90 protein-coding genes (1 of these 90 running past the window's edge) are annotated in these 115343 nt (G+C 31.8%); 57 read left to right on the top strand and 33 right to left on the bottom strand.

The genetic code is table 11. The features are described 5' to 3' along the window. The first annotated feature begins 26 nt into the window (after positions 1 to 26). From ABD715_RS00960 to ABD715_RS01075, 24 genes are all read left to right on the top strand, one after another. On the top strand, positions 27 to 2321 hold the full coding sequence (locus ABD715_RS00960; protein ID WP_344786035.1) for an FdhF/YdeP family oxidoreductase: 2295 nt from the start codon (positions 27 to 29) through the stop codon (positions 2319 to 2321). A 157-nt stretch (positions 2322 to 2478) separates the two neighbouring features. After that, positions 2479 to 4995, top strand: coding sequence for a nitrite reductase large subunit NirB (gene nirB / locus ABD715_RS00965; protein ID WP_344786037.1), 2517 nt, complete (start codon positions 2479 to 2481; stop codon positions 4993 to 4995). Between the two features lie 26 nt (positions 4996 to 5021). Continuing rightward, positions 5022 to 5399 (top strand): nitrite reductase small subunit NirD, encoded by a 378-nt coding sequence (gene nirD, locus ABD715_RS00970; protein WP_344786039.1) that lies wholly within the window; start codon positions 5022 to 5024, stop codon positions 5397 to 5399. Positions 5400 to 6099: 700 nt separating this feature from the next. Beyond that, the gene (locus ABD715_RS00975) at positions 6100 to 6624 is read left to right on the top strand and encodes a YfiR/HmsC family protein (protein ID WP_344786041.1); all 525 of its coding nucleotides are present in this window, start codon (positions 6100 to 6102) and stop codon (positions 6622 to 6624) included. Positions 6625 to 6682: 58 nt separating this feature from the next. After that, on the top strand, positions 6683 to 8959 hold the full coding sequence (locus ABD715_RS00980) for a TonB-dependent receptor plug domain-containing protein (RefSeq protein WP_344786043.1): 2277 nt from the start codon (positions 6683 to 6685) through the stop codon (positions 8957 to 8959). Positions 8960 to 8987: 28 nt separating this feature from the next. Beyond that, entirely contained in the window at positions 8988 to 9458 is a 471-nt protein-coding gene (locus ABD715_RS00985; protein WP_344786045.1) for a hypothetical protein, read from the top strand. A 46-nt stretch (positions 9459 to 9504) separates the two neighbouring features. Next, positions 9505 to 11256, top strand: coding sequence for an ATP-binding protein (locus tag ABD715_RS00990; RefSeq protein WP_344786047.1), 1752 nt, complete (start codon positions 9505 to 9507; stop codon positions 11254 to 11256). A gap of 7 nt (positions 11257 to 11263) precedes the next feature. Beyond that, a complete protein-coding gene (locus ABD715_RS00995; protein ID WP_344786049.1) occupies positions 11264 to 11659 on the top strand; it encodes a response regulator in 396 nt (131 codons plus the stop codon). Positions 11660 to 11669: 10 nt separating this feature from the next. Then, a complete protein-coding gene (locus ABD715_RS01000; RefSeq protein WP_344786051.1) occupies positions 11670 to 13055 on the top strand; it encodes an ATP-binding protein in 1386 nt (461 codons plus the stop codon). Between the two features lie 407 nt (positions 13056 to 13462). Next, the gene (locus tag ABD715_RS01005) at positions 13463 to 14047 is read left to right on the top strand and encodes a DUF4202 domain-containing protein (RefSeq protein ID WP_344786053.1); all 585 of its coding nucleotides are present in this window, start codon (positions 13463 to 13465) and stop codon (positions 14045 to 14047) included. Between the two features lie 13 nt (positions 14048 to 14060). After that, a complete protein-coding gene (locus ABD715_RS01010; protein ID WP_344786055.1) occupies positions 14061 to 15875 on the top strand; it encodes a sensor histidine kinase in 1815 nt (604 codons plus the stop codon). A gap of 111 nt (positions 15876 to 15986) precedes the next feature. Beyond that, entirely contained in the window at positions 15987 to 16646 is a 660-nt protein-coding gene (locus tag ABD715_RS01015; protein ID WP_344786057.1) for a response regulator transcription factor, read from the top strand. 410 nt (positions 16647 to 17056) lie between these two features. Then, entirely contained in the window at positions 17057 to 18484 is a 1428-nt protein-coding gene (locus ABD715_RS01020; protein ID WP_344786058.1) for an MFS transporter, read from the top strand. A gap of 127 nt (positions 18485 to 18611) precedes the next feature. After that, on the top strand, positions 18612 to 22133 hold the full coding sequence (locus ABD715_RS01025) for a molybdopterin-dependent oxidoreductase (protein ID WP_344786060.1): 3522 nt from the start codon (positions 18612 to 18614) through the stop codon (positions 22131 to 22133). Continuing rightward, entirely contained in the window at positions 22133 to 23563 is a 1431-nt protein-coding gene (locus tag ABD715_RS01030) for a rubredoxin (RefSeq protein WP_344786062.1), read from the top strand. Before ABD715_RS01025 ends, ABD715_RS01030 begins: the two co-directional genes overlap by 1 nt. Positions 23564 to 23695: 132 nt before the next feature. Then, the gene (locus ABD715_RS01035; protein ID WP_344786064.1) at positions 23696 to 24109 is read left to right on the top strand and encodes a response regulator; all 414 of its coding nucleotides are present in this window, start codon (positions 23696 to 23698) and stop codon (positions 24107 to 24109) included. Beyond that, the gene (locus ABD715_RS01040; protein WP_344786066.1) at positions 24110 to 24649 is read left to right on the top strand and encodes a heme NO-binding domain-containing protein; all 540 of its coding nucleotides are present in this window, start codon (positions 24110 to 24112) and stop codon (positions 24647 to 24649) included. Further along, positions 24650 to 26638, top strand: a complete 1989-nt coding sequence (locus ABD715_RS01045; RefSeq protein WP_344786068.1) for a PAS domain-containing sensor histidine kinase — start codon at positions 24650 to 24652, stop codon at positions 26636 to 26638. It abuts the gene before it with no gap. Between the two features lie 47 nt (positions 26639 to 26685). After that, positions 26686 to 27588, top strand: coding sequence for a sensor histidine kinase (locus ABD715_RS01050; RefSeq protein WP_344786070.1), 903 nt, complete (start codon positions 26686 to 26688; stop codon positions 27586 to 27588). Further along, positions 27589 to 28722 (top strand): FIST signal transduction protein, encoded by a 1134-nt coding sequence (locus ABD715_RS01055; RefSeq protein ID WP_344786072.1) that lies wholly within the window; start codon positions 27589 to 27591, stop codon positions 28720 to 28722. Beyond that, positions 28722 to 29789 carry a sensor histidine kinase gene (locus ABD715_RS01060; protein ID WP_344786074.1) on the top strand — a complete coding sequence of 356 codons (1068 nt, stop codon included), beginning with the start codon at positions 28722 to 28724 and terminating at the stop codon, positions 29787 to 29789. The genes ABD715_RS01055 and ABD715_RS01060 overlap by 1 nt, the downstream gene beginning before the upstream one ends. After that, positions 29776 to 30093, top strand: coding sequence for an Hpt domain-containing protein (locus ABD715_RS01065; protein ID WP_344786076.1), 318 nt, complete (start codon positions 29776 to 29778; stop codon positions 30091 to 30093). Before ABD715_RS01060 ends, ABD715_RS01065 begins: the two co-directional genes overlap by 14 nt. Before the next feature lie 68 nt (positions 30094 to 30161). After that, positions 30162 to 30872, top strand: coding sequence for a LytR/AlgR family response regulator transcription factor (locus tag ABD715_RS01070; RefSeq protein WP_344786078.1), 711 nt, complete (start codon positions 30162 to 30164; stop codon positions 30870 to 30872). 246 nt (positions 30873 to 31118) lie between these two features. Continuing rightward, complete coding sequence (locus ABD715_RS01075; RefSeq protein WP_344786080.1) at positions 31119 to 33740, top strand: DUF6923 family protein; 2622 nt, start codon at positions 31119 to 31121, stop codon at positions 33738 to 33740. A 709-nt stretch (positions 33741 to 34449) separates the two neighbouring features. Here ABD715_RS01075 and ABD715_RS01080 read toward each other — a convergent pair. After that, positions 34450 to 36507: a tetratricopeptide repeat protein gene (locus tag ABD715_RS01080; RefSeq protein WP_344786742.1), complete on the bottom strand. Its 2058-nt coding sequence runs from the start codon at positions 36505 to 36507 to the stop codon at positions 34450 to 34452. Positions 36508 to 36650: 143 nt separating this feature from the next. On the opposite strand from ABD715_RS01080, the gene ABD715_RS01085 reads away from it, so the two are divergent. The 3 genes from ABD715_RS01085 to ABD715_RS01095 all read left to right on the top strand — a co-directional run bounded on the left by ABD715_RS01085 (position 36651) and on the right by ABD715_RS01095 (position 39545). Next, positions 36651 to 36929: an STAS domain-containing protein gene (locus tag ABD715_RS01085; RefSeq protein WP_344786082.1), complete on the top strand. Its 279-nt coding sequence runs from the start codon at positions 36651 to 36653 to the stop codon at positions 36927 to 36929. A 36-nt stretch (positions 36930 to 36965) separates the two neighbouring features. Next, positions 36966 to 38228, top strand: a complete 1263-nt coding sequence (locus ABD715_RS01090) for an oligosaccharide flippase family protein (RefSeq protein ID WP_344786743.1) — start codon at positions 36966 to 36968, stop codon at positions 38226 to 38228. Positions 38229 to 38327: 99 nt separating this feature from the next. After that, positions 38328 to 39545: a glycosyltransferase gene (locus tag ABD715_RS01095; protein WP_344786084.1), complete on the top strand. Its 1218-nt coding sequence runs from the start codon at positions 38328 to 38330 to the stop codon at positions 39543 to 39545. Here the strand turns inward: ABD715_RS01095 and ABD715_RS01100 are convergent. Genes ABD715_RS01100 through ABD715_RS01110 form a run of 3 tightly spaced genes read right to left on the bottom strand, consistent with a single transcriptional unit; the run spans position 39535 to position 45401 of the window. After that, the gene (locus ABD715_RS01100) at positions 39535 to 41070 is read right to left on the bottom strand and encodes a glycoside hydrolase family 2 TIM barrel-domain containing protein (RefSeq protein WP_344786086.1); all 1536 of its coding nucleotides are present in this window, start codon (positions 41068 to 41070) and stop codon (positions 39535 to 39537) included. The genes ABD715_RS01095 and ABD715_RS01100 overlap by 11 nt on opposite strands. After that, complete coding sequence (locus tag ABD715_RS01105; RefSeq protein ID WP_344786088.1) at positions 41060 to 42298, bottom strand: hypothetical protein; 1239 nt, start codon at positions 42296 to 42298, stop codon at positions 41060 to 41062. Before ABD715_RS01105 ends, ABD715_RS01100 begins: the two co-directional genes overlap by 11 nt. A gap of 1 nt (position 42299) precedes the next feature. Next, positions 42300 to 45401, bottom strand: coding sequence for a hypothetical protein (locus tag ABD715_RS01110; protein WP_344786090.1), 3102 nt, complete (start codon positions 45399 to 45401; stop codon positions 42300 to 42302). A gap of 342 nt (positions 45402 to 45743) precedes the next feature. Between ABD715_RS01110 and ABD715_RS01115 the strand changes: the two genes are divergently transcribed. Beyond that, positions 45744 to 46931, top strand: a complete 1188-nt coding sequence (locus ABD715_RS01115) for a response regulator (protein WP_344786092.1) — start codon at positions 45744 to 45746, stop codon at positions 46929 to 46931. 26 nt (positions 46932 to 46957) lie between these two features. Further along, on the top strand, positions 46958 to 47446 hold the full coding sequence (locus tag ABD715_RS01120; protein WP_344786094.1) for a glycosyltransferase: 489 nt from the start codon (positions 46958 to 46960) through the stop codon (positions 47444 to 47446). 36 nt (positions 47447 to 47482) lie between these two features. Here ABD715_RS01120 and ABD715_RS01125 read toward each other — a convergent pair whose 3' ends face one another. From ABD715_RS01125 to ABD715_RS01175, 11 genes are all read right to left on the bottom strand, one after another. After that, the gene (locus ABD715_RS01125) at positions 47483 to 48022 is read right to left on the bottom strand and encodes a hypothetical protein (protein ID WP_344786096.1); all 540 of its coding nucleotides are present in this window, start codon (positions 48020 to 48022) and stop codon (positions 47483 to 47485) included. A gap of 153 nt (positions 48023 to 48175) precedes the next feature. Then, positions 48176 to 49183: a GTP 3',8-cyclase MoaA gene (moaA, locus tag ABD715_RS01130; RefSeq protein ID WP_344786098.1), complete on the bottom strand. Its 1008-nt coding sequence runs from the start codon at positions 49181 to 49183 to the stop codon at positions 48176 to 48178. Positions 49184 to 49221: 38 nt separating this feature from the next. Next, on the bottom strand, positions 49222 to 50133 hold the full coding sequence (gene moaCB, locus ABD715_RS01135; protein WP_344786100.1) for a bifunctional molybdenum cofactor biosynthesis protein MoaC/MoaB: 912 nt from the start codon (positions 50131 to 50133) through the stop codon (positions 49222 to 49224). A gap of 253 nt (positions 50134 to 50386) precedes the next feature. Then, a complete protein-coding gene (locus ABD715_RS01140) occupies positions 50387 to 50830 on the bottom strand; it encodes a molybdenum cofactor biosynthesis protein MoaE (RefSeq protein WP_344786102.1) in 444 nt (147 codons plus the stop codon). Positions 50831 to 50923: 93 nt separating this feature from the next. Continuing rightward, positions 50924 to 52015: a molybdopterin-synthase adenylyltransferase MoeB gene (moeB, locus tag ABD715_RS01145; protein ID WP_344786104.1), complete on the bottom strand. Its 1092-nt coding sequence runs from the start codon at positions 52013 to 52015 to the stop codon at positions 50924 to 50926. Between the two features lie 21 nt (positions 52016 to 52036). Further along, entirely contained in the window at positions 52037 to 52270 is a 234-nt protein-coding gene (locus ABD715_RS01150; RefSeq protein WP_344786106.1) for a MoaD/ThiS family protein, read from the bottom strand. Next, positions 52254 to 52838 carry a molybdenum cofactor guanylyltransferase gene (gene mobA / locus ABD715_RS01155; protein WP_344786108.1) on the bottom strand — a complete coding sequence of 195 codons (585 nt, stop codon included), beginning with the start codon at positions 52836 to 52838 and terminating at the stop codon, positions 52254 to 52256. Before mobA ends, ABD715_RS01150 begins: the two co-directional genes overlap by 17 nt. A 1-nt stretch (position 52839) precedes the next feature. Beyond that, a complete protein-coding gene (locus ABD715_RS01160) occupies positions 52840 to 53580 on the bottom strand; it encodes a sulfite exporter TauE/SafE family protein (RefSeq protein WP_344786110.1) in 741 nt (246 codons plus the stop codon). A 74-nt stretch (positions 53581 to 53654) separates the two neighbouring features. Continuing rightward, positions 53655 to 53801, bottom strand: a complete 147-nt coding sequence (locus ABD715_RS01165) for a hypothetical protein (protein ID WP_344786112.1) — start codon at positions 53799 to 53801, stop codon at positions 53655 to 53657. Positions 53802 to 53855: 54 nt separating this feature from the next. Then, positions 53856 to 54194, bottom strand: coding sequence for a winged helix-turn-helix domain-containing protein (locus ABD715_RS01170; RefSeq protein WP_344786113.1), 339 nt, complete (start codon positions 54192 to 54194; stop codon positions 53856 to 53858). Position 54195: 1 nt separating this feature from the next. Beyond that, on the bottom strand, positions 54196 to 55374 hold the full coding sequence (locus tag ABD715_RS01175; RefSeq protein ID WP_344786115.1) for a molybdopterin molybdotransferase MoeA: 1179 nt from the start codon (positions 55372 to 55374) through the stop codon (positions 54196 to 54198). 199 nt (positions 55375 to 55573) lie between these two features. Here ABD715_RS01175 and nrfH point away from each other — a divergent pair, with 199 nt between their 5' ends. The 10 genes from nrfH (at position 55574) to ABD715_RS01225 (ending at position 69833) form a co-directional block, all read left to right on the top strand. After that, positions 55574 to 56173, top strand: a complete 600-nt coding sequence (gene nrfH / locus ABD715_RS01180; RefSeq protein ID WP_344786117.1) for a cytochrome c nitrite reductase small subunit — start codon at positions 55574 to 55576, stop codon at positions 56171 to 56173. Between the two features lie 26 nt (positions 56174 to 56199). Further along, positions 56200 to 57696, top strand: coding sequence for an ammonia-forming cytochrome c nitrite reductase (gene nrfA, locus ABD715_RS01185; protein ID WP_344786119.1), 1497 nt, complete (start codon positions 56200 to 56202; stop codon positions 57694 to 57696). Between the two features lie 96 nt (positions 57697 to 57792). Then, a complete protein-coding gene (locus ABD715_RS01190) occupies positions 57793 to 60927 on the top strand; it encodes a cytochrome c biogenesis protein (protein ID WP_344786121.1) in 3135 nt (1044 codons plus the stop codon). Positions 60928 to 61088: 161 nt separating this feature from the next. Beyond that, on the top strand, positions 61089 to 61847 hold the full coding sequence (locus tag ABD715_RS01195) for a Crp/Fnr family transcriptional regulator (protein ID WP_344786123.1): 759 nt from the start codon (positions 61089 to 61091) through the stop codon (positions 61845 to 61847). A gap of 316 nt (positions 61848 to 62163) precedes the next feature. Beyond that, positions 62164 to 63552 (top strand): CmpA/NrtA family ABC transporter substrate-binding protein, encoded by a 1389-nt coding sequence (locus tag ABD715_RS01200; protein WP_344786125.1) that lies wholly within the window; start codon positions 62164 to 62166, stop codon positions 63550 to 63552. A 166-nt stretch (positions 63553 to 63718) separates the two neighbouring features. Continuing rightward, positions 63719 to 64825 (top strand): ABC transporter permease, encoded by a 1107-nt coding sequence (locus ABD715_RS01205; protein ID WP_344786127.1) that lies wholly within the window; start codon positions 63719 to 63721, stop codon positions 64823 to 64825. Between the two features lie 266 nt (positions 64826 to 65091). Then, positions 65092 to 65937, top strand: coding sequence for an ABC transporter ATP-binding protein (locus ABD715_RS01210; protein WP_344786129.1), 846 nt, complete (start codon positions 65092 to 65094; stop codon positions 65935 to 65937). Positions 65938 to 65951: 14 nt separating this feature from the next. Next, positions 65952 to 66785: an ABC transporter ATP-binding protein gene (locus ABD715_RS01215; protein WP_425567943.1), complete on the top strand. Its 834-nt coding sequence runs from the start codon at positions 65952 to 65954 to the stop codon at positions 66783 to 66785. A gap of 116 nt (positions 66786 to 66901) precedes the next feature. Then, complete coding sequence (locus ABD715_RS01220; RefSeq protein WP_344786130.1) at positions 66902 to 68161, top strand: alginate export family protein; 1260 nt, start codon at positions 66902 to 66904, stop codon at positions 68159 to 68161. 136 nt (positions 68162 to 68297) lie between these two features. After that, entirely contained in the window at positions 68298 to 69833 is a 1536-nt protein-coding gene (locus ABD715_RS01225) for a YifB family Mg chelatase-like AAA ATPase (RefSeq protein WP_344786132.1), read from the top strand. Positions 69834 to 70404: 571 nt separating this feature from the next. Here ABD715_RS01225 and ABD715_RS01230 read toward each other — a convergent pair. Then, positions 70405 to 70935 carry a DUF5004 domain-containing protein gene (locus ABD715_RS01230; protein ID WP_344786133.1) on the bottom strand — a complete coding sequence of 177 codons (531 nt, stop codon included), beginning with the start codon at positions 70933 to 70935 and terminating at the stop codon, positions 70405 to 70407. Positions 70936 to 71088: 153 nt separating this feature from the next. Beyond that, the gene (locus ABD715_RS01235; RefSeq protein WP_344786135.1) at positions 71089 to 71583 is read right to left on the bottom strand and encodes a CAP domain-containing protein; all 495 of its coding nucleotides are present in this window, start codon (positions 71581 to 71583) and stop codon (positions 71089 to 71091) included. Positions 71584 to 71853: 270 nt separating this feature from the next. Between ABD715_RS01235 and ABD715_RS01240 the strand changes: the two genes are divergently transcribed. Then, positions 71854 to 72963 carry a DUF2891 domain-containing protein gene (locus ABD715_RS01240; protein ID WP_344786137.1) on the top strand — a complete coding sequence of 370 codons (1110 nt, stop codon included), beginning with the start codon at positions 71854 to 71856 and terminating at the stop codon, positions 72961 to 72963. Between the two features lie 175 nt (positions 72964 to 73138). Here the strand turns inward: ABD715_RS01240 and ABD715_RS01245 are convergent, their stop codons facing one another. From ABD715_RS01245 to tsaD, 9 genes are all read right to left on the bottom strand, one after another. Beyond that, positions 73139 to 73495: a hypothetical protein gene (locus ABD715_RS01245; RefSeq protein ID WP_344786139.1), complete on the bottom strand. Its 357-nt coding sequence runs from the start codon at positions 73493 to 73495 to the stop codon at positions 73139 to 73141. A 9-nt stretch (positions 73496 to 73504) separates the two neighbouring features. Then, positions 73505 to 74683, bottom strand: a complete 1179-nt coding sequence (locus ABD715_RS01250) for a THUMP-like domain-containing protein (RefSeq protein WP_344786141.1) — start codon at positions 74681 to 74683, stop codon at positions 73505 to 73507. Between the two features lie 6 nt (positions 74684 to 74689). Continuing rightward, complete coding sequence (locus tag ABD715_RS01255) at positions 74690 to 75778, bottom strand: AI-2E family transporter (RefSeq protein ID WP_344786143.1); 1089 nt, start codon at positions 75776 to 75778, stop codon at positions 74690 to 74692. 21 nt (positions 75779 to 75799) lie between these two features. Beyond that, positions 75800 to 76324 carry a TrmH family RNA methyltransferase gene (locus ABD715_RS01260; protein WP_344786145.1) on the bottom strand — a complete coding sequence of 175 codons (525 nt, stop codon included), beginning with the start codon at positions 76322 to 76324 and terminating at the stop codon, positions 75800 to 75802. After that, a complete protein-coding gene (locus ABD715_RS01265; RefSeq protein ID WP_344786147.1) occupies positions 76314 to 76652 on the bottom strand; it encodes a hypothetical protein in 339 nt (112 codons plus the stop codon). Before ABD715_RS01265 ends, ABD715_RS01260 begins: the two co-directional genes overlap by 11 nt. Before the next feature lie 6 nt (positions 76653 to 76658). Then, entirely contained in the window at positions 76659 to 77303 is a 645-nt protein-coding gene (locus tag ABD715_RS01270; protein WP_344786149.1) for a DUF4159 domain-containing protein, read from the bottom strand. A 3-nt stretch (positions 77304 to 77306) separates the two neighbouring features. Beyond that, positions 77307 to 78014, bottom strand: coding sequence for a 16S rRNA (uracil(1498)-N(3))-methyltransferase (locus ABD715_RS01275; RefSeq protein ID WP_344786151.1), 708 nt, complete (start codon positions 78012 to 78014; stop codon positions 77307 to 77309). Beyond that, positions 78014 to 78655: a peptidylprolyl isomerase gene (locus tag ABD715_RS01280; RefSeq protein WP_344786153.1), complete on the bottom strand. Its 642-nt coding sequence runs from the start codon at positions 78653 to 78655 to the stop codon at positions 78014 to 78016. Before ABD715_RS01280 ends, ABD715_RS01275 begins: the two co-directional genes overlap by 1 nt. A 543-nt stretch (positions 78656 to 79198) precedes the next feature. Then, a complete protein-coding gene (gene tsaD, locus ABD715_RS01285; RefSeq protein WP_344786155.1) occupies positions 79199 to 80221 on the bottom strand; it encodes a tRNA (adenosine(37)-N6)-threonylcarbamoyltransferase complex transferase subunit TsaD in 1023 nt (340 codons plus the stop codon). A 273-nt stretch (positions 80222 to 80494) separates the two neighbouring features. Here tsaD and ABD715_RS01290 point away from each other — a divergent pair, with 273 nt between their 5' ends. From ABD715_RS01290 to ABD715_RS01310, 5 genes are all read left to right on the top strand, one after another. Next, positions 80495 to 84820: a translocation/assembly module TamB domain-containing protein gene (locus tag ABD715_RS01290; protein WP_344786157.1), complete on the top strand. Its 4326-nt coding sequence runs from the start codon at positions 80495 to 80497 to the stop codon at positions 84818 to 84820. 154 nt (positions 84821 to 84974) lie between these two features. Then, positions 84975 to 85961 carry a 6-phosphofructokinase gene (gene pfkA, locus ABD715_RS01295; protein ID WP_344786159.1) on the top strand — a complete coding sequence of 329 codons (987 nt, stop codon included), beginning with the start codon at positions 84975 to 84977 and terminating at the stop codon, positions 85959 to 85961. Positions 85962 to 85978: 17 nt separating this feature from the next. Next, on the top strand, positions 85979 to 86983 hold the full coding sequence (gene gap / locus ABD715_RS01300; RefSeq protein ID WP_344786161.1) for a type I glyceraldehyde-3-phosphate dehydrogenase: 1005 nt from the start codon (positions 85979 to 85981) through the stop codon (positions 86981 to 86983). A gap of 72 nt (positions 86984 to 87055) precedes the next feature. After that, the gene (locus tag ABD715_RS01305) at positions 87056 to 87916 is read left to right on the top strand and encodes an N-acetylglucosamine kinase (RefSeq protein WP_344786163.1); all 861 of its coding nucleotides are present in this window, start codon (positions 87056 to 87058) and stop codon (positions 87914 to 87916) included. Between the two features lie 9 nt (positions 87917 to 87925). Then, complete coding sequence (locus ABD715_RS01310; protein WP_344786165.1) at positions 87926 to 89155, top strand: ATP-binding cassette domain-containing protein; 1230 nt, start codon at positions 87926 to 87928, stop codon at positions 89153 to 89155. Between the two features lie 8 nt (positions 89156 to 89163). Here the strand turns inward: ABD715_RS01310 and ABD715_RS01315 are convergent, their stop codons facing one another. Together ABD715_RS01315 and ABD715_RS01320 are read right to left on the bottom strand one after the other, a co-directional pair. Beyond that, complete coding sequence (locus ABD715_RS01315; RefSeq protein WP_344786167.1) at positions 89164 to 90168, bottom strand: sugar kinase; 1005 nt, start codon at positions 90166 to 90168, stop codon at positions 89164 to 89166. 91 nt (positions 90169 to 90259) lie between these two features. Then, the gene (locus tag ABD715_RS01320) at positions 90260 to 91300 is read right to left on the bottom strand and encodes a GMP reductase (protein ID WP_344786169.1); all 1041 of its coding nucleotides are present in this window, start codon (positions 91298 to 91300) and stop codon (positions 90260 to 90262) included. 142 nt (positions 91301 to 91442) lie between these two features. On the opposite strand from ABD715_RS01320, the gene ABD715_RS01325 reads away from it, so the two are divergent. Continuing rightward, positions 91443 to 92867, top strand: coding sequence for a response regulator (locus ABD715_RS01325; protein WP_344786171.1), 1425 nt, complete (start codon positions 91443 to 91445; stop codon positions 92865 to 92867). 2 nt (positions 92868 to 92869) lie between these two features. On the opposite strand, the gene ABD715_RS01330 is transcribed toward ABD715_RS01325, so the two are convergent. Both ABD715_RS01330 and ABD715_RS01335 read right to left on the bottom strand, forming a co-directional pair. Further along, complete coding sequence (locus tag ABD715_RS01330) at positions 92870 to 93250, bottom strand: RidA family protein (RefSeq protein WP_344786173.1); 381 nt, start codon at positions 93248 to 93250, stop codon at positions 92870 to 92872. A 70-nt stretch (positions 93251 to 93320) separates the two neighbouring features. Further along, entirely contained in the window at positions 93321 to 96083 is a 2763-nt protein-coding gene (locus ABD715_RS01335; protein ID WP_344786175.1) for a putative LPS assembly protein LptD, read from the bottom strand. Between the two features lie 86 nt (positions 96084 to 96169). Between ABD715_RS01335 and ABD715_RS01340 the strand changes: the two genes are divergently transcribed. The 11 genes from ABD715_RS01340 to bshA all read left to right on the top strand — a co-directional run bounded on the left by ABD715_RS01340 (position 96170) and on the right by bshA (position 110761). After that, positions 96170 to 97282 (top strand): N-acetylmuramoyl-L-alanine amidase family protein, encoded by a 1113-nt coding sequence (locus ABD715_RS01340; RefSeq protein WP_344786177.1) that lies wholly within the window; start codon positions 96170 to 96172, stop codon positions 97280 to 97282. Between the two features lie 147 nt (positions 97283 to 97429). After that, the gene (locus tag ABD715_RS01345; protein WP_344786179.1) at positions 97430 to 98371 is read left to right on the top strand and encodes an MlaD family protein; all 942 of its coding nucleotides are present in this window, start codon (positions 97430 to 97432) and stop codon (positions 98369 to 98371) included. 30 nt (positions 98372 to 98401) lie between these two features. Next, the gene (locus ABD715_RS01350) at positions 98402 to 99715 is read left to right on the top strand and encodes a 4Fe-4S dicluster domain-containing protein (RefSeq protein ID WP_344786181.1); all 1314 of its coding nucleotides are present in this window, start codon (positions 98402 to 98404) and stop codon (positions 99713 to 99715) included. A 200-nt stretch (positions 99716 to 99915) separates the two neighbouring features. Then, positions 99916 to 100707: a (Fe-S)-binding protein gene (locus tag ABD715_RS01355; RefSeq protein WP_344786183.1), complete on the top strand. Its 792-nt coding sequence runs from the start codon at positions 99916 to 99918 to the stop codon at positions 100705 to 100707. Between the two features lie 60 nt (positions 100708 to 100767). Further along, entirely contained in the window at positions 100768 to 101253 is a 486-nt protein-coding gene (locus ABD715_RS01360) for an ABC transporter ATPase (RefSeq protein WP_344786185.1), read from the top strand. Positions 101254 to 101386: 133 nt separating this feature from the next. Next, positions 101387 to 102610: a phosphoserine phosphatase SerB gene (gene serB / locus ABD715_RS01365; protein WP_344786187.1), complete on the top strand. Its 1224-nt coding sequence runs from the start codon at positions 101387 to 101389 to the stop codon at positions 102608 to 102610. A 168-nt stretch (positions 102611 to 102778) separates the two neighbouring features. Next, positions 102779 to 103996: an imelysin family protein gene (locus tag ABD715_RS01370; RefSeq protein WP_344786189.1), complete on the top strand. Its 1218-nt coding sequence runs from the start codon at positions 102779 to 102781 to the stop codon at positions 103994 to 103996. Between the two features lie 77 nt (positions 103997 to 104073). Next, positions 104074 to 105480 carry a di-heme oxidoreductase family protein gene (locus tag ABD715_RS01375; RefSeq protein WP_344786191.1) on the top strand — a complete coding sequence of 469 codons (1407 nt, stop codon included), beginning with the start codon at positions 104074 to 104076 and terminating at the stop codon, positions 105478 to 105480. 1 nt (position 105481) lies between these two features. Beyond that, positions 105482 to 106543, top strand: coding sequence for an imelysin family protein (locus tag ABD715_RS01380; RefSeq protein ID WP_344786193.1), 1062 nt, complete (start codon positions 105482 to 105484; stop codon positions 106541 to 106543). Positions 106544 to 106664: 121 nt separating this feature from the next. Then, a complete protein-coding gene (locus ABD715_RS01385; RefSeq protein ID WP_344786195.1) occupies positions 106665 to 109580 on the top strand; it encodes a serine hydrolase domain-containing protein in 2916 nt (971 codons plus the stop codon). 44 nt (positions 109581 to 109624) lie between these two features. Beyond that, on the top strand, positions 109625 to 110761 hold the full coding sequence (gene bshA, locus ABD715_RS01390) for an N-acetyl-alpha-D-glucosaminyl L-malate synthase BshA (protein WP_344786197.1): 1137 nt from the start codon (positions 109625 to 109627) through the stop codon (positions 110759 to 110761). Here the strand turns inward: bshA and def are convergent. The 3 genes from def to ABD715_RS01405 form a co-directional block, all read right to left on the bottom strand. Continuing rightward, a complete protein-coding gene (gene def, locus ABD715_RS01395) occupies positions 110756 to 111286 on the bottom strand; it encodes a peptide deformylase (RefSeq protein WP_344786199.1) in 531 nt (176 codons plus the stop codon). The two genes, bshA and def, sit on opposite strands and share 6 nt — an antisense overlap. A gap of 96 nt (positions 111287 to 111382) precedes the next feature. Next, positions 111383 to 112813 (bottom strand): TolC family protein, encoded by a 1431-nt coding sequence (locus tag ABD715_RS01400; RefSeq protein WP_425567948.1) that lies wholly within the window; start codon positions 112811 to 112813, stop codon positions 111383 to 111385. Between the two features lie 10 nt (positions 112814 to 112823). Continuing rightward, positions 112824 to 115343, bottom strand: partial view of an efflux RND transporter permease subunit gene (locus tag ABD715_RS01405; RefSeq protein ID WP_344786203.1) — the 3' portion only. It continues 729 nt past the right edge of the window; only the last 2520 of its 3249 coding nucleotides appear in the window; its start codon lies off the right edge, out of view; its stop codon occupies positions 112824 to 112826.

The following is a 115343-nucleotide window of genomic DNA, read 5'->3' on the forward strand; positions in this document are numbered from 1 at the left end:
TAGTACAACATATATTTATTGTAAGCATGAGTAAGTCTCCTATAGAAAAAGCAAGTACACCAGAAGAATTTTCTAATTTAAAAATCGAAAAACCACCTAAAAATAGTGTTGGTTTTGGAGCGCTAAAGGCTGCAGTAAGTCATGCTAATAAATATATGAATACTAGCGACGCCCTTAAATTATCGCTAAAAGTAAATCAAAAAGGAGGATTTGATTGTCCGGGTTGTGCTTGGCCAGATCCAGACGACGAGCGTTCTGCATTAGGCGAATATTGCGAAAATGGCTTAAAGGCCATGGCAGAAGAAGCGCAGAATAAAATAATTGGCCGAGAGTTTTTTGCTGCTAATTCTGTAGATGATTTGTCTAATTTATCAGATTTTGAAATCGGTAAATCTGGACGATTAGCAGAGCCTATGTATTTAGCAGAAGGCGCATCGCATTATAGACCTATTTCGTGGGATAAAGCATTTAATAAGGTAGGCAAGCATTTAAATGCTTTAAATAGCCCAGACGAAGCAGCATTTTATACTTCGGGAAGAACAACAAATGAAGCAGCTTTTTTATATCAATTATTTGTTAGAGAGTATGGAACAGCAAACTTACCAGATTGCTCTAATATGTGTCACGAGGCTAGTGGTAGTGCTTTATCTGAAACATTGGGAATAGGTAAAGGATCTGTAACGTTAGATGATTTGTATAAAGCAGAATTGGTGATGGTTATTGGTCAAAATCCAGCAACTAACCATCCAAGAATGTTAACTGCACTAGAAAAAACAAAGAAAAATGGCGGAAAAATAATAGCTATTAATCCGTTGCCAGAAGCGGGACTTATTAAATTTACCAATCCACAAAACCCATTAAAACTATTAACTGGAGGCACAAAACTAGCCGATGTATTTGTACCCATTACTATAAATGGAGATGTTGCTTTTGTAAAAGCGCTTTTGCTAAAATTATTGGAGGAAGAAGAGGCTAAAGGACATGTTTTCGATAAAGATTTTATTGAAGCATATACACATGGATATGATGCTTTTGTGTCAAATTTAAAAACTTTCAATTTTGATGAATGTTTAAAGCTCTCTGGTGTTTCTAAAGCTATTTTCGATCAGGTTTTCGATTTAGTTTTAAACAAAAAGAGAATAATAGTGTGTTGGGCTATGGGGTTAACGCAACACGAAAATGCAGTAGATAATATTCGCGAATTGGTAAACTTATTGCTTTTAAAAGGTAGTATAGGTAAAGAGGGTGCAGGTACTTGCCCTGTGCGAGGTCACTCTAACGTACAAGGTGATAGAACAGTTGGTATTTGGGAAGCAGCACCTCAAAAATTTCTAGATAAAATAGAGTCTAAATATGGTTTTAAACCAACAACAAAGCATGGCTATTCGGTTATAGAGGCTATAAAAGCTATGAACGAAGATAAAGTAAAAGTGTTTTTTGGTTTAGGAGGTAATTTTATATCGGCAGTTCCAGATACTAATTATTCAGCACAAGGATTAGCTAAATGTAATTTAACAGTGCATGTAAGTACAAAGTTAAATCGTTCGCATTTGGTAACAGGTAAAGAAGCTTTAATTTTTCCATGTTTGGGACGATCAGAAAAAGATTATCAAAAAACAGGCGAACAAACTCAAAGTGTAGAGAATTCTATGGGTGTTGTTTCGTCTACTAAAGGAATTTTAGAACCATGTTCAGATAGTTTGTTAAGCGAAGTAGCTGTAGTTTGCGGTATTGCTTATGCTACGCTAAAAGACCGTACTAAAATAGATTGGTTGGCTTATCAAGACGATTATAATTTGGTTAGAGACGATATAGAAGAGGTTGTTGATGGTTTTCAAGATTATAATAAAAAACTAAAGCAACCTTCTGGTTTTTATTTGCCAAATGGAGCCCGTATTAGAAAATTTAAAACAAAAACTGGGAAAGCTAATTTTTCTGTAAACAAACTTCCAGAATGGAAATTAAAAAACGATGAGTTGGTTATGATGACTATACGTAGTCACGACCAATTTAATACTACAATTTATGGTTTAAATGATAGATATCGAGGTGTTTTTAACGAGCGTCGTGTTATTTTCATGAATCGTGAAGATATGCAAAAAAGAGGACTAGAGGAGCATGAGGTTGTTAACTTAAAATCGGAATTTAATGGAGTGGTAAGAGAAGCAAAGAAGTTTAAAGTTGTGGGGTATAATATTCCTAAAAACTGTTGCGCCACATATTTTCCCGAAACAAATGTATTGGTGCCTTTGGATAGTTTTGCGCATACAGCAAAAACACCAGCGTCTAAAAGTGTTATAATAACGGTAGAGGCTATTTAAGATTTCTATAAAACTAAACCCTTAATTTTCTTATAACAACAATAATTCATATTTCAATTTGAGAAATTGATAATAATTAGCTTTCTACGTAAAATTCTTCTATAATCACGTATATTTATACGTATAAATACTTAGTTTTGTATTTAAATACGTAATTATGAAGCATATTATAGTTGTTGGAAATGGCATGGTTGGTTATAAATTTTGCGAAAAATTTGTAGCTAAAGAAAATAGTAAAGATTTTAAAATAACTGTTTTTGGAGAAGAACCAAGGCCAGCTTATGACCGTGTTCATTTAAGCGAATTTTTTGAAAATCAAGACGCTAAAGCTTTAGAAATGGCTCCAGCAGAATGGTATGTAGAAAACGGTATCGAACTGGTTGTAGACGAGCGCGTGTCTGATATAGATAGAACTAATAAAACTATAACAACAGCTAAAGACCGTGATTTTTCTTACGATTATTTAGTGTTAGCAACAGGGTCTTCTGCCTTTGTGCCTCCTATTAAAGGCGTAGAGAAAGAAGGTGTTTTTGTGTATAGAACAATTGAAGATTTAGAGGGTATGCTAGCTTATGCAGCTAAGCTTAAAGCAGAAAAGCCTGGAGCTAAAGCAGCTGTTCTTGGAGGAGGCCTTTTGGGTTTAGAAGCAGGGAAAGCGGTAATGGATATGGGCTTAGAGCCTCATATTGTAGAGTTTGCCCCTAAATTAATGCCAAGGCAATTAGATTCTAGAAGTAGTCAAGTTTTACAGTTAAAACTAGAGTCTATAGGTTTAAATATTCACTTAAGTAAGGCAACAAATCAAATATTAGGAGATAAGTGCATTGTAGGAATGGAGTTTGGAGAAGACGACGTGCTAGATGTTGATATGCTTGTTGTTTCTGCCGGTATTCGCCCAAGAGATGAGCTGGGTAAAAACTGTGGTTTAGAAGTTGGTGTTCGTGGTGGTATTGTTGTAGATAATAAAATGCAAACATCAGACGAGCATATTTATGCCATTGGCGAAATAGCTTTGTATAATCAAATGATTTATGGTTTGGTTGCTCCTGGTTACGATATGGCAGGTATTGCTGTAGATCAAATTTTAGGAAATGTTGAGGCTGTTATGCCTGCAGAAATAGATATGTCTACTAAACTAAAGTTAATAGGTGTAGATGTTGCGAGTTTTGGAGAGCCATTTATGCCTGCATCTAAAGGACATTCTATTATTTTTGAAAATAAAACAGAGCATCTATATAAAAGAATAAACGTAAGTCTTGATGGTAAGAAGTTGTTAGGTGGAATTTTAGTTGGCGATGCGTCAGATTACAGTATGTTACACCAAATTTTCTTGAATGGGATGAAAATTCCTGAAGATCCAGCACAGTTAATTTTACCATCTTCAGATGGAGGAGCAGCTTTTGGAGATGTTATGGATTTGCCAGACGAGGCTCAAATATGCTCGTGCGAAAGCGTTACAAAAGGGCAAATATGTTCTGCTATAGAAAATGGAGAAGCTACAGATATTGCTAGTGTTGTAAGTTGTACTAAAGCAGGTACAGGATGCGGTGGTTGTAAACCTATGGTTGCAGATTTAACTAATGCAACGCTTAAATCTTTAGGTATTGAGGTTAAAGATTCTGTTTGTGAGCATTTTGATTATAATAGACAAGATTTATATAAAATTATCGAAGTTAAAGGCTATACAACATTTAATGAAGTGTTAGATGGTCATGGAAATGGAGGTCATGGTTGCGAGCTATGTAAGCCTCTTATAGCTTCGTTAATGGCAACTATAAATGCAGATACAGCAAATAAAGAATATGCAATTCAAGATTCTAACGATAGGTTTTTAGCAAATATTCAGCGTAACGGAACCTATTCTGTTGTGCCTAGAATTCCTGGAGGAGAAATTACTCCAGATAAGCTTATTGCTCTTGGTAAAATTGCTAAAAAATACGATTTATATACTAAAGTAACAGGTGGCGTACGTATCGATTTATTTGGAGCAACGTTAAACCAACTTCCTTTAATATGGAAAGAATTGATATCTCATGGTTTTGAAAGCGGACATGCTTACGGTAAATCTTTAAGAACTGTAAAAACTTGTGTAGGTTCTACTTGGTGTCGTTATGGTATGGATGAAAGTGTAAGTTTTGGTATCGAATTAGAGAATCGTTATAGAGGTATTAGAGCGCCTCATAAAATTAAAGGTGGCGTATCTGGATGTATTCGAGAATGTGCCGAAGCGAGAGGTAAAGATTTTGGATTGATTGCTGTTGAAGGTGGATGGAATTTATATGTTGGAGGAAACGGAGGCGCAACACCTCGTCATGCCGAATTATTGGCAGAGCAAATAGATAACGAAACGGTAATTAAATATTTAGATCGCTATTTAATGTTTTATATGCGTACAGCAAAACCTTTACAACGTACTGCGGCATGGCAAGAAAGGCTTGAGGGTGGAATGGATTTTTTAAAAGAAGTTATAATTGACGATAAACTAGGTATTGTTGCCGATTTAGAAAAAGAAATGGAAACCTTAGTTAATAAGTTTGAATGCGAATGGACGCAAGCTGTTAACGATCCAGAAATGATGAAACGTTTTAATCATTTTGTAAACAGTGATGAAGATGATGATAACCTTGTTTTTGTGCCTATGAGAGATCAAAAAATGCCAGAACAATGGAAATAATTAGTGCCTCTAAAAATTAAAAGATTATGGAAGAAATTTTAGAAAAATACGAAACAACCAAGTTGGAAGAAGCGAAGATTTGGTTTAAAGCTGCATCGGTTAACGATTTTCCTAAAGATGGTGGTGCTTGTGTAAAATATAAGGGTAAGCAAATAGCAGTATTTAATTTTACTAGATTAAATAAGTGGTATGCATGCCAAAACCTTTGTCCTCATAAAATAGAAATGGTTTTGTCTCGTGGAATGATTGGGGATGATAAAGGAGTGCCTAAAGTAGCGTGCCCATTACATAAAAAAACATTTTCTTTAGAAACAGGAGAGAATTTAAATAGCGATTTAGATGCTATTGCTACTTATCCGGTAAAAATTAACGAAGGCTATGTTTATATAGGTTTTAAAGATTAAGCATTTCATGTTGTTGTTTAAAACAATTTGTGGTTGTATTGAAATTACGCCAAAGCATGCGGTATTATGGTGAAACAGCAAGATAAAAAAGGTTATTAAGTATTTAGACAGATTCTTGATGTGCTACATATACGCCGCAAGGTCTTTGGCAATAACAGTTTTTATAATAGTTAATAAGTTGTATTTTTTTAGTTAAAAAGATATTTTATTTATAAAAAGAACTATTGTCCAAATTAAATTTGCACAATAGTTTTTTCTAATTTATTTATTAAGTTTTAATTCATCTTAAAAACCTAAAAATTTTAAAAATTTTTAGGTTTTTTTTTGATTTAAATTTTGATTTAATGATGACCATTTTGCACGTTTAAAGTAAAGTTTTGTTACGCCGAGTGGTTTAAAACTATCGTTTGATGGAAAAATAAATTTTTAAGTTATTAGCTCTTTTTTAATTTTTTACTGCAAATAAATACGTTAAAATACACATTAATAGGATTAAATGTTTATTTTTGTACGAATAAACATTAAGTGGGGTTTTTGCTAACTTGGACTTATACTTCATTTACAAGAATACCCACTGTTTAATAACGTTAAATAAAAAACTTGAGATATATCATAATTTAATAATTAATGAATTAATAATTTACAGCAATTATTAATGTTAAAAATTAAAGCAGAATACTACTAAATAATGCGCTTAAAGTTGCTTCCAAAAATAAAGTTTTTAATAAAAGGGTTCGTTTTTATACTTACCTTTTTATACTGGGGTAATACTTCTTTTGCTCAAAATATTACTGTACCAGAAAATATTCAGGCGGCGTTACTAACTAAGGTTTTAAAATACAATCCACAAACGCCAAAAAATAAAAAAATTAAAATTTTAGTAGTATACAATTCTTCTTATCAAATAAATAAGGACGAATTTATAATGGGTTTAGGCAATTCTGTAGCATACAAAGCTATTAAGCCCGAAGATTTAGAAGCAAATATATTAGGATATCACGTTGTTTACTTTATGGAAGGTATACAAGAGGGATTTGATATTTGTAAAACTTTCAAGGTTTTATCGGTAACAGGTTCTATTCAGCATGTAGAGCAAGGTGATATTTCTTTAGGGTTTGGAATTGAAAATAATAAACCAAAGATATTTGTGAATTTAACTTCTCTTGAAAAAGAAGGGCAATCATTCTCATCAGATATTTTGAGAATTGGTAAAATATTTAAATAAAATAGTTATGAATTATAAGGAGAAAATACTTTTATTCATTATTATCTTAACCTCATTTATGTGTCCAAAATCTTTTGGGCAAGGAGGAAACAAAGTTTATAATGAAATGACTCTAGAGGAGTTATTAGATATTGACGTGGTAGTAACAGCTTCTAAAAGACCAGAAGATTTGTTTGAAACCCCTTTATCTACAACTATTATTAGTAAAGAGGAGATAAATAACTCTGGAGTTACTAGTATTCCTGAAGCTCTGCGGTTATCTCAAGGTTTAATTGTTAGAGAAATAACACCTGGTAATTACGATATTCACATTAGAGGTTACGACGATATTACAAAAAATGTCTATCTAACTTTATCATACAATACCACAATTCTGGTTATGATAGATAACCGTATAGTTTATAGTTATTTTAGTGGTGGTACCTTCTGGGAAACATTACCCGTAGATTTAAATGATGTGGAAAGAATAGAAGTTGTAAGAGGTCCTGCTTCTGCTCTTTATGGACCAAATGCTGTAACAGGCGTTATTAATATTATTACTTCTCATGCCAATAAAAAAGGAGAAAACATTTCTGTTAACGCTCAAATGGGGACAAATAAAGCTAAAAATGCGAGCTTTAATATAGGCTACAATTGGGACGATAAAACAAAATTATCTTTTTCAAGTAATTTTACAGAGCGTCACCGTTTTGATGACGATTATTACGATTTTATTAAGAAAGGATATACAGCAGAAGAAGATTTAACCATGTTTGTTTTGCCAAGTAAAGATAAAGTAACTAACGAGCCTTGGTCGTTTTTGGAATATCAAGAAGCATTGGGAGCGTATTATGAAGAAGGTTTAAGCTTAAGAAAACTGGGCGGTAACGTGTTTTTTACGCATAATTACAATGAGCAGTCTAATATAGATGTTGCTTTAGGAGCTCAAAAGTCTCAAAGTCAGCGTACAGGGTTTTTAAACTTAACCACGCCATTATCTCAAACCGAGTCTAGTAGTTACTATTTAAATGCAAGAATTAAGCATAATAATTTACATGGCCAATTTAATGTTAACTCTGGTAAAGACGAGAATAATTATAAATACAATTCTTATAAATACACCAATATCGAAGGGAATTTAGAGTATTTTAAAGAATATAAAAACTTAACTTTTAGACCTGGATTTAATTATAAATTTTTGTCTTACGAGAGCCCGTTTACTTACGAAGATCCTTTAGATTTTAACGAATTAAATCATCATTTTAAAGATGAGCCAAAAGAAACCTCTTCATACTCTGCTTTTATGCTAACAGAGTGGAAGCCTACAGATAAATTGAGGGTCATTGGAGCCTTTCGAGTAGATAAATTTGGTTTTAATAAAAATTATTTTAATAACTACGAAATAGCTTCTACATACAGAATTAATAAAAATAACTTAATTCGTGGCGCCTATTCTAAAGCATCAAAATCGCCTTTCTTTTTTGATACTTATTTAAATAGTACCTTTTTAACAAACGACCATTACGAAGTAGGCGATGGTACCACTATTTCTGTACCGGTACATATTGAAATTAATGGGCAAAAAGACCTTAAATACCCAACTATTACCAACTGCGAGATAGGTTGGAGAACCAAAATAAATGCTAATTTAAGCTTAGATTTCGAGGTGTTTACATCTATGGTAGACAACTTTGTAAACCCTAATGTGTTTTATAATTATAAAACGGTACAGCAATTAGATGGTAATGGAGATCCAGAGTCTATAATTTCAATTAGTGCAGAAGGTAGCGTGATATATGAAAATTACGAGCTAAATGCGAATCAATTTGGTGCTGGATTTACTTTTAATTACGATTACAAGGATAAAATTAAGGCGAAACTGTTTGGAACATATCAAAAAACTAATATTTCAGGAAGAAAAGATATTGATATTGAAGTTACTAATATCGATTTTCAAACAAACCCTGAAGGCGATGAGCTAACAACTGTAATAACAAATAGAACAAACCCTACACAATGGAGCGAAGAGGCAACACCATCATTTTTTGGAGGCTTTATGTTAAATTATAATCCTAATAAAAAATGGAATTTTAGTACTGATGCTTACATTTCTTCTAATCATATATTTGAGAGTTATAATTACTATAAAATATCGGACGAAGAAAGTATTAACCAAGCTCAAACAAAATCAAATATTAAAACTAATATGATTTTAAATGCTAAGACATCATATCAATTAAATAAAAATACTTCTATAAATATTACAGGAAAAAATTTATTTGGCAAACATCGCGAATATGGTTTTGCCGATAATATTGGAGCTATTTACCTAATAGGTATTCAATTTAATTATTAAATTTATTACAATAAAACCCCAATCTTTTATGAAAAAGCAAATCTTTTTAATTACCATTTTTAGTGTTATTTTGGGTTTAACCTCATGTAGTTCAGACGACTCTTCAGGTTTAGACGCAAACACAGCTATAACTTCTAAAACTTGGCTTGTACAGAGTAAAAAACTATCTCCTAGTATTGAAATGAATGGTTTAGTTATTGACGATATCATGATTATTGAAGATGAAGGTACTAGAAATTATTCCTTTAAATTTGATTCTGATGGAGCAATGTATCAATATGATGCAGAAAACACTTTAATTTATCAAACAACATGGTCTTTAAATTCAGATAATACAGAGTTATCTTTTGGAGAGCCTATAGTTTATAACTATCCTGTGGTTGGCCCTATGGGTATTTCTGCTATCGATATAGAGTCTATATCTAATTCTAAAATGGTTGGAACCATATCTGCAGTTTTTGAAGGAACCGCTTATGTAGTAACTATTACTTTTATTTAATGGTAAAGCAATAACGTATTTTAATCCTCTTATTTAAAGCAACTCTATGTTATCTAAAAATCTAGACATTAAAGCTAAAATGATACTAATAATTCAAGTAGTATCGTTGTTTTCTCTATTGTTAGGTTTTGCCTATGTCATCTTTAGCAATATAGCAGATTTTAAAGAAGACATGAAAAATAACGCTATTATAAATGCCACACTTGTAGGAGACTACTGTGCTGTTCCGTTAGTTTTCGATGTTTCAGAAAGTGCGAAAGAAACTCTTAATAAGCTAGAAAGTATTCCGTCGTTAGAGGTTGGTATTGTTTATAATGATAAAAATCAGGTATTTGCCGAGTTTTATAAAAATAAAAATAGCGATACCATTTCTAACAAAGCAAAAAAATACTCGTGGCATAAATTTGAAGATACTTACTTGAGTGTTTCTAAGCCTATTTACTACGAAAAAAAAATGGCTGGTTCTATATATTTAAGAGTATCTACAAAAGAGTTAAGAGTAAAAATTAGCGATTATTTAGTAAAAATGACATTGCTACTTGTAGCACTTTTAGTTGTAAATTATGTATTGGCAACATGGTTACAAAAGTATATAACAGGTCCTATTTTAAAATTAACTAAGGCTACTAAAGAGATTTCAGAAGAAGGAAATTATAACCTACGAGTACAACAACAAAGCAATGATGAAATAGGTGTTTTGGTAGACGAGTACAATAAAATGTTGTCTCAAATATACGAACGCGAAGAAGCTTTAAAACAACGTACTAACGAGTTAACCATAACCTTAGCAGATTTAAAGCAAACACAGCAAAAGCTGGTAAACTCAGAAAAACTTGCGGCACTTGGTCAATTAATTGCAGGTGTAGCACACGAAATAAATACACCGTTGGGTGCTATACGTTCGTCTATAGGTAACATTAAAAAGACATTAAATTTTGTTTTAAATGATTACCCAATATTTGTAAATAAATTGCCAAAAAATTTAAAAACTAAGTTCTTATTGCTTATAGAAGATTCTTTTAAAAATAGACACGTATTAACCTCTAAAGAAGAGCGAGCCTTTAAAAAGCAAATAACAATGTTGTTGGAAAGTCATGGTATTAAAAATGCCTATTCGTTTGCAGATACCTTTGTAGATATGATGGTAGTAGCAGATATTGAGGATTATATGGAGCTATTAAAGCATGCAGACTCAGAAAATATTATAGAGGTAGCCTATAAAATTACAGGATTACAGCGTAGTACAGAAAACATTGAATTTGCAGCAGATAGAGCTTCCAAAGTTGTTTTTGCACTTAAAAATTCGTCTCGAATTAATAATTATGAAGAGCAAGTTCTAGCAGATGTAACAGAAGGAATAGAGAATGTGTTAACGCTGTATAACAACCAGATAAAACAAGGTATAGAGGTTTCAAAAGATTTTAAACCAATACCAAAAACTTTATGCTATTTCGATGAGCTAAATCAAGTTTGGACAAACATTCTACATAATGCTATTTATGCCATGGATCTTAATGGTAAATTAGCTATTAAAGCTTATGTTGAAAACGAAAACATAGTGGTGTCTATAACAGATAGCGGAAAAGGTATACCACCAGAGGAAATAGATCAAATTTTCGATCCGTTTTTTAGCACAAAACCTACCGGAGAAGGCACCGGTATTGGGCTAGATATCTCTAAACGAATTGTAGAAAAGCACAAAGGAGAAATTAAAGTAAAAAGTAAACCAGGTAGTACAACATTTAGTGTTTATCTACCTATTGTAAAAACCAAAGACGAGACAGAACAGTCAAATTAAAAACTCTATGGATAAGACAATAATAATTTGTGTTGATGATGAGAAAATCATTTTAGACAGTATAAAAGCACAGTTAAAACAAAATTATGGCAATTCATTTATGTATGAAACCGCCGAAAGTGCAGACGAAGCTCTAGATATTATTGATGAGCTAATGATGTGTTTTAAATCTAAATTAATAATAATAAGCGATTGGTTAATGCCTAAAATAAAAGGCGATGAGTTTTTAATTAAAGTGCATCAAAAATACCCCAAGTCTTTAAAAATAATGCTAACAGGTCAAGCAGACCATAGTTCGATAAAAAAAACTGAAGCACAAGCTAACTTGTATAAATGTATAAGAAAGCCCTGGGCACAATCAGAACTGTTTTCTTGTATCGATTCTGGTTTGCAATTAATATAAAACACAGCGTATGAAAAAGAAGGTAATATTTTGTGTTGATGATGAAAAAATAGTGCTAAACAGTTTAAAAACTGAATTAAAAAGCGCTTTTGGTCATGCATATATTATTGAAACAGCAGAGTCTGGAATTGAAGCTTTAGAGGCTGTTGATAATTTGCTAAGCTTAGGCTATACAGTACAAGTGGTTATAGCAGATTATGCAATGCCTATAATGAAAGGTGATGAGTTTTTAGTAACACTTCATAAAAAATCGCCTCGTACTTTAAATATTTTATTAACAGGTCAAGCTACTTTTGAAGGCGTTACAAACTCCATAAACCAGGCCGATTTATATAGGTATATATCGAAACCTTGGCATACCAACGATTTAATTTTAACGGTTAAAGAAGCTTTAAAAAGCTACGAGCAAGAAAATAAACTTAAACAACAAAATAAAGAACTTCAAGAGTTAAGTGCTTCTTTAGAGCAAAAAGTAGAAGAAAGAACTAAAGAGCTGCAAGAAAAAAATAGCTTGCTTATAGAGAATCAAAAAAAAATATCAAATCAAAATAACGAATTAGAGCAGTATAGGAATCACCTCGAGAATCTTGTTAAAGAAAGAACATTCGAATTAACTCAAGCAAAAGACAGAGCAGAAGAGAGTGATAAATTAAAATCTCAGTTTTTAGCAACCATGTCTCACGAGCTTCGCACACCACTTAATTCTATTATTGGTTTAACAGGTATTATAGATAAAAACTCATCAATAGGCGAAATATTGGAGTACATAGAGATAGTTAACAATAGTGGTGTACATTTACTTAAATTAATAGACGATCTTTTTAATATCTCTTTAATAGAATCAGGAAAAGTAAAAGTGTTTAAAAAAGGGGTAGATTTAGGTGTTTTTCTTAACGATATTTATAAATCTATGCAAGAATATCGAGATCATTTAGGGAAGAATCACATAGACTTTAAATTAAAAATACCACCAAATTGTGAAGATTTAATTATTTATACAGACGAGTTAAAGTTAAAGCATATTATAGTAAACTTATTAAAAAATGCTATTAAATTTTCTGACGATGGTATTATTAATTTTGGGTTTAAGGTTTGTAAAAAAGAAGAAAATATACGTATTGTTTTTTTCGTTTCAGATACAGGAATAGGTATAGATCAAAGTCATCAAGATCTTATTTTTAAAGGTTTTACGCAAGTTAATGGTACTTTAAATAGACCTTATGAAGGTGCTGGAATTGGTTTAACAATTGCTAAAAAATTAGTAAGTCTTTTAGATGGTAACATATGGGTAGACTCTACACTTGGTAAGGGAAGTTCTTTTTTCTTTTCGTTTCCTATCAAAAATATAAAAAGTAGTATTGCTACAAATGCTGGTGATGAGTGTAGTAAATTGTAGTCTTTTCTCTTTTTGTAATTTAACAAGTTAAGCTTATTATATATTTAAATATATGGTATTCTATTTATCAAAATGATAAAAATCTTCAGTCTACTTATATTGCTAAGTCCATTACGTTGTAAAATGATTTGCAAATACTTAGTTTTGTGTTTATATAAGTTCATTTTGTAGTATTTGCCAATTAGTAATTTTTCTTTTTTTGCTAAAGGCGAACTCATTATAGTAAATACAAGCATTGGTTTTACTATTGTATATTTAAAAATAGCAACGTGTCTTTTAAAATTGAATACTAAAATGTGTATATTGGCTTAACAGACCATGATGCTTAGTAAACAAAAACGACATTTAGTTTTAATATGCTAAGCTTATACTTTTGAATTGTAGCTTAATACTAAAAATATTTGTAGATGAAACCAACAAGATTTGAAACAGCGATTGCGCTTATAGATAAAAAAAACTCTGAAGATATTAATACATACCAAGTTTCTGGTATAGATTACCCTAAAGAATTATTGTATTCGCAGCGTATGACAAGAAAATTGTTGCAATTTAAGCCAGATGCCTCAAAGGCGCTCCAAATAGCTGCTCGAGCTCAGCATATTTGTCGGTGGAAAATAGCCAGAAACGAATACCCTATGGATCGTGTTGGGTATTTAAAATGGAGAGAAACTTTAAAACGAATGCATGCCGATTTAACGGTAGAAATTTTAGGTCAGGTTGGTTTTGATAGCCAGTTTTCTGACCGTGTATCACTTTTAATTAATAAAAAATTGATTAAAAAAAATGAAGAATCTCAAATTTTAGAAGATACCATTTGCTTGGTTTTTCTGGATTATTATTTTGAAGAGTTTGCTGCAAAACACGATGATGATAAGGTTATTGATATTCTTAAAAAAACCTGGGTTAAAATGTCTGAAAACGGACATGCAGCAGCTTTAAAACTTCCTTTTTCTGATAAAAGCTTAGCACTTGTAAAAAAAGCAATTTCTTAAATTATATTTATAGATGGCAAAAAACGGCAATTCATTAGACCAACGTACGTTTGATAAATTAAGTCGTTTATACGTTATAGCTTTAAGTACTATTGCTTTATCTGTGGTGGTAAGTCAAGTGCTTATACGTAAGCACCTTAGTGGGCAGGAAAGCGATTCGTCTGTAATTAATGTAGCGGGTAGGCAGCGTATGTTAAGTCAGAAATTAACAAAAGAAATTGTTTATATATCCGCAGAAAAACAAAACAAAAATAGGGTTTTACTTAAAAACAAACTTAAAGAAACATTGGCTTTATGGGAGCTTTCTCATAATTCACTTCAAAAAGGAAACGATAGTTTAGGTTTACCAAGTGAAAATAGCGAGGTGGTTTCTAAAATGTTTAAAGGTATAAATAAAACTTTTAAAGCTATACAAACAGCTTCTTATGCTATAATTAACAAGTTAGAGGCAGATCCAGATACACCTGTAGCCAATTTTATAGACGATATAAATAAAGTAAAAGCAAACGAGAACGATTTTTTATTAAAGATGGATGGTATTGTTAATCAATACGATTTAGAAGCTGATGAAAAAGTAAGTTGGTTGGGTAATTTAGAGTTTGTATTAATGGCAGTAACTTTATTGCTATTATTAGGCGAGTTTTTATTTATTTTTTGGCCAACAGCAAAAACCGTAAGAAATAGTCTTTCTGAATTATTAGCAGCCGAGAAAAGGGCTAAAAAAATGGCTTTTGATGCCGATGTTTTAAGCGAGGCAAAAGAAAAATCGGTTAAAGAGTTAAGAGCCTTGAGCCATGCAATGGATGAGACTTTGCTTTTTTCGCGTATAACGCCAGGCGGTGTTGTTATTCATATGGGTAATAAATTCTCTAGGCTATTTAAGGTTCATAAATTTGGAAACAATGCTCTTTTTTCTGAGGTTATTTCTACACACGAAAAAGAGCGTGAAATTATCGATGCTATTATTTCAAAATATAAAAAAACAGGTTGGCAAGGCGATATAAAAGCAACAACAAAAGAAGATGTTGTAATTTGGTTGGAGATGTCTATAATACCTTTTAACCCTACGCAAGACAAGTCTGAGTTGTTAATTATAGCTTCAGATATAACAAAACGTAAAGAAGGCCAAAAAGAGATAGAGCGCTTGACTAAAGAAAGCTTTGAAGAGAGAATGAGTCAGCAAAAAATTATATCTAGTAAAATTATAGAGAACCAAGAAAAAGAACAAAACCGTATAGCAAAGGATGTACACGACGGAATTGGGCAAATGCTTACAGGTTTAAAGTATAATTTAGAAAGTATAGATGTTACAGATGCAGATAAAACTGTTACTAAAATAGAACATTTAAAAGCGCTTACAACAGATATTATAAAAGGAGTGCGTACAGCAACTTTTAATTTAACACCACCAGAGTTAACAGACTACGGTATTGTACCAGCAATAACAAAACTTACGCAAGAGCTTACAAAACTTACAGGCAAAGAAATTGTACTTTTTAATAAAACAGATTTTAATGCAAGATTAGATTCTCTTGTAGAAATTAATATTTATAGAATTACTCAAGAAGCTATTAATAATGCTATTAAATATGCAGGGTCTACACATATAATTGTTGTGTTATCTCATAGTAAAGACATGCTTAGTATTGTAATAGATGATAATGGTAAAGGTTTTGATCCTACAAAAGTTAAGCATGTTAAAACAGGCGATGGAGGTATGGGAATGACGTTTATGCGAGAACGTATTAACTATATTAATGGAAGATTGTTTCTTAATTCGGAATTAAACAAAGGAACGCGCGTAACACTCAATATCCCATTAGGTTAAAAAAGTAAGTTTCTGTATTCTAGTTGTATTAAGTATATATTTTAGTCAAGTTTAAGGTAATTACGTAGTGTTACGTAAAAATTATTATTTTTGTTTATCAAAACCAATTAAATGAATATTATTAAAGTTGTTTTAGCAGACGACCATGTACTTGTTAGAGATGGTATAAAAGCACTTTTAGAAGATCAAAAAGGCGTTCAAGTTATAGACGAAGCTAGCGATGGTAAAGAAGCTCTCGAGGTTGTAGAGCGTAGTAAGCCAGATTTACTTATTGTTGATATTCGTATGCCAGAACTTACAGGTATAGAGGTGGTTACTGCATTAAAAAAAGCAGGAAATACGGTTAGAACAATGGTGTTGTCTATGCACGACTCCGAAGAATATGTTGTAAAAGCAATACAAGCTGGCGCAGATGGTTATCTGTTAAAAGGAGCCAGTAAAGAAGAGTTTTTAAAGGCCTTAAATAAAGTGGCTTCTGGCGGAAAATATTTTACAGGCGATGTATCTGCTATTATAATGAATAATTTTGTAAATGGTAACACAGCTAGCGAGCCTAAAGTTGAGGTTAAAGAAATACCCTTTAAATTAACAAAACGAGAAAGACAAATTTTAGATTTGGTTTTACAGCTTAAAAACAATAAAGATATAGCAGAAGAATTAAGTATTAGTAAGCGTACTGCCGAAGTGCATCGTTTTAATTTAATGAAAAAACTTGAGGTTAAAAACTTAATGGAGCTAAGCAATAAGGCTAAGGAGTTTGGTTTGGCTTAACGAGTTTTCAATATATTTCACTAGGTGTCTTTATAGGGCAGTATTACTAATTTAGCGAATAATTACCCCCATTTTTATAAGTGTTATAACTTTTATATAGCAGTTTTTTTACTTGATAAGCTTAAAAGAATAAGCCTATAGGTTTTAATACCAGAATTATAGCATCATAGTAGGCGTATGCTAGTTATTGGGCAATAATAGTTCTGCTTTTTATGTTTGCTTATATACTTTCTTACCAAGTAAACAATGTAATATTCATAAAACCTTTAATATTTATAGCTTTGTTTTAGCAAATCCTTAAAAACAATATTCTATATTTGCTAAGTTCATATTTATTTTTAATTACGTACTGTTTTTAAATTAAAATTAAGTATAAATACGTAGTTTTGTACGTATAAAAGTACTTAATTATGAATACTACAACGCAAACAAAATCAACAACATTACAATTATTTAATCTTAAAAATGTTTCTATTCGTACATTTTGGATCACTGCTATATCTTTTTTCATGTGTTTCTTCGCATGGTTTGGTATTGTGCCATTTATGCCAGATGTAGTTAGAGACTTGGGTTTAACACCAGACCAAAAATGGAATTCTATAATATTAGCAGTTTCTGGAACTGTATTTGCTCGTTTACTTATTGGTAAATTATGCGATAAATACGGACCAAGAATGTGCTACACTTGGTTGTTAATGTTAGGTGCTATACCTGTTATTTTATTGGGGTTAGTACAAACGCCAACACAGTTTTTAATTTGTAGATTATTTATAGGTTTTATTGGAGCATCTTTTGTTATTACTCAGGTGCATACTTCTTTAATGTTTGCGCCAAATATTGTTGGTACCGCAAATGCAACATCTGCTGGTTGGGGTAACCTTGGTGGTGGTGCAAACCGTTTGGGTATGCCAATTATTGCAGCTACGGTAGTTGCTTTTGGAGTTGCAGAAGCAGAAGCGTGGAGATATTCTATGATTATTGCTGGTGTTATTTGTTTTTTAATGGGTATTGTTTATTTCTTTTTTACTCAAGATACACCACAAGGAAATATTAAAGATTTAAAAGCCTCTGGCGATTATGTTGAAGCTAAAAAAGATCAAGTAAAGTTTGCAACTGTGCTTAAAGATTATAGAATTTGGATTCTATTTTTAATTTATGCAGCAAGTTTTGGTATCGAGTTAACGGTATATGGTACTATGGACGATTACCTTCAAAACACATTTCAATTACAAAGAGTTACAGCAGGAAACATAGTATTGTCGTTTGCCTTAATGAATATTTTTGCTAGAACTTTAGGAGGTTTTTTTGGGGATAAGTTTGGAAAACTAAAAGGGTTAAGAGGTCGTGTGCTTTTCTTATCATTTATATTAACTGTACAAGGTATTATGTTGGTTACTTTTTCTTTAGCCACAAGTATTATAGTTGGTTTTATCTTTTTAATTCTGTTTAGTTTATCGGTTCAAATGGCAGAAGGCGCGACCTTTTCTGTAGTACCTTTTATAAATAAAAAAGCCATAGGGTCTGTTTCTGGAATTGTAGGTGCAGGAGGTAATGTAGGGGCTTTTTTAGCAGCTATGTTATTAAAATCTAAATCGGCAGTAGCCGAAAAAGCAGCTATAGCAGCAAATCAAGGTTTAGGCGAAGATATAATAAGCAGTGCACAAGCAGCAGCCTCGTCTGCAGCTGTATCGCAAGGTTATTTTATAATTGGAGGAATTGTAATTGTTACAGGAGTAATAGCTTTAGCAATTAAGTTTTCTACAGAAGATGAAAAAGTGGCAGATGTCGAGTTAAAGCAATCTCTAGATACCTTAATTCCTATAGATGTTAAAAGCTAAATTATTATAGTAAATATTTATAAAATTAAAGAATATATAGATTGATTTTTATGGTATTCAAAATAATAAAATAGAGTCTTGTTTCTTAGTAAAATAATGTCTTACTTAGTGTTAAATAGGTGTTTATATGAATAAAAACGAAATAAAAACAACATGCTCTTATTGTGGAGTTGGATGTGGTATTATTGTTAAAAAAGATGCCAATAATAAGGTTTTAGTTGAAGGCGATAAAGATCACCCTGTTAACAAAGGTATGCTTTGTTCAAAAGGGATGAATTTACATTACGTAGCTAATGATACTTCAGACAGAATTTTGTACCCAGAAATGCGCTGGAGCAGATCTCACCCAAGAGAACGTGTAAGTTGGGATGATGCTTTAGATAGAGCAAGTAGTGTTTTTAAATCGATAATTAAAAAACACGGACCAGATAGTGTTGGGTTTTACGTATCGGGGCAAAGTTTAACAGAAGAATATTATATAGCAAATAAGTTAACTAAAGGTTTTTTAGGTACCAATAATATAGATACAAATTCGCGTTTATGTATGAGCTCTGCTGTTGTTGGTTACAAAAAAACTTTTGGAGAAGATAGTGTGCCTATCTCATACGAAGATATAGAGTTGGCCGATACTTTTTTAATTACAGGAGCAAACCCAGCATGGTGTCATCCTATTCTTTTTAGAAGAATTGAAAAGCGTAAAGAAGAAAACCCAGATGTTCGTATTATAGTTATAGACCCAAGAAAAACAGATTCTGCAGCTTTTGCAGATTTGCATTTACAATTAATACCAGGAACAGATGTTGTGCTATATAATGCAATTGGTAGGTGTTTGTATAAGCGAGGTTTAATTGATGAAGATTTTATAAAAAAACATACCGAAGGCTTTAAAGCTTATAAAGAATTAATTTTTTCTACACCGTTAAAAAAAGCATCAAAAATATGTGGTGTTCCCGAAAAAGATATTCGTAAAGCAGCCGATATTATTGGTTTATCTAAAGGTTTTATTAGCATGTGGGCCATGGGCCTTAATCAAAGTGTTGTGGGGGTAGATAAAAATGTATCACTTTTAAACCTATCTTTAATAACAGGGCAAGTAGGAAAACCAGGGGCAGGACCATTTTCGCTTACTGGTCAACCCAATGCCATGGGAGGACGAGAAGTGGGAGGTATGGCTAATTTATTAGCGGTTCATAAAGATTTAATGAATGAAGAGCATCGTAGAGAAGTAGCTCAGTTTTGGGGTGTCGATAAAATTTCTCCAAAACCAGGCTTTACAGCAACAGAGATGTTTGATGCTTTAGAGAGTGGTAAACTAAAAGCAGTTTGGATAGTATGTACAAACCCTATGGTTAGTATGCCTAATACACACCAAATAGAGCGTGCCATGAAAAACTCTAAGTTTGTTGTAGTTCAAGATATATCTCATAAAGCCGATACTGTAGCGTATGCAGACTTAGTACTTCCTGCAGCTGCTTGGTTAGAAAAAGAAGGTACCATGACTAACTCAGAGAGACGCATATCATATTTACCAAAAGAAATAGATGCGCCAGGGGAAGCTAGGCCAGATGTAGAAATACTTTGCGATTTTGCACAAAAAATGGGATTTCGTGGTTTTAATTACAGTAATACAGAAGAAATTTATAACGAATATGCTTCTATGACAAAAGGTACAAACATAGATGTATCTTACCTTAATTACGATAGATTAAAAAACGAAGGTACATTTCAGTGGCCAGTACCAGAGCATAGACATGCTGGTACTTCGCGTTTATTTGAAGATAAAGTATTTTATACACCTTCTAAAAAAGCAATATTTAATTTACCCCAAAGTATTTATAATACATCTGTACAACCAACAGAAGAGTTTCCCTTAATTTTAACAACTGGTCGTGTAAGAGATCAATGGCACACCATGACAAAAACAGGAAAAGTATCGCGTTTAAAAACACACTATCCTACACCTGTTTTAGAAATTAATCCGGTAGATGCTTATTTATGTAAAATTAAACAAGGCGATATTACCGAAATTAAAAGTGTTAATGGCACTGTTAGGGTAAGAGCAGAAGTTACAGATAATATTCAAAAAGGTGTAGTATTTTTACCAATGCATTGGGGTAAAAAATTACAAAGTGATTTAAATAGAGCTAATAATTTAACCAATACGCATATAGATCCTGTTTCTAAAGAGCCCGATTTTAAATTTACAACCGTTTCTGTAGCAAAATATAAAAAGCCTAAAGAAAAAATTATTATTGTTGGGGCTGGAGCAGCTGCATTTAGGTTTATTCAAAATTACAGAGATTATAACGAAAAAGACGAAATACATGTGTTTTCTAAAGAGCCAAATCTATTTTATAATAGAGTGCTTTTACCAGAATACGTAACAGAAGAGTTAAGTTGGGACCAACTTTTAAAAATAAAGAAAATAGAACTAGATAAGTTAAACATTACGTTGCATCCAGAAAATTCTATTTCTAAAATTGATAAAGTAAATAAAATAGCTACAGATCATAAAGGAGAAGAATATACGTTCGATAAATTAATTATGGCTACCGGTAGTCGTGCATTTATACCCAAAGATGTACAAATAGAGCTTCCAGGAAGATTTACAATGCGTAATAAAGGCGATGCAGATAAATTTAAAGCTTATTTAGACGCTACAGGGCTACCTCCAGAAGAGCAGCATGTTGTAATTGTTGGCGGTGGTTTGTTAGGTTTAGAATTGGCTGCAGCTATGAAACATAAAAATGCCAAAATAACAATAATTCAGCGTGCTTCAAGGCTAATGGAGCGTCAATTAGATCAAATATCTAGTAAATTATTATCTTTAGATGTACAAGAGCGTGGCATACAAATTTATTTTGATAACGAAGTAAGCACCGTATTTAATGATGAAGATACAGGTGAATTAAACATCAATTTAAAAAGTGGAAAATTAATTACTGCAAATGCTATTGTTTATGCTATAGGTACAATACCTAATATAGAAATAGCAAAAGAAAATGGAATAGCTTGTAGTCGAGGTGTAAAAGTAAATCAGCATTTACAATCGTCTCACCCAGATATTTTTGCCATAGGCGAAATAGCAGAGTTTAATAACAAGTTATTTGGTATAACTTCGGCAGCCGAAGAGCAAGCTAATATTTTAGCAAACTTTATAGCTGGAGATATTAGTTGTGCTTACAATGGATCTGTTTTAATGAATATTTTAAAGTTTAACGATTTAAACCTTTGTAGTATAGGCGATATAAGTGTGCCAGATAATGATGATAGCTATGAAGAAATTATATTTACAGATATGAAAAAACGATACTATAAAAAATGTATTGTTAAAGACGATTTGTTAATAGGAGCTGTATTAATGGGCGATAAAAATGAGTTTGCAGAGTTTAAGGGCATGATTGAAAGTAAAATTGAAATGGCCGAAAAACGCGATACCTTGCTTCGAGGGGCTTCTAGCACAGAGCCTGTAATTGGTAAACTTATATGTTCTTGCAGTCAAGTGGGAGAAGGTAATATAGAAGATGCCATAGCAAAAGGATGCTCAGATTTTACAACTTTATGTAATCAAACAGGAGCAGGATTAGGTTGTGGAAGTTGCAAAACCGAAGTGAGAGAAATACTAAATAATACCAAAGTATTAGCATAATGATAGAGCCATATAGATTAAGAATAAATGGAGGTGTTTTATCTCCTGGAGAATTAAAATATATTTGTGAAGCTGCCGAAGGTTTGGGGCTAAATGCTATTTCTTTTGGTTCTAGGCAAGATATTATTTTTCCAGAAAAAATAGACGAAAACAAATTTAGCCTATTCGATAAAATCCAATTTGTTAAACCAAAAAGAGATGGAGTAGAAAATATAGCGTCATCTTATGTGTCTGCAGATATTTTGCCTAGTACCGCTTGGTTAACTAGTGATAGGTATTTATATGTTTTAGAGCAGTTTAAAAATAAATTAAAATTAAGAGTTAATATTACCGACCCCAAACAGCGTTTGGTGCCATTATTTACAGGTAATATTAACTTTATAGCTTCAGAGCACGAAGATTATTGGTATTTGTATGTCAGACTTCCTGGTTGGGAAAAAACACAAATGTATCCTGCACTTATTTACAGTTGGGATATGGATAAGATAGAACTAGCAATAGAAAATATTTTAATAGAAGAACCAGAAACTATAGAGACGGTTTTCGATCTAGTTACAGATGCAGTAGAAACAAATAACAGAACGGTAGATACGCCTTTGGAAGTCCCATTTTACCCGTTTCCTTATTACGAAGGTATGAACCGTATAGGTACCGATAGATATTGGCTGGGCTTGTATTGGAGAAATAATAGATACGATACTGTGTTTTTAAAAGCCATGTGCGATTTATGTTCAGAAAATAAAATAGGAAAAATATCTATTACACCATGGAAGTCTTTTATTGTTAAAGGAATTCCGTTACAATCAAAATTAAAATGGGAGAAGTTTTTAGGTAAATTTGGTATAAATGTGCGCCACTCTATGCTAGAAATGAACTGGCATTTACCGGTAAACGATAAAGAGGCATTAAGTTTAAAAAAGTACTTAGTAACCAATTTCGATCAAAACGATATTAGTACCTATGGCTTAACCTTTGGTATAAAAAATTACGAAAGCGACACCTATAATTTCACCTCTATTGTTGTCGAAAAAAATAGACAACCAGAAGTAATAAGTGATTTTAAAATAAGAGATACTTACAATTTACTTTATGCTAAAAATTTCGATCCTAATACGCGCGAATACATTACCCATGTTCAAGATGTAGATAAAGTGGAATTGCCAGGTTTGTTAATGGAATTAAGTCAACTATATTTTGAACAACTTGGTACAGAAAAAGAAGAAGACAAAGTGGTTGATTTGATAACCGAAACTGAAATAGAGGAAGTTTATCAGTGTAAAGACTGCTTAACAATATACAATGAAGATTACGGAGATATCACACAAGGGATAGAAGTAAATACATCGTTTGAAGATCTTCCTAGCTCCTATGAATGCTCACTTTGCGAGGCTCCTAAAAGTAATTTTGAGAAGAAAACACTTGTTAAGTAAAAGTTAATAAAAAATAGTAATTACCGTTCGTCGATACTTAATTCTTATTCACCGACACTAAAATAGTAACTAGCGAACACTTCTATTAACTATCCATAATTATACTAATTTTATACATTCAAAATGGTACTCATGGAAAAAAAACTTAATGTTCTTTTAATAGAAGACGACATGATTGAAGTAATGAAATTTAACAGGACTGTTTCATCGCTAACTCTCAAGCACAATATTACCGAAGCAAATAATGGTGAAGAAGCCTTAGCTTTTTTACAGAAAAAAGACGAATTACCTGACGTAATTTTATTAGATTTGAATATGCCAAAAATAAACGGTATAGAATTCTTAACTATTTTAAAAAATGACGATGTTTTAAAATATATTCCCACTATTATTTTAACGACTTCTAATAATCAAAGAGATTTATTAGAATGTTATAAAATAGGAATTGCTGGTTATGTTTTAAAGCCTTTAAAATACGAAGACTATATGGTTAAAATAGAAAAGGTTTTGGACTATTGGAGTATTAACGAATTAAAAAGGGTATAGATGAAAGGTATTGTATTTACTGAGTTTTTAGATTTAGTAGAAGATAAGTTTGGTCTTGAAATGGTAGATAATATTATTACAAGCTCAACTTTAGATTCTGGAGGTGTTTACACAGCGGTAGGTACTTATAGTTTTTCTGAGATGTTGCAATTATTGCAGCATTTAAGTGCTAATACAGGAATTTCTATTGATAATTTATTATTAGTGTACGCAGAACATTTTTTTAGTGTTATAGAGCGTAGTTACCCTGGTCTTTTAGCAACTTATAAAGACCCAATAGAGATGTTGGCTTCAATAGAAAATCACATACATATAGAAGTAAGAAAAATATATCCAGATGCAGAACTGCCAACTTTTGAAGTTCTTGAAAAATCAGAAAAATCTCTCGTTATGATTTACAAGTCGAGTAGGGCAATGCATCATTTTGGTTTGGGATTAATGAACAAAACATTTGAACATTTTAATGCTACAGCTACTATAGAGCTCGAAAAATTAAATGATCAAGGAACAAAAGTTAAGTTTATTATCAATAAAAACTAAATGAGTCAAGACAAAATAGATATTTTAACTAGGGCATTAGCTCGAGAAAAAGCAGCTAGAAAAGAGGCCGAAAAAATTCTCGAAGCTAAATCTTCTGAGTTGTACGAGGTTAATAAAAAATTATCAGAATCTAATACAGAACTCGAAACCTTATTAAACAAAACAGATTCGCAATTACAAGGTGTTTTTGAAAACATTATAGATTCTTATGTTATTATAGACCTATTTGGCAATATTCTTAAAATGAATGATGCTGCAGTAGGTTTACTTGATTTTGATGACGCCAAAGAAGATTACAATTTATTAGACATTGTAGATCCAAGGGATGCAGAGCTAGTACAAAATTCGTTTAAAAAACTATTTAAAGAAGGAGCCATAACAGATTTTGAGGTTAATATAATAACTAAGAGAAATAAACGTTTTTTAGCTCATATTAACGCCAGTATTATTTACGATGGCGATATTGCTGTTGCTGCTCAAGGTATTGTAAGAGATATTACAATGGAGAAGGAAGCAGCAGGAAAGTTAATTCAATCAGAAAAGCGATTAGAAGATCTTTTGAAGAATTTAGATTCTGGTATTTTAGTTGAAGACGAAAATCGCAAAATGGTTTTAATTAATGATGCCTTTAGTAACTTCTTTTTAAAATCTGCAAAGGCTAATATAGAAAAAGGAGACGATTGTTCTTTAGCAGGAGAAAAAAATAAGGTGCTATTTAAAGATCCAGAACGTTTTGTTAAAAGCGTAGAATTGGCAGTAAAGAATAAGGTGTTAGTTAGGAATGAAGAGTTTCAAACACTAGACGGAAGAATTTTTGAAAGAGATTTTGTTCCTATTTTTAATGGCGAAGAGTATAAAGGACACATGTGGAGTTACAAAGATGTTACTTTACAAAGAAATTATAGTAAAAGTTTAGAGTTTCAAAAGCAAAAATATCAAAATATAATTGCTAACATGAACTTAGGTATGGCAGAGCTAGATTTGAATGATAATATTCTATTAGTTAATCAAAGTTTTGCAGACATGACTGGCTATACTAAAGAAGAACTTATAGGTGCAAAAGGCAAAGATATTTTACCTGTAAAAGATGATGTAAAATTAGTAAACAAAAAAGTTAAAGAAAGAAAAAAGGGTAGAACAGACTCTTACGAATTAAGAATAAAAAATAAAGCAGGAGAGATAAGGTACTGGCTAGTAAGTGGTGCTCCAAATTATAATTTAAATGGCGAAGTTATTGGCTCTATAGGTGTAAATTTTGATATTACAGATTTTAAAAATTTACAATTACAAAAAGAAAACCTACTTAATAAACTAGAAAGTAGCAACGATAGTTTACAGGAGTATGCACATATTGTATCTCACGATTTAAAATCGCCATTACGAAGTATAAATGCATTAGTAAGTTGGATTAAAGCAGATAACAAGGAGAAACTAGACGAAACTAGTTTGCAAAATTTCGATTTAATAGATACAACTCTAGAAAAAATGGAGCAGTTAATATCTGATATTTTAGAGTATTCTAGTGTTGGGTTTGACGATTCAGAAAAAGCCGATGTTAATTTAAACGATTTAGTTAATGGTTTAATAGATATTTTATACGTGCCAGAGCATGTTAGCATAAATATACTGGAGCCTTTACCAAGTATTTATGGTGTTAAAACCAAGCTTCAACAATTATTTCAAAATTTAATAAGTAATGCAATTAAGTTTATAGATAAAGAAAAAGGACTTATCGATATATCTGTAAAAGATTTAGGTATTTATTATCAGTTCTCTATAAAAGATAATGGTATAGGCATAGAAAAGAAGTTTCACGATAAAATTTTTAAAGTATTTCATTCTTTAAATAAACGTAAAGATTCTACTGGTATAGGCTTATCTATAGTACAAAAGATAGTAGAATTACATAATGGAGAAATTTGGTTAGAGAGTGAGCCTACAAAAGGAACAACATTTTACTTTACAATTTCTAAAGATATTAATAAGTAAACAAAAGTTAAGAGACGTAGTTATACAATATGCAATCGGTTAAAACAATGAATCCATTATTAAAAAAGCAACTCATAGACTTCTTTGGAGAAAACTATGAGGATAATAGTGACTTATTACCGTTTTTTAACACAATAGAGAATACATATACTAGCTACGACGAACAGATAGTTACTGTACAGCAAGCCATGTCTAGCAGTTCAGAACTTATAGAGCATATTAATAAGCAAACAAAAGATATTATTGATATGAATAGCCAGCGAGAAGCATTATTGGCTAGTTTAAGAATTCAGAACGAAGAGCTAAGCGATTATGCACATATGGTGTCTCACGATTTAAAATCGCCTTTAAGAAATATAGATACCTTAACATCTTGGTTAAAAGAAGATTATGAGTCTAAGTTAGATGATAAAGGAAAACAAACGATTAAGTTAATTAGAAATAACGTACAGAAAATGGAAGATTTAGTTGTAGGTATTTTAGAGTATTCTACAATTAATAAAGGCGATGCAAATACTTACGATGTAAAAGTAGCTAGTGTTTTAGACGATGTTTTAAAAACCGTTTCTATACCAGAAAATATAAAAGTTAATGTAAAAGACAACTTGCCAACAATTAAGGCAGACAAATCTCGTGTGCATCAATTATTTCAAAACCTAATTAATAATGCGGTTGCATTTAACGATAAAGAAAACGGTAATATAGAAATAGGGCATCAAGAATTAGACGATGTTTGGCAATTTTACGTTAAAGATAATGGAATAGGCATTGACAAAGTTTATTTTAATAAAATTTTTAAAACCTTTGAAAGACTAGATAATACATCTACGTCTGCAGGAATTGGCCTTTCTATAGTTAAAAAAATAGTAGATTATTACGAAGGTAAAGTTTGGCTAGAAAGTACCATTAATGAAGGAACAACGTTTTTTTTCACAATAAAAAAGAAATAAATGAAAATTGTCCAATTAAAAAAACATAAAAATGAAGAATGGTCTTTTATATCTCCAAAAACAGAATTAAAAGAACCGTTAGTACTTGTTTTTGGAAACAGAATTTTATTAGAAGATGATACTGTTTATGAAGATGTTAAAAAGCAATTTCCAGATGGACATATTATTTTTGGGTCTACCTGTGCAGATATTATAGGCAACTCTGTAGACGAGAATAGCATTTCTGTTACTGCAATAGAGTTCGAGAAAAGTAAATTTGTTATAAATACGAGTAACGTATTAAATACAGATTTAGATAGTTATAAAACTGGTGCAGACTTAGTAAATGCGTTTAACAAAGATGGCCTTAAGTTTGTTTTTGTAGTGTCAGAAGGTAGTTTTATTAATGGTAGTCAATTAACAAAAGGGATGAACTCTGCTATTAAAGATAATACATTAATTACCGGAGGACTTTGTGGAGATGCAGCCCGTTTTGAAAAAACAGTAGCGTCTTACAACGAAAACCCCAAACAAGGAGAAATTGTTGCTATAGCTTTTTATGGCGAAACTTTAGAAGCAACGTTCTCTATTCATGGCGGTTGGACACCTTTTGGTCCAGAACGTATTGTAACTAAATCTGAAGGAAATATACTTTATGAGTTGGATAATTTGCCAGCTCTAGATTTATATAAAAAATATTTAGGAGATAAATCTAAAGAATTACCAGGAGCAGCTTTGTTATATCCTTTAAATGTAAAATCTACAGAACAGAATCAATCCATAGTAAGAAGTATTCTAAATATTAATGAAGAAGAAAACTCTATGATTTTAGCAGGAGATATGCCTGTAAATTCTAAAGTGCAATTAATGATGACTAATGTCGATCATATTGCAAATGCATCAGAGCGTGCTGCAAAACAAGCCTTAGAATTAAGAGAAAATAAACCCGAGTTGGCTATGCTAGTAAGTTGTATAGGACGAAAATTAGTTTTAGATCAACGTGTAGAAGAAGAAGTAGAAGAAGTTGTTGCTGTAGTAGGAAAAGAAACTACCATATGCGGATTTTATTCTTACGGAGAAATAGCTCCTTTTCATGGAGAAGTTAATTGCCAATTACACAACCAAACCATGACGATAACGCTAATAAGCGAATAATGAATTCACTTTTAAAAAGACAAATACGAAAATATTTAAGTGATGAGTTAGCATCAAACAAAGACCTAGAAAAGTTTCTAGAGGCTATAGATAAGTCTTATACAAATTTTGATGAGCAATTTGTAATGCAACAACGCGCCATGACAATTAGCTCTGAAGAATTATTTGAAGCCAATAAACAGTTAAGAGAAGAGGCAGATGCCCAACAAAAAGTAATAGATAAATTACAGCGTGTTATCGAAACTTTAAAGTTTTACGATTTACCAGAGCATGAAACAATAGAAAACCTAGAGTTAGACGGTTTAAAACTTGTTGAGTTTATTGACAATCAAACCAAAGAAATTGTAGAAATGAATAAGCAACGCGAAAAAATGTTGGGAGAGCTTGCTTATCAAAATCAAGAATTAAGTGATTATGCCCATATGGTATCTCACGATTTAAAAACACCTTTGCGTGGTATAGAAAGTTTAACAACATGGTTAAATTTAGATTATGAAGATGTACTAGACGCCAATGGTAAAGAAAATTTAAGGCTTATAAAAAGTAATGTTAAAAAAATGGATTTATTAATTAAGGGAATATTAGAGTATTCTACTATTAATAAAAACGAAATAGAATTTTACAAAGTAAACCTTAATAATGTTATTGGCGATGTTTTAGAAGAAATTTCGGTGCCAGATCACATAAAAATACAAGTAAAAGATAGTTTGCCTGTTGTTAGCGGAGAAAAGTACAGGCTACATCAAATTTTTAATAACCTTCTTACAAACGCCATTAATTATAACGATAAATCTAAAGGTATTATAAACGTAGGTGTACGAGATAAAAATGATTTATGGGAGTTTTATATAGAAGATAACGGTAAAGGTATTAAAGAAGATTACCATAAAAAGATTTTTAAAACTTTTAATAAATTAGAGAATAATACAGAATCATCTGGGATAGGTTTATCTATAGTAAAAAAAATAGTAAATTTATATGAAGGCGATATATGGGTAGAATCTAAATTAGGAGTGGGATCTACTTTTTATTTCACACTAAAAAAAAATATTAATGGAACAGCCTAATTTATCATATATAGAAAGCATGTCTGGAGGCGATAAATCCTTCGAAAAAAAAATTATAGATATTGTAAAAAAAGAATTCCCAGAAGAGGTTAAAACTTATCGAGAAAACAGTAATTCTGATAATTTTAAACTTATGGCAGAAAATGTTCACAAACTTAAGCATAAAATTAGTATTTTAGGACTTGAAAAGAGTTATGATACTGCTACAGCTTTTGAAAACGATTTATTTGATGGAGATATTAGTCTTAAAGAGGAATTTGAATCGATATTAAATTTAATGCAAAATTATTTAAACGAGTTGTAACTGGTTATAAATTAGTTATAAACGTAGTAGTATTCGTCTTAGCTTATTATTTTACAAAGTTATTATAGATGAATTGTATAATTATAGATGATGAAGGAACAGCTAGAGCTATTATTGCCCAGTTATGTTCAAATTTTCAAAGCCTTAATGTTGTTGAAGAATTTCCAAATGCCATACAAGCGATAAAATATTTAAATCAAAACGAGATAGATTTAATATTCTTGGATATACACATGCCAGATTTTACTGGTTTCGATTTTATAGATACACTAAAAAGAGCTCCAAAAATAATTCTTACAACCTCCGATCCTAGTGCTGCAATACAAGCTTTCGAGTACAGTTGTATAGTAGATTACTTAGTAAAGCCAATAAGCCTAGAGCGATTTAAAAAAGCAATAGATAAGGCAGAATCTGTGATCTCGGTTCCAGAGCCTAAAGAAACTACAGAAAGTGTAGAAACCACGTCAGATAATCACTTGTATGTTAATATAGATAGACGTCTTATAAAAATAGATATACCTAATATTTATTTAATTGAAGCTAAAGGAGATTATATTAATGTAAAAACAGAGACTCAAAACTACACCGTACATTCTACATTAAAAAAGATAGAAGATAAATTGCCTCACGATCTTTTTTTAAAAGTACACAGGTCTTATATTATAAATATCAGAAAAATTATTGATATAGAAGATAATAGCGTATTAATTAAAAAAGATGTTATACCTGTAAGTCGCTCTAATAGACCAGAACTAATGAAGCGCTTAAATTTGCTTTAATTTTATTGAAATATATTCTTACTTTTTAAGTTGGTTTTGTGGTTTTTAGCTGTAAAATCAATTGTTTTGTCTGTATAAACTAAAATTATAAGAATTTGTAGGAATAATAGTGAATTTGTTTTACACCCATTTTACCGTTCGTCTACACTTATCTACAATTTGACTTTAGAGATTTCGTATTAATCGAGTAAATCTCCAGAAGGGAAAAAGTATACTAATTTTACAGTATTAAAATCCCCCAAAGTCATGAAAAAAATTACTTGTTATTTCAAATTTTGCTTAACCTTAGTCTCATTTTTTATTTTAAATGAAGAGTTAAAAGCACAATCAGTTCCATTTAATTGCGACTACAATGCTTACTTATTTCAGTATAACGATGTTTATGCCATAGATTTAGCCTCTGGTAATGCCTATATGGTTGCAGAAAATGTAACACCTGGTAGTATTAATGCAGCAGCATATAATCCTGCAGATGGATATATCTGGGGGTCTTTATCTACACCATCCAAAACCATAGTACGTATTGGTAAAAACTTTGAAACAACCACATTTTATATAGATGAACTGTCTACTAGTGGTAGGTATATTGGAGATATTAACTCAGATGGTATATATTATTTGAAAGGAGGAGGAGCAAGTTATTATAAAATTGATGTAGATCCAGCTTCTGCCAATTATGGTAAATATATTTCAACAGAAACACTATCAAAGAGTATGTCTATACACGATTGGGCTTTTAATGCTGTTGATGGTAATTTATATGCTGTAGAAAAGAAAACAAATATATTGTATAGAATAGATCCAGACACAGGTAATGTAAGTCCTTTAGGTGTTGTGCCTATTTTATCAGGATTAAATTACACATTTGGAGCTGTTTATTTTGATGCTTCAGGTAGGTTTTATGTGTCTGCAAACCAAACAGGAACTATATATGTAATTCAAAATGTTCAAGATTTAGATGGTATATCAATCATAGAATCTAATCTTTTTGCTTTTGGCCCATCTAGTTCTAGTAACGATGGTGCACGTTGTCCAACAGCGCCAGTACCACAAGAAATATGCGATAACGGTATAGATGATGATGGCGATGGTTTAGTAGATTGCGAAGACCCTTCGTGTTCTGGTTATGCATCTTGCCCAGTAATACAAATGTCTACTTCTGGTGCAAATGATGGTGGATTAGAAAGTAATAACAGACTATCTGAGCAAATTAATAAAAGAAATTTTATTAGAGCAAAAGCCAGTTATAAGTTTAATGCAGGAAAAGCAAAACGTGTTAAAAAGTCTAAAAACTATGCCCGAAAAAGCTCTAAAACAGCAAAAGGAACTAGTTCTGCTTATGAATTAAAAGATTTTGTGCCTTTAGAGGTTATTAACGAAGATTATGTAGTGGAATCTACACCTTCAGATTTGTTAGCAATTACTAATGCTACAGAAGTTTATTCTGTAGATTATATGAAAGACGATATTTCTATAGCATCTATCTTAGCATTAAAAACAGAAAATGGTGTATACGAGCATACTAAATTTATATGCGATAGGTTGTTAGGAGCAAAAATACTTTCTGTATCAACCATAGATATACACGAACAGAGTTTTATAAAGTCGATTATAAAAAATGCTGAAGGTGGTACAGAATACGTACTTAGTTTAGCTATTAAAACAGTGAATAACGATGCCGATTTCTCAATTGAAAGCCATTGGAATATAGATAAGTACGAAGCGAATGTAGATTTTTATAACTATCAAATTTGGGCTAATTCTATTGATGCCTTATATAATTTGGCAGATGAGCTTGTTACTTTGTTAAAAGTAGAAAAAACTATTGATGCTTACGATAACTCAAGACCTCCAACGGTTTTTGTAAAAGAAGGTAAGTATAGTAATGGTAAATTAGATTTGCAAATAGTAAATACAAACAGAACAGAGAGTGTAGCCTTAACAGCAGGATTAAGAGAAACAGAAACGAGTGCAGAAAATAGTATTACTTCTATTATAGAATTAAATGGAAATTATATAACTAATGTAGAAGTAGAGACCGGAAACTTATTTGATATTGGTTTTAGAATTGGTGACGGTGTTGCTACTCCAGACGATTTATTTTTATCTGATGGTCCATGGGGTTACGATGACTATCCAGCTAGTACAACAGTTGATAATTATAATATAACACCAAACGAAGGAGCTTTTGATTCTGAAGATTTTCCTGTAGAGCGAAACGTATATTTAAAAGCTACTACAAGCGATTATGTTGCAGCTTATAGAGCTTTAACGCCAAGATTTAAGCCTGTAGATTTAACTGAGTTTGACTTCTTTAAACTTAAAGCAAAAGGTACAGGAGATTTACAAATAACGTTTGTAAGAGAAAGTATTGAGGCTTGGGAAGACCAGTATAAAACAACATTAGCATTAACAGAAACGATGCAATCTTTTGCAATTCCTTTCGACGATTTTACAGCAACTAGTGGCAATCCGTTAGTGTTAGATGATGTAGTTACTATTGTGTTTACTATGATTTCGCAAAGCGGATCGGTGGTTAAAGAAATGGATTTAAACGATATTAGTTTTTCTAAAAATGCTTCTCTTTCTATAGAAGTTGTAGACGGACAATCTTTAAGTACTATAGCTGCGGTGCCAAACCCAATGACATCTTCGGCAAGTATTCAATTTACGTCAACAAACCCAGAAGAAATAGAGTTAGTAGTTTATAATCAATTAGGGAAAGTGGTTAAGACCCTAAATTATAACGCTGTTTATGGTAAAAACGAAATACAAATAGAAAAAGGAGACATAAGCTCCGGATTGTATTTCTGTAAAATAACTAGCGATAATGTAGATTACGATACTTTAAAATTACTTATTAAATAAGGTTGATTAATAGCGATTAAAAAGGGTAAAAGAGAAATCTTTTGCCTTTTTTTTGTTATAAACTTAAGCAATGTGTTTTGTGTTGAATGTTACTTTGTAAAGTAATAATGGAGTTAAAATAACTGTTTTAATATGCTATTTTGTTTTATGCTATGTGCGAGTAAAATAAATAATGAAAAGATTAGGTACTTTGTTTATTTTTGTTTTAAGTAAAGTAGTCTGTAATTCTTTTAGAATAAAACCAATAAGCATCATATATAACTAAACTTAATGGTAGTCATAGTTGCTGTTTAATTAGTAATAGAAATAGAGGTAAATTAAAGTAAAACCAAATGTAAGTGCTATGTTATCAGTTTTAAAAATAGATAGTGATTATACTGAGCAAAAGAATATAGTTGTCTTTAGCATAAAATAAAACTTATCTAATCAGTCCACCTATTAAGGAACTATTGCATGTGTATAAGAGGTATTAAAAGTAAAAGTGATTAGTCAGATTGCTATAGAAAAGAAAAGTGAAAATGCTTAGTAGATTAAAATAAAACTATAAATAATGAGACTGCCAGTTTCATTATTAAAAATAAAGCATGTATTTTTTGAATGAGTTACCTTATTTACATAAAAGAGCATTTCTCTGTAAAACGTAAAAGGATTAATATTATCTATTCGATAGTATTAATCCTTTTATATTTAACGTGTTTTTATAGCTGTATTATTCTCTAAAAAAAGGCTTTTTAAATAAATACCATTTAAAACGAATGCCTATTTCTGTAAAAGTAAAACCAGCAGCAGTTGCAGATGCTATATTACTTCGGGTACCAAATAAATTAGCTAAACAACGATCTGAAAACTTATGCCCCAATTTAGCTTGAATTCTATATGTACTTTGGCTGCTGTCGTCTTCTATATACTGTAAACCAGTAGCTGCGGTTAGTTCATAAAACCATTCTTTTGGTTTAGTTACAGCTTCGTCTTTTATTAGATTTACAAATATTTCGCCAGCATTAAACTTTTCTGGACTAAAGTAGATACTTGGTACTTGGTTTTTAAACGTAATGTATTGGTAATTTAACCCCGCTTTTAAAGACGGTTTACTTAAAATATTATAGTATAAAGATGTAAATAATAAATTTCTTCCATTATCGTCGTTTTGCCAAGTATAAAAATACTGTGTAAACCAACCTAAATTAAAATTTGTACTAACATTGTAGTTCGCATATAGGTTATTTTGTACAATTTCTCGATCTAATAAATCTGCATTAAAGCTTTGTATTTCTCGTTTGTAACCAATATCTAGAGATTGTAGTTTAAGTGGTTTTATGCTAAAAGATAAATCTGTTAAAAGTTGCGTATAATCATCTGTCTCTGCTTTAGCAGAGGTTACTCCAACAGTACCTTTAAAGGTTATGTTGTTTAATAATTGATAAGACAAACCTACCGATAAATCGTTAGAGGTTGCTTTGTTTTTAGTAACAGAGTTGTTTGTAGTTCTATAATTATAACTGCCAAAAAGTTTAAACTTGGTAGATAAAGGAAACTCAGCACTATTTTGTAATGAGTAAGCTTCGTTTTTACCATTATCAAAAGTATAAGAGGCTTTGCCTTCGTAAAATGGAGTAAAGGTGGTGTTTAGTTCTTTTATAAAATTAGAAGCATCTTTTTGGTTATCATAAAAGGTTAAGGTGTTCTCTGCAGATTGGTATGCTTTATTATAAAAGCCTAAAGCTTTCATGGCATTTGCTTTTCCTAAGTTACCATCAAAAGAGCTTTCTTGGTTTTTTAATATTTGGTTATAATCTGTAACACTCTTTTTAAATTCACTTCTGTAAATATTTAGAGTCGCACGCAAAGATAAAATCCAATTTTCGTTTGGTTTTTCTTTAATAAGGTTATCTATAATAATTTGTGCATTTTTAAATTTTTTATTCCAAATTAAGGCCTGTACATAACGCTCTGTAGTTTGCTGTGTTAAAACCGGGTTGGTATCTTTTTTTAAAGAATCGTAAGCTGTTTTACTTGTATTTAATGCATCTTTCTCTTTACCTCCTAAGTGAGATACTAAAGCTAAACCGTTTAAAGCAGTTAGCATATTTTTGGGGTTTTCTTTTAAAATATTATAAGTGTTTTTTGCTTTTTCTAATTGGTTAGATATTAAATATAGGTTAGCAAGGTTTAGTAAGGTGTCTTTATCATTTTTAAAGAGTTTTAAGTTTTCTTTTAAAAATGTTTCTGCTTCATCATATTTTTGCTCTTGTTGTTTTTGGTATGCATAGCCTAAATACATATATTTTTTAGAGGTTAAAGCATTTGGATTGCCAGGAGAAACCTCTAAAGCTATGTTTACATGTTTTAAAGCTTCGTCGTATTCTTTTAAATTAGAGAGCGTATTGGCATAGCTTAAAAGAGCAGCAAAACTTTTAGGATCTTCGGTTATTAAACCTTTAAAATATATTTTGGCTTCGGGAAAATTTTTATTCCAAAGTAAAGATTCTCCGTAGTTTAGTTTTACTTCAAAATCGTCACTATAGTCATTTAATAAATTTGTAAACAGTTTATATGCTTTTTCTGGTTGGCCATTTAAACCAATAGCACGCCCATAGCATAAACGTGCGGTTTTGTTTTTTGGTTGTTCTTTTAAAATGTTTTCAAAAAAGGTTTCGGCTTTATCGTATTTGCCGGTTTCAAGATAGGTAAAGCCTTCTTTCATGTCTTGAGAAAAACCAATAGATGTAAAAAAGACGAAAAACAGAAATAAATAAGATTTGGGCATCATTTGTTATTTTTAGCTAGTGCAAGTTAAGCAATCAATTTAAATCATTCGTCTACAGAAAATGTTTATTCATCGAAATTTAATGGGATTTCGCTGATACATGAAAGATATTTGTGACAATAAACCCCTAAATATTTGAAATTATGGCATTAATTATTACTAATGAAAACGGAACCTTATTTTTTAAAGGATGTATTAATTCTTCTACATCTGAAGCATTTAGAAACCACTTACTTACCATTTTAAATAACAAAAAGCCTTTGGTTATTAATATGGAGGCGGTTACCAAAATCGATACTAGCGGACTATTAGCTTTATATAAAATTTATAAAAGAACACTTGTTTACAATCTAGAATTTAAAATTACAGGTAGAGGTAGAAAGGATATATATAGAGCATTAAAAATACCTGTATTAGCTTAATATATAACTAATGAATAACTAATGAATAAGAAAGTTATGCAAGTTTTATCTATACTAAAAACAAGAAAAATTACTCCAGAGCAATTGTTTATGCTTAGTGTTTTAGCTGTAAATGGTGGTAATTATTTATATAACCTTATTCTTGGTAGGTTATTAGGGCCAGAACAATTTGCAGATGCTGCTGTTCTTATTACTTTTTTATTGGTTTTATCTTTTGTAGCTATGACGTTTCAATTAGTTACTGCAAAGTTTTCTGTAATTTTTGAAGCCAATGTGTTTACAAATTTCATATCTAGAGTTTATAAAAGAGCAAGTATTGTTGGCCTTTTATGTGGTATACTTATAGTTGTGTTTGCTAAACAGTTGCAGCTTGTTTTTAACACCTCTACATCTAGTATGTTTGTAATATTTGGTATTGGTGTGCCTTTATATTTTTTAATGAGTGTTAACCGAGGTATTTTTCAAGGTAAAAAAGAGTTTAAATCGCTCTCTATAACTTACCAAAGCGAAATGTTAAGTAGGTTGATAATTACTTTGGGACTTATCTTTTTATTTAATATTCAATCTTCGGTAGTTATAGCTATTGGTATTTTAATTTCTTTTGGTTTTGGCTTACTACCATTTAAAGCAAAGCATGTTTCTTTTAAAAAAACGTTTTTAGATAAAGCACACAGCAAAAAAATAACAAACTTTTTTGTACTTACAGCTTTTTACGAGCTTACTCAAATTATTATAAATAATAGTGATATTCTTTTAGTTAAGCATTATTTTGAATCTTACGAAGCTGGCTTATATGCATCGTTGGCCTTAATAGGTCGTATTGTCTATTTTATAGCTTGGATGTTTGTTATGCTATTATTGCCAACAGTTGTTCAGCTTAATAAAGAAGGGAAATCTACAGCTCCTATTTTATTTAAATACGTTATTTACATTGCTTTAATTGCTAGTGTTATTGTATTGGCATGTGCCATTTTACCAGAAACAATGATTACCATTTTATTTGGAGATAGTTATTTGGCTATGGCTCCGTTATTATGGAAGTATGCGCTTGCTACTGGCATGTTTGCAGTGTCTAACATCTTTGCTTATTACTATTTGTCTTTAGATAAATATATTCCTGTTATAATTTCTGGGGTATTTGGTATGCTGCAAATGGGACTAGTTGTTTTCTACCACGATAGCCTAGAACAAGTAGTGCACATGCAAATAGTAGCTATGGCTTTATTATTATGTATTCAAATAACATGGTTTGTAATAGATTTAAAATTAAGTAATAAGAAAAAGCTTAATCTAAAGTAATATGCCATTCGTCTATAGTAATTGCTGTTTAACCTAAGTATCTCTAGTTTTTAGAGATGTAAAACCCAAATTTGTATTATTATTAAACCCCATTTAATTATGAAATTAGCAATAGTAACAGCCTACCCACCAAGCAAAGTAACCTTAAACGAATATGCTTACCATTTGGTAAAACAGTTTAGACAAAAGGAAAACATTACTGAATTAATATTATTGACAGATAAAACGGAAGGTAAAAAAGATTTAGAGTTTACTGAAGCTGGTTGTAAAATTACAGTAAAAGAGTGTTGGTCTTTTAATAGTTATACAAATATTTTTAGTGTAACAAAAGCGATGAATATAACTAAGCCAGATGCTGTTTTATTTAATCTTCAATTTATGAAATTTGGAGATAAAAAAATAGCTGCAGCTTTAGGCTTAATGTTGCCAATGGTATGTAAATTAAAAAGAATACCAAATATTGTTTTATTACACAATATTCTAGAAGAAGTAGATTTAGGATCTGCAGGTTTTACATCAAACAAAATAATGCAAAAACTATATGGTTTTATAGGTACAACATTAACACGTTTAATTTTACAAGCAGATACTGTGGCATTAACCATGGAAAAATATGTAAACATTCTTGAAAAGAAATATAATGCTAAGAATGTAAAATTAATACCTCATGGTACTTTTGAGATACCAGAAGAACCAAAATATCGCATACCCAAAGAGCCTATGCAAGTAATGACCTTTGGAAAGTTTGGTACGTACAAAAAAGTAGAGTCTATGATTGAGGCTGTTGTTAAAGTAAGACAATCTACAGGTTTAGATCTAGAGGTTGTTATTGCAGGAACAGACAACCCTAATGTACCTGGTTATTTAGCTAAAGTACAAGAAGATTATAAAGATGTACCACAAGTACGTTTTACAGGTTATGTAGAAGAGTTTGAAGTACCTACGTTATTTAACGAAAGTGCAGTGGTTGTTTTTCCTTACACATCTACAACAGGTAGTTCTGGAGTATTACACCAAGCAGGAAGCTATGGTAAAGCAGTGGTAATGCCAGATTTAGGCGATTTAGCATTACTAGTTAAAGATGAAGGGTATAGAGGCGAATTTTTCGAGCCAACCTCTGTAGATAGTTTAGCTAGCGCGATTGAAGCTATTGTAACTAACGACGACTATAGAATACAATTAGGAACCTATAATTATAAGGCAGCTACAGCATTTCCTATGTCTAAAATAGCAGATATCTATATAGATACTTTTGAACGTATTATAATAAGTAAAGGCATATCTAAAACAGAAGAAGTAAATAGCGTTATTTCTTAGAAATATATTTAAAAGCTGCTTTTTCTTTACCGTCTTTTGAAATAAAACCAAAATGTTTTTGAACATTTTTACGCCAAGGAAGTCTACCAACGACTTCCTTTGGTATTTCTCCAAAATCATATAAAGTCCAAAACATAAAGGGAATGTTGTTCTCGGTAAAAACTTCTTGCGTGTATTTATGAAACTCGGCTTGATCTTCTTCGTTTGTTCCAAAGGGTTTCCAAAATCCTTTATATGAAGAAATACCATACTCTTGTAATAATATAGGTTTGTTTTTTACTTGTTTAGTTAAAATTTTATGAGCTTCAAGAAATTTATCAATATCTCTATAATAGTGATACGATACAAAATCTACTTGATTTAATAATTCAACACCAGCCTCTGGAGAAGACCATCCAATGGTTACAGGGTGGTTTTTGTCCCATTTTTTTATATTAATTAGCATTTGATCTAGCCAAGCTAAAACACGTTGTTTTCCTCTAGATTCAAAGTCTAAATCTGGCTCATTTTTAATATCCCAACCTAAAAGAGCAGGGTGGTCTTTTACTGCATTTACTAGAGTTTCAGCATGGCGATGTGTTAAAGTCCAGTTCGAAACATCGTAATCTCCATAAAAATCAAAAAGCGTAATAAGTACATCTAGATTGTTTTCTTTAGCTAAATCAAGGGTGTTTTTTAATAAGTCTAATTTTTTGCCTTTTACACTATGTTTACCAAAATCTTCGTATTGTATAAATATTCTAATGGTGTTAAGTCCCATTTTTTTAATAATCTTAAAATCATTATTTATAATGGTATCGTTAAACTTTTTACCAAAAGTATCCCAAGGCGAATCTTTAGGGTAGTAATTTAGGCCTCTTAAATTTTTAATTTTAGCGAGTTGTTTATCTATTTTTCGAGATTTAGCTTTAGTAGTATCTACAGGAGTTGTAATTTCTTTTAAATGTCTAATGCGCCAAAAACCGTCTTCTAGCAACATCATAACTTGATAGCTTGTGGTATCTTTTTCGGCAAATAATAATTTTTCGCCTTCATATACTTCTTGATATTCTTCAACATTATGATCTTTAAAAACAACCATTGTACCATCGGCGGTGTAAAAATCGAGAGACGAATTGTGGTTTAATGTAGTACGTTTATACCACTGTTTTTTCTTTATATTTAAATCTATGTTATCATACAATCTTACTCTTGCACTATCGGTATAAAAGTCTTCAATACCATAACGATCGTTTTTTTTGTATGCAATATTTCGAACATGCCAAGCGTTCATGTAATCGTTTGTAATTTCGCCTAATGCTTGTTTTTCCATTGGTCTGCCTGGGTTTTGTAAATTGGTCCAGGTTAAGCTGGGTTTGTAAACATCTTCCATGGGTACTTCTAAATGGAGCATCGATGTTTTATCGGCTCCCGTATTCATAAAAGCCCATGCAGCACTTATGCCAAAAATAATTAAGGCATTTACAGCTATAAAAGTGACTAATATAATTACTCTATATAATGTTTTGTTTAATTTAATTGTCATGTATATGTTTTGTAAACTCCTTAGTTATTCCTGCTGCTTTTAGTTTTAAAATATATTCACCTTCTGGAAGAAAATATTCGCCTAAAAAAATATTACAAGTCCCATTTTTAGAGGTTGTTTTTTTTGTTTCTATAAATTTACCGGTTTTATCGTAAATATCTAACTGTAAAAGTAGACCATCTGGTATTAATTGTTTCATAAAGCTTTCAAACGGACCTATGTCAATATTTCTATTGCCTTTAGAAAAATACACGGGATAATCTTTTATGGCAGATTCAAAATTGTAACTTATAATATTACTTTCTGCTGCTCCTGTTACAAAAGCTTGAATTTTCCATTTTGAGGCTTGGTCTGGATGTAAAGTTCTCGCCTCAACAATGCCATTTAAAGTAGTACCAATGGTATAGAGGTGTGCGTTGTTTTGGTTTTTAATAATAAAAGTTACTAGTGTACCGTTGCTTACTTGGTTTCCAAATTCATCTCGAATAATATCCGATTTAAGAGTTAGTATTTGATTCCCATCAGCATAGTTGTGAGCGCTAGAAGCAGATATTTTAAAGTTGGTGGCATTACTTGGGTACACTATTGTAGCAAGTTCTTTGGATGTGGTTCCATTACATTCAGACGTTACCAATATTCTGCCAGACTTGGTTGTAGAGCGTACATTATAAAAAGCAAAAAAGCTTTGTGTTTTAATTTGTAGTTCGCTAATTTTTTCTAAAAACTGATATTTTACGGTAATCTGTGTACCATCGTTTAAAGGGTTGTCGTAAACATCGGTTGGAGAAACCGTAAGCATCGAATAATCGTTATAACCAGCAGTAACACTTCGAGGTCCAAAATAAGATTCTAGGTGAGTGGCAATGGGTTCGTTTGTTGCAATATCTAGTTTTCCTTTTAGCAAAGCTTTGCCATGGTTAATTAGTTTCCATCTACAAGGGCCTGCAAGCCTTGTATAATTTACAGGTAACTTAAACAAAATTTGATTACCACTGTTTTTTATGGGTGATAATAGTGTGCTACCATAAGCATTTTTTACTTGTAATTTAATATTTTTTGATACACTATTGGTTTTAAAACGCAGTGAAATACTGTCTCCAGCGGTGTATTTAGTTTGCGAAGTTTTAAGCTCAATTTGGGGTGTTATTAGTAGAGGCTGCGTCTCTTCATTTTTAGAAGAGCAACTTATTAAAAAGAGACTCAATATAAATATTACTATAAATCGCATATTATTTTGGATTACCTATATAACTATTTATTTCAAATTTTAAATAGTCAAATCCTTTACCTTTAAATGGTTGGGTTTGTTGTTGGCCATGTACTGTTTTTCGGTTAGGGAAAATTTTATCTGCAATGGCTTGGTTGGGTAAACCATTTACAAAGCAATTTTTAAGGCTACTGTTTATAATTTCTAAACTATCAAGGTCTAAAGGTTTGTAATTAAAAAATTGTTTGCGTTGTATGCGCACACCTTCGGTCACAAATTTATGATCTACCCAAAGTAAATTACTTTTATCATCATAATAAGAAATAATTAGTTGTGGAATGGTAACTTCTTGCACACCAGAATTAAATAAAACACCATTAAAGCCTTGTTCTGTATATTCTAAATTTTGTAAAGCAACATGTTTGTATAAATCTGTATTTGCGGTGTTTCCTGCAGATTGTAAATTAAATTTAGTTGGTTGCTCTTCAAAGCTAACAGGTGTAAATTGATCAGGATCAAAAGTAGGTGGTAATGTGTCTTTAGTAGAAGACCACGCTATACCTTCAAAATTAATTTTAAAAGCGGTTGTTTCTTTAGGCATTAATTTATGCTTCATTTGGTGTTTGGCGTTATAATTTGCCAATTCTTTATTGTCATCATTATAAAGAGTTGCCTTTATTACAACATCTGCTGGGGTATTATCAACATTTTGCAGCTCTCCTATAACGCTATATTGTCCTTTGTATTTTACAAGTTTTGCCGATAGAATTTCTAAAACAGGTTGTTTTAAAACATCTTCGTGGTAGGTTTCTTGAGTTGTTATTTTTCGTCTACCATGGTTGTAAAATGTTGTTCCGTTTGCTGTAAATAGCTGGTCTGGCGGAATATCGTTATCAAACTTGGATGGTTTTATATACCATTTATTATCTATTTTAACAAGCTCATGGTAATCGTTAGAAAAAATGTTTTCTAAAGGCGTTATCCACCTAGTTGCCACTTTTGCCTTAGCACTATTTTTGGTTTGGTCGTAAATTTCTATGCCTAAAGAATCCATTTTTGCGTAAGAACTTAAAATACCATCGGTAACAGATACTTCAAGCATGTATTGTGCTATATCTATATTGCTATCGGGATCTAAATAAGAATGTGCTCTAGTAAACTCTTTAAAATCTAAGGCATCGTAGTAAGATTCAACCACGTTATTTGGAGATAGTTGAGCAACATTTTTTACGTAAAATATATACATGCCATAACCTAAACAAATAAGAACAACCAATGCCCACCAATGCGAGAACATTAAAAGTTTTGAAGGGAATTTGTTATAGGGCAATTTTAATTTCATAAAAGAATGCTCTTCTAGTTTTTTAGATTTTAATAACCTTACCCAAAGCATTTGAATGTTTATAAAAAAGGCAATAAGTACAGTAGAAATAGGAATAATACCCCACATAATTTTCATTATGGTAGGTACATCTTGTTTGGGCATAATTTGCGGGATAGGGGCAACATTTAGTTTTTCCCAAACCATAATACCATTTTCTAATTGCTGCAATCGTTGCCAGCCACAGTAATAGAGTATGGGGTCGTAAAATTTATCGTTAGAGAATATGTATTTTAAATTATACTTTTCTGGTACAGTTAAAAATTGTTGTAACGAGCCTATACCTTCTACACCTCTAAATTTTGAGTTTTCTATACGCTCTATGGCTCGTGTTGTTAGCTCGGGTAATCGCCTTGCAGAATGGTAATTACCATCTACCGTCATTGCATTTGTTTGTGCTGATAGCCATGCCATTTGATCGCCAAAACCTAATGGTAGATAGCGCCATGAATCATGCGAATCTGCCCCAAGAAAATTCACAATAGGTAACATTTTTATTTTTGCAGGTTGCGAGGGCCTAAAATAACCTAAAGTCATGGTAAAAAGGACCATAAATAACATGCCTCCAGCAATTAGTCCTCCTAAAACGCGATGGTATACACCACCAAATTTTTCTTGAACAAGTGTTTTTAAATCTCCTTCAACCATTCTGTATGCAAACTCTGCGAATATGGGTAGTGCCATAATAGTTGCCCAAAGGGTAAATCTATCTAGAGTAAGGATGTTGAAGGCCATTTCGCCTAGCATCATAAGCGGAATAGGCGTTGTACCTCCCGTTCCTAAAATGGTTAAAAGGGTAAAAGATAGCCCAAAGAAAATATAGCGCTTGCTAAAATATCTATAGAAAAAATAAGGTAAAACAAATAAGAATATACCCCAGGGAATTACAAAAAACACAAGACCAGAAGATGTAACCTCTAAAAAATTATCTCTAGATCCATGTGGTATTGCTACTTGTGTAATAGGGTTTCTTTTCGAATTGTACCAGTAAGGAAAAATACAGAATACAAGTAAAAATATAGCAGAAAAACCAAATTTAACGATACGCCAAAAATGTTGTAATGTTGTGTTCCAGAATACTTTAAAGGTAAGGTCTCTATTTCTTTTAACTTTTTCTCTAGAGGCATCCATAACAGCCATACCAATTAAAGGCGCTATAAAAAATACCATACCAAAAAGAGGTGTTACATGGTGCGATGTTACGGTAACAGCAAGCATAGATACCGAGGTTAAAAAATATCGCATTTTACCCGTTTTAATCCATAAGTAAATTTCGGTCATGGAATGTAGTAAAATAGACAATGCTGTTACACTAGGCAATTGGCCAAAAATATGTAATGTCTCTACAAAAGTTGAGGAGAAAACAGCTAAAACTGCACCATAACCTGCAATTCTTCGGCTACCGGTCATTAATAAAGTGTACCGGTATGCCCCGGTAATAAATAAAACAATAGCTATTAAGGCAACCGAGTACATTCCAAATTTTAAGCCACCAATATAAGAGAGTATACCAATAACTTGATGCACTAGCGGTGGATAAGATTGTACAGTAAACCCAGTATACCACCTATATTCCCATGGGTCAAACCAACTATCAGCATAATGATCTGCAAAAAATAGATGGATTAAAGCATCATAGGTAGATTCTAACGTAAAAAAAATGGCAGAACCATGAAAAGCAAGTCCTACTATTAAAGCTAGAATTAAAAGTGTATTTGTTTTTTTTTTGTTTTGGGTACTCAACCGAATTTAATTTTTGTATTTCTTTACAAATGGTTATTTGTCTAAGCAAACATTAGTGTTTAGCTAAAATAAAACTTTCTTATATATCATACAGTATTTTTCTTCACTTTAGTAATTTTATAAAATACTATACATAAGTGTTTCTTCTTGAGATTTGTCGTTATTACTTGGTTAAGGAATTATGTTGTGCGTAATTCAAAAAAAATTAAATTATCTATAGAAATCTACCATTCGTCTACACTACTGGTTAGGTTGAACTAAATAAGATTTTTAAAAGCTGCTTTAAAACTAAATTTGACAGTAATAAGCCCCCAAATAGAATTTTAATTAAATTACATACTTATGAAAGTTTTAGCAATAGACGACCAACAATTAGTTTTACTTCCGTTAGAAAAAAGATTGTTAGAGTTAGGTTACGAGGTGAAAATCGAAACAGATTCATCTAAAGGTTTAGAATTGTTCGAATCGTTTAATCCTGATATTGTTATTGTAGATATTAACATGCCTGGTGTTTCGGGGTTAGATGTTGTTAGGTATATTAGAAATACAAAACAATCTCAAACACCTATAATGGTTTTGTCAGGAAATACTAAAGATGATACCATTACAGAAGGCTTCGATTTAGGTATTAATGATTACATGAAAAAACCCTTAAGTTTAAACGAAATTTGTGCTCGTGTAAAACGATTAATAGGAGCGCCAGAGGTTGAGAATGTTAACGCTAAATCAAGTAATGCTGTTATACAGCAACGTTGCGTTGGTGTTGTTATACCTTGTTATAATGAGGAAGAAAGACTTTTTAGTAAAGAGTTTGTAGATTATATAGGTAAACATACAGGGTACCATTTATGTTTTGTAAACGATGGCAGTAAGGATAAAACACTAGAAGTACTTCATAATTTACAAAAAGGAAAAGAAGATTTTATTACGGTTTACGATTGTGAAAAAAATGGAGGTAAAGCAGAAGCAGTACGTTTAGGCATGCTACATATGGCAGAAAAAGAAGATTTAGATTATATAGGTTTTCTTGATGCCGATTTATCTACAGATTTAGCCGATTTTGATGATTTAGTTAAAACCATCGAAAATTCTGATTTTAAAATAGTAAGTGGTTCTCGTATCTCTAGGATGGGAGCAAACATAACAAAGGAGTCTGCTAGAAAAATAATAAGTTTAACTATTAACTTTATTATTAGAAAGATTTTAAAAATGGATTTTAAAGACACACAATGTGGCGCTAAAATTTTTCATAAAGATGTTATAGGTGTTGCTTTTAGCGAAAAGTTTGTAACTCAATGGATTTTTGATGTAGAAATATTTAAAAGAGTAACACAACATTATGGTTTAAGTGCAGCAAAAAAAATGCTTTGCGAACAGCCTTTAAAACGTTGGATACATGCCGATGGTTCTAAATTATCAATGAAAGATTCTGTTAAAATTATATTTCAATTAGCCCAAATTGCTTGGGTGTATAGAGGCAAAACAAAAAAAGTAAATGCAAATGTTAAGAGTAAATTAGAGACTGTTTAATTTTATTAATAGAAACTCTAATTATTATGAAAATAGGTGTTTTAATACTATGTTATAACAATGAAACCGACCTTAATCAGCAGATGATAGAAGAGTTATCTGCAGTTGCTAAAAATATTAAATTTTGCTTTGTAAATAATGGTAGTACAGATAGTACTATTGATAAGTTGCAAATTCTTAAAGAGGAAAACGAATCTGATATTACAATTATTGATATTAAAATTAATAAAGGTGAAGGGTTAGCAATTAAAGCTGGAGTAAGGTATTTTTTTAACAAAATAAATTTACAATATATAGGATTCATAAATTTTAAAGATTTTAACCTGAAATTAAATTTTAACCCTCTTTTTGATTTAATTTTAGATAGTAAGGATGAGTTAATAGCATATAATTCGAAGCCTGCTAGAAGCAGAAAATTTAAAAGGTTGCTTATAAAAAATGTTTTTTCCCTAACAGATTTTTTCGAATATTTAAAAATTGATTTAAAAAAAGAGCACTTAAAAACTATAGCCTAGTTTTTAAGTGCTCTTTTTATTTTTAAGTCATTTCTTTTACCAGGTTATTATACCATCCATGGTTAAAACCTTTCCAGAATCAGTATTTATAACAGTTGTATTATCAAAAACAACTCTTTTGTTTTCTTGATCAACTAGAAAATTTGATCCACAGTCATCATCAACATTTTCTCCTTCTATAGCAGTGCAAGTAAAAAGATACTCTTCACCATTTTTTATAATAGTCATTGAAATTGCTTTATGTACAGATGCGTTATCTCCACTTTCAAATTGAGCGGTAACAATTATAAAACTATTAGTAAAACTAGCTTCGGTAGGGTTTATTTCTCCATTAGAATCAACTCCAATACTTTTATGTAAAAGCGTTACAGATTTGCCTGTGCCTGTTTGATAAAGTCCTTCTACAGCATTAGCAACATTTAAACTATTGCCTAAAATAGAAGTTTCTTCTCCCGATAGTGTTATAACTCCTTTTGCATTGGCAACATCTTCGTTAGAGTTGCTATCGCTACTACAAGCAACAAATAGTAATATAAATAAAGAAAAAATTGAAAAGTATTTTTTTAAATAAGCCATAAGAGTGATTTTTAAGTTAAAGTTAATAGCCCTATAAAAGTACAAGGTTTAGCACTGCTTAAAAATCATAAATTATTGAATAGCTGTTTTTTTGCTGTAAGTGGTGTGTTCTTGTTATTAACTGTTTTTTTTTTTTTTTTTTAGGTATGCATTTTACCCGCCAATAGTAATCATACTTCTATTGTTATTATGTAGTTTGGGTTCTTGTAATTTTTTTAAGGTGTCCATGCCACCGCGAACTTTAAATTTAGCTTGCACCGCTTTTTGAATAACAGGTTCTATAGATTCTCCTGCTCTTAAAGTTGTTAGTAAATCTGATTCGCCAGATGAGAATAAGCAATTTTTTAATTGTCCATTGGCTGTTAAACGCAGTCTATTACACGAATCGCAAAACGGATTGGTAACAGAGCTAATTATGGCAAAACTACCTTTGTAACCTTTTATTTTATAGTTTTTAGAGGTGTCGTTTGGTGCATCTTGTAAGCGTTCTATAGCGCTTTCTGGGAACGCTTCATTTACATACATCATCACTTCAGCATACGACACCATTTTACTCATGTCCCATTTATTACCATCAAAAGGCATAAATTCTATAAAACGTACAGATACGGGTAAATCTTTAGTAAAATTGATGAAATCTATAATTTCATTTTCATTAAAGCCTTTCATTAAAACAGCATTTACTTTTACAGTAAAGCCTTCTTTTACAAGTAATAAAATGTTGTTGTAAACCTTTTTAAATTCGTGACGCCTTGTAATATGTTTAAATTTTCCTTCATCTAAAGAATCTAAACTAACGTTAATTTTATTGACACCATTGGCTTTTAGTATGTCAATAAATTTATCAATAATTACCGCGTTCGATGTAATGGATAACTCAACAGGAAGTGTTGCTAGTTTTTCTAAAATAGTTGGAATATCCTTTCTAATTAAAGGTTCGCCTCCTGTTAATCTAATTTTTGTAACACCATGGTCTACAAATGTTTTAGCGATTTCAAAAATCTCTTCGTAGGTCATTAAATGACTTTTAGGAGATAATTTCACACCTTCTTCTGGCATACAGTAGGTACATCGTAAATTGCAACGTTCTATTAAAGAAATACGCAGATACGCATGATCTCTACCATGTAAATCTTGTAATATTTTTGAATTATTCTTCATCTTTTATTTTTTACAACCAACAACGAGTAAAAACAATTTTAATCGTGTCTCGCTCCTTTTAATATTCTAAAACTATGTAAAACCGCAGGAAATATAGCATCCATAGATTCTTTTGCGCCATTTGTAGATCCTGGTAAAGCCAAAACTAAAGTATCTCCAATAGTGCCTGCTACACTTCGAGATAACATGGCGAATGGCATGCGCTCTTGACCATAAGACCTAATAGCTTCTTCAATACCTGGGATTCTTCGTTCTAATAAGGGCAATAAGGCTTCGGGTGTAACATCGCGTCCAGAAAGTCCGGTGCCACCTGTATAAATTACTATATCCATACCTTGTTCTTGGTAAGCTTTTACTTTTTGTTGAATAATTTCTGCTTCATCAGGAATAATTACATACTCAGCTATTTTAACATCGCAACTTTCAAGTTTGTTAATAATTGCTTTTCCTGCTTTATCTTCTTTATAACCAGCGGAAATGGTATCGCTACACACCACAACTGCAGCAGTTAAATCTTTTCTAAAAGAATCTTTAAAGTCTGATTTTCCGCCTTTTTTCTTTAATAATTTTATCGCGTGTATTTCTATGCCTTTATCAATAGGTTTTAGCATATCGTACATGTTTAAAGCTACAACGCTGGCACCATGCATGGCCTCAACTTCAACTCCAGTTTTGTAAATCGTTTTTACGGTAAACAAAACGGTAATTTCTAAATCATCGACTTTATATTCTACACCTGTAAACTCAATAGGTAAGGGGTGACAATCTGGTAAAATATCTGGTGTGCGTTTTACGCCTAATAAACCAGCAGCTTTGCTCATGGCAAATACGTTTCCTTTTGGAACGGTATCGTTTTTAATTGCTGTTATGGTTTCGGGTTTGCTAACTTTTACAACAGCTTGCGCAATTGCGGTTCTTAATGTGGTTGCTTTATGTGTGATGTCGACCATTATATGTGGATGAGTTGATTGGTTGAATTTTTTATTTGTTTAACTGTGATTTTGGTAAAGCATTAAGCTTATTCGAGATTTTTTTAATTTCGGCTCTTATTATTTGATAATCTTTATCTTCAATAAAATTTAATTTTTTTGATATTATAATTTGATTCTATCCAAACAATCAATTTTTAAAATGAAAATGTATATGCCATTAGTTACTTTTTTTAATGATTAAGCATTTGGACTAATTAACAATTGAAGATTATTAAGAGTTGACTTTCCATTGATGACTTTCATCTTCAAAAATTTCTCTTCCAAAAACAGGAACATCGGCTTTAATAGCTTCAACAATATATTCTAGAGCTTTAAAAACTACTTTTCTTCTTGGTGAGGATACAAATACAAACAGACAGATTTCGCCTGCTTTTACTGTGCCTAAACTATGGTAAATGTGCATGCATGTTAAATCGAATTTTTCAAATGCCGATTCTCTAATATCATGAAATTTTTCATTCGCCATATCTTCGTACGCCGTGTAATCTATTGCAGCTACCGTTTTTCCATCAATCTCATCTGCTCTTACTTGACCAAGAAAAATATTATGTGCGCCAATGCTGGTTTTTGTTTGATGTTTATAAATGGAATTTCCTATAAAATCTGAGGTTATAGCACCTTCTTTGAATACACTTTTTGGTTTTTTATCTTTCATAATTTATGTTTTTATTACCCTAAAAAAAGTGGGTTTTATTAGATTAGACCTACAAGGTTTTTAAAACCTTGTAGGTCGTGTTGTTTTGCATTATTAATCCTGCGAGGTTTTTAAAACCTTGTAGGTATCATTTATTTCTTGAGCGCCTTCCTTCAAACTGAAACAATTATTAATTTCTAATTCTTGTAAAAGCTCTACTGCACGAATACTGCGCATTCCAGATTGACAAAAAAGCACTTTCTTTTTAGTTGTATCTATGTCATCTAAACGAGATTCTAGTTCACTAAGCGGAATGTAAGTAATGTTTAATGCATCAACCTTAGGTTCTTCATGCGTTTCTCTAATATCGATATATTGGATATTATCTTTATTAATTACTTCCTTAATCGAGATAGGTTCTACAGCCACATCACAATTAAAATCTACAGGTGTTTTATCTTGAAAATTGTCTTTATCTTTTAAAACCGATTTAATTGTGGCTTCCGATCGTTTAATTTTTAAAGTCGAATTTTGAAGGGTTAGTGCATTGTAACACAATAATTTTCCTGATAAAACACTTCCTAATTCTAAAACCATTTTTAAAACTTCGTTGGCTTGCATGGTTCCAATAATTCCGGGTAAAACGCCCAAAACACCAATATCTGAACAGTTAGGAACAGCGCCTTCTTCTGGCGGATTTGGGAATAAGCAACGGTAACTTGGTCCGTTATTATAGTTAAAAACAGAAACCTGACCTTCAAATTTATAAATGGCACCAAAAACGAGTGGTTTGTTTGCAATAATACAAGCATCGTTTACCAAATAACGGGTATCAAAATTATCAGATCCATCAACGATAATATCGTATTGCTTAAATAAATTAACTGCGTTTTTGTGCGTTAGTTTTTCCGCGTAAGCGTTAATAGTAATTTCGTTATTTAAATCTTCTAAGCGTTGTTTTGCAGCAAACGCCTTATTTTTACCTAAAGAAGAACTTCCATATAAAACCTGACGTTGCAGATTGGTTACATCTACCACATCAAAATCTATAATACCAAGTGTGCCAATACCTGCAGCAGCAAGATATTGAAGAATTGGACACCCTAAACCACCAGCGCCAATAACCAGTACTTTAGCGTTAGAAATTTTATCTTGACCAACTTGCCCAATTTCGGGTAAAATAATATGTCTGTTATATCGATTCATACGTTCAGTAATTTTAATAAATCATCCGCCTGCAAAGGGCGGTAATAAAGCAATTTCTGCTCCTGTTAATTCGGTTTCGGCGGAAACTAATTCTTGGTTTTGTGCTATTTTAAAATCTTTCGTTTTTAAAGCGTCATATTTAGAATTTAGAGTTTCTAGTAAATCTGAAACCAAGCGTCCAGAACACTCCATGTATTCCTCTTCAATCTGAGTTAATTCGGCTATTTGCCCGAAGTATTTAATGTTTATACGCATATTTAACTGCTTTTAATTCATGTTGAGTATTCACGTTCATAGTAGTTAATTCTTGATCTTTTTCTAGTATTACATTTTTCGAAATGCAACTGTTTATGGCAACACGCAAACGCCTTTCTTCCTTTTTTAAAAAGTCGTTGAATGTCTTTGTTATTTCCTTTTTATAAATAGCTATTAAAGGCATGGTTTTTCCTTTGCTTTCTGCTTGAATTATTTGAGACGTATCATCAATATTTCTAATTAATTTTTCAACAATTTCAGAGGTAATTAAAGGAATATCGCAACTTAAAATCACGTTATATTCCGTTTTTGAAGCTTCTAAACCCGAGCAAATTCCAGCAATAGGGCCTGCGTTTTTTGTGATGTCGTTGATACGTTTTAAACCGAATATATCGTAATCAGGATTATCGGAAACTATCATGATTTTGGAAACGAAAGGCTTTAAGGCATCAATACTATATTGAACAAAATATTTGTCATTCAGTTTAATAAAACCTTTGTCTGTGCCCATGCGAGAGCTTTTTCCGCCAGCAAGAATAATACCTGTTATGTTGTTTTTATCTATCATTTTATGTGAGAAATAATTTAGCACAAGCTATGATTAGAACAAAAGCAAGTATGTTTTTTAATATTTGGTTGTTAATTTTTTTACTACCATAGTAACCGCCAAAAACACCTCCAACTAGCGCAATGGCAACCAAAAGAAACGATTCTTTTTCTAGAATAACACCACTGCTTAATTGACCAATTAAACCCGAGGCAGAATTAACCCAAATAAATAAGGCAGAAACAGCTGCTGCTTCTTTCATTTTTCCCCAATGCAGAAGTAAAATTACCGGACTTAAAATAATACCGCCACCAATACCAATAAGTCCAGAAAAGAAGCCTATTATACCACCAACAACAAGGCCTTGCCAAAGTTTAACTTGTTTAATACTGTCGCTTTCTTTACCAAAAACATTCAGCATTTTTAAAATGGCGAATATAAGTAATACTGCTAAAATCTTTTTATATAAAGAAGCATCGACCTCTAAAGTGCCACCCAAAAATGCTAGAGGAATGGAGGCTATTGCAAACGAAACGAATAGCTTTTTATTAAAAAATCCTTCTTTATAATAATAGTAAAATGATATGCCAGCTACAAAAAGGTTAAGCAATAGGGCAGTGGGTTTCATGCTTTCTGGAGCAAACGAAAATAAAGCCATTAATGCTAAATATCCGCTAGCACCACCATGACCTACACTAGAATATAAGAAGGATACTATAGGGAGAATGAGTAGAAAAAGATATATGTGTTCGTTTTGAAGCATTTTTTTAAGTGTCTAAAAAGTATAAAGTGTCTAAAGTGTTGGTTAAGTTTAAAATTAGTTGTTTCATAAATACCTTATAATTTATTTGAGATTGACGTGAATAATGCTAAAAGTTCTTTTGCTTCAATAGAATTTGGAAGTGAACTAGATAATTTGATAATTGAAATACCAAACTGTCTAGTTCTAAACTCTAATTTTTTTGCAAACTCTTTGTTATCCATAATTGTTAAGCTTTAGGCACTTTAAGTATTTTAAACTTTAGGCAATTTTATACCTTAAAGTTCTTCCAATTTTGATAATTGTAAATCTAAAAAGTTCCAGCAATTTTGATTTATTTCATCAAAAGCAGCAATAAGTTTTTTGCCATAAGCTGTTAATTCTGCGCCACCGCCACCTTTTCCTCCTGTGCTATTGATGGTTACAGGTTCTTTTGCCGATTTATTAACGGAGTCTATTAAAGACCACGCTTTTTTATAAGATAAACCTAAATTTTTTGCAGCCTTAGATAGGGAGCCTTCTGTTTCTATAGCTTTTAGTAATTGCACTCTACCTTCACCCAAAAGCACATGGTTTTTAGCTTCAATCCAAATTCTACTTCTAATTTTATAACTCATATTATTCGGGTAAAATTATAGTTTCAACGGTTTGGCCAATAGCAATTTCTTGTTCATCTTCATCTAAAAACACCAAACAATTTGATAAGGCAAAGGTTTGTTGCATAGCCGAGCTTTGTCCTTCAAGAATTTCTACCTCACCGTTAGTGTAAATAGCCTTTAAAAATTGAGGTCTATCGCCTTTCTTCTCGAAATGAGATACCGATTTAGCTTGCACTCGTGGTAATTCAATAGCATCTCTATTCATCATGTTTTGCAAAGCAATATTCACATAAACATAAAAACAAGTAAGCGCAGCAGCAGGATTTCCTGGTAAAGCAAAAATTTGGGTGTCATCTTTTTTTCCGTAGAATAAAGGTTTTCCTGGTTTTTGTTTTACCTTATAAAAAAGCTCTTGCACGTGTAATTCTTTTAAAGCTTTGCCTACAAAATCGTAATCGCCTACAGATATGCCACCTGTAATAATAACAAGGTCGTTTTCTGTAATAGCCAATTTTAAAGAGTTAACTGTTTTTCTATAATTATCTGATACTTTATAGCTATTTATATCGTAAAATTTCAAGTTGTAAAGCGCACTTAAAAGCATTTTAGAATTGCTTTCATAAATTTGACCGTAACTTAAATCGTTACCAGCTTCTACTAATTCGTTTCCTGTGGTAATTAAAGCTATAGAAGGTTTTTTATAAACAGAAGCGGTCGATACACCTAAAGAGGTTAAATAACCAATAGCTGCTGGCGTTAGTTTTGTACCTTCTTTTAAAGCTAGTTCACCTTGCCTCACTTGTTCTCCTAAAGGTCTAATGTTTTGATTTATAGTTATAGCACCTTCAATATAAATTATATTTTTTTCGGCTTTAACTTTTTCCTGCATAACAACAGCATTTGCAGAATTTGGAACTGGTGCGCCTGTAAAAATGCGTATAGCTTCTCCTGGTTTTAAAGTAGGCTGCATATTATCGCCTGCTTGAATTTCTCCAATTAACTTATAAGAATCGTTATTATGCAAATTAACAGCATAACCATCCATTGCAGATTGATTAAATGGAGGCATATTTATAGGAGACATAACATCTTGTGATAATAGATATCCACCTGCTTTTTCTACCGTTTTTACTGTAGTTTTTAGCAAAGGTTTGGTATTTTGTTTTACTATTGAAATTGCTTCTTTTATAGAAATCATGATAAATATCGTTATGTATTGACAAATATAACGAAATAAGTTTTGATAAATATTTTAAAACATGACAACTGTCATGTTTTTTTTTAACAATAAATATCAAATTTGTTATGAGTAAGATTTTATGTTAATAAAGCATCTTGCCCCTAGGTATTTAGAATATTTAGAACAGAGTAATATAGGAACTTGATAATTTATACATGTGAATATTCAAAACAAACTATTACCAAATAAAAAATCGAGATGGCGAACCGTAGCAGTATTCTTTATAGCTGTAATTACAGGTTTAGGTATGTTTATGACAAAGGAAGCTGAGTTGGTCTCTTACATGTCCGATGATCCTTTGGCTTGTGTAAATTGCCATGTTATGACGCCCGTTTATAATAGTTGGATGCACAGTTCGCATAGAGAATGGGCTTCCTGTAACGATTGCCATGTACCGCACAATAATATTTTTAACATGTACTATTTCAAGGCTAAAGATGGTTTGTTTCATGCATCTGTGTTTACCGCTAGAGCAGAGCCAGAGGTTATGTTTATGCGAAAGGAGTCTCAAGAAGTTGTTCAAAACAACTGTATTCGTTGTCATATACAGCAGGTTACTCAGGTAAAATACGATGGTTATATAAAAGATCATGCTAAAAACAGAACAGAAAGGCAATGTTGGTCTTGCCACCAAGAAGTACCTCATGGTACTGTTCATGGTATTTCAACAATAAAAAATAATATTGCGCCATTACCAACAGATACAGAAGAAGCAGTGATTCCAAACTGGTTGGAGAAAGAAATGAAAACCAAATAGATTATTAAAATAATTAAACTTAATACATGAAAAACAAGGTTTTATTTATCGTAACAGCAGTAGTTGTATTTCTACTAGGTTTATTAGCATCTAGTATTGTTAATAGAAAGAATGAAGCTAAATATAAATATGTTCCTCAGGTTGAGATAGGAGAGAATGAGCCAAGAAATGCTGAATGGGGAAAAAATTATCCTGCGGAATATCAGTCGTTTTTACAAACTGCTGATACTAGTTTTGCTACGTATCAAGGTGGATCAGCCATGCGGGATATGTTAGATGAAGACACAAATTTAGTTGTGCTTTGGGCTGGATATGGTTTTTCTAAAGATTATAGTCAGGGTAGAGGACACATGAATGCCATTACAGATATTACCAACACATTACGTACAGGAGGACCAAAAGGAGAAGGAGACGGACCAATGCCTGCTACTTGTTGGACTTGTAAAAGTCCGGATGTACCACGTTTAATGAATGAGAAAGGTATTGCAGAATTCTATTCTGGAAAATGGGCTGATAAAGGTGAAGAGATTGTAAATCCTATTGGTTGTGCCGATTGTCACGATTCTAAAACAATGAAATTAGCAATTTCTCGACCAGCATTAGTTGAAGCTTTTGATGCTATGGGGAAAGATATTAACCAAGCAACCCACCAAGAAATGCGCTCTTTGGTTTGTGCACAATGCCACGTAGAGTATTATTTTGATAAAAAATTACCAGGAAAAGAAGGTGTACCATATTTAAAATTCCCTTGGAAAAACGGTATGTCTGTAGAGGCTATGGAAGAATATTATGATGCTATCGAGTTTAGCGATTGGACACATAAATTAAGTCGTGCACCAATGCTTAAAGCACAACATCCAGGTTACGAAACTTATTTAACAGGTGTGCATGCAGATCGCGGTGTGTCTTGCGCAGATTGCCATATGCCATATAAAAGTGAAGGCGGACAAAAATTTACCGATCACCATATTCAATCACCTTTAAACAACGTGTCTAATGCTTGCCAAGTATGCCATAGGGAAGATGCAGATAAGTTAAAAATGAATGTTTACGATCGCCAACGTAAAACAGCAGAAAACAGATTGAAATTAGAGGGCTTTTTAGTAAAAGCACATGTTGAAGCTAAAAAAGCGTGGGATTTAGGAGCAACAGAAGAACAAATGAAAGATATTTTAATGGATATTCGTCATGCACAATGGCGTTGGGATTATGCAGCAGCATCTCACGGAGCTTCTTTTCACTCGCCTGTAGAAACAGCTCGTGTTATTGGTAGCGGATTTACTATTATACAAGACGGACGTGTAAAATTAGCACGATTACTTGCCAATTTGGGGTATAACCAACCTGTAGATATGCCAGATATTTCTACCAAAGAAAAAGCTCAAGAATATATTGGTTTAGATATGGAAGCTTTAAGAAAAGAAAAAGCAGAGTTCAAGAAAAACTTAGTGCCTAAGTGGTTAGAAGCAGCCAAAGAAAGAGAATCTAAATACGGAATAAAAGATGTGTCTTTAAATAATTAAGGGGATTTATTAACCATTTTTTGTTATTAGAAAGATAGTTTTAGATGATTTATTATAGAATCGCCAAAAGCTATCTTTCTTATTTTATAGAAATTTATGCAGAAATTATACAAGTTTTTTTCATCATCACGTTTAGCATTACTTTTATTATTAACCTTTGCCATAGCTATGGCAGTTGCTACTTTTGTAGAGAACGACTATGGCACTAAAACAGCTTGGATTATAATTTACGATTCTTGGTGGTTTGAGGTCGTTATGGTTGGTTTAGTAATCGCGTTTATAGCCAACATTTATAAGTATAATTTACTTCGGAAAGAAAAATGGGCCATACTTCTATTTCACTTGGCTTTTATCATTATTGTTTTAGGAGCAGGTATTACGCGTTATACGTCTTATGGTGGTGTTATGCGTATTCGCGAAGGGCAATCGTCTAATGTGGTTATCTCAGATACTAACTTTTTATCACTCACCATTACTGATGGTAAAACATCAAAAACGGTGAAGAAAAAATTGTCTTTTGCTTCCATAAAAAATAACGATTTTACTATAAAAACAGATTTTGAAGGTGCTGATGTTACTGTATCTTTTAAAGAATATGTTGAAGATGCTATAGCAGAAGTTGTAGAAGATAAGGCGCATGGCGAACCACTTTTAGAAATGGTAGTAACCGCAGGTAATGGAAGAAACACTATTTATCTTAAAAAGGGTGAGATTGAAAAAATAGGAGAGCATCAACACGAAATAGGATTTAATTCTGATAAAAAAGGCATTATAAATATTGTAGAAAAAAATGGCGCTTTTAGTATCGATTCGCCACACGATTTAGATTTCTTCATTATGTCTACTCAGCAAGCAGGAAAAATTTCTAAAGATAGTTTGCAAGCTATTACATTAAGAACTTTGTATCGGTCGGGAGATATTTCGTTTGTGCCTTTAACGTATTTCGAAAGTGGCATGTTTCAATTAAAAAGTGAATCTAAAGACTATAAAGAAAACGATAAAACTAAAGACGATGCGCTGCTCGTTAATGTCTCTGTTAATAATGAAGTTAAACCTCTAAATATATTATACAGAGAAGGTTTTTTACCAACACACCACGACGTAAATATTGACGATTTACGAATTATTTTATCATATGGAGCAGGAGCTATAGAAACACCGTTTTCATTACAATTAAACGATTTTCAGTTAGAGCGTTATCCTGGTTCATCTAGTCCGTCTGCTTATGCAAGCGAGGTCACAATTTTGGATAAAGATGAAGAAATACCATTCAGAATTTTTATGAATAATGTGTTAGATTATGGTGGTTATCGTTTTTTTCAAGCCAGTTATGATACTGATGAAAAAGGTACAGTGCTTTCGGTAAATCATGATAGTTTAGGCACTTGGGTTACTTATTTAGGGTACTTATTAATGACATTGGGTATGTTTTTTACATTATTTGGTAAAACATCGCGCTTTCATTTAATAAATAGAAAATTAAAGCATTTAAAAAAGAAATATGTTACGGTTATAATTTTACTTTTTGGGTTGCAAACGTCTTTTGCCCAACAGGTAGTCGATTCAACCGAAACAAGAATTGTACAACTTATAAAATCTCAAGAAATAGATGAGGCGCATGCCGATTATTTTGGTAGAATTTTAGTTCAAGATTTAGATGGTAGAATAAAACCGGTTAATACTTTAGGATCAGAATTTTTAAGAAAAATATCTAGAAAATCGAGTTTTTCTTATCAAATAGATGGAGAAAAGAAAACTTTTGATGCAAATCAGACCTTTTTAGCAATGCATATAGCGCCTTATGTTTGGCAAGATATACCGCTTGTAAAAGTGGATTTTGACAAAACTGGATCTATTTTTAAAGATGTTATTGTGGGTAGTAACGGACTTTTACCTTATAAGAGTTTGTTAGACAAAAAAGGAGATTATATTTTAACGACACAGGTTGAAGAAGCAAACAAAAAGAAACCTGCAGAACGAAATGAATTTGATAAAGAGGTTTTAAAAGTAGACGAACGATTTAATATTTTATATAACTTATTTGCAGGAAATTATTTGAAAATTTTTCCGAATAAAAACGATCCCAATAATACATGGTTTAGTTTTAAGCATCATTTTAGAGATTTCCCAGAGGAAGACGGTCAGTTTGCGCAAAGCATCATACCATCTTATTTTAATGACATTGTAACACTTAAGTATGATAGTGCTCACGAAAAATTAATGTATATAAAAAAGTATCAGGAGGTTTTAGGTGCTAGTGTAATACCAACTCCAGAACGTATAGAAGCAGAGCTTTGGTACAATAAAGCTAATATTAATTTTTGGCTGTTTCAGGTGTTTTTTACACTTGGCTTGGTGTTGTTAGCACTTGCTATTGTTAAAATGTTTGTTCAAAATAAAGCTATTGAATTTTTTAATAATACGCTTGTTATTTTAACACTAGTATCGTTTTTATGCTTTACAGGTAATATTATTTTACGTTGGTATGTGGCACAGCACGCACCATGGAGTAATGGATACGAGATGTTGGTCTTTGTATCTTGGGTATTACTTTTATGTGGTTTGCTTACATTTAGAAAATCTGATTTTTCGTTACCATTAGCTACCCTATTTTCTGGTGCTTTACTATTTGTGAGTTATCTTGATTGGTTAAACCCAGAGATTACTAATTTAATGCCTGTGTTAAAATCATATTGGTTAAAAATACATGTGGCAACCATTGTGAGTAGTTATGCGCCTTTGGCTTTAGCTGCTATATTGGGTTTAATGGCGTTATTACTCTATGTTTTTAAAACGCCTAAAACAAAGGGAATTATAGAAATTAAAATTAAAGAGCTTAGTTATATTAACGAAATTGCCATGACTATTGGTCTATTTGTTTTAGCTGTAGGAACCTTTTTAGGCGGTGTTTGGGCAAATGAGTCTTGGGGACGCTATTGGGCTTGGGATCCAAAAGAAACTTGGGCATTAATAAGTATTATTGTTTATGCTATAGTGCTGCATTTAAGGTTTATACCTAAATTAAATAATAATTTTGTTCTAAATGTTGCCAGTATGTTCGCTTTTTGGTCTATTATAATGACCTCTTTCGGTGTTAACTATTATCTATCTGGTTTACATAGTTATGCAGCAGGAGATCCGTTACCAATACCAAATTTTGTTTATGTATTAGCAGCTTTAATGGTGATTTTAACAGTTCTAGCTTACTTTAGAAGAAAGGTTTTTAAATAGTGTATTGTTATTTTTAATTATGTATATATTAAAAATAGACTTCAAATTATTTTATATGTTCAATAAATAAATAGAAGACTTACTAAATTGCTAAAAATAAGTAAGGAATGTATTAAATACGTATTAATACTTATATTTGTTAAGGTTGCTCAAAAATAAATATGCGAGATACACAATTAAATACATATAAAACTCAGTCTGCTAAACGTTCGTCTTTTGAAACGCCATGTGCGCTTTGTGAAAATGCTAATTGTTTAATGAAGAATACTTTTCAAGATTTAGAGGAATCTAGTCTAGCTAACGAAAAGAGTGATATTCGTTGTAAAAAAGGTCAGCAATTTATTATTGAAGGCGCTCCGGTAAATGGATTGTTTTTTGTGTTAAAAGGTGTTGTTAAGGTGTTTAGAACAGGCATTAATGGCCGAGAACAAATAGTTCGTTTTGCAAAAGAAGGAGAAATAATAGGTCATCGTGGTTTTGGTACCGAAGAGTATTATTCTATTGGTGCCATAGCTTTAAAAGATACCGTTTTATGTTACTTTTCTAAAAACACACTTCAAGCGGCCTTAATGGAAAGTCCAAAGTTAAGTTATCAAATGATGCTCTTCTATGCTAATGAGCTTAATCGTAGTGAGTCTAAGGTGAAAACTATTTCTCAAATGACGGTAAGAGAGCGTGTAATAGATACCTTATTATACATCCATAGAAAATTTGGAGATTTACGCGGTTACTTAAATTTACCTCTTAGTCGTAAAGAATATGCCGATTACGCAGGCACAACCGAAGAGCAGGTAATTCGAGTATTTTCACTTTTAAAAAAAGAAGGATTAATTTCTGCTAAAGGTAAACGAATTGGCATTCCAAATGTACAGTCTCTTAAAAACGAGATTAGCGAACACAACTATTTCTTAGGTAGTTAAGAGTTTTTATTTCTTGCTTTTCATCATACTTCATGGTTTTTTCATCTTATTTTTTATAATCTATACTGCTATTTTGTATGTAGATAGTGTTTTTACGTAGTTTTTTACGGTTGTTAAGTTTCTTTACTTAGTTTTGTTTTTAATATTTAAATAGCTGTTATATAGTTAATTATGGTTGTTTTATGTTTTTTGGCAGGTTTTAATATGTTAAAAAAGATGTTTATACATGTGGAATAGCATTTTATAGAATCTATTCTACTTATATATTTGTCTCAAATAAGTATTAATACTTAGTAAATAATTAAAACTACACAAAATGAAATTATTATTAACAAAATCGACTTTAGCTTTATCATTGTCTGTGCTATTAAGTGCATGTGGCGGTAAAGAGAAAAAGAAAGACACTGTAGAGCCTAAAGCAGCAGCAGAAGTTTCTAAAACAAAAACATTAGACATAGAAAAGCCACAGCTAACATTTGGTTTTATTAAATTAACAGATATGGCACCTTTAGCAATTGCTAAAGAAAAAGGCTTTTTTGAGGATGAAGGATTATTTGTTTCGGTTGAAGCGCAATCAAACTGGAAAAACGTATTAGATAGAGTAATTGATGGTCAGTTAGATGGCTCTCATATGTTAGCAGGGCAACCAATTGCAGCTGGAGCAGGTTTTGGACGTCAAGCAGATTTAGTAACCTCATTTTCTATGGATTTAAATGGTAATGGTATTACTGTATCTAACGACGTTTGGTCTAAAATGAAACCTAATGTACCAAAAGGGGCAGATGGTAAACCGGTTCATCCTATTAAGGCAGATGCTTTAAAACCAGTAATAACAGAATATAAAAACTCTGGAAAACCGTTTAAAATGGGTATGGTATTTCCTGTATCTACGCATAACTACGAAATTAGATATTGGTTAGCAGCAGCTGGCATTCACCCAGGAATGTATACTGCCGATAACGTACAGGGGCAAATTGATGCCGAAGTTTTACTATCTGTTACGCCTCCGCCACAAATGCCAGCAACTCTTGAAGCAGGAACTATATATGGATACTGTGTAGGCGAGCCATGGAACCAGCAAGCTGTATTTAAAGGTATTGGTGTGCCAGTAACAACAAATTACGATATCTGGAAGAACAACCCAGAGAAGGTATTTGTAATGACAAAAAAGTTTGTAGAAGATAACCCAAACACAGCTATTGCTGTTACTAAAGCTTTAATTAGAGCTGGTAAGTGGTTAGACGAACCAAGTAACAGGGCAGAAGCTGTTAAAATATTGGCAATGTCTCAATATGTTGGTGCTCCAGAAGCAGTATTAGCAAATTCTATGACAGGTACTTTTGAGTTCGAAAAAGGTGATAAGCGCGATATGCCAGACTTTAATGTATTCTATAAATACAATGCAACATATCCGTTTTATTCTGATGGTATTTGGTTCTTAACTCAAATGCGTAGATGGGGACAAATTCCTGATGCAAAACCAGCAGATTGGTATGCTAATACGATTAAAGATATTTACAGACCAGATATCTGGAAAAAAGCAGCAGATTTATTAGTTGCAGAAGGACATATTCCTGCTAGTGATGTGCCAACTACAGATGGCTACAAACCTGCAACTGCTGATTTTATTGACGGAACTTCCTTTGATGCTAAAGATCCGATAGGATACATTAATAGCTTTTCTATAGGAAATAAAGATAAATAACCAACCTATAATTATAACTAGTAAGATAATTATTTAAGCACAGTTTATTTTGTTTGTTAAGTTGAGCTTGTTGAAACCGATTTTAAAATTGGTAAAAATACTTCGGCAGGCTCAATTATAACTTCTTGTACCGCTTTTTAAAGAATCTTACAAAAAACATTTGACCATGAAAGCAAGTTTAACATTAGGAAAAATAACTAAATTTATGGGGTTAGGCATTTTTAAAACCCTATCAGATTTATTTACAGGAAAATTAGATAAAGAAGATTTTAAAAACTTTTTACGTAAAGTTATTGTACCACTGGCCTCTATATTATTGTTTATAGGGTTATGGCACATGGGGGCTAAAGCGTTGTATAATATTGAGGCAGATTTTAAAATTGAAAAGGCACTTACAGAACAAGGGCAGGTAGAGGCCGATAAATTGGCTGCCTGTATAGCATCTGGAGATAGTACATGCCAACCAAATACATTGCCATCTCCATCTCAAGTTTGGGCATCATATAAATCTTTATTAAAAGACCATAACATAATTAGTGCAGATAAAGCAGCTTTTAAAGAAAAAACAGCTGTTTTAAATGCTAAACGTGTTGCAGAAGGTAAGGCAGCAATTACTTATACGGGTAGACCATCTTTTGTAGATCAAATATTTAGAAGTTTACAAACGGTTTTTGCAGGGTTTTTATTAGCCTTATTAATTGCAGTGCCTTTAGGTATTTTTATAGGGTTGAGTCCAACATTAAAAAGTGCTTTTAATTGGTTTATTCAAATTTTTAAACCTGTTTCTCCTGTAGTTTGGTACTTGCTTGTATTTATGATTGTTAAGACGTTATTAATAGACTCTAATGAAGATAGCTCGTTTACAATCTCGTTTATAAGTGTTGGTTTATGTTCTATGTGGGCTACTTTGGTAAATACTGCTATGGGTGTGTCTAGTGTTGATAAAGATTATATAAATGTTGCTAAAGTATTAAAGCTAGGTACGTTTCAAAAAATATTTAAGGTGGTATTACCATCGTCTTTACCGTTAATTTTTACAGGTTTAAAAATTACCCTATCTGTAGCCTGGATGGTTTTAATTGCCATAGAATTATTAGCGCAAAGTCCTGGTCTAGGATTGTTTGTGTGGGAAGAATTCCAAAATGGAGCAAACGACTCGAACGCGAAAATTATTGTTGCCATGTTTGTTATAGGAATTATTGGTTTTTTATTAGACCGATTTATGTTAACTATTCAAAACTGGGTGTCTTTTGATAAAACAGACGCTATTTAATGAATGTTGAATTGCTTAAGTATTTAAAATAAAAGTGTTAATAATTGAGCAATTAAGCAAAGCAGTAATTAGTATATAGTTAAAGACTGATTATGGAAGATTAACCAGCGTTAGGGATTGCAAAGGAAAGCCCACAGCGAAGGCACGAAGCGAGGACTTGTATTGTAAAGCCCGACCCTTGTGGTAACGCCCAAATAGTGATGTTGAATTGTTTAATCGGAATTGGATAAACATATTGACAAAATTAACAGTTAAACATAGAAAAAATGGCATATTTAGAATTAAATAACATACATAAAACTTACGGACAAGGTGATACTGAAGCCGAGGTGTTATCGAATATTAATTTAACGATAGAAGAAGGCGAATTTGTTGCTATTGTTGGGTTTACAGGTTCTGGAAAGACAACATTAGTAAACTTAATAAACGGACTTATAGAGCCTACAAGAGGAGAGGTTTTATTTAAAGGCGAACCGGTACAAGGTACAAGCCACGAGCGCGGAGTAATTTTTCAAAACTACTCGTTATTACCATGGCTTACGGTTGGGCAAAATGTATTTATGGCGGTAAAAGAAGCTTTTCCTAAAAAAAGCAAGAAGGAGTTAAACGAAATTGTTGCCGATTATGTGGAGATGGTAAGTTTAACGCCAGCTATTAATAAACGCCCAAAAGAATTATCTGGAGGTATGAGGCAACGTGTTGCTGTTGCTAGAGCTTTAGCAATGAAACCGGAGATGATTATTATGGATGAGCCTCTTGGTGCTCTTGATGCCTTAACGCGTGGGAATCTTCAAGATGAAATTTTAAATATTTGGGGCAAAGATAAGCGTACTGCTTTACTAATTACTAATGATGTAGATGAGGGAATTTATATGGCAGATAGAATTATTCCTTTACGCCCAGGTCCAAACGCTACTCTTGGTCCAGAATTTAAAATTGATATAGAAAGGCCAAGGGATAAAACGGAAATGAACGATAATCAAAATTTTAAGGATACAAGAAATGCCATTATTGAGTATTTAATGGATATAGGTAACGAGCGTAAAGCCGAGGCGAGCGAGTCTATTGTTTTACCAGATTTAACGCCTAAAGATTTTGTTAACCAATTTTAAAAAAAGATAATCAGATGAGTATAATAATAGGAAGTCCACCAAAATCTGAAACTCTAACAGACAACAGATTGTTTCATTCGAATGATGTGATGTTAGATTTAAAAAATCTAAAGAAAGTATACCCAACTCCAAAAGGTGATTATGTGGTTCTTGAAGATTTAAATCTTCAAATTAGAAAAGAAGAATTTGTTACCATTATTGGGCATTCTGGTTGTGGTAAAACAACAATGTTGTCTATGATAGCTGGGTTAAATGAAATTTCTGGAGGTCATATTTCTGTTTTAGGAAAACACATTAAAGGCCCAGGACCAGATAGAGGTGTTATTTTTCAAGCGCCAAGTTTAATGCCTTGGATGACTGCTTTGCAAAATGTATTGTTAGGTGTAAACCAAGTGTTTCCAGATGCAACAAAAGCGCAGCGTAATGATATTGCAAAGTATTATTTACAAAAAGTAGGTTTAGAGGATGCGTTTTATAAAAGGGCATCAGATTTGTCTCAAGGTATGCAACAGCGTGTTGGTATTGCTAGAGCATTTGCCATAAAACCTAAAGTTTTATTATTAGATGAGCCTTTTGGTATGCTAGATTCTTTAACACGTGGGGAGCTTCAAGACATTTTGATTGAAATTTGGAATAAAGAGAAAATTACAGCTGTAATGATTACGCACGATGTAGATGAAGCTATATTCTTGGCAGATCGTGTTGTTATGATGACAAGCGGGCCTAGAGCAAAAATAGGAGATGTGTTAAATGTAGATTTTAAAAGACCAAGAACACGTAAGTCGGTTTTAGAGCACGACGATTATTATAAATACAGAAAGCATTTAATAGACTTTTTAGAGCATTAAAAGCATAGGCAAACATGAGTTTTGTCATAATATAGGCAGAAAGCCAATTTTATATTTGTAAAAACAAACAACAACAACAACAACAACAATTAAAGCAAAATTAAAAAACTAAAACAATGAAAAAACAATATGTATTAATAGGTTTAGTGGCCTTAATGGTCCAATTTGCACAAGCACAGTTTACATTAGATGGAGAGTTTAGGCCAAGAACAGAGTATAGAAATGGTTTTGGTAGCCTTATTGCAGACGATGCAGATGCAGGTTTTGGTATTTCTACTCGTGTAAGATTAAATGCAGGGTATAATACTGAAGCTTACAAGTTTTATGTAAGTTTTCAAGATATTATGGTGTGGGGAGAGAATAGACAAATTTTGCCTTTCGATCAAAACAACTCCTTTGCTGTTTTTCAAGCATGGGCAGATATTAATTTAGGCGAAGGCTGGTCTACAAAAGTGGGGCGCCAAGTTATCTCTTATGATGATCAAAGAATATTTGGAGGATTAGATTGGGCACAGCAAGGTCGTAATCATGATGCTGCAATTATAAAGTATAAAAAAGATAAATTTATGTTAGATGCGGGTTTAGCATTTAATCAAGATTACTCTAACCCTACAGGTTTTCAGTCGGTTGGTACAAATTATGCTACAACAGGTTTCTTTTCGTATAAGACGATGCAGTACTTATATTTAAAGCAAGCTTGGGAGAATTTCTCTGGTAGTTTATTGTTATTAAATAATGGTTTTCAAGAAGTTGATGGAACAAGTAGTTTACAAACTTTTGGAACACATTTAGATTATAAAACTGGAGATTTTGGAATTGCAGCTAACGCTTTTTTACAAACAGGAGAAAGACAAGGCGAAGTAGATGTTAAAGGTGCTTACCTTTTAGGTTTAGATTTTACGTATAAAGCATCGGCTAAAGTAGGTTTAGGCGCAGGACTTGAAATTATTAGTGGTAACGATGGAGATGCTGGAGAAACAGGTGCATTCTTTCCGTTATATGGAACTAACCATAAGTTTAATGGCTTTATGGATTATTTTTACGTAGGAAACCACGCTAATTCGGTGGGGTTATTTGATGTACATGTTAGTGCAAACTTTAAATTAAACGATACGTCTAGCTTAATGGTAAAGGCACTAAACTTTAGCGGAGAGCAAGAGTTGGCAAGTGGCGAAAAATCACTAGGAACAGAAATAGATTTGGTTTACAAAAAGGCATTTAAAGGCTACGCTTTAGTTTTAGGATACTCGCAAATGTTTGCTGCAGATGGTATGTACGAGTTAAAAGGTATTACAGAGGATGCTGCAGCGGGTTCTCAAAATTGGGGATGGGCTATGTTAGTTATTAAACCTAAATTTTTAAACGGAACAAAATAAAAAAATATACTTTAATAATTTGAGTTAAAGTATAGGTCAAATGTTATAGTGTTTAGAATCCTCTTTTTAAGAGGATTCTTTTTTGATTATAACTATTAAAAATACTTTTCTTAAATTTAAGCTGTAAACTAAATATATGCTTAAAAAAGTTTTTGCTAGTGCCGTGTTCGGTGTAGAGGCGTCAACAATAACAGTTGAGGTTAATGTAGATAAAGGAATAGGGTATCATCTAGTAGGATTGCCAGACAATGCCATTAAAGAAAGTAATTTTAGAATAGCTGCTGCGCTTCAAAATAACGGTTATAGAATTCCAGGAAAGAAAATTATAATTAACATGTCTCCCGCCGATTTACGAAAGGAGGGAAGTGCTTACGATTTAACCTTGGCTATTGGTATTCTCGCATCTACCGACCAAATAAAGGCAGAGAATTTAGATAAATATCTTATTATGGGCGAATTGTCTTTAGATGGGAGTTTACAACCCTTAAAAGGCGCTTTGCCTATTGCTGTTAAAGCAAGAGAAGAAGGTTTTAAAGGGTTTATTTTACCTTCTCAAAACGCAAAAGAAGCTGCTATTGTAGATAATCTTGAAATTTATGGCGTAGAAAATATAAAACAAGTTATCGATTATTTTGATAAAGGAGAACCTTTAGAGCAAACCATAATAAATACAAGAGAAGAATTTGAGAAAAACTTAGATTTTCCTGAGTTCGATTTTTCCGATGTAAAAGGGCAAGAAAGTATAAAACGTTGTATGGAAATTGCAGCAGCAGGAGGCCACAATATTATTTTAATAGGACCTCCCGGAGCTGGTAAAACTATGTTGGCAAAACGATTGCCAAGTATTTTGCCTCCAATGACACTTCATGAAGCATTAGAAACAACAAAAATACACTCTGTAGTTGGTCGTGTTAAAGATACGGGTTTAATGGCTCAACGTCCGTTTAGAAGTCCGCATCATACCATAAGTAATGTGGCTTTAGTTGGTGGTGGAAGTTATCCGCAACCTGGTGAAATTTCATTATCTCATAATGGCGTTTTGTTTTTAGATGAATTACCTGAGTTTAAACGAGAAGTTTTAGAAGTTATGAGGCAACCGCTTGAAGATAGAGAGGTAACTATATCTAGAGCAAAGTTTACCGTTACATACCCATCATCATTTATGTTGGTGGCGAGTATGAATCCGAGTCCGAGTGGTTTTTTTAACGATCCAGATGCTCCCATAACATCATCTCCAGCAGAAATGCAACGTTACATGGGGAAAATTTCAGGACCTTTATTAGATAGAATAGATATACACATAGAGGTAACACCTGTACCTTTTGATAAGTTAAGTGACGATAGAAAAGGAGAATCTTCTGTAGATATTAGAAAACGAGTTACCCTAGCAAGGGAAATACAAACTAAACGTTTTCAAGAATCTGATAGCGTACATTATAATGCCCAAATGAATGTTAAACAAATTAGAAAGTACTGTGTTTTAGATGAAAACTCTAAGCAACTTTTAAAAACAGCTATGGAACGTTTAAATTTATCTGCAAGAGCGTATGATAGAATTTTAAAAGTTTCACGAACTATAGCAGATTTAGAAGGTGTAGAAGCAGTAAATGGTTCGCATATAAGTGAAGCCATACAATATCGAAGCCTAGATCGCGACGGTTGGCTAGGGTAGTAATTTAATGTCTTAAATAGGTTTTGGTTAATAGGTAATACAAGTATTCTGTTTGTAGCCTAAAGTAAAACAATAAAAATTAGCTAACACACTATGTAAACTTACCAATTTAACAGCGTAGCTAGAGGTGGTGTGTTTAATTGCTTGAATATTAGTGGTTTTTGTTGTGATTTATTCATTATTTAAAAATCCTAATGTTAAATTAATGTAAACAAAACATGTCTTAATTGTAAATTTTTATATCTTTGTATAAAAATTAAGGCTATGAAGGATGGACAAATTAAAATTAAAAGAGTTAGAAAAAAGTTATCTTATAAATTTTGGATTCTAAGAATTAAGTTCAAAATGTATATAAGAAAGTATAATAATGCGCTAGAAATGGTAAATATGTAATTTATTTAAAAAGCAGAATAAATATAATAGTAAGTACTTTTTTAAAACAAAGAAGAAGAGAAAAATTAAAGCATTTAAAGTTGCCAAAATTTAATGCTATGTTTAACAAAAAAGAACAAGTTTATAGTAAACTTGTTCTTTTTTTATTTTAAAAATAATTGAAGACTATAACTTAGTTTTATTGTGGGTCATCCATTTTTTGATAAGTAAAAACAACTTTAGTGTTAATCGTTTCGTTGTCTACATTTACAAAAGTGTAATTGCTTTCTATTACAAATTCGTTATTATCATCATTTAAATCAATATTTATACTTTGCGAGGTGCATAATGCTACAAAAGTTAAAATATTGTTGTTTAGCATCCATGTACCACTAAGTGTTTGGGTGTTTGTGCAGTCGGTTTCAGTACTTCCTTGTTTAAAAGAATAAGCTCTGTCGTTTTTAAATTCGTAAACATTATCGCGTTGGCATGCAGAATATTGTTCAAATATATTGGTACTAGGATTATCAACCGAGTCATCAGTTAAATCGACTTCATCATCTGCTTCAATATTTGTTAAGCTCCATTTTCCTGTAAATTCAGTTTCTGTGGTATTAAGTTCGCCTGTTAATGGCTCCGGACAATTAGGACCATCATCATCACTGTCACAACTCATAATTGTTAAAGACATCATTGTTAAACATGTTGCAAATAAAATTCTTCTTTTCATGGTAATATATTTTTTAATTCACTTAGAAGATGGTGAAACCACGAAATAGTTGCGTGAAAAAAATAAAAGTTAAGATATTATATTCAGGTTTATAATACGTTTTTTATTTAATTTTTTGAAAATGAGAAGGTTTTAAAAGATTAAAAAGGATTATTATTTTTTAATAAAAATATTAGTATAATACCATTTGCCTTTAGTGTTCTTTTTTGCAGATATGTTAAAGTGGGTGTGGTCTCCCTCTATGTTTTGTGCATGCACTGTGCTTTTAATCCAAGAATTTACTACAGATTCTGCAGAGGTAAATCCATAAGCTACATTTTCTGAGACTTTAATAGCTTTAGCATGAGAAATTAAATATTCTTTTCTTGAATAAAAATAATCATGAGAAGCTTTATCTTTATTAATCATGTATATGGTATGGTTTTCTGTTTGAATTTTTATTTCATTATTAATTTTTAAAATATTTAAACCAATAGAAGCTCTATGATTGTTTATTTTTTCTAATATCTCGTTTTCAATATCATTTAATTCTAGAGTGCTGTTTTCAATATTATTAAAATTTGTATTATCTATTTGTTCTTCTGGAGAGCAAGAAGATATTGTTACAATTAAAATTAGAGCTTTAATAAAGTAAGATGCTTTTTTCATGTTTTAAGAGATTTGTTACACTGCTAAAATACAGGGCTATGAGAGTGATTTTTTTTGTTTTTCGGTTGTTAAACAGTTTCTGTCGTTTAACGGAAATAGATAGTAGGTGTTTACCATTTGTCGACATGTTTAAGAGTTTAACTGTCGATTAATTGTTCTTGTTGGTTAAATCTGTATGATACTTTGCTTTAAAAGTATATTGTAAAGAGTAATCTTAATTAAGTAATATTTGTTACTTAATTTGTAGTTAACAATTCTTAGGTTTATATCATGAAAAATATTTTAGTAATAGTATTAGCTGTTTTTTTGTTTAATTGCGAATCTGCAAAAAAGGAAAAACCAAAAGCAAATAAAAAAGTTATTGTAGAAAAGGTTAAAGCTCCTGTGCTTAATTTAGAACAAGCAAAAAAGTTGGCACAACTACCTTTACATTGTATAAATACAGAGTATCCTAATAGGTTGTCTCAAACATTATCAGGAGATCAAGATTTAAAGTCGCCTACCCAATTACATCCTGCTTTTTATGGTTGTTTCGATTGGCATTCGTCTGTTCATGGGCATTGGAGTTTAGTAAGTCTGTTAAAGTCTTTTCCAAACCTAGAAAATGTAGAAACATTAAAACAGCGTTTACTTATTAATATAACGAAAGACAATATAGCTGCAGAGGTAGCTTACTTTAAGGGTAAGCATAACAAATCTTTCGAGCGTACTTATGGGTGGGCTTGGTTATTAAAGTTGGCCGAAGAATTGCATACTTGGGATGATGATACAGCGAGGGTTTTAGAAGCTCACCTAGAACCTTTAACAGCATTAATAGTAGAAAAGTATATGGCGTTTTTACCTAAGCTAAATTATCCTCAACGTGTAGGTACCCATACTAACACAGCTTTTGGATTATCGTTTGCTTACGATTATGCAGTTGCTGTAAGCAATGAAGCTTTACAAACAGCCATAAAAAAACGCGCTAATTTTTTCTATTTGAAAGATGAAAATTGCCCTATGTCTTGGGAGCCTAGCGGAAGCGACTTTTTATCGCCTTGCTTAGAAGAAGCAGCGCTAATGAAACGACTTTTACCTAATGATGAATTTAAATCTTGGTTAGAAACTTTTTTACCAAATTTGAAAAATGAAAATTTTACTTTAGATGTTGGAGTAGTTTCTGATAGAACCGATGGGCATTTGGTGCATTTAGATGGTGTAAATTTTTCTAGAGCTTGGAGTTTAAATAAAATAGCAGAAGGCTTGCCAGAATATAGCCATTTAAATAATATAGCCAATAAGCATATAAACTATTCGTTACCAAGTATTTTTGGAGACTATTATATGGGAGGGCATTGGTTAGGGAGTTTTGCTATTTATGCGTTAAATTCAACTAAATAATGAATAAAAATCGGTTTTAGGCGATTATAAAAATACTTTAAGGCAAAACATTTTTGGGTTTATAATATTAGCTATTAGTATATTACTTTCTGTAACAACGCTAAGTAAAGTGTTTGGGTAAACTTTTGTTTTAAAAGCATGTAAACAGTTTTTTGTTTAAAGTAATTAGGTGTTTTTAGTTAAGCATTTCTTTAAGGCTATCCATTCTATAGCAGCGTTCTTCGCCTAAATACCTAGGATCTCCGTGTTTTTCAGACCAAAAACCATCTAAAATGTTTTTAGAAATACATTTGTAAACAACTACACCTTTAAATATGGTGTTGTCGCTTTTGTAATTAAAATTAATAACAAGAATATTGTCTTTAAAAAAACCGTTACCAAAAAGTTCTTGGTTTTGGTTAATAAGCCATTTCGCTTCAATTCTATTGTTTGCATTTATAGATAAATCAAGAACGCCTTTATAGGTGTTAGACTCTGCATCTTGGTTAGTGCCTGTAATTGCATATTTACCAGTTAATTCTTGAAGTGTCATGGATTAAACTTAAGGTTTATTAGTTATCAATACTATTTTTTGATTGTTACGGTCGGTTGTAAAAAATAAATACAAAAGACCTCCTTCTTTAATATTTAGCTTTTTTCTTATTTGCTGTACATTTTCAGGAAAGTTACGTGTGGTTATGTTTGCTTTAGTTATACCTAATTTTTTAATAGCTTTTTTATTGTAAGGTAAAATGGTTTTAATTTTAAAAATACGACCAGGAAAATTTATTAAATTTTTAGATGTGTATAAATGCGAATGCTTATGAAGTTTGCAGACTTTTAATTTGTTAGAAATAGATTGAAAAGCTCCAGATTTTAAAATAGATGCATTAGGCTCGTACAAATAAGAAAGAGGCAAACTATACTCAGGTTCTATAAGCTTTTCGTCTTCAAGGTAAAAGTTGAAGTGTTCGTTTTTTTCTTTTTTAAGGTTTACTGTTTTTATAGTTATCTTTCCTTCAAAATGGTTTTCTAAAACCCAAAGAAGTTCTTTAACTTCATTGTTTACAGCCACAATATGTATGGTTTTAACATGCTTTAATTCGTTAATACCAATAGATAAATCGAGCAGAGGTGATGTTTTAATCAAGATGTTATTTGCTTTGCTAAAAAGCAAATCTAAATGCAAAGGCACATTGGGTAAGCAATCGTTTAAAAAAAACACTTTGCCTTTACTGTCGTGTCTACGAGATGGATCGATATAGATCCAATCGAAACTGGTGTTGCTTTCCTTTAAAACATCTATTCCGTTTTTTGGCAGAGTTTTAATGGTGTCTGTTTTTAATTGGCGGTAATTATGCGCCACAATGCTAGATAATGTTTCGTTTATTTCGCAGTGGGTAACCTGTTTAAATTGTTTAGAAAAATAAAAACAATCGACCCCAAAGCCACCAGTTATGTCTATTATAGAGAGGCCATGAATTAAACTAGCTTTATAATTTGCTGTAGTCTCAGACGAGGTTTGCTCTATATTAAGTTTATTAGGATAATAAATATTTGGTGTATTAAACCACGTATTTAACTTTTTTAAACAACGTTGTTTAGCTGCTATTTGGTCTATTATTAGTTTTAATTCTTCCGAAGAAAAAACTGTTTTTTTAAATAACAACGCAGTAGTATCAGCATTTATATTATTATTTATAAACGCTTGTATTTCAGTATTTAAAATAAAACGATTCAAAGGCTACTATAAATCTTTTGTAAGGCGTTGTACAACTTTGTTTTCAGACAGAAATTCTTTTAAAATAACTTTTATGGCTGTGTAAGCAGGCACAGCTACGATCATGCCTACAACTCCAAATAAAATGCCTGAAATTATTATAATTAAGAAAATTTCTAACGGATGAGATTTTACGCTTTTTGAAAATATAATGGGCTGACTAAAGAAATTATCGACCAATTGTGCAATAACAAAGCCAACCATTACATAACTTGTTTTTGGTAAAATAACATCGCTAAAGCTCTCGCCTAAATTGCTAGACATACTAAGTATTATCATTAATACAGCGCTTACCAAAGGGCCAACATAAGGTATTAGGTTTAAAAGGGCGCATAAAAAAGCAATTACAATGGCGTTATCTATACCAAAAATTAAAAGTACAATAGTGTAAATAACAAACAAAATGAGTATTTGAAAAATTAAGCCCACGAAGTATCTAGATAATAAGTCTTTTATTTTTTTAGAAGATTTTTTCCAGCGCGCTTCTTTATTAGCAGGCATAAAAGTAAGTATACCGCTTTCGAACAACTCTGTATCTTTTAAAAAGAAAAAGGATATAAAAAGTACCGAAAATAAGCCAATACTAAAAGTTCCTAGTCCACCAACAACAGCATTTAAAAAATTGGGAATAAGAGCATAATCTATTTTAGATAATAGATTAGATTTTTTTATAGATTGTTCGACATCAATTTGGTTTAGCGCAAAGTAGTTAATTACCTCTGTGTACAAACCTTCTACATTACTTTGTAATTGTTCTATATCTAACAGCGATAGGTTGTGTCCTTGCTCTATAACTAGCGGTATAAACATGCCTATTAAGCCAACAAAAAGCCCAACAAGAATAACCATAGTTACAATAACAGCAATTGTGTTTTTAAATTTTAATTTATTTGATAAAAAAGAAATTATAGGTCTGCCAATTAAAGATATAACTGCAGCAATTGCAATGTAAATAATAACCGATTGTATTTTATATAGAAAAAACAGCAATAAGGCCATGCCTAAAATGATAGCCAAAGCTTTTAAAATACCGTTTGATATGGTGTTCGAATTCATTTAGTAAATATATAAAACTCTTTACATAAGTTGTTTTGTTATTTCGTATAAAGCAATATTGGTAGCTTGTACCACATTCATACTACTATTATTACCAAACATATCTATGTGAATGGCTTCGTTAGATATATTTAGAATAGATTCTGATACTCCAAAATTCTCATCGCCAATAACTAAAGCTATAGGGGTTTGGTTCGAAAATTTAAAATTATGAATAGGTTTACTTGTTTTAGTAATTTCTAAAGCTATAATTTGATAGCCTTCGTCTTTTAATGTTTTAGTTACTGCTGAAGCAGAGCTACAAATCTCGTAATTAACAACTTTTTCTGTTGCTCTCGATGTTTTTGTTAGTTTACGCCCAATAACAATGTTTTTGCCACAAAGTATAAGTTTTTGTATGCCAAAAGCATCGGCAATTCTAAACAAGCTACCTAAATTAGGAGCGTTGGTAACATTGTCGCATACTAAAACTACTGGAAATGTACGCTTTGTAAATTCTGTATTATAATGTGTAAGTTGCACTTGTAATGTATAATTAATCGTCAATTAGCACTTTGTTAAAAGTACTTGCTTTTTTTTCTTGATTCATCCATATTCCAATAGGAATCGAACCGGTTAGTGTTGACACAAAACCTAAGTGCCATATAAATATAGTTATTACAACTGCAAGTACTAAACCACCTATTATAATGGCGTAATTTGGGCTACAGTGCAGTCTATTTATATGTCTTTTGGTGTAGTTGCCACAATGTTTACAGCGTTCGTTTATTTCTAAGCCTAGCTCTTCCTTTAGCTCAAACCTATTGTTGGATTGTACCTTTATATAGTTTAATTTTTGACATGATTTAGTACTACAATAGTAAGATAGTTGCATGATAAATTAATTTTCGAAGGCATATTTAATAATGTTAGCTCCCATTTTAAGTGCTTTTTCTCTTACATCTTCAGGGTCGTTATGTATTTCTGCATCTTCCCAACCATCGCCTAAATCACTTTCAAAAGTAAATAAAAGTATTAGCCTATCATCTTGAAATAACCCAAAAGCTTGCGGACGTTTAGCATCATGCTCATGAATTTTAGGTAATCCTTTAGGAAAATTATAAGCCACATTAAATATGGCATGTGTAGCTGGTAACTCTACTAAATTTTTATTAGGAAAGACTTTTTTTAGCTCTTTTATAATATAAGGCTCCATGCCATAATTATCGTCAATATGTAAAAAACCACCAGATATTAAGTAGTTTCTTAAATTTTCGGCATCGGTTTCGCTAAAAAAAACATGACCATGTCCTGTCATGTGTAGTAGCGGGAATTGAAAAATATCAGAACTTCCAACCTCTACCGTTTTGGGTTTAGTATTTATTTTAGTGTTAATGTTTTTATTGCAGAACGCAATTAAATTTGGTAATGCAGTAGGATTACTATACCAATCGCCACCTCCATTATATTTTAAAACTGCCAAGTCTTGCGCATTAGTATTTAAAAATACCAGTAGTAAAATTAAAAATAGAAATGTTTTTTTCATGTGTTACAACTCGTTAGTAAACGCTACAGAGTGGCAAGCTACAATAGCAGCGGTTTCTGTTCGCAATCTTGTGTTTCCCAAAGTTACAGGAATAAAATTGTTTTGCATGGCTAGTTCTATTTCTTTAGTAGAAAAATCGCCTTCTGGGCCAATTAAAATAGTGGTATCGCTATGGGCTTTAAGTTCTTTTTTTAACGACTTTTTATTGGTTTCTTCGCAATGCGCAATAAAAAGTTGGCCATTTAGATCTTGTTTTAAAAACTCTTTTAAAGTAATTGCTGGTTGTAATTTTGGTAAATACACGTTTAAAGATTGCTTCATGGCAGATTGTAATATTTTTTCGAAACGCTCTGCTTTTATAAACTTACGCTCGCTATGGTCGCAAATTATTGGTGTTATACAATCTATACCAATTTCGGTCGCTTTTTCTAAAAACCACTCGTATCTATCGTTCATTTTTGTAGGAGCAACAGCTAAATGTAATTGGTAGGGTTTGTGTGGTTGTTTATTTTTAGAAATAATACGAACTACGCATTTTTTTATATTGGGAATTATAACTTCTGCTTTAAATAACCAGCCATTACCATTGGTGATATGTAGAATATCTCCAATGTTTTTACGTAATACTTTAACAATATGTTTGCTTTCTTCTCTCGAAAAAGAAAACTCTGTGTCTTGGTTGTTTATTTCTGAATTATAAAAAAGTTGCATTATCTTTTTGCTTCTACAATTTTTAAAACTTTTATTTCTGAAATTTCTTTTGGTTCGTGTGTTTTTAAAACCACATAATAACTACTTTCTGATGGAATATCTAAAGGAAAAATAGCATCTAAATCGTGATTGTCTTCTATGATAAGTGTTTCGAAAGTTGAATTTTTATCGTTTTTAGAAAACCAACCAGAATCGCCACCACGCGTAGCATTTTTGTCCATAGAATGGCGTTTAGCAAGAAAATTAAATGGAGACGAATTGTTGTATTTTGTAATTAAATCGTCTCTATAGCTATTTACTTCTTTAAGGTCTATTTGCTTACCGTTTAAGTAAATATAAGCAACTCTATAATAAGGTGTTTTTATTTTTTCTACTACCTTATAAAAGGTTTTTTCGAATTCGTTCTCTGTTTTTTCTGTCCCTCCAACTGGCATTTTAAAAAGCTTTTTGGCTAAGGTTGTTTTATGTTTTTCTTCGTTAAAAACAATAAACTTATTCTTTTTAGAGGCTTTTTTTTCTAGATAAGTTTCTGCTTGCTCTATGTTTTCTAAAGATTTTAATTCTTTTTCTGTAGCAGATTTTTGTGCCATTACAGTTGTTGCAAAGGCTAGTAGTAGGCAATTAAGTAAAAATTTAGGCATATTATAAGATTTGATATTTCAAATTTAGAATTTAATGGGGATAATTAAGAGGGCCTCAAATATAGTTTTTAAGAATTTAATGTTTACAACTTTTTTAATAGATATTTATATATGCTAATAGCAGAATTTAAAATAAATACAAATTGAATTAAGATTAGTACTATAATAATGGTTGGTTGTATATAATTTGTAGAGGTGTCTAATAAAGGGAACTCATCTTTTTTTTGTGAGTTAAAAGGGGGGAATAAGCAAATTGTAAAACCCACAATTGTTATAAGTGTGTGTATTAACGATAGTTTTTTTGTTAAATAAACTTTTAATTTATCATGTAAAAAATAGAGTAAGCCAATGCTAAATAAAATTATAGAAACAAAAATAATTTGATGGTATTTAGCCACTATAATATAAGTGTCGTATATATTAACATCAATAGTTTGGTTGCTGTTTTTATATAAAAAACTAATAGAAAATAAAATTAAAGCGGTTGCCCAAAAAAAGGGATAAGGTTTATTTAATTTCATTAACTATTGTTATTAATTGGTTCTATATTTTTAATCGAGCAGAAGCTGTAATATTTTGTTCTGCAAAATCGTCGTCTAAAAATTTTAAATAGCCTACAATAGCAATCATCGCTGCATTATCTGTAGTAAATTCGAATTTAGGGATGTATGTGGACCAACCAAACTTTTGCTCACCAAGTTTAAGGGCATTTCTTATACCCGAATTGGCCGATACGCCACCACCAATGGCAATATGTTTTATATTAGTTTGTTTACTAGCAACTTTTAGCTTGTCCATTAAAATACCAATTATGGTATATTGAATAGAGGCGCAAATATCATTTAAATGTTCTTCAATAAAATTTGGATTCTTTTTTACTTCTTTCTGAATAAAATAAAGTATGGCTGTTTTTAAACCAGAAAAGCTAAAATTTAAACCATCAACTTTTGGCTTTGTAAATTGAAACGCTTTTGGGTTGCCAAGTTGCGCACGCTTGTCTATTTCTGGTCCTGCAGGATAGCCTAAGCCTAAAATTTTCCCGCTTTTATCATAAGCTTCTCCAACTGCATCATCAATAGTTTCGCCTATTACGGTCATGTCAAAATAATTGTCTACTTGCACAATTTGCGTATGTCCGCCAGATATGGTCATGGCTAAAAACGGAAAAGGAGGCTTGTCAAAACCTTCTTCGTCTATAAAATGTGCTAAAATATGACCTTGCATATGGTTAACATCTATAAGTGGTATGTTTAACCCATAGGCTAAAGATTTTGCAAAAGAGGTGCCAACAAGTAAAGAGCCCATTAAACCAGGGCCACGTGTAAAAGCAATAGCATTAAGTTGCGACTTGGTTATATTGGCTTTTGCTAAAGCTTGATGTACTACTGGCACAATGTTTTGTTGGTGCGCTCTAGACGCTAATTCTGGCACAACACCGCCAAACTCTTCGTGTATTTTTTGGCTAGCAATAACATTGCTTAAAATCTTACCATTATGTATAACAGAAGCAGCTGTATCGTCGCAGGAAGACTCAATTCCAAGGATGTAAATATTTTGTGAAGACATTAATAAATATTAGGCACAATAATTGTTAATTTTGACAACAGATAAAAGTCTGTAGTTCTCATTTTATTCGTAAATACAAAGCTACTCATTTTTATATAAAATTTGTAAAAATAGAGGGTATTACTTAATTATATTATAACTTTATCACGTATTAAAAAGATTCTTAAAATAGTATCGAAGTTAGCAGCCATTTTGCTGTTATTGTTCATCATATTGGTGTTGGTGCTTTCTATTCCTTTTATTCAAACAAGTCTGGGCAAATCTGCAACCAAAATGCTAAACGACGATTTTGGTACAAACATAAATATAGAAAAGGTAGGTTTACAGTTTAATGGCGATGTAGAGTTAAAAAATATTTACATAGAAGACTATAAAAAAGATACCTTAATAAGTATTGCAGAGTTAAATACATCCATTTTAAGTTTTGGAAATTTATCTAGAGGCAAACTTGTTTTTGGAGATATTAATATTACAGATTTAATATTTAATATTAAAACATATAAAGATACTACAGATACTAATTTAGATGTTTTTGTAGCTCGATTTGATAGCGACAACCCAAGAGAGGGGAAGAGTTCTTTTTTAATGTCGTCTAGTGATGTATCTATTTATAACGGAGTTTTTAATTTAATAGACGAGAATAAAGAAACGCCCAACATACTACATTTTAAAGACTTAAATATAAATGCTACCAATTTTTTAATTAATGGTAGCGATGTAAGCATGCGTGTTAATACATTGAATTTGCTAGATCATAGAGGTTTAAGACTTAAAAATTTAATGACAAACTTCTCATATACTTTAACAGATATGAAGTTTTCTGATTTAGAGATAAAAACAGAAAAATCACTTTTAAAAGGAGATTTATTTTTTTCCTATGATAGAAAAGATTTTGCCGAGTTTGAAAACAAAGTTAAAATAAATGCCAATTTTAAAGATTCAAGCTTACTTTTAGACGATTTAAATAGTTTTTATAACGAATTTGGAGCAAATCAATATGCTAAATTCGATACAGAATTAATGGGAACACTAAATAATTTGGCTGTATCTAATTTAAAATTAAACACTAGTAGAAATTCTAAAATATATGGCGATTTTGTTTTTAAAAATCTCTTTAGTGCTGCAGCCAATACGTTTTCTATGGATGCTCGTTTTAGAAATTTAACATCTACATACAACGATTTAACAGCTTTATTACCTAACGTTTTAGGCGCCTCAATACCATCTTCTTTTAATAGGTTGGGTGCGTTTGTAATTACAGGACAATCTCAAGTAACATCGCAAAAAGTAGTAGCAGATATAGAAATAAATACAGAATTAGGTTTTATAGATTCTAATTTAAATATTTCTAAAATAGACGATATTGATAATGCAAATTATACAGGTAATATTGTTCTTGAAGAATTTGATTTAGGTAGTTTTATAGACGATACTACTGTGGGGTTAACCTCTTTAAACCTAGATGTAAATGGTACAGGTTTTATTGCAGAAACCATAAATACACAAGTTAAAGGAGATGTTTTTAATATAGTTTACAACAATTATAAATACGATAAAATTAAGGTTGCAGGTAATATTAGAAATAAAATATTTGATGGCAATCTTATAGCAAACGATAAAAACCTAAAACTTAATTTTACCGGACTTGTAGATTACTCTGAAGCAGTAAAAAAATACGATTTTGAAGCTAAAATAGATTATGCAAATCTTAATGTTTTAAACTTTGTAAAAAAGGATAGTATTTCTATTTTAAAAAGTGCTGTTAAAATGAACATGAATAGCAGTACATATGATGATGCCTATGGTAAAATAGCTTTCAGAAATACATCTTATAAAAACCAAAACGATACTTATTATTTTGATGCCTTCGATGTATCTTCTAGATTTGATGGTAAAAAAAGATTTATAGATATTAACTCGCCAGATATTATAGAAGGAAGTTTAAATGGTCGCTTTGTATTTAAAGATTTAGTAAATCTTGTAGAAAATTCTTTAGGACATATTTATACCAATTATACACCGCACGAGGTAAAACAAGATCAGTACATAGATTTTAATTTCAAGATTTACAATAAAATTATAGAAGTGGTATACCCAGAAATTAAACTAGGTAAAAATACTTTTATTCGAGGTCGTGTAGAAAGCGATCAAGAAAAATTTAGGCTAACCTTTAAATCGCCCGAAATTAAATATTTAAATAATTTTGCAAGTAATATAGAGTTACAAGTAGATAACGGTAACCCTTTGTTTAATACCTATTTAGAGGTCGATAGTTTAAATACTAAATTTTATAATGTATCTAAGTTTAATTTAATTAATGTAACTGTTAACGATACATTGTTTATGCGTTCAGAGTTTAATGGAGGTAAGCGCAATAATGATAGTTATAATTTAAGCTTTTATCATACCATTAATCAAGAAAAAGAATCTGTTGTTGGGTTTAAAAAATCAGATGTTACTATAAAAGGTAATAAATGGTTAATAAATGAAAATCAAGATAAATTCAATAAATTTTCATTTAATAAAGATCTTTCAGTATTTAACATTAATAAGTTAAAGATTAATCATCTTGACGAAGAAATGATGCTTTCTGGATTTATTAAAGATTCTACAGAAAAAGATTTAAAACTGAATTTTAAAAACGTAGATCTAGCAAAAATTACACCAAGTATAGATAGTTTATCGCTAGCAGGAAATGTAAATGGTAAACTAGATATTTTACAACAAAACGGAAGCTATTTACCAAACTCTACCGTTGTAATTGACGATTTTAAGGTTAATAACTTTCCTTTAGGTTCTTTTGATGCTACCATTTCGGGTAACGAAACCTTAACCAATTATAGCGTAAATGCCAGTATAAAAGATGATGTCTCTAAATCGTTTAGTGCCATTGGTAATATAAATGTGGTTGGTAAACAATCTAAAATAGACGTCGATTTAAAGTTTAAAGATTTTAATTTAAAACCATTAAATCCGCTTCTAGAAGATGTTTTAAATAAAATTAGAGGTGTAGTAACTGGTAATGCCAATATTAAAGGCGATTTAAAAAAACCAAAAATAAATGGAAACTTAATACTAAATAAATCTGGACTTGCTATACCGTACCTTAATGTAGATTATAGTTTTGCAGATAATGCATCGGTTACGTTAAAAGATCAAAGTTTTATATTTAATAAAATAAAGTTAACAGATGTAAAACATAATTCTAAAGGTGTTTTAGATGGAGAATTAAGTCATGTTAATTTTGGAAAATGGAGTTTAGATTTAAATTTAGAAACCCCAAGGCTATTAATTCTAGATACCAAGCAAACTGAAGAATCTGCATATTTTGGAACAGGATTTATTGGAGGCCGAGCTAATATTAGCGGACCAACAGAAGAGTTGCTTATAAGTGTTGTAGGCGAAACAAAACAAGGTACAGTATTTAAAATTCCAATTAGCGATACTGAGTCTTTTGGAGATAATACTTTTATTCATTTTATAACATCAGAGCAAAAAAGAGCAAAAGAACTAGGAGAAGAGTTTGTTGTAGAGCAAATAAAAGGTCTTGAATTATACTTTGATTTAGATGTTACCGAAGATGCCGAAGTAGAAATTATTATAGACGGAAGCACTGGGCACTCCTTAAAAGGTAGAGGTAGCGGAGGTTTGTTGGTAGAAATAAATACCAATGGTAAGTTTAATATGTGGGGCGATTTCTCTGTGTTCGAAGGAGTATATAATTTTGCCTACGGTGGTTTGGTACAAAAAGAATTTATTGTACAACCAGGAGGTACAGTAGCTTGGGATGGCGAACCATTAAATGCAAGAATAGACATGCTCGCAGTTTATAAAACACAAGCAAACCCGTCTCCTTTACTAGATAACCCTATAAGTAGAAGTATTCCTGTCGAGTTAAACATAAATTTAAATGGTGGTTTAGAGCAGTTAAACCCTAATTTTAGCTTTGAGTTTCCAAATGTAAATTCTACAATAAAATCTGAGTTGCAATATAGGTTAGAGTCCGAAGACGATAAACAAAATCAAGCATTGTATTTACTTTCTACAGGTTCGTTTTCTAGAGGTTTAGACGATTTAAATTTCTCAGGAACAATTGCCGAGCGTTTAAATGGTATTATTAATGGCATTTTTACAAACGAAGATGGTAAAGTAGATATTGGCTTAAATTACGAAGCAGGCGAGAATAGACCCGATTACCAATCTAGCGATAGGTTTGGCGTTACCATTAAAACTCAAATTAGCGATCGTGTGCTTATAAATGGTAAAGTAGGTGTGCCAGTAGGTGGAGCAGGAGCAAACGAAACAGTAGTAGCTGGAGATGCAGAAATAAACTTTCTTTTAAACGAAGATGGTACATTAACAGCCAAAGTATTTAATCGCGAGAATAGTATAAGAAACTTTGGAGAAGATATAGGTTATACCCAAGGAGCTGGATTGTCTTATAATGTAGATTTTGATACGTTTAAAGAATTAATTCGTATCATATTTAAAAAGAAAGAGCCTAACAAAGAAGCTTTGCAAACAGAAAAAAAATCTACTCCCGAAAGCGCTTTACCTAGTTTTATTACTCACAAATCGTCTCAAAAGGACAAAAAATAATAAAAAATCTCTTTTTTAGATTGTAAATTTATTTGATAAACATGTTTTTTATTAACTAAAACGTTATAGTTTTAAATGTATTATTAAAATAAAGTAAATCATAATGTTAAATCCTTTTTGTTTATTAATTTTACTATCTTAATACAAGGAATTAATGCCAAGACAAATAAAAAAAATAGGTGTATTTACATCTGGAGGCGATGCCCCAGGTATGAATGCTGCCATTCGTTCTGTTGTAAGAACGTGTGCATATCATAATATAGAGTGTGTCGGTATTTATCGTGGTTACGAAGGACTAATGGAAGGTGATTTCGAACCAATGAATGCTCGAAGTGTAAAAGGTATCATTAACAAAGGTGGTACTATATTAAAATCTGCTCGTTCTCAAGAGTTTAGAACTAAAGAAGGGAGAGAAAAAGCACACCAGCAATTAATTAAAGCAGAAATAGATGCTTTAGTTGCTGTTGGAGGAGACGGTACCTTTACTGGTGCTTTAATATTTAACGAAGAATTTGATTTTCCTGTAATGGGAATACCAGGAACAATTGATAACGATATTTTTGGAACAACACATACCTTAGGGTTTGATACTGCACAAAATACAGTAGTTGATGCCATAGATAAAATACGAGATACAGCAAGTTCGCATAACAGATTATTTTTTATAGAGGTTATGGGGCGCGATGTAGGGCATATTGCATTAAACGTTGGTATAGCAGGAGGAGCAGAAGAAATATTAATACCAGAAGAAGATTTAGGTCTAGATAGATTGGTAGAATCTTTAAAACGAAGTCGTAAATCTGGAAAAACATCTAGTATTGTAGTTGTTGCTGAAGGTGATAAAATAGGTAAAAATATTTTTGAACTTAAAGACTACGTAGACGAGAATATGGAAGGGTACGATGTAAGAGTATCTGTTCTAGGGCATATGCAGCGTGGTGGCTCTCCATCATGTTTCGATCGTGTTTTAGCAAGTAGAATGGGAGTAAAAGCAGTCGAATCTTTATTAGAAGGAAAATCTAATTACATGGTAGGCTTGCTTAAAAATAAAATGGAGTTGACGCCATTAGATAATGCCATAAAAGGAAAGTCAAAAATAAATTTAGAATTATTGCGTGTTTCAGATATAATGAGCACTTAACATTAATACATATTAAAATGTCAAAATTAAAAATTGGAATTAACGGATTTGGTAGAATAGGTAGAATCGCTTTTAGAGTAGCAGCTTCTAGATCTAACGATATTGAAGTAGTAGGGATTAATGATTTACTAGACGTAGACCACTTAGCTTACTTATTAAAATTTGATTCTGTTCACGGACAGTTCGATGGTACTATTGAAACTAAAGATGGAAATTTAATAGTAAACGGAAACACTATTAGAGTAACTGCTGAGCGTAATCCAGAAGATTTAAAATGGGATGCTGTTGGAGCAGACGTAGTTTTAGATTGTACAGGTATCTTCACTACTTTAGATAAAGCTGAAGCTCACCTTAAAGCTGGAGCTAAGAAAGTTGCAATTTCTGCACCTTCTGCTGATGCTCCAATGTTTGTAATGGGAGTTAACCACAAAGAAATTACTGCAGATCACAAAATCGTATCTAACGCTTCTTGTACTACTAACTGTTTAGCACCATTAGCAAAAGTAATTAACGATAAATTTGGTATTGCAGAAGGATTAATGACTACTGTGCACGCTGCAACAGCAACACAATCTACTGTAGATGGTGTTTCTAGAAAAGATTACAGATTAGGTCGTGCTTCTTTAAACAACATTGTGCCAGCTTCTACAGGAGCAGCTAAAGCTGTTGGAAAAGTAATTCCAGAATTAAACGGAAAATTAACTGGTATGGCTTTTAGAATACCTACTGTTGATGTATCTGTTGTAGATTTAACTTGTCGTTTAGAAAAGCCAGCATCTTGGGATGAAGTAAAACAAGCTTTAAAAGATGCTTCTGAAGGAGACTTAAACGGTGTTTTAGGTTACACTGAAGAAGGTGTTGTATCTCAAGATTTCGTGTCAGAACCAAAAACAAGTACTTTTGACGCTAACGCAAGTATGGCATTAAATGATGGTTTCATCAAATTAGTATCTTGGTATGATAATGAGTATGGTTACTCAACTAAATTAATTGATTTAGCACAACATATCGGTTCTTTATAATATTTTATTTTATATATTTCCACAGCATTATTAAGAATAATAATGCTGTGGATTTTTTTTACTCAAAAACTTATGATTTTAATTGTTGATAGTGGTTCTACAAAAGCAGATTGGATTGCGGTAGATAATAACGGAAACCAGTTACTAGAAAAAATACGAACTAAAGGATTAAACCCAGCTATTTTATCTGATAAAAAACTGGAAAAAGAAATTAAAAAAAGTAAAGAGTTAAAAAATAATAGCAACAGTGTAACTCATGTGTTTTTTTACGGTGCAGGTTGTGGTACAGAAAAACCTAAAGAGCTTTTAATAGATGTTTTAAAAGGCATTTTTCCTAATGCACATGTCGAAGTAAACGAAGATACCTTAGCTGCTGTATACTCTACAATAAATAGTGTAGACGAGGCTGCCATAGTTTGTATTATGGGTACAGGCTCTAACTGTAGTTATTACGATGGTAAAAAATTACACCAACGCGTAAACTCTTTGGGTTATACGCTTATGGATGATGCATCTGGTAATTACTACGGTAAACAATTAATTAGAGATTATTACTTTGGGCATATGCCAGAAGATGTAAAAATTGCATTTGGAAGTAAATTTAATATGGATTCTGATTATATAAAGTATAATTTATACAAACAGCCAAACCCTAACGCATACTTGGCAAATTTTGCAGAATTTATGTTTCTTCATAAAGATTCAGAATATACAATAAACCTTATTAAAAAAGGTATTCGTGAATTTGCTAGAAATATGATTTTTCAATTTAAAGAAGAATTAAAAACAGCACCGGTTCATTTTGCAGGCTCTATTGCTTATTTTTCTCAAAACGAAATAAAAGCAGTAGCAGAAGAAATGGGCTTTAAAGTTGGTAATTTTGAGCGCAGACCTATTGAAGGTTTAGTGTCTTTTCATACTAAAGATTTATAATATTTTTTCTTGACAAAGCTTAAACACGTAGCAGTTTATATTAGCAATAAGCAAAATAAGAAAAGCCTTATTGAAGGTATTTTGTCTAATCAATTTTTTTCTGATTCTTTTGATAAAAATTATGCGCTTTTTTCAGATATAACTTTAAATAAGTTTATAGATGAAGAGAGAAGACATGGACAATTTGATGTAGAAACAAAAACAAAAAACAGCCTTAGAAACTCCTCTCAAGGCGAGCGTAGAAAGGCTCTTTTGCAGCACATTATATCTAAAAAACCTAAATGCATTATAGTAGATAATGCTTTTGATAGCTTAGATGTACAAGCGCAAAGCGATATTAAAAAATCGTTAGAAGCACTTAGCGCAGAAACTATAATTATTCAAATTTCTAACAGAAAACGAGATGTTTTATCGTTTATTGAAACTGTTTTTAAAATAGAAAATGGCACATTGGTTGTTATTAATAATTTGGAAACACCAAAAACATTTAAAAATTTCGTTCTAGATTTACCGCAAGATTACAAGCAATTAAAAAACAAGTTTTCAGTTTTAATACATTTAAGAGATGTTACTTTAAGTTATGGTAAACGCTGTATACTTAAACACATTAATTGGGAAATAAAGCCAGGTGAATTTTGGCAATTAATAGGGCCTAATGGCTCAGGCAAAAGCACCATTTTAAATTTAATATCTGGCGATAATCCAAAAGGATTTATGCAAGATATGACGCTTTTTGATATGAAAAAGGGGAGTGGAGAAAGTGTTTGGGATATAAAAAAGCATATCGGTTTCTTTTCTTCAGATATGTTAATTGGCTTTAAAAGAAAAGACTCTATAGAAAACATGATTGTTTCAGGTTTTTTAGACTCTATAGGGCTTTATAAAATACCTAACGAAAGGCAAATACAAATTGCACACCAATGGTTACGATTATTAAACATGTTCGATATAAAGGATAAAAATTTTAACTTATTATCTGATGGGCATAAGCGGTTGGTACTTATTGCAAGAGCAATGGTTAAACAACCGCCATTATTAATTCTTGACGAGCCTATAAATGGGCTTGATGATTTTGATGCCGAAATGTTTTCTGAATTAATTAATAAAATAGCAAAAGAAAGCAATACGGCTATTCTTTATGTTTCTCACAGAGAAGAGAAAAATATTAAACCTCATTTTGTTTTTAAGCTAACTTCAAGTAAAGCAGGTTCTACAGGTAGTGTTATAGTAAAAAAGTAATTTTTCTTTTATCGCGTTAATCGTCCAGAGATATTTCCATTTAAAATACCCATTACTTCGGCAACAGTAGCATAATTTATATCGCCTTCGTATGTGTGTTTTAAAGCACAAGCAGCACTTGCAAATTCCATAGATTTATAGTCGTCAAACTCTTGTAAACCATAAATTAGTCCAGCAGCAAAAGCATCACCAGTTCCTATTCTATCAATAACATGAGTAATTTCAAAATCTACGGTTTCTCTAAACTCAAAACCATTCCACATTCTAGCTCTTATTTTATGCCAAGAAGAATTAATAGCAGTTCTAATTTTATCAAATACCTTAACAATACTAGGGTACTCTTTAATTAAATGTTTACTAGCAGTTATAAAATCTTCGTTAGAGTAGGTGTAATTTGTACCAAGAATTTCATTAATTTCATTAATACCACCAATAAAAATATTCGAGTAGTTTAGTAAATCTTGTAAAACATCTTTAGCATTTTCTCCATACTTCCATAAGCCACTTCTGTATGTAGGATCTGCAGATACAGTAATACCTTTATCTTTTGCAAGAATTAAACCTTGTTTTAATGTTTCGTAACCTCCTTTGCAAAGTCCAGGGGTAATACCTGTCCAATGTAGCCATTTAGCTTTTTTCATGGCTTTTTCCCAATTAACCATTTCTGGTTGAATTTCAGAAAATGAAGAATGCGACCTATTGTAAGAAATAGAGCTTGGCCTCATTACAGCACCAACCTCTAAAAAATAAACACCTAAAGGTCTGTTAGATCTTGTGATAGCCGATGTGCTTACACCAAATTTTTGTAGGTAGGCTATAGCGGTATCGCCTACAAAATCGTTAGATACACAGCTTATATGTTTTACATTTCCTCCAAAATTAGAAATAGAAACGCCAACATTAACCTCGGTGCCTCCAAAGTAAAACTCTAATAAGTTGGCTTGAATAAGTTTTTTATTCCCTTCGGGAGATAGACGCATTAATACTTCACCAAATGTTACTATTTGATCCATAATTTATGGTATATTTTTAATATTAAATGCGGTATTACAAAGTAACAATATTGTTGTTAAATAAAAGCTAGATTAGCAATAAATTTTAAAATTATTTGGTGTATATTCTGTTTTCTTGCTCTGCAACTCTAATAAAAGTAGTTCGTTTTGTTAATTCTTTTAAACGTGGCGCACCAACATAGGTACACGTACTTCGTAAACCACCTAATATATCTTGCAATGTGTTTTCTACAAGGCCTTTATATGGTACTTCAACCGTTTTGCCTTCACTAGCTCTATACTCTGCAACACCACCAACATGCTTTTCCATAGCTGTAGCAGAGCTCATACCATAAAATTGTTTATACGATTTACCGTCTTTCTCAACCAATTTCCCTCCGCTTTCATCATGTCCAGCAAGCATTCCGCCAAGCATTACAAAATCTGCTCCAGCTCCAAAGGCTTTGGCTATGTCTCCAGGTGTAGCGCAACCACCATCGCTTATAATCTGACCACCTAAACCATGCGCAGCATCTGCACATTCTATAATAGCCGAAAGTTGTGGGTAACCTACACCTGTTTTTACTCGGGTTGTACAAACAGATCCAGGCCCAATACCAACCTTTACTATATCGGCACCAGACAATAATAGTTCTTCAACCATTTCGCCAGTAACAACATTTCCTGCAATTATAACTTTATCTGGGTATTTTTCCCTGGTTTGTCTAACAAAATTTGAAAAGTGTTCTGAGTAACCATTGGCTACATCAATACAAATAAATTTTAAATTCGGGTTTTGTTCAATAATTATAGAAAGTTTAGCAGAATCTTTTTCACTTATCCCTGTGCTAATAGCAATGTTATTAGAGACTTGTTCTGTGGCGTTTAGAGCAAATTTTTTCCATTCATCTATAGAGTAGTGTTTGTGAATGGCTGTAAATAAACCTTTATTAGACAGCGCATTTGCCATTTTAAACGTGCCAACAGTATCCATATTTGCTGCCATAATTGGTATGCCTTTCCAAGACAATGGGCTGTGTAAAAATTTAAATTCTCGCTCTAAGCACACCTCCAATCTGCTTTTTAAAGTAGATCGTTTAGGTCTAAACATAACATCTTTAAAGCCAAGTTTTATATCGTATTCTATTCTCATGTTTTATAGGTAAGTGGGTTAAAAACAAAAATATACTTTTTGTTTTTATTTGAGAAAATTTTGTTTTTAAATTAAGAAGTTGCTTACCTTAGTTTTGTATCTTTAATTTTAATAATTAATTAAAAAATAAATTACATAGTTAATGTCCTTTTTTCCTAAATCTAATGAATCCATTAAAAACTGGGGAGTTTTACTAGCATTAACCGCATTATTATTGGTGGTTTGTGTTTTTGTTGGATATATTGTATATAAAAGTGTATTGGTATTACTTCTAATTTCGCTTTTGCTCTTATTGGTAATAATAGCATTAAGTGTTACTTTAATTTTGTTTTTTAAGCAGCAAGCAGATGGTAAAGAAGACACGTCTTATTTGTACGACGAGATAGAATATTTAAAGCAAGGTATTAGTAGAGCAGAGAATAATTCGAAAAACAAGACAGTTTACTTATCTAATATGAGTCACGAAATTCGAATTCCTTTAAGTACTGTTTTAGGAATGTTGAATATGTTGAAGCAATCTGATTTAGATGATGATCAACGAGCCCAAGTAGAGATTGCCGATTATTCTTCGGAGCATTTGTTGCAATTAGTAAATATGGTTTTAGATAATTCGAAAGGTATTGATGATAAAATTCGAATAGAAAATGAAACTATGGATTTAAAATCTGATTTATCTAAGCTTCTTAAAATTTTCGAGTACCAAGCTTGGGATAAAGGATTAGAATTTGAAAGTAAATTTTTAATTGATGAAAAACATAATTTCCTTCTTTTAGGCGATATAAAGCGCATACAGCAAGTCTTAATAAACTTGATTAATAATGCCATTAAATTTACTATTAATGGCAAAATTACAATTACTATAGACCATACGGTTACAGATGATGATAACCAAATTGTTACGTTTTACATTAAAGACACAGGAGTTGGTATGAGCGCTTACGAAGTTAAGCATATTTTTGTGCCACCAGAAGATAGAGATTCTGTAGCTATGAGACATTATAGAGGCTCTGGTGTAGGACTTTCTATTACTAATAATTTGGTAGATTTAATGGGAGGAAAGCTTAAAGTAGAAAGTAAAGAAAACGAGGGGTCTACTTTTTACTTTAGTTTACAATTACAGAAAACCTTAAATATTAAAAAAGATAAAAAAGAAACCGATTCGTTGTTAAATCAATTTGATTATAAATTTTCTGTTCTTGTTGCAGAAGATAATAAAATGAACCAAAAGGTAATAAAGTTTTTGTTAGAACAACATGGTGTAGAATGTACCTTTGTAACCAATGGGTTGGATGCTGTAAACCTATATAAGGTATTAGATTTTGATATGATATTTATGGATATTTATATGCCAGAAATGGATGGGTACGAAGCAACAGAGCGTATAAAATCTTCTAGTAAGTACAAAGCGCATAATGTACCTATAATAGCGGTATCTGCTAGTGCTTTCGAAAAAGATATAGAGCGCGCAAAAGCTTCGGGTGTAGATTATTTTTTATCTAAGCCTATAGAAAAAGATAAGTTAAAGGACTTGTTGTCCAAGTACACACCAAAAATTAAAACAAGTTAAAATTACTTTATAGCAATCATGCTAATTTCTACATTCACACTTTTGGGTAATCTAGCTACTTGTACTGTTTCTCTAGCAGGAGCAGTTTCTTCGTTAAAATAGCTACCGTAAACGGTGTTTATACTTGCAAAATCGTTCATGTCACTAATAAAAATAGAAGATTTAACAACATGCTCAAAAGTCATATTTGCTGCTGCAAGTACTGCTTTTAGGTTTGTCATAACTTGTGTAGTTTCTGCTTCTATACTTTCTAAAACTAAATCGCCAGTTTTAGGATTTATAGCTATTTGTCCAGACATGTAAAGTGTATTCCCACTTAAAATAGCTTGATTGTAAGGACCTAATGGTGCTGGAGCTTCTGTAGTAGTTATTATTTTTTTCATGATGAATTTTTTAATGATACTAAAATTACATTTTTTCCGCGAAAGCGAAATACAACTTATAATAAAATCTTTAAAGCCTAATGTCTGGTTGTTTACGTTTTTCGTATTTAAGATCTTGAAGTATACTAGATTTAATACCTATAAAGAAATTCCAAGAACTTCTTGTACTAAAAGGTATCCAGCTAAAATTCATTCTCCAACTTAATAAATCGCGTTCAAAACGTAACTGTGTGTATGTAAAACCCTGATCCTTTAAATCGTAACCAGACGAGGCTCCAAAAGACCATTTTGGGGATAATTCGATATCTCCAGAAAACATGAGCGAGTGCGACGATATTTCATTTTGACGCCTTGAATTTGAGTAGTTAACAGCGTAAGCAACGCGCAAACTCCAAGGCACTTTATAGTTATACAATTCGCTTGGTTTTTCGTCTTCTTCATTATCTTCTTCAAATCTCGGACTCGTGTAATCTTCAGAGCGCCCAAATAAATCATCATCACGACCACCATTACGCAAGTTTTCTTGTATGCTTTTATCGTTTTTCTTTTTATTAGCATTATCTTTTTTACTGGCAAAAGAATAGCTGGTAGTAAGGTTTGCACTTGTTAGTCTAAATAAACTCCCACCGTTATCTATGTTAAACTTGTCAATTCTATTATTGTTGTTATCTAAAGCATATGGGTCTAAGGTAGCTCCAAAGTTAATGCTCATTTTACCATCTAATATTTGCGTACCACCACTCATTCTTACAGGACTCCATTGTAGCGAATCTCCTGCAAAGTTATATGCGGTTGAGAAGTTTAAATTATTAAGTAGTATTATCTTTTTGGGCTCGGTTGCTGTACTGTCTTTGTCTCTTACCTTGGCTTCAAAGTTGTTAGATAAAGAAAGCCCCATAGAACTAGAAAAAGTTTTATTAGGAGATCCAAATATACCATCTTCAAAGCGTGTATATTCAACTTGGTCAGATGTTGTACCATCAGCATCTATAACTTCGTAAGAATCGTAATATTTATCAAAAGCTGGGTTAATATTATAACTAATAGATGGTCTTATAATATGCCTTATAGCTTTTATTTTTGTGTCTTTACCTTCTTTTTCGAAGTTAAACATACCATAAATAGTAGTACCTAAACTAGTGCTAAAATTGTAAGTTCTAAAAGAATCAAATCCGTTAACAGTTTCTTCTTCAACTTCTCTTGTATCTGTATTGTATGTTTTTTCAGTAGTTTTAAATGTCCAAACCTCATTGTAATTTGTACTTGCACTTAAACTAAAATATTTAAAAACTTTAAAGTTTGTGCTTAAAGGAATACTGTGTTGAAATCCAGCTTTGGCATCTTTAAACATTTCTTTTTTAAAGAATAAAGAATCTGTTGTAGCAATTCTATTTTCTCCTCTTACGTTATATTGTAGATTTATGTTTTGAATTATTCCTTTTTTAGATCCTACTTTGGGTGCAAAAGGATAAATTCTACCAACACTACCTTGAAATGTTGGTAGTGTCATATTAATTGTTTGTGTGTTTGTATTTTGAGAATGTGTAGCAGTTAAACTAAAACTTGTTTGTGGTTCGCCTTGAAAAGTTTTTGAGTACGATACAGATGATGATAATGTATTGTTTAAGAAAGAACTTGAAGTAGATTGGTTTAACGATGTTTGATAAAATGTACTACTCCCTAAGTTTACCGATGCAGAAAACCTTGAATTAGGATTTGCCTTTGCGTCTTGACTATGCGACCATCTTATATTGTAAACCGTAGACTTTGCATAGTCTGGAAACCCCCGTTCGCTACTAATTAAACTTTCATATCTAAAAGAAGCGTTACCTCTAAATTTATAGCGTGTAGCGTATGTGCTTTCTCCTCTAATACCATAACTACCATTGGTATAGTAATCTCCTAAAATAGCCAAATCTACATGGTCGTTAATAGCAAAATAGTATCCACCATTTTGTAAAAAGTAACCTCTGTCGCTTTGTTCTCCAAAACTTGGTAATAATACACCAGAGGTTTGTGTTTCTGTTTGCGGAAAAAAGCCGAAGGGCAAACCAATAGGTGTTGGTACATCGTAAATAAAAAGATTTGCTAGACCTGTTACAATTTTTTTACCAGGTACAATTTTTGCTTTTCGCAGTTTTATATAATACTCCGGGTCATCTAAATCTTCGGCAGTTGTATATTTTGCATCTTTAACAAAATAAACAGAATCGTTTTCTTTTTTAGTAATATTTGCAATTACAGTACCTTCTCCTTGTTCTGTTTTACTATTGTAAATAAGTGCTTTTTCAGAGTCGGTATTAAATAAAATAGAATCTGGTTCTACAACACTACTACCTTGTGTAAATACAGGAGCTTGGGTGTATTCGCCTAAAGAGTCGATAATACCACGAGCATAAACTTCATTTTTACTATAGTCTACAGTAATATCTCCAGCTTTAATATTTATATCTCCATAAGTAATCTCGGCTAAATTATGAAGATATAATTTTTGTTTCTTTTGGTTAAAACTCGTATAATCTGAGGCTTTATAAGTAACAATATCTGTTAAAAATTCTTTTTTGGCAGGAACACTATCTTTTAAAGTTGTGTCTGTTGCTTTTTCAGAAAGAGAGAGCTCTGGTTTAGGCAACAATAAACTATCTGCACTAATAGTCACGCTATCTTTAACACGAGGTTTAATAGGTGCTTTTTTCTTTGGGACGTCTTGAGCAAAGCTTAACGTGTTAACAAACACTGTAAAACTTAATGCAAAAAGTATTTTAAACTTGTTTGTATGCAACGCTTTTAAATGTATTTTTGTAAAAGAATGGCTCGGTTTTTGAATTGCCAAAATTACATATATTTTTTTGTGATTAATTATTATTCCGTAAAAATTTAAAATTTAAATAAACTGAGCTTTTTAGACGTTAAACACATATGCAAACGCCCAAAACATTATTTTTCGTATTAATTATAATAGTATTAACATTTTTATCATTTACAAATACTAATGAAAAAGAGTTAATAAACAAATTTGTTGTGGTTTTAGATGCTGGCCATGGCGGTAAAGACCCTGGTAACCTTGGTAGTGGCTACAAAGAAAAAGATATTGCTTTAAAAATTGTTTTAGAGATAGGTAAGCAATTAGAAAAAGTACCAGGTATAGAGGTTGTTTATACCAGAAAAACAGATGTTTTTATAGAACTAGCCGAACGTCCAAAAATAGCAAATAGAGTAGATGCCGATTTATTTATATCTGTACATTGCGATTCTCACACATCGCAAGCCTTTGGTGCTGGTACATTTGTAATGGCAGTAAAAAAATCTGCTCAAAACCTAAGAGTAGCAAAAAAAGAGAATGCTGTAATTTATCTTGAAGATAATTATCAAGAAAAATATAAAGGCTTTAATCCAGACTCGCCAGAGTCTTTAATAGGATCATCGTTGGTGGTCGAGGAGTATTTAGATCAAAGTATATTGGCTGCAAGTTTAATTCAGAAACAAATTATTACTAAATTAAAGCGAAAAGATAGAAAAGTAAAACAAGACGTTTTTTGGGTGTTACACGCCACGTATATGCCAAGTGTTTTAATAGAAACTGGTTTTTTAACCTATAAAAAAGAAGGCGCTTATTTAAATTCTAGAAGAGGACAACAAGAAATGGCTAGAGAAATAGCAAATGGTATTTTAGAATATAAAAAGACATTAAATTTAGGTGCAAACAACGATGTTTTTGTAAATACAGAAGAGCAAAGTTTAGAAAATAATAATTCGCAAGTATATAATAACATAAAATTTAAAGTACAAATAGCAGCTAGCTCTAGGAAATTGGCGACAAAAGCTTATAATTTTAAGGGACTATCAGACATCTCATTATTAAAAGAAGGAAGTTTGTATAAATATTTTTATGGCAATACTTCTAATTATAGTAAAATAACCGAAATGCTTACTACAGCTAAGAAAAAGGGCTATAGCACTTGTTTTATTGTCGCTTTTAAAGACGGTAAAAAAATACCATTATCAGAAGCTTTAAAAACAACATCTAATTAAATCGGTATTCTTTTTAAAATTATTTTAAATTTGTAATACCTAAATTAGATTTTTGTAATGAGCATAACCAAATATATTTTAAACATATTAAATGTGGTTATTGCGAGTAAAACATCTCACCTTTTTAAAGCAAATAGCATTTAATAGATGAAAATATCGAAAGAAGTAAAAACAGCCATTTTAGTACTAGTAGGCATTGCCCTCTTAATTTTTGGAATAAACTATTTAAGGGGCGAAAATATATTAGGATCTTCTAGAGTTTATTACGTAGAGTACGATAATGTAGAAGGTTTAATACCATCTACACCAGTAACAATTAATGGATTAGACGTAGGTAAGGTAATAGATATAGGTTTTAAGGACGATGGTTCTGGTAAATTATTAGTAAAGCTTTTGGTAGAAAACAATTATCAATTCTCAAAAAATAGTAAAGCAGAGTTGTACGAAGCAGGATTAATTGGAGGTAAAGCAGTAGCTATAATGCCAGCCTTTGACGGGGCTGTAAATGCAGAAGATGGCGATTTTCTAGACGGTACGGTAAAAGCAGGCTTAAGCGAATTAGTAAACCAAAAACTTACGCCATTGCAAGCCAAAATAGAAAGCGCCATGGGTAGTGCAGATAGTTTACTAAAAAACTTAAATGATGTTTTAGATGAGCAAACAAAAAACAACCTTAAAAGTAGTATAGCGGGTTTAACAACAACCGTAGAGTCTTTTAAAAGCACTTCCAATTCTTTAAATGGTTTACTTAAAAGTAATCAATCTAAAATAGACGTTGTGCTAAGTAATGCAGAAACAGCATCAAACGATTTAACTAAAATAACAGGATCGCTTTCGCAATCAGATTTAGGGCAAACCGTAAAAAATCTAGAATCTACACTTAAAAACTTCGACGCCATTTTAGCAAACCTACAAAAAGGCAAAGGAACAATGGGTAAACTCTTAAAAGACGATAATTTATATAACAATTTAGAAGGCGCAACAAAAGAGTTGGAGTCTTTATTGTTAGATTTTAAATTGCATCCAAACCGTTACACCAGAATTTTATCTAAAAAAGAAATCCCTTATAAAGAACCAGAAACTAACTAAAAAGAACCAAAAAACTAACTAAACTAAATAATGGCATATTTACCAAATATTATTTTCGCAATCATACTAATCGCAGGTATAGGTTATTTTGTAAAAAACGTAAAAGCATTAGCTCGCAACATAAAGCTAGGTAAAGACGTAGATGTTAGCGATAACAAACCCCAACGCTGGAAAAACATGGCCAAGATAGCTCTTGGGCAATCTAAATTAGTACGCAGACCTGTTTCAGGTTTTTTACACGTTGTAGTATACGTAGGTTTTATTATAATTAATATAGAAGTATTAGAAATTATAATAGACGGTTTATTTGGTACACACCGTATAGGTTTAAGCGTTTTACCAACTGCATTATATGGCTTTTTTATAGGTACTTTCGAGGTGTTGGCACTTTTAGTGTTAGTAGCAGTAATTGTATTCTGGATACGTAGAAATGTTATAAAACTAGCACGTTTCTGGAAAAGTGAAATGACAGCTTGGCCAAAAAACGATGGTAATTTTATTCTGTACTTCGAAATGGTGTTAATGACCCTTTTCTTGGTAATGAATGCTACCGACACGCATTTTCAAGACCTAAATTCAGGTAATATAATAAGTCAATTTATAGCGCCATGGTTTTCAGGAATGTCAGAAACAGCACTACATGGTATAGAAAGAACTGCATGGTGGATTCATATTGTAGGTATACTAGTATTTTTAAATTACCTATATTTTTCTAAACATTTGCACATTTTATTAGCATTTCCAAACACGTTTTATGGTAAAGTAAAACCAAACGGACAGTTTGACAACCTAGAAGCAGTAACCAAAGAAGTAAAAATGATGATGGATCCAAACGCAGATCCATTTGCAGCAACACCAGAAGGAACCGAAGACGAAGTACCAGAAAAATTTGGAGCTAGCGATGTGCAAGATTTAAATTGGGTACAATTACTAAACGCATACACCTGTACAGAGTGTGGGCGTTGTACAAGCGAATGCCCAGCTAATTTAACAGGGAAAAAGCTATCGCCAAGAAAAATAATGATGGACACTAGAGACCGTCTAGAAGAAGTAGGTAAAAACATCGACGCCAACAAAGGCGAATTTAAAGACGACGGTAAACAACTACTTGGCGATTATATAACCAGCGAAGAAATTTGGGCATGTACCAGTTGTAATGCCTGTGTAGAAGCTTGTCCAGTAAGCATCGATCCATTATCCATTATCATAGAAATGAGACGTTATCTAGTTATGGAGCAAAGCGCAGCACCAACAGAGCTAAACAACATGATGACAAACATAGAAAACAATGGTGCACCATGGCCATACAACCAAATGGATAGATTAAACTGGAAAAACGAGTAAAAAAATAAAAAGGGCGTTACCACAAGGGTCGGGCTTTCGGCAGTCGCTTTTTTGTGTTGCATAGGTGCAACAACACAAAAAGAGCTTCAACAATAACCTCAATCCCTAACGCAAAACCAACTAAAGTTTAAAAATAAAGTTTAGGATTAAGCACCACATAATTTCTTAAACAAACTTTAAAATATCATAAACTAAAAAATATGAGCGAACAACTAAACGTACCAACCATGGAAGAGTTCATGGCACAAGGCAAACAACCAGACATTTTATTTTGGGTAGGTTCCGCAGGAAGTTATGATGATAGAGCAAAAAAAATAACAAGAGCTTTTGTAAAAATATTAAACAAAGCCAATGTTAATTTTGCAGTTTTAGGCACAGAAGAAAGTAATACTGGCGATGTAGCAAAACGAGCAGGAAACGAGTTTTTGTTTCAAATGCAAGCCATGATGAATATAGAGGTTTTAAATGCCTACGAGATAAAACGTATTGTAACCTGCGATCCGCATTCTTTTAACTGTTTAAAAAACGAATACCCAAGTTTAGGAGGTAATTACGATGTTGTACACCACACACAATTTATAAAAGAATTAATCGAAACTAAAAAACTCGATATAAAAGACGGTGTATTTAATGGTAAACGTATCACATTTCACGATCCATGTTATTTAGGACGAGCAAACTCAGAATACGATGCACCTCGCGATGTTTTAGCAACACTAAATGCACAACTTCTAGAAATGAAACGAAGTAAATCTACCGCATTATGTTGTGGTGCAGGAGGCGCGCAAATGTTTAAAGATGCAGAGAAGGGCGATAAAGAAATTAACGAATTACGCACAGAAGACGCACTTAAAACAAACCCAGAAATAATAGCAACAGCATGTCCATACTGCATGACTATGATGAGCGACGGAGTAAAAGTTAAAGAAAAAGAAAGCGAAATTAAAGTTTTAGATATAGCAGAATTAATTGCAGAATCTCAATCTTTATAATCAAAACAAGTAAGATAAATATTAGTTAAACACATTAATATCATCTTAAAAAATAAAAAAATGCTAGTAGATTTTAATACATTACCAGGAGAATCTAGAGTTTGGATATTCCAAGCTAATCGTTCTTTTTCAGAACAAGAAATAGAAGAAATAAATGCAAAATTAAGCGTGTTTATTACCAATTGGACAGCACATGGTAGCGACTTGCAAGCAGGTTATCAATTAAAATATAAGCGTTTTATTATATTAGGTTTAAATCAAAACTTAAATGCAGCAACAGGATGCTCTATAGATGCGTCTGTTCATTTTATTCAGCAATTAGAAAAAGATTATAATGTCGACTTAATGGATAAAATGAATGTGTCTTATAAGCAAGGCGAATACATCGCTTACAAATCGCTTATAGATTTTAAAAAAATGGCAAAAGATAAGGCTGTATCTAAAAAAACGATTGTTTTTAATAACCTTGTAGCTAATGTTGCAGAGTTTAAAGAAAATTGGGAAGTCCCTGCAAGCGAGAGTTGGCACAGCAGATTTCTTAAATAGTTTCTTGCAATTTTAGCCTTTTAGTATTAATACTTTAAATCTTAAAGCTGCAGAGCTATTAAATCTAAAAAAATTTTCATATATCAATTAGAATAATGATTTTTACAACTTGCTAAAAAGTGTAAATAAAATTATGGCTAAAGATATTTTCTTATTAAACATTTCGGGACAAGATAAACCAGGATTAACTTCAAGCTTAACATGTGTTTTGGCCGAGTATGGCGCTAAAGTATTAGATATAGGACAAGCAAACATACACGACACATTGTCTTTAGGTATTTTGTTTGAAATTAAATCTGGAAAAAAATCGGCATCGGTTTTAAAAGATTTACTTTTTAAAGCTTACGAGCTTGGTATTACTGCTAAGTTTAAACCAATTTCTCATAAAGATTATGAGAATTGGGTTGGACTACAAGGTAAAGATCGATACATAATTACCATTTTAGGAGAAAAACTTAAGGCAGAACAAATATCAGAAGTAACCAAAGTTATTTCAGAAAAAAATTTAAATATAGATTCTATAAAAAGGCTTACGGGACGTTTATCTTTAGCAAAAAAAGAAAAATACCCAAGAGCCTCTATTCAACTTTCTATAAGAGGAAAAATAGAAGATAAAACAGAATTTACCAAAAAATTTATGGATATTTCCCATAAATTAGATGTAGATATTGCTTTTCAAGAAGATAATATTTACCGCAGAAACAGACGCCTAGTTTGTTTTGATATGGATTCTACATTAATACAAACCGAAGTTATAGACGAGCTTGCAGAATTAGCTGGTGTTGGTGCAAAAGTAAAAGCTATTACAGAGTCTGCTATGCAAGGCGAAATAGATTTTAACGAAAGCTTTAAGCGTAGAATGAAGCTTCTTGAAGGCTTAAGCGAAGATGTACTTCAAAATGTAGCAGTTAATTTACCTATAACAAAAGGAGCAAGACGCCTTATAGATACTCTAAAAAGCTACGGATTTAAAACAGCAATACTTTCTGGTGGTTTTACTTATTTTGGCCATTACCTACAAAAAGAGTTAGGTATAGATTATGTATATGCCAATCAATTAGAAATTAAAGATGGAGCCTTAACTGGTGGTTATCTTGGCGAAATAGTAGATGGTAATAAAAAGGCAGAATACTTAAGAGAAATAGCAAAAAAAGAAGGTATAGATATTAGCCAAACAATTGCAGTAGGAGATGGGGCAAACGATTTGCCAATGCTTAATCTTGCTGGTCTTGGTATTGCGTTTCATGCAAAACCTAAAGTAAAAGACAACGCACAAAGCTCTATATCTAGTATAGGTTTAGATGGTGTACTTTATTTATTAGGTTACCACGATAGACATATTGATTTAATAGAATAGTTTTCTGTTTTTAATAAAAATAAGACTTAAATTATTAGTTTACATATTTTTTTAGATGTAAGCTGATTTAAAAAAACTTTATTTAGATTTATTCTGAATAAAGTTTTTTTTATTTAAAATAGAATTTATATTTGCATCTTATTTATAATAAGTCTTAATAAAAATAAAATGAAACTAAAAATTACTAATCTAACTTACTTACTATTTGCAACATTATTAATAGCTTCTTGTTCAAGCGATGACGATAATAATATTAACAAAGCAAAAGTTGAAAAATCAGAATTTATAGAAACATATGCAGAGATAGCATCAGCAAATTATGCAGATTCTTATACTACTGCAGTTACTATGAAAACTAAAATTGATGCTTTTATAGCAGACCCAAGTGTAACTACTTTAGAAGAAGCAAGAGATGCTTGGTTGTATGCAAGAGATTATTACGGTCAAACAGAGGCTTATAGAGAAGCTAACGGACCTATTGATAATGATGATTTATTAGGTACAGAAGGTCAAATTAATGCATGGCCTTTGGATGAAGGTTATATTGATTATGTGTTTAATACAACTGGTGGTGTGGTTCAAAATGGATTAATTGGCGATACTACTTTCAATTTAACTGAAGCTAATATTGTAGCAAAGAATGAAGAAGGGAAAGATGATAACATATCTACAGGTTGGCATGCTATAGAATTTTTACTTTGGGGGCAAGACTTAAATTACGATCCAATAACCCATACAACAGATAACTATACTGTTTCTGGAAACAGAAGTTTTGAAGATTATACAACTGAAGATTTTGCCGAAAGAAGAAAAACATATTTGCAAATTGTAACCAATTTATTAGTTAAAGATTTAAAAGACTTAAACGATACATGGCAGTCTAACGGATCGTATCGTGCTACTTTTGAGGCATTAGACGAAGATGTTGCTTTAGCAAATATTTTAAATGGTATTGGTTTTATTTCAAATGGAGAGGTAGCTTTAGAGCGTATAGATCCTGCTATTGATGAAGGTCAAGAGAACGAGCACTCTTGTTTTTCTGATAATACAAACCAAGATATGTGGGCTAACGTAAACGGAATTAATAATATTATTGTTGGAAGTTATACAAGCGAAAGTGGTAATGTAATATCTGGAACATCTTTAATAAGTTTAGTAAATAACGAAAACGAAGAAATTGCTTCTATACTAAGTACAAAAGCATCAGAAACAGTATCTAAATTAAATACTTTGTTAGGTTTAGGCAAAAATTTTGATGAAATTATAAGCGAAGAAACTTTAGGTTCTAATGGTCCAGCAGGTCAATTATCTTCAGCTTTAAAAGCTCAAGGTTCTGCAATTTCTGATGCTGCATCTGCTTTAGGAATTAACATTACCATCAACTAAAAGAATTATATTTATTTTTTTAACTGAAGTACATAATATGTACTTCAGTTTTCTGTTTTTATTATTTTGTTAATTATATGAAGTCCATATATTTTATCTTACTTATTTTTATTCTATCATGTCAGTCAGATAACTTTTCAGATCAAGATTATATCGATTTAAATTACGAATTAGGTGAAGAGAATTTAGTAGGATATTTATCTATAGAAGCCTTTACAGCCGATAAGGCTTTTGGTAGAGGAATACCAGAACTATCAGATGAAGAACTAGCTTTTTTTGGAGTAGGAAACGCTATGTTCGACCAAAGTTGGGTGTCTTCACCAGCAACTACAACATCTAGAGACGGATTAGGACCTATATTTAACGCTAGAGCTTGTAGTGCCTGTCATTTAAGAGACGGAAGAGGAAAACCGCTATTAGAAAATAGTGCAGGATCCGAAGGTTTTTTATTAAGATTAAGTAGTGGTAATAATGAAATAACTGGGCCTATAGGCTTGTCTAATTATGGAGATCAGCTTCAAGACGACTCTAATTTAGGAATTGAAAAAGAAGGTGATATTAATGTAAATTTTGAAATTATTAGTGGAGAGTATCCCGATGGAACACCATACGAATTAAGAAAACCAAATTATACCATTTCTAACCTAAATTATGGAAGTATAGGTCATGCACAACAATCACCAAGAGTAGGGCAACAAGTTATAGGTTTAGGTTTTATTGATGCTTTAAGCGATCAAAGTATTTTAAATAACGAAGATATTTATGATGCCAATGGCGATGGTATTTCTGGTAAAGCCAATAGAGTTTGGAACATAAGGGAGAATAAAACAACGATAGGTAAATTTGGTTGGAAAGCTAACCAACCAACATTAGAGCAACAAGTATCAGCAGCATTTAATGGCGATATGGGACTAACCACAACTCTTTTTCCTAACGAGAATTGTCCAGATGGTGTAGACTGTTCTAAATTAAGCAATGGTATAAACGAGGGCGATACTGTAGAAGTTCCAGATAAACAATTAAGTAGAATGATGGTTTATCAAGCATCAATATCTGTACCTAAAAGAAGAGATTTTAAAACATTAGATGTATTAAAAGGAAAGCAGTTATTTAAAGATTTAGCATGTGTAAGCTGCCATATAGATAATTTTGTAACGAGTAATTATACTTTGTTACCTCAAATAGAACAGGTAACAATACGCCCATATTCAGATTTTTTATTACATGACATGGGAGAAGGTATGGCAGATAACAGAGCCGATTTTTTAGCAAATGGTAACGAGTGGCGTACACAACCATTATGGGGAATAGGCCTTATTGAAGAGGTTAACAATCATACTTTTTTATTGCATGATGGCAGAGCTAGAACTATGGAAGAAGCTATTTTGTGGCACGCTGGTGAAGCCGAAACCTCTAAAACTAATTTTATGAATTTAAATAAAGAAGAACGCCAACAAGTATTAAGTTTTTTAAAATCTTTGTAATATGAAAAGAGATATTGCCTTTTACATTGTTTTATTATTAGTTACAATGTCTTGTAATAACAACGACGAAACGACTGCTATAGATACATTTCATTCAGATTATTATAATGTAAATATTGCTCCTTCAATTAGTAACTTTAAAGTAGAAACCGAAAAATATATTAAGTATGTTAATACATTTAAAGCCCAACCGTCAGCTAGTAATTTTAGTATTTTACAAGAGCAATGGTTAAAAACAACCCAGGCATTCTCTAAAACAAGAGTGTATAATATGGTTGCAGTTAAAGCCCAATTTTTCGATATTATAATATATAATTTTCCTGTAAATCCTACATTAATAGAAAATAATATAGAAGAAAAGGCTAATTACGATGCAGCGTATTTAAGTTCTAAAAGTACTGTAGCAAAGGGGCTTGCTACTTTAGAGTATTTGTTGTTTTATAATCAAGATTCTAATAAGGCATTATTAATGCTTCAAGAAAATGAGTTTCGTGTAAATTATATGTTGGGTGTTGCCCAAGATGTTTTAAGACAAGCTAATTTATTAATAGAATTTTGGGAACAAGATTATAAAGATGTGTTTATTAATGCTACATCTATTTCTTGTACAGAAAACGCACGTTGTTTATCTTTTAATCAAGTAATAAATATTATGGATGTTATTCGTGTAACTAAAGTAGGTAAACCTGCTGGCTTAGAGGATTCTAGTAGTGCAACAATAGAATCTTTAGAAGCTTTTAGAAGTGGTAACTCTTTAGAATTAATAAAAAGTACAGTAGAAGAAGTAGAACATGTTTACACTCTTAGTACAGTTAATTTTTCTGAAATTGTAGATGATATTTCTGGGAACTCTCAAATATCTGACGAAATAAATAAAACCTTTACAGAGGTATATAGAGATATCGACGCTATAAATACAAATTTATATATAGCAATAGAGAATGAAGACCCTAACGTAGAGGCTTTATACAACTCTCTTTTTAATTTAGTTAAATATTTTTCTGTTGATGCAGCAAGTATTTTATCTGTATCTGTATTGCCAACAGATAATGATGGTGATTAAGCAATAATCTTATTTATAAATCTATCTTAAAGTCTTTTTATCTTCTTTATAAAAGTATTAATTTGGCACGATTATTAGTATTATTAATACAAAATACTATTCAGACTCAAATAATCCTTTTATGCGTCAAATCTATATAAGCCTATTTTCTTTTTTTACTATCATATTTGTTTATAGTCAAACATCTACAAATCCTTTATTAACAAAGGATGTAGAGGCTCAAACAAAATGGGTAGACAGTGTGTACTCTTCTATGTCTTTACAAGAAAAAGTAGGACAACTTTATATGGTACAAGTTATGTCTAATCAAGACTTGGCAACAAAAAACAAGCTAGTAAACTTAATAAAACAACACCATATTGGCGGTTTAATTTACTCTAACGGAGGTCCTAATAGGCAAGCAAGTTTAAATAACGAATTGCAAGCACTCTCTAAATTACCTATGCTAATTGGTATGGATGCAGAATGGGGATTAAGCATGCGTTTAGATTCTACTTATGCTTTTCCTTGGAATATGACGTTAGGTGCAATAAAAGATAATAAGCTAGTAGAGCAAACAGGTAGACAAATAGGAGAGCACTGTAAACGTTTAGGGGTACATTTTAACTTTGCACCAGTTGTAGATATTAATACCAATCCTAAAAACCCTATTATTGGTAATCGTTCGTTTGGAGAAGATAGAGATAATGTAACAGATAAAGCTTCTGCTTTTATGAAAGGTATGCAAAGCGCTGGGGTTTTAGCTAATGCAAAACATTTTCCAGGGCATGGAGATACAGATACAGATTCTCATTTAGCATTACCAACTATTAATTTTAGCGAAAAGAGAATAGATTCAATAGAGTTATATCCATATAAAAAATTAATAAAAGAAGGATTGTCTAGCGTTATGGTTGCGCATTTAAATGTACCTAGTTTAGAGCCTTCTGGCTACCCTTCATCTCTATCAAAACACATTGTTACAGATATTTTAAAAGACGAGTTAGGTTTTAAGGGACTTATTTTTACCGATGCTTTAACCATGAAAGGTGCTGCAGATTTTAAAGAGGTTGGCGATATAGATTTAGTTGCATTTCTAGCAGGAAACGACGTTATGTTAATGTCTGAAAACGTTGGTAAAGGGATTTCTAAAATTATTGAAGCTTATAATAATGGGGCTATTTCTGAAGAACGGTTAGCACTATCTGTTAAAAAAATTCTTCAAGCTAAATATAAAGTTGGTTTACATAAATATTCGCCTATTGGCTTATATAATCTATCTAAAGATTTAAATAGACCTAAAGACGATATTTTGTACGAAGAATTATTTGAAAATGCCATTACAGTAACAAAAAATAAAAATGATTTGTTACCATTTCGTCAGTTAGAAACAAAGCAAATTGCCTATGTTAAATTAGGGGACGATAGTGGGTCTACTTTTTTTAACGAACTAAAAAAATACGGTAAAGTACACGAGGTTAAAGACGATAACCTTGATGGTTTATTAAGAAAGTTAGACAGTTATAACACGGTTGTAGTGGGGTTTCACCGTTCTAATGCAAATCCATGGAAAAGCTCTAACTTTTCTAACAAAGAGTTAGTTTGGTTGTACGAAATAGCTAGAAATCATCAGGTTGTTTTGGATGTTTTTGTAAAGCCCTATGCGCTTTTAGATTTAAAAAGTGTAGAAAATATAGAAAGTATTGTTGTTAGTTATCAAAATAGTAAAATAGCTCAAGAAAAATCGGCACAACTTATTTTTGGCGCCATAGCATCAAAAGGAAGATTGCCAGTTTCAATAAATCCTTTTTTTAAGGTTGGAGACGGTATTTATAATAATGGTATTAAACGTTTAGGATATACTGTTCCAGAACGTGTAGGGATGAATTCTGCCAAATTAAATAGAATAGATTCGATTGCTCTAGTTGCTGTAAATGGCAAAATGACACCAGGAATTCAGCTTTTAGTAGCGAGAAAAGGTAAGGTTATTTATAATAAAAACTTTGGTAAACATACCTACGAAGGCAAAACAAAAGTAAAGTTTAATGATATTTACGACGTAGCTTCATTAACAAAAATATTAGCAACATTACCTCTTTTAATGGAAATGGAAGAAAAAGGTGTTGTGTCTTTAAATTCTAAATTAGCTACAATTTTACCAGAATATAAAGGGTCTAATAAAGCGAATATTACTATAAAAAATATGTTATCTCATTATGCACGATTACGTCCTTGGGAACCGTTTTATTACCATACTCTAGATTCTTTAACAAAACGACCAAGTTTAAAATATTACAGAAAAACAAAGAGTAAAGCATATAATTTAGAAGTGTTTAAAAACTTATACTTACGGTCTGATTATAAGGATTCTATACCTAAAATAATTAAAGATAGTGAGCTGTTAGATCGCCTAAGGTATCGCTATAGCGATTTTCCATATTACATTTTAAAGAAATATATAGAAGATTATTACGACAAAGGATTAGACGAGTTAATTCAAGACCATTTTTATGAGTCTTTAGGAGCAAATTATAGTATGTATAATCCATATAGAAAAATAAGTAATAAAAATATTGTTCCAACAGAGGTCGATACTTATTATAGATATGGTAAAGTACAAGGTTATGTGCACGATATGGGAGCAGCTATGCAAAATGGAGTAGGAGGACATGCAGGAGTTTTTAGTAACGCAAACGATGTGGCTAAGATTATGCAAATGTATTTGCAAAAAGGATTTTATGGTGGTAAACGTTATTTAAAACCAGAAACGGTTAACAAATTTAACACCTGTTATTATTGCGATAAAAATAATAGAAGAGGTATTGGTTTTGATAAACCTCAATTAGGAGACGTAGGGCCAACATGTGGTTGTGTATCTATGACTAGTTTTGGGCATTCTGGATTTACAGGAACATATGCTTGGGCAGATCCAGAGGAAGAAATAGTATATGTGTTTTTGGCAAATAGAACGTATCCAAACGCAGGGAAAAATTTATTACTTAGAGAAAATATAAGAACAGAAATTCAGCGCTTAATTTACGAAGCGATAGAAGACTAAAAGTATTTCAAGTTTAAAAACTTAAGAGACTTATAAATTAAAATATGAAAATAGGAATTGTTTGCTATCCAACTTTTGGAGGCAGTGGAGTAGTGGCTACAGAGTTAGGTTTAGAATTGTCTAAGCGCGGACATGAGATACATTTTATAACTTACAACCAGCCTGTAAGGTTAGAATTGCTAAGTAATAATGTACATTACCACGAAGTAAATGTACCCGAATATCCTTTATTTCACTATCAGCCTTACGAGTTGGCGCTATCTAGTAAATTGGTAGATATGGTAAAACTACATGGTATAGAAATTTTACATGTACATTATGCTATACCACATGCCTATGCTGCTTATATGGCAAAAAAAATGCTTATTGAAGAAAACATATATGTGCCAATAGTTACTACACTTCATGGTACAGATATCACTTTAGTTGGTAGTCATCCATTTTATAAACCAGCAGTAACATTTAGCATAAACAAATCTGATGCTGTAACAGCTGTTTCAAAAAGTTTAAAAGACGACACATTACGTTTGTTTGATATAAAAAACACTATTAGTGTGGTGCCAAATTTTATAGATTTAGAAAAATACAATCATGGTTTTACAGATTGCCAACGAGGAATGATGGCTAACGATCATGAAAAAATTATTACACACATTAGTAATTTACGCCCTGTAAAACGTGTGCAAGATGTAATAAGTGTGTTTAATAATATTCAAAAAGAATTGCCAGCAAAGTTAATGTTTATTGGCGAAGGCCCAGAAAAGGAACAGGTAGAAAAGCAATGTGCAGATTTAGGTATTACAGATAAGGTCGTGTTTTTTGGACGAAGTAACGAGATCGATAAAATATTATGTTTTAGTGATTTATTTTTGCTACCATCGTTAACCGAAAGTTTTGGTTTAGCAGCACTAGAAGCTATGGCGTCTGGAGTTCCTGTAATTTCTAGTAATACTGGAGGTATACCAGAAGTTAATATTAATGGGGTTTCTGGCTATTTAAGTAATGTTGGAGATATTGAAGAAATGTCTAAAAATGCAATTCATATTTTAAGCGACGAAAAAAGGCTTGAAACCTTTAAAAACAACGCAAGAAAAGAAGCTTTGAAGTTTGATTTGCATCAAATTGTACCACAATACGAAGCCATTTACGAAGATACTTTAGCAAAGTGTTTGGTGTTATAGATTGGATACTATTTTTTGATATTCTTTTTCTGTAATAATATCTTTATTAGAATCTAGTTGATCTAAAAATACAATTCCGTTTAAATGATCGAGTTCGTGTTGAAAAATACGAGCTACAAAATCGTTAAATGTTTGTGTAATTTGTTTTCCAGTTCTATCTGTAAATGCTACATCTATAGATTTATATCTAGGTACTAAGCCTCTAATACCAGGAATACTTAAGCAACCTTCCCAATCTTTTATTTTTTCTTCGGAATGATTTAAAATTACAGGATTAATAATAGCTATTGGTGCCATTTCTGGAGCATTTGGGTAACGTTTACTAGGTTTTGATGCTATAATAAACATGCGTTTAGATTGATAAACCTGAGGAGCAGCAATACCCAAACCATTAACTTGTTTTACTGTAAACAGCATATTATCTATAAGTTGCTGAAAATTTTTATCTAAAACGTTAGACATATGAGAAGCCTTTTTTCTTAGAATTTCGTGTCCTAGATATGATATGTCAAGCTTTGTATTCATTGTATATTTAATAAATTTTAAAATAAGAACTAGCTTAATATTATTCTTAAATTATAGAAAATACTAAGCTAGTAAATTATGTGGTAATTATTTTATTTAATTCCAACCACCACCTAAAGCTTTGTAAATATTTACATGAGCTAGTAGTTGTTCTTTTTTGGTTTCAATAATTTCTATTTGAGAATCTAAAGCTTCTCGTTGGGTTAATAAAACCTCGGTATATTCTATTCTAGCAGATTTAAAGAGCTTCATAGAAATATCAATTGATTCGTTTAAAGCTTTAACCTGTTTGTCTCTTAAAGCATAACTTTTGTTTAGGTTTTCTATATTGCTTAATGTATTAGATACTTCAATATAGGCATTCAAAATTGTTTTTTCATATTCGAAAACAACTTGTAATTGCTTAGAATTAGCATTGGCGTATTCTGCTTTAATTGCATTTCTATTAATTAATGGGCCAACAATATCTCCAGCCAAAGAGTAAACTAGCGATTCTGGTGTATCCTTTAAAAACTTAGGTTTAAAAGCTTTAAAGCCTATGCTAGCAGAAATATCAATTGATGGATAAAAATTAGCCTTTGCAATTTTGGTGTTTAGTTTTGCTGCCGAAAGCTCTAACTCTGCTTGGCGAATATCTGTCCTGTTTTGTAATAATTGCGACGGAATTCCTGAACTAATATATGGCATGTTTTTATTTATAAATAAATCAGAGTTTCGAGAAATAGGTTTAGGGTAACTACCAATTAAAAAATTAATAGCATTTTCTACTTTTACTATTTTTTGTTGAATATTATATTTATTACTTTGATTTTTTAAAACTTCGGCTTCAAATCTTCTTACAGCTAATTCGGTTGCTCGTGCTGCTTCTTTTTGAATTTTAACCATTTTTAATGCGTTTTTTTGCAATTCTAAATTTTTATTAATGATAGCTAATTGGCTATCTAAGGCTAACAATTCATAATAAGAATTGGCAATTTCTGACACTAAATTTGTAACCATAAAGTTTTTACCCTCAATAGATGCCATATACTCTAAAACAGCTGCTTTTTTACTATTTCTAAGTTTTTTCCAGATGTCAAGTTCCCATGATGCAGAAAGTCCTATAGAATAATTTTGTAAAGGTTCAGGAAAAGCTTCTGCTTCATGTATATTCAAGTTTTTTTCTACAGCACCATTTCTAGTAAACTCGCTAGCTTTCTCTACTTCTGCCCCAGCGTAAGCATTTACAAAAGGTAAATATTCCCCTTTTCTTACTTTAACCTCATTTTTGGCCATTTCAATTTGCTGTAACATGATGTTAAGCTCTTGATTATTTTCTAAAGCTTTATCTATTAAGCGTATTAAATTAGTGTCTAAAAAAAAGTCCCTCCATTTTACATGGGCTGTGTTTGTAGAGTCTAAATCTTGGTCAATAAACTGTTCTGGCATTTCCATATTTGCTTCACGCACCATTCTTGTTGGTACACATGAGTATAACGAAACCACAGATAAAAGACCTATTACAAAGTATTTTTTCATTTTTATCATTTTATTTACACTATGCATCATCATTTGTTTTGGTTAATTTCTTAATCAGTTTTCTCAACTTACTTATACTTTCTTCATTAGTTAGCGATTGTTTTTTCTGTTCACTTTTTCTAATAAACTCCTCTGAAAGTGGTTCTAGCGCTTCATCTTTAATAAGCGTTCTTCCTTCTGCCATTTTTGCAAAAATGTAATACAATCCAGGAATAACTAAAACGCCAAAAAGCGTACCTATAAGCATACCACCTAATGAAGATCCACCAATAGTTCTGTTACCAATTGCACCTGCACCTGTTGCTATTATTAACGGAATTAATCCTGCAATAAATGCAAAAGAGGTCATTAAAATAGGTCTAAAACGGGCCTTTGCTCCTTCAATAGCAGCCTCTAAAACGGTAGCGCCTTGCCTTTGCTTTTGCACAGCATATTCTACAATTAACACCGCGTTTTTACTAAGTAAACCAACAAGCATTATAACTCCAATTTGAGCATAAACATCGTTTGCTAATCCCATTATTTTTAATAAGAAAAATGAACCAAAAACACCTACAGGCAACGATAATATTACCGCTAACGGAAGTATAAAACTTTCATACTGCGCTGCTAAAACAAAATAGACAAAAACCAAAACGACTATAAAAATGAAAACAGATTCGTTACCTCTACTAGCTTCGTCGTATGATAAGCCTTCCCAAGCAATATCGTAACCTCTTGGTAACTCTTGCGCTGCTACTTCTTTTATAGCATTAATAGCATCGCCACTTGTAAAACCTGCAGCAGGCAAACCTCTAATAGAAGCAGAATTGTAAAGATTGTAACGTGTAATTTCATTTGGCCCTAATTTTTTCTCTATACTCATAAAAGCAGAGTATGGTACCATTTCGCCTTCTTCATTTTTTACAAATAGTTTTTCTAAATCGGTAGGCAGCCTTCTATATTCTGGTGCTGCTTGTGTATACACTTTAAAGAAGCGACCAAAACGAATAAATCCTTGCTCGTAAGTACTACCAATTAAAATATTAAGGTTTTCCATGGCTTTACCAATGGTTACACCTTTTTGCATGGCAATTTTATTGTTTATCTTCAATTCATATTGCGGATAATTAGCAGAAAAGAATGTAAACAAGCCCGAAAGCTCTTTGCGTTTAGATAACGCTTCCATGAATTCATTATTAATACTTTCGAACTTGTGGTAATCGGTAGAATTGGTTTTATCTAACAAACGCATTGCAAATCCTCCCGAAGATCCAAATCCAGGAACAGCAGGTGGCTCAAAATATTCAATAACAGCACCTAAATTTTTAGTTTCTTCTTCCAGTTCTTCCATGATTTCATGAACTGAATGATGACGATCGGACCACGGTTTCAAGTTAATCAAGCATGTACCAGCGTTAGAGCCTCGACCTTCGGTCATAATCTCGTAACCTGCTAAAGAAGACACAGACTCTACACCTTCATTTTCTTCGCATATTTTCTGAAGTTTTTTAGCTACCTCGTTGGTGCGCTCTAAAGTAGCTCCTGGTGGTGTTTGAATAATTGCGTAAATCATACCTTGATCTTCATTTGGTATAAAACCTGCAGGTAAAACCTTATTTGTAAAATAAATACCAACACAAAACAAGCCTAACATCCCGAAGGTAACTACACGCCTCGCCACAATTTTATTTAAAATTTTAACGTACTTACCAGTAAGTTTTTCGAAACCGCCATTAAACCAATCTATAAAACGGTCGACTAACGATTTTTTTCTTTTGCCATGATTATTTTTAAGTAACATGGCACATAAAACAGGTGTTAATGTTAAGGCTACAAGTGCAGAAATTAAAATAGCACCAGCCATAGTTATTGAGAACTGTCTGTAGAACACACCAACAGGTCCTGTCATAAACGAAATAGGTATAAATACCGAAACCATAACTAGTGTAATGGCTATAATAGCACCACCAATTTCTCCTAAAACTTCTGACGATGCTTTAAACGGACTTAAATGTTTTTCTTCCATTTTAACATGCACAGCTTCAACCACCACAATGGCATCATCTACCACAATACCAATGGCCAGAACTAAGGCAAATAAGGTTATTAAGTTTATGGAAAGCCCAAAAAGTTGCATAACAAAAAAAGCACCAATTAAAGATACAGGCACTGCAATAATTGGAATTAAAGTAGAACGCCAATCTCCTAAAAACAGAAAGACCACAATAGCAACAAGAATAAATGCATCTCTAAGCGTATGGATTACTTGCTCTATAGATGCATCTAAAAAGTTAGAAACATCGTAACTTATTTGAAAATCTACATTAGGTGGTAACTCTTCTTCAAGTTCTGCTAATTTTTCTTTTACAGCGTCTATAACCTCGCTACCATTACTACCAAAGGTTTGTTTTAATACAATTGATGCTGAAGGTTTACCGTCTAAATTCGAATAAATATCAAAGAACTCACTTCCTAGTTTAACATCTGCAATATCTTTTAGCATTATTATTTCGCCCTCTTTATTGGCGCGCACAATAATATCTTGATATTGCTCGGG

This window comes from Postechiella marina, assembly GCF_039538365.1.
Classification (GTDB): domain Bacteria; phylum Bacteroidota; class Bacteroidia; order Flavobacteriales; family Flavobacteriaceae; genus Postechiella; species Postechiella marina.

Excerpts from the sequence above, each read along its gene's own strand:
- ABD715_RS01375 (WP_344786191.1), top strand. The coding sequence starts at position 104,074 with ATGAAGTCCATATATTTTATCTTACTTATTTTTATTCTATCATGTCAG.
- ABD715_RS01075 (WP_344786080.1), top strand. The coding sequence starts at position 31,119 with ATGAAAAAAATTACTTGTTATTTCAAATTTTGCTTAACCTTAGTCTCA.
- ABD715_RS01255 (WP_344786143.1), bottom strand. The coding sequence starts at position 75,778 with ATGAATTCGAACACCATATCAAACGGTATTTTAAAAGCTTTGGCTATC.
- ABD715_RS01210 (WP_344786129.1), top strand. The coding sequence starts at position 65,092 with ATGGCATATTTAGAATTAAATAACATACATAAAACTTACGGACAAGGT.
- ABD715_RS01305 (WP_344786163.1), top strand. The coding sequence starts at position 87,056 with ATGATTTTAATTGTTGATAGTGGTTCTACAAAAGCAGATTGGATTGCG.
- ABD715_RS01040 (WP_344786066.1), top strand. The coding sequence starts at position 24,110 with ATGAAAGGTATTGTATTTACTGAGTTTTTAGATTTAGTAGAAGATAAG.
- mobA (WP_344786108.1), bottom strand. The coding sequence starts at position 52,838 with ATGATAGATAAAAACAACATAACAGGTATTATTCTTGCTGGCGGAAAA.
- ABD715_RS01400 (WP_425567948.1), bottom strand. The coding sequence starts at position 112,813 with ATGATAAAAATGAAAAAATACTTTGTAATAGGTCTTTTATCTGTGGTT.
- ABD715_RS01280 (WP_344786153.1), bottom strand. The coding sequence starts at position 78,655 with ATGCCTAAATTTTTACTTAATTGCCTACTACTAGCCTTTGCAACAACT.
- pfkA (WP_344786159.1), top strand. The coding sequence starts at position 84,975 with ATGCCAAGACAAATAAAAAAAATAGGTGTATTTACATCTGGAGGCGAT.
- ABD715_RS01115 (WP_344786092.1), top strand. The coding sequence starts at position 45,744 with ATGAAAGTTTTAGCAATAGACGACCAACAATTAGTTTTACTTCCGTTA.
- ABD715_RS01370 (WP_344786189.1), top strand. The coding sequence starts at position 102,779 with ATGAAACTAAAAATTACTAATCTAACTTACTTACTATTTGCAACATTA.
- nrfA (WP_344786119.1), top strand. The coding sequence starts at position 56,200 with ATGAAAAACAAGGTTTTATTTATCGTAACAGCAGTAGTTGTATTTCTA.
- ABD715_RS01100 (WP_344786086.1), bottom strand. The coding sequence starts at position 41,070 with ATGACAATTAAATTAAACAAAACATTATATAGAGTAATTATATTAGTC.
- ABD715_RS01175 (WP_344786115.1), bottom strand. The coding sequence starts at position 55,374 with ATGATTTCTATAAAAGAAGCAATTTCAATAGTAAAACAAAATACCAAA.
- ABD715_RS01235 (WP_344786135.1), bottom strand. The coding sequence starts at position 71,583 with ATGAAAAAAGCATCTTACTTTATTAAAGCTCTAATTTTAATTGTAACA.
- ABD715_RS01000 (WP_344786051.1), top strand. The coding sequence starts at position 11,670 with ATGAAAAAGAAGGTAATATTTTGTGTTGATGATGAAAAAATAGTGCTA.
- ABD715_RS00985 (WP_344786045.1), top strand. The coding sequence starts at position 8,988 with ATGAAAAAGCAAATCTTTTTAATTACCATTTTTAGTGTTATTTTGGGT.
- ABD715_RS01195 (WP_344786123.1), top strand. The coding sequence starts at position 61,089 with ATGCGAGATACACAATTAAATACATATAAAACTCAGTCTGCTAAACGT.
- ABD715_RS01060 (WP_344786074.1), top strand. The coding sequence starts at position 28,722 with ATGAATTCACTTTTAAAAAGACAAATACGAAAATATTTAAGTGATGAG.
- ABD715_RS01170 (WP_344786113.1), bottom strand. The coding sequence starts at position 54,194 with ATGAGTTATAAAATTAGAAGTAGAATTTGGATTGAAGCTAAAAACCAT.
- def (WP_344786199.1), bottom strand. The coding sequence starts at position 111,286 with ATGAATACAAAGCTTGACATATCATATCTAGGACACGAAATTCTAAGA.
- ABD715_RS01325 (WP_344786171.1), top strand. The coding sequence starts at position 91,443 with ATGTCCTTTTTTCCTAAATCTAATGAATCCATTAAAAACTGGGGAGTT.
- ABD715_RS01030 (WP_344786062.1), top strand. The coding sequence starts at position 22,133 with ATGATAGAGCCATATAGATTAAGAATAAATGGAGGTGTTTTATCTCCT.
- ABD715_RS01095 (WP_344786084.1), top strand. The coding sequence starts at position 38,328 with ATGAAATTAGCAATAGTAACAGCCTACCCACCAAGCAAAGTAACCTTA.
- ABD715_RS01140 (WP_344786102.1), bottom strand. The coding sequence starts at position 50,830 with ATGAAAGATAAAAAACCAAAAAGTGTATTCAAAGAAGGTGCTATAACC.
- moeB (WP_344786104.1), bottom strand. The coding sequence starts at position 52,015 with ATGAATCGATATAACAGACATATTATTTTACCCGAAATTGGGCAAGTT.
- ABD715_RS01290 (WP_344786157.1), top strand. The coding sequence starts at position 80,495 with ATGCTAAACGACGATTTTGGTACAAACATAAATATAGAAAAGGTAGGT.
- ABD715_RS01245 (WP_344786139.1), bottom strand. The coding sequence starts at position 73,495 with ATGACACTTCAAGAATTAACTGGTAAATATGCAATTACAGGCACTAAC.
- ABD715_RS01220 (WP_344786130.1), top strand. The coding sequence starts at position 66,902 with ATGAAAAAACAATATGTATTAATAGGTTTAGTGGCCTTAATGGTCCAA.
- ABD715_RS01340 (WP_344786177.1), top strand. The coding sequence starts at position 96,170 with ATGCAAACGCCCAAAACATTATTTTTCGTATTAATTATAATAGTATTA.
- nirB (WP_344786037.1), top strand. The coding sequence starts at position 2,479 with ATGAAGCATATTATAGTTGTTGGAAATGGCATGGTTGGTTATAAATTT.
- gap (WP_344786161.1), top strand. The coding sequence starts at position 85,979 with ATGTCAAAATTAAAAATTGGAATTAACGGATTTGGTAGAATAGGTAGA.
- ABD715_RS01345 (WP_344786179.1), top strand. The coding sequence starts at position 97,430 with ATGAAAATATCGAAAGAAGTAAAAACAGCCATTTTAGTACTAGTAGGC.
- ABD715_RS00990 (WP_344786047.1), top strand. The coding sequence starts at position 9,505 with ATGTTATCTAAAAATCTAGACATTAAAGCTAAAATGATACTAATAATT.
- ABD715_RS01360 (WP_344786185.1), top strand. The coding sequence starts at position 100,768 with ATGCTAGTAGATTTTAATACATTACCAGGAGAATCTAGAGTTTGGATA.
- serB (WP_344786187.1), top strand. The coding sequence starts at position 101,387 with ATGGCTAAAGATATTTTCTTATTAAACATTTCGGGACAAGATAAACCA.
- ABD715_RS01315 (WP_344786167.1), bottom strand. The coding sequence starts at position 90,168 with ATGGATCAAATAGTAACATTTGGTGAAGTATTAATGCGTCTATCTCCC.
- bshA (WP_344786197.1), top strand. The coding sequence starts at position 109,625 with ATGAAAATAGGAATTGTTTGCTATCCAACTTTTGGAGGCAGTGGAGTA.
- ABD715_RS01125 (WP_344786096.1), bottom strand. The coding sequence starts at position 48,022 with ATGGCTTATTTAAAAAAATACTTTTCAATTTTTTCTTTATTTATATTA.
- ABD715_RS01385 (WP_344786195.1), top strand. The coding sequence starts at position 106,665 with ATGCGTCAAATCTATATAAGCCTATTTTCTTTTTTTACTATCATATTT.
- moaA (WP_344786098.1), bottom strand. The coding sequence starts at position 49,183 with ATGAAGAATAATTCAAAAATATTACAAGATTTACATGGTAGAGATCAT.
- ABD715_RS01065 (WP_344786076.1), top strand. The coding sequence starts at position 29,776 with ATGGAACAGCCTAATTTATCATATATAGAAAGCATGTCTGGAGGCGAT.
- ABD715_RS00995 (WP_344786049.1), top strand. The coding sequence starts at position 11,264 with ATGGATAAGACAATAATAATTTGTGTTGATGATGAGAAAATCATTTTA.
- ABD715_RS01015 (WP_344786057.1), top strand. The coding sequence starts at position 15,987 with ATGAATATTATTAAAGTTGTTTTAGCAGACGACCATGTACTTGTTAGA.
- ABD715_RS01025 (WP_344786060.1), top strand. The coding sequence starts at position 18,612 with ATGAATAAAAACGAAATAAAAACAACATGCTCTTATTGTGGAGTTGGA.
- ABD715_RS01120 (WP_344786094.1), top strand. The coding sequence starts at position 46,958 with ATGAAAATAGGTGTTTTAATACTATGTTATAACAATGAAACCGACCTT.
- ABD715_RS01265 (WP_344786147.1), bottom strand. The coding sequence starts at position 76,652 with ATGCAACTATCTTACTATTGTAGTACTAAATCATGTCAAAAATTAAAC.
- ABD715_RS01350 (WP_344786181.1), top strand. The coding sequence starts at position 98,402 with ATGGCATATTTACCAAATATTATTTTCGCAATCATACTAATCGCAGGT.
- ABD715_RS01050 (WP_344786070.1), top strand. The coding sequence starts at position 26,686 with ATGAATCCATTATTAAAAAAGCAACTCATAGACTTCTTTGGAGAAAAC.
- moaCB (WP_344786100.1), bottom strand. The coding sequence starts at position 50,133 with ATGGTCGACATCACACATAAAGCAACCACATTAAGAACCGCAATTGCG.
- ABD715_RS01355 (WP_344786183.1), top strand. The coding sequence starts at position 99,916 with ATGAGCGAACAACTAAACGTACCAACCATGGAAGAGTTCATGGCACAA.
- ABD715_RS01105 (WP_344786088.1), bottom strand. The coding sequence starts at position 42,298 with ATGCGATTTATAGTAATATTTATATTGAGTCTCTTTTTAATAAGTTGC.
- ABD715_RS01080 (WP_344786742.1), bottom strand. The coding sequence starts at position 36,507 with ATGCCCAAATCTTATTTATTTCTGTTTTTCGTCTTTTTTACATCTATT.
- ABD715_RS01230 (WP_344786133.1), bottom strand. The coding sequence starts at position 70,935 with ATGAAAAGAAGAATTTTATTTGCAACATGTTTAACAATGATGTCTTTA.
- ABD715_RS00980 (WP_344786043.1), top strand. The coding sequence starts at position 6,683 with ATGTGTCCAAAATCTTTTGGGCAAGGAGGAAACAAAGTTTATAATGAA.
- ABD715_RS01005 (WP_344786053.1), top strand. The coding sequence starts at position 13,463 with ATGAAACCAACAAGATTTGAAACAGCGATTGCGCTTATAGATAAAAAA.
- ABD715_RS01055 (WP_344786072.1), top strand. The coding sequence starts at position 27,589 with ATGAAAATTGTCCAATTAAAAAAACATAAAAATGAAGAATGGTCTTTT.
- ABD715_RS01150 (WP_344786106.1), bottom strand. The coding sequence starts at position 52,270 with ATGCGTATAAACATTAAATACTTCGGGCAAATAGCCGAATTAACTCAG.
- ABD715_RS01215 (WP_425567943.1), top strand. The coding sequence starts at position 65,952 with ATGAGTATAATAATAGGAAGTCCACCAAAATCTGAAACTCTAACAGAC.
- ABD715_RS01205 (WP_344786127.1), top strand. The coding sequence starts at position 63,719 with ATGAAAGCAAGTTTAACATTAGGAAAAATAACTAAATTTATGGGGTTA.
- ABD715_RS01010 (WP_344786055.1), top strand. The coding sequence starts at position 14,061 with ATGGCAAAAAACGGCAATTCATTAGACCAACGTACGTTTGATAAATTA.
- ABD715_RS01020 (WP_344786058.1), top strand. The coding sequence starts at position 17,057 with ATGAATACTACAACGCAAACAAAATCAACAACATTACAATTATTTAAT.
- ABD715_RS01190 (WP_344786121.1), top strand. The coding sequence starts at position 57,793 with ATGCAGAAATTATACAAGTTTTTTTCATCATCACGTTTAGCATTACTT.
- ABD715_RS01070 (WP_344786078.1), top strand. The coding sequence starts at position 30,162 with ATGAATTGTATAATTATAGATGATGAAGGAACAGCTAGAGCTATTATT.
- ABD715_RS01200 (WP_344786125.1), top strand. The coding sequence starts at position 62,164 with ATGAAATTATTATTAACAAAATCGACTTTAGCTTTATCATTGTCTGTG.
- ABD715_RS01240 (WP_344786137.1), top strand. The coding sequence starts at position 71,854 with ATGAAAAATATTTTAGTAATAGTATTAGCTGTTTTTTTGTTTAATTGC.
- ABD715_RS01275 (WP_344786151.1), bottom strand. The coding sequence starts at position 78,014 with ATGCAACTTTTTTATAATTCAGAAATAAACAACCAAGACACAGAGTTT.
- nirD (WP_344786039.1), top strand. The coding sequence starts at position 5,022 with ATGGAAGAAATTTTAGAAAAATACGAAACAACCAAGTTGGAAGAAGCG.
- ABD715_RS01320 (WP_344786169.1), bottom strand. The coding sequence starts at position 91,300 with ATGAGAATAGAATACGATATAAAACTTGGCTTTAAAGATGTTATGTTT.
- ABD715_RS01090 (WP_344786743.1), top strand. The coding sequence starts at position 36,966 with ATGCAAGTTTTATCTATACTAAAAACAAGAAAAATTACTCCAGAGCAA.
- ABD715_RS01085 (WP_344786082.1), top strand. The coding sequence starts at position 36,651 with ATGGCATTAATTATTACTAATGAAAACGGAACCTTATTTTTTAAAGGA.
- tsaD (WP_344786155.1), bottom strand. The coding sequence starts at position 80,221 with ATGTCTTCACAAAATATTTACATCCTTGGAATTGAGTCTTCCTGCGAC.
- ABD715_RS00960 (WP_344786035.1), top strand. The coding sequence starts at position 27 with ATGAGTAAGTCTCCTATAGAAAAAGCAAGTACACCAGAAGAATTTTCT.
- ABD715_RS01160 (WP_344786110.1), bottom strand. The coding sequence starts at position 53,580 with ATGCTTCAAAACGAACACATATATCTTTTTCTACTCATTCTCCCTATA.
- ABD715_RS01330 (WP_344786173.1), bottom strand. The coding sequence starts at position 93,250 with ATGAAAAAAATAATAACTACTACAGAAGCTCCAGCACCATTAGGTCCT.
- ABD715_RS01270 (WP_344786149.1), bottom strand. The coding sequence starts at position 77,303 with ATGAAAAAAACATTTCTATTTTTAATTTTACTACTGGTATTTTTAAAT.
- ABD715_RS01045 (WP_344786068.1), top strand. The coding sequence starts at position 24,650 with ATGAGTCAAGACAAAATAGATATTTTAACTAGGGCATTAGCTCGAGAA.
- ABD715_RS01165 (WP_344786112.1), bottom strand. The coding sequence starts at position 53,801 with ATGGATAACAAAGAGTTTGCAAAAAAATTAGAGTTTAGAACTAGACAG.
- ABD715_RS01035 (WP_344786064.1), top strand. The coding sequence starts at position 23,696 with ATGGAAAAAAAACTTAATGTTCTTTTAATAGAAGACGACATGATTGAA.
- ABD715_RS01225 (WP_344786132.1), top strand. The coding sequence starts at position 68,298 with ATGCTTAAAAAAGTTTTTGCTAGTGCCGTGTTCGGTGTAGAGGCGTCA.
- ABD715_RS01380 (WP_344786193.1), top strand. The coding sequence starts at position 105,482 with ATGAAAAGAGATATTGCCTTTTACATTGTTTTATTATTAGTTACAATG.